We start from the raw sequence: 114,743 nt of genomic DNA, 5'->3' as shown, positions 1-114,743 counted from the left end.
GTCCGGAAGTGTTTCATCAGGCTGGCAGAAACCACGATGAAGTGACTGCGCAGCGCTATCGCGAGGCTGGCGTCGAAGCGCAAGTGCAGCCATTCATCAAAGACATGGCCCAAGCCTATGGCTGGGCCGACCTGGTGGTGTGCCGTGCAGGCGCGTTGACCATCAGTGAACTGGCCGCCGCCGGTCTGCCCTCGATGCTGGTGCCTTTGCCCCACGCGATCGACGATCACCAGACCCGCAACGCCGAATATTTGGCCCGTGAAGGCGCAGCCTTCCTGATGCCACAAAGAACGACTGGCGCCGCAGATCTTGCCGCACGCCTGACAGAGGTCCTGATGCAACCGCAACGACTCAATGACATGGCCAACGCGGCCCGCCGTCTGGCGAAACCTGATGCTACCCGTAACGTTGTCGACACCTGCCTGGAGGTGGCCCATGGTTGAGAATCAGAAAGCCATGCCGCACCCGGAAATGCGCCGCATCCGTAAAATCCACTTCGTCGGTATCGGCGGCGTGGGCATGTGCGGCATCGCCGAAGTGTTGTTGAACCTGGGCTATGAAGTGTCCGGTTCCGACCTCAAGGCGTCGCCAGTGACTGAACGTCTCGAATCGTTCGGCGCGCACATTTATATCGGCCACCGTGCCGAAAACGCTGCCAACGCCGATGTGCTGGTCACTTCGAGTGCCGTGAACACTTCCAACCCGGAAGTCGCCACCGCCCTGGAACGCCGGATCCCGGTGGTGCCGCGTGCGGAAATGCTTGCCGAATTGATGCGCTACCGCCACGGCATCGCCGTCGCCGGTACGCACGGCAAAACCACTACCACTAGCCTGATCGCTTCGGTGTTTGCCGCCGGTGGCCTCGATCCGACGTTCGTCATCGGTGGTCGTCTTAATGCTGCTGGCACCAATGCCCAGCTCGGCACCAGCCGTTACCTGATCGCCGAAGCCGATGAAAGTGACGCCAGTTTCCTGCACTTGCAGCCATTGGTGGCCGTGGTTACCAACATCGACGCCGACCACATGGCGACCTACGACGGTGACTTCAACAAACTGAAGAAAACCTTCGTCGAGTTCCTGCACAACCTGCCGTTCTACGGCTTGGCGGTGGTCTGCCTCGATGATCCGGTGGTGCGTGAAATCCTCCCGTTGGTCAAACGCCCAACCGTGACTTACGGCTTCGGCGATGACTGCGACGTGCGCGCAATCAATGTGCGCCAGCAAGGCATGCAGACCTTCTTCACCGTGCTGCGCCCGGATCGCGAGCCGCTGGACGTTTCGGTCAACATGCCGGGCAACCACAACGTATTGAATGCGCTGGCGACCATCTGCATCGCTTCCGACGAAGGCGTCAGCGATGAAGCCATCGTCCAGGGCCTGTCCGGCTTCCAGGGTGTCGGTCGACGCTTCCAGGTCTACGGCGAACTGCCGGTCGACGGCGGCAACGTGATGTTGGTCGACGACTACGGTCACCACCCGACCGAAGTGGCGGCAGTGATCAAAGCCGTGCGCGGTGGCTGGCCGGAGCGTCGTCTGGTGATGGTTTACCAGCCGCACCGTTACAGCCGCACACGCGACTTGTACGACGATTTCGTCAATGTCTTGGCCGATGCCAACGTCCTGCTGCTGATGGAAGTCTATCCGGCAGGCGAAGAGCCGATCCCGGGCGCCGACAGCCGCAAATTGTGTAACAGCATCCGTCAGCGTGGTCAGTTGGACCCTATCTACATCGAGCGCGGCGTCGACCTCGCGCCACTGGTGAAACCACTGCTGCGTGCCGGCGACATCCTGCTGTGCCAGGGCGCTGGAGACATCGGTGGCCTTGCGCCGAAATTGCTCGCCAGTCCGTTGTTCGCCGGTGCGGTTGCCGCGCCGACTGTGGGGAAGTTGAAATGACTGCTGCTTACGCCAACCTCGCCTCCACGATCGCGCCGAAAGACTTCGGCCGCGTCGCCGTGCTGTTCGGCGGCAAGAGTGCCGAGCGTGAGGTTTCGCTGAAGTCCGGCAACGCGGTGCTTGAAGCGCTGAAGAGTGCTGGCGTGGACGCGTTCGGCCTCGACGTCGGCGATGACCTGCTGCAGCGTTTGCTCAACGAAAAAATCGATCGCGCCTTCATCATTCTCCACGGTCGTGGCGGCGAAGACGGCAGCATGCAGGGCCTGCTCGAATGCCTGGGAATTCCCTACACCGGCAGCGGCATCCTCGCGTCCGCATTGGCGATGGACAAGCTGCGCACCAAGCAGGTCTGGCACAGCCTCGGCATTCCGACGCCGCGCCATGCGGTACTGAGCTGCGAGGCCGATTGTATTTCTGCGGCGACGGAACTGGGCTTCCCTTTGATCGTCAAACCGGCCCATGAAGGTTCAAGTATCGGTATGGCCAAAGTGAGTTCCGCGTCGGAGTTGATCGACGCGTGGAAAGCGGCCGCTACCTACGATTCGCAAGTGTTGGTCGAGCAATGGATTCAAGGTCCGGAGTTCACCATCGCCACCCTGCGTGACCAGGTGTTGCCTCCGATTGCCCTGGGCACGACGCACAGTTTCTACGACTACGACGCCAAGTACGTGGCTGCCGATACGCAGTACCGGATCCCGTGCGGCCTCGACAGCCACAAAGAGCAGGAATTGATCGACCTCACGGCCAAAGCCTGTGAGGCGCTGGGTATCGCCGGTTGGGGCAGGGCAGACGTGATGCAGGACGCTGAAGGGCAGTTCTGGTTTCTCGAAGTCAACACCGCGCCGGGCATGACCGATCACAGCCTGGTGCCGATGGCGGCCCGTGCTGCCGGTCTGGATTTCCAGCAACTGGTTTTGGCGATTCTGGCCGCCAGCATTGAAGAGCCGCGAGGGTAAGACCATGCAAGGCGCGCATTTGCGACATCAGCCCCCCGCACCTCCCGGCCGCAAGCCGGTGCCGCGTGGTGCCAGCCGAATGGTGGCGAAAGAGCCGATGTCTGCGCGCCTGCCGAAAGCCAACTTTGGTTTTCTCAAAGCGCTGTTCTGGCCAGTGTTGCTGGTCGCGCTGGGCTTCGGCACCTACGAAGGCGCGCAGCGTTTGCTGCCCTACGCCGACCGGCCGATCACCAAGATCAACGTGCAGGGCGATTTGAGTTACATCAGCCAGCAAGCCGTGCAGCAGCGCATCGCCCCGTACGTGGCGTCGAGCTTCTTCACCATCGACCTGGAAAGCATGCGCACCGAGCTGGAAACCATGCCATGGATTGCCCACGCCGAAGTGCGTCGGGTCTGGCCGGATCAAGTGGTGATTCGCCTTGAAGAACAACTGCCCGTGGCCCGTTGGGGCGATGAGTCGCTGTTGAACAACCAGGGCCAGGCGTTCACCCCGCGTGAACTGGCGAACTACGAACATTTGCCACAACTGTTCGGCCCACAGCGGGCCCAGCAGCAAGTGATGCAGCAATACCAGGTGCTGAGCCAGATGCTCAGGCCATTGGGCTTCTCGATTGCACGCCTGGAATTGCGTGAACGAGGCAGCTGGTTCCTGACCACCGGCGCCGGCAGCGCTGGCCCGGGAATCGAACTGCTGCTGGGACGCGGCAACCTGGTGGAAAAGATGCGCCGCTTCATTGCCATCTACGACAAGACGCTTAAAGAACAGATTACGAACATTGCGCGCATCGATCTGCGCTACGCCAACGGCCTTGCTGTTGGCTGGCGGGAACCTGTAGCGCCCACGACAGCCCAACCCGCTGTCGCGAAGAATTAAGAAGAGGCAGGACCCATGGCAAACGTGCAAAGCGGCAAAATGATCGTCGGTCTCGATATCGGCACCTCCAAAGTGGTGGCGCTGGTCGGCGAGGTCTCGGACGACGGCACGCTGGAAATCGTCGGGATCGGCACCCACCCGTCCCGAGGCCTGAAAAAAGGCGTGGTGGTGAACATCGAGTCCACCGTGCAATCGATCCAGCGCGCCATCGAAGAAGCGCAGCTGATGGCCGGTTGCCGGATCCACTCGGCGTTTGTCGGCGTGGCCGGCAATCACATCCGCAGCCTGAACTCGCATGGCATCGTCGCGATTCGTGATCGCGAAGTCAGCGCCGCCGACCTTGAGCGTGTGCTCGACGCCGCTCAAGCCGTGGCGATCCCGGCTGACCAGCGCGTGCTGCACACGTTGCCGCAGGATTACGTGATCGATAACCAGGAAGGCGTCCGTGAGCCACTGGGCATGTCGGGCGTACGTCTGGAAGCCAAGGTCCACGTGGTGACCTGCGCCGTCAACGCCGCACAGAACATTGAAAAATGCGTGCGCCGCTGCGGCCTGGAAATCGACGACATCATTCTCGAGCAACTGGCCAGCGCCTACTCGGTGCTGACCGACGACGAGAAAGAGCTGGGCGTGTGCCTGGTCGACATCGGTGGCGGCACCACTGACATCGCGATCTTCACCGAAGGCGCGATCCGTCACACCGCCGTGATCCCGATTGCTGGCGATCAGGTGACCAACGACATCGCCATGGCGTTGCGCACCCCGACCCAGTACGCCGAAGAAATCAAGATTCGCTACGCCTGCGCCCTGGCCAAACTGGCGGGCGCCGGTGAAACCATCAAGGTCCCAAGCGTTGGCGACCGTCCACCGCGCGAACTGTCCCGTCAGGCTTTGGCCGAAGTGGTCGAGCCGCGTTACGACGAGCTGTTCACGCTGATCCAGGCCGAACTGCGTCGCAGCGGCTACGAAGACCTGATCCCGGCTGGCATCGTCCTGACCGGCGGCACCTCGAAAATGGAAGGCGCGGTCGAACTGGCCGAAGAAATCTTCCACATGCCAGTACGCCTGGGCGTGCCTCACGGCGTGAAAGGTCTGGATGACGTGGTACGCAACCCGATTTATTCGACTGGCGTTGGCTTGTTGATGTACGGCCTGCAAAAGCAGTCCGACGGGATTTCGTTCTCGGGCATCAGCAGTCGCGACAGCTACAGCAATGAAGAACCGAAGGCCGCTCTGCTCGATCGCATCAAGAGCTGGGTACAAGGCAACTTCTGACGAATTACCGCAACACCGCAAGACCGCAACAAACGCAGTAGGCGAAAAAACTAGAGAACGTAAAGGAGAGGGAAAATGTTCGAACTCGTAGACAACATCCCCGCAAGCCCGGTCATTAAAGTTATCGGTGTTGGCGGTGGCGGCGGAAACGCTGTTAATCACATGGTCAAGAGCAACATTGAAGGCGTTGAATTCATCTGCGCCAACACTGATGCCCAGGCGCTGAAATCCATCGGCGCGCGGACCATCCTGCAACTCGGTACCGGCGTGACCAAAGGTCTGGGCGCCGGCGCCAACCCTGAAGTAGGTCGTCAGGCCGCTCTCGAAGATCGTGAGCGCATTGCCGAAGTCCTGCAGGGCACCAACATGGTGTTCATCACCACTGGCATGGGCGGCGGCACCGGTACCGGGGCTGCACCGATCATTGCTGAAGTGGCCAAGGAAATGGGGATTCTCACCGTTGCGGTGGTGACTCGTCCGTTCCCGTTCGAAGGTCGCAAGCGTATGCAGATCGCCGACGAAGGTATCCGTCTGCTGTCTGAAAGCGTCGACTCGTTGATCACCATTCCCAACGAGAAGCTGCTGACCATCCTCGGTAAAGACGCCAGCCTGCTGTCGGCTTTCGCCAAGGCTGACGATGTACTGGCCGGTGCCGTTCGCGGTATCTCCGACATCATCAAGCGTCCGGGCATGATCAACGTCGACTTTGCCGACGTTCGCACTGTCATGAGCGAAATGGGCATGGCGATGATGGGCACTGGCTGCGCCAGCGGTCCGAACCGTGCACGCGAGGCCACTGAAGCGGCCATTCGCAACCCGTTGCTCGAAGACGTGAACCTGCAAGGCGCACGCGGCATCCTGGTGAACATCACCGCCGGTCCTGACCTGTCCCTGGGTGAGTACTCCGACGTGGGTAGCATCATCGAAGCCTTCGCTTCCGAGCACGCAATGGTCAAGGTCGGTACCGTTATCGATCCGGACATGCGCGACGAATTGCACGTGACCGTGGTTGCCACGGGTCTGGGCGCGAAAATCGAGAAGCCGGTAAAGGTTATCGACAACACCATGCACACGTCCGTGGCTTCGCAGTCGCAACAGCAGCAGCAACAACAAGCGCCTTCGCGTCAGGATGCGCCTGCTGTCAACTACCGTGACCTGGACCGTCCGACCGTCATGCGCAACCAGGCTCAGGCCGGTGCTGCGACTGCCGCGAAGATGAATCCGCAAGACGATCTGGACTACCTGGACATCCCGGCATTCCTGCGTCGTCAGGCTGATTGATGGAATGTATCAGGGCTATGAAGGTGATTGGTGTTCAGCAAAGGTCTGGTCTGCTATTATCGCCAGCCTTTGTTGATACCAGTTCGCAATTTGCGCTGAAGCGGCCCAAGCCATGATTAAACAACGCACACTGAAAAATATTATCCGTGCCACAGGTGTAGGCCTGCACTCCGGGGAGAAGGTATACCTGACCCTCAAGCCCGCACCTATCGACACCGGCATCGTGTTTGTTCGTGCCGATCTGGACCCTGTGGTGCAGATTCCCGCTCGCGCGGAAAACGTTGGCGAAACCACGATGTCGACCACGCTGGTCAACGGTGACGTCAAAGTGGATACGGTGGAGCACTTGCTCTCGGCCATGGCTGGCCTGGGCATCGATAACGCCTACGTCGAGCTCTCCGCGTCCGAAGTTCCAATCATGGATGGTAGCGCTGGACCTTTCGTATTCCTGATTCAGTCGGCCGGCCTGGAAGAACAGGACGCGGCCAAGAAGTTCATCCGGATCCTGCGGGAAGTGACAGTGGAAGACGGCGACAAGCGCGCCACTTTCGTCCCTTTCGAAGGTTTCAAGGTGAGCTTCGAGATCGATTTCGATCACCCGGTTTTCCGTAACCGCACACAAAGTGCAAGCGTGGATTTTTCCAGCACTTCGTTCGTAAAAGAAGTCAGCCGCGCCCGTACCTTTGGTTTCATGAGTGACATCGAGTACCTGCGCAAGCACAACCTCGCACTCGGCGGCAGCGTTGAAAACGCTATTGTGGTCGACGCGGATGGTGTACTGAACGAAGACGGCCTTCGTTATGAAGACGAATTTGTGAAGCACAAGATCCTCGATGCAATTGGTGACCTCTACCTGCTGGGCAATAGCCTGATTGGTGAGTTCAAGGGCTTCAAGTCCGGCCACGCATTGAACAACCAGCTGCTGCGCAAGTTGATTGAGCAGACAGATGCTTGGGAAGTCGTGACTTTCGAAGACGCCAGCACTGCACCGATCTCTTACATGCGTCCTGTTGCGGCCGTGTAAGCAAAAAACCTCTCTAGTTTTTGAAGGCTGCCCTCGGGTGGCCTTTTTTTATGCCTGGATTTTGTGGCAAACATTACGGTGCCTTCGCGGACGAGCCTTGCTCCTACAGGGGATACGCTAAAACCTGTGGGAGCAAGGCTTGCCCGCGAAGAGACTTGCCGACGGAGCAAAAACGTCAGTCGGCAACCACCCGATTCCTCCCTCCTTCCTTCGCCTGATACAACGCCTTGTCCGCCGCAAACAGCAACCGCTCCAGACTCATGTCGCTGGCCGTGGTCCAGGTGCTGATGCCGATACTGACAGTAATCGGCGAATCCGCGCCCGCCACCGATGGCAATCGCTCGACGCCGGCGCGGATGTGCTCGGCGATCTGCTGCGCACCGGCGCTGTCGGTCTCCGCGAGGATCACCGAAAACTCCTCGCCGCCATAACGCGCGACCAGGTCCGCCGGCCGTCGGACATGGCTGCTGATCACCTTTGCCACCGCGCGCAACGCCTCGTCGCCGCACGCATGGCCGTGCCGATCATTGAACGCCTTGAAATGATCGGCGTCGATCATCAGCACCGACAGCGGTTTGCCGGAACGTTGCGCGCGGAACCACTCGTGGCGCAGCACCTGATCAAGCATTCGACGGTTGGCCGTGCCGGTTAGCGCATCGGTGGCCGCCAATTGCGCCAACTCGCGCTCAGCGTTGTGACGCAGGCGCAGCTCGCGCGACAGTAACCAGGCCAACCACAGCAGGCCGATGCACAACACGCCGGTGGCGCCGCTGACCACCAGCGCCGTGCGTTGCCATGTGGCGAACACTTCGCGGCCCGACAGCGCGACGATCACCGTCAACGGCAAATTGCCTACTCGGGAAAAGGTGTACAAACGGTTCTGCTGGTCGATGCTCGACACGCTGCTGAAACTGCCGCTGCCCTCGCGCAGGATGCGCTCGACGTTGGGTCGGTTGGCGAAGCTTTTGCCAATCGAATCGCTCAACAGGTAGGGTTTTTGCGCCAACAGCAGGCCGTCGTTGTTGATGATGTTCAGCGTGCTGTCGTTGCCAATGTTCAGGCTGTTGAACAGCTCGTCGAAGTACGCCAGACGAATCGACGCCACCGCCACGCCGAGGAATTCGCCGGTGGGCGAGGTGATGCGTCGACTGAAACTGATGCGCCACTGGTCGTGGTCTTCGCAATCGCAGCGGGTTTTGAACGGGCGGCTGATAAACATCCCGCTGTCGCGGCTGGAGAGATGCGCGAGGAAGTAATCGCGATCGGCGAAGTTGCCCGGTTTTGGCTGGATCAGCGACGAGTCGGCAAGCACCTCGCCGTGCTTGTCCAGCAACAGAATGTCGCCCTTGAAGCGCGCGGTGGTGGAGCGATCAAACAGCACCAGATGCCGCACCTGCGGCGACATCTGCTTCAAGTCATCGCGTTGCGAAGCGGCGATCAGCCCCAGCAGGGTCAAGTCGTAGAGCTCGACGGTGCGCAGCACATCGGCGTCGATCAGTTGGGCAATGGTCGTCGCGCTGCGCGTCGCTTCCTGGCGCGCATTCGCGTGTTCACGGATCAACAGGAACGTGACGATGCTGACAATCGCGATCACCGTCAGGCAGCTGCCGAGAAGCAGCAGCCATTCTGGCAGTCGGGTCCTGCCCTGGATGTCGGGGATGCGGCTGGCGATCATGGTTTGGCTGTCTGCTGAAAAGGCTTAATAAGCTTAGTTGCATATCGCCGTTGCCGAAGAACGCGCGCTTATTGCTGCAAACAGTCATGAATATTGGGTGGGCAGCCTGCAGGAGCGAGCGGGCTCGCTCCTACAGTTTTTGTGTCAGCTGGTCACGCGGGTTTTAGAACACATTGAACGGGTAGTCGACGATCACGCGGTATTCGTCGGTGTCCTGATCCAGCGCGCCGTAGCCGTTGCCGCCACGGTTGGTGGCCCATTGCAGGCGCAGCGACAAATCTTTGGCCTGACCTTGCTGGACCACGTATTTCAAATCGATATCGCGTTCCCAGTGCTTGGCGTGTTTGCCATCGGCGCTGTACCACGAGGCGTAACCCTTGCTGTCCGGGTCGACCTTGGTCAGATCGGTTTCACCGCGCGAGTAAGACACTGCCGAGGTCAGGCCCGGCACGCCGACGCCAATGAAGTCGTAGACGTATTTGAGTTTCCACGAGCGCTCGTTCGGGCCGTTGAAGTCGGAATATTGCTGCGAGTTGTCGAGGAATACGCTGTCGCCCTGGCTGATGTAGTCGAACGGCGTGTTGCCGTTGACCCGCTGATACGCGGCGGTGACGCTGTGATTACCGGCAGCGACGGTGAAATGCAGGCTGTAAGTGTTGTTGTCGATCTTGCCCAGCAGCGCATCGCCGGTGTCTTGCGTGTGATAGAAATGCAGGCCCGGGTTGAGGCTGACCATCTCGTTGACCGCGTAGGTGTAATCCAGATCGTAGTAGTACTGGTTCCAGATGTCCTTGAGCTCAGCGCCGTACAGGCTGCTGGTCAAACCCGGTAAACCGCTCCAGACCACGCCGGCCCAGTTCAGGTGCTCGCTGTTGTCACCGTCGGCCAGGGTGCCGTAGGAGGCGCCGATGCGTTTATGGCCGCTCTGGTTGTACGGTTTGGTGAAACTGGCTTGGCCACCTTCGATCATCCAGCCATCGAAACTGGTATTGGTCAGGCTGACCCCGCGAAAGGTCTGCGGCAACATGCGGGTGTCGCCGCCAGCGATCACCGGGTTGGTCAGGAACAAGTCGCCGGCCTTCAGTTCGGTGTCGAACGCGCGCATTTTCAACGCAGCGCCGGCGGTGGAAAACGAGCCCGGCGCTTTGCCGTTGCCCGCGCCGATCGGCAGGATGCTCGAACCATCGGTGCCGCCACCGCCATCGAGTTTCAACCCGAGCATCGCGTGGGCGTCAATGCCGAAACCGACGGTGCCTTGGGTGAAACCGGATTCAAACCGGCCGAGAAAACCCTGGCCCCACTCGATGTTGTCATCGGCGTTCTGCAGGCGATTGCGGTTCATGTAGTAGTTGCGGGCGTTGAGGTCAAGGCTTGAGCCTTCGACAAAACCTTGCGGGTGGGCGTCTTCGGCGGCTTGGGTGTTGGCGGACATCGTTGCAGCGATTGCAATGAACAGCGGGCTCAGCTTCAAGGTAAAAGACACGTGCGGTACAGCTCCTTTTGAGTCATCAACGTCAGTTCATGGATCGACGTTTTTTTATTTCTTGTTTAGGGAGACGTTTGAAAACGTGTTTTCTGCACAACGAAAAAAAGCCGCTGATAGCAGCGGCTTTGAAGACAACTTTTCAAAGGGAAGAGCCGATGAAAAGTGTCGAGGGAAACGGTGCGATGCGCTCAATCAGCTGTCTTTCTCAACCGGTGGCCGGGCAGCAGAAGTGGACGCTTGAGGGGTTTGCGCAGCGTCTTGGGCCTTGGCGGTCATTTCTGTCTGATGCGCCTGGAAGGCATCTTCCCGCGCCGCGTTTTGCGCGACGAAGGCTGGCGATTCTTCCGCCATGGCAACCGGGGACAGGAATAAGGCGGACATGACGAAAGCGCTGGCAATACCCATAGTGTTGGACATCTTTAAAACCTTCTTGCTTGGCAAGTGCTGTTTGGTGCGCGAAGGTTAAGGCGCTGTGGCGGAGGGAAACAGAGCTGATTTCAGAAAGGACTGTTGCGTGGGAAGCAATAGTTGGGTTTTGCGTCGGTTGGAAGAACCACCCCTCACCCCAGCCCTCTCCCCATAGGGGAGAGGGGGAAAGGGAGCCGATCGGGGGCTTTTCGAAATTCGAGTTCAACTGGATATTTCAGGGAAAGGGAGCCGATCGGGGGGCTTTTCAGAACTTGAGTTCAACTCGATATTTCAGGGAAAGGGAGCTGATCGGGGGCTTTTCAGAATTCGAGTTCAACTCGATATTTCAGGTCGATGTGGCGCTAAGAACAACTCGGTCAGTCCCCTCTACCCTCTGGGGAGAGGGTTAGGGTGAGGGGTGGATCCAGAGTCGATCCAAGTCAGACCGGCAGGTGGATGCCGAAGGTGTTAACCCCCTGATCACTGCGCACAAAAACATCCCCTCCATGCATCAGCGCAATCGCTTTCACAATGGCCAGACCGAGGCCATGGTTATTGCCACTGTTGCTACGCGACGCATCCACCCGATAAAACCGCTCGAACAAGCGCGGCAGATGCTCACTGGCAATCGGCATTCCCGGGTTGGCCACGCCGATGCTCACCTGATGCTCCGCCGCCTCGATCCGCACCTGAATCACCTGCCCGGGCTCGGTGTGTTGCACCGCGTTGCTCAGCAGATTGATCAACGCCCGGCGCAGATGCGCGATCTCGATGCGCACCTGCGCATCACCGTTGACCCGCACCTCAACCTGCGCATCTTCGAGAATGAAATCCAGATATTCCAGCGTCGTCGCCACTTCATCAGCCAGCGAGGTCGTGGTCAGTTTTGTCGCTTTGCTGCCCTGATCGGCGCTGGCCAGAAACAGCATGTCATTGATGATCGAACGCAGCCGCTCAAGCTCTTCGAGATTGGATTGCAGCACCTCGAAATAGTGTTCCGCCGAACGCCCGCGGGTCAGTGCGACCTGAGTCTGGCCGATCAGGTTGGTCAGCGGCGAACGCAATTCATGGGCGACGTCGGCGTTAAACGATTCCAGCCGAGAATAGGCCTGTTCAACCCGCTCCAGCGTCGCGTTGAACGAACTGACAAACTGATCCAGTTCCGGCGGCAATGGCGACAGACGCAAACGTCCCGAACGCAATGGCGGCGCCAGCCGCTGGGCTTCCTGCGACAGTTTGATCAACGGCTTGAGGCCGATCCGCGCCACCCAATAACCCAGCGCCGAGGCCAGCAGCACGCCGACAATCGCCAGGCTGATCAGGGCGATCAACAAGTGGTGCTGAGTCTGCAAGATCGTCTCGGTGTCGATGCCGATCATGAAGCGCAACGGCGGGCGCTGGTCTTTGGCCGGGAATTGACTGACCAGCACCTTCAGCGGCGAATCATGCCCCGGCAAATGCAAATCGCGGCGGCCCAACGGCCCTGCGGCGAAGTCGCGGATCTGCGGGGTAATGTGGCCGTATTCGTACTGCGGATCGCCGCTGACAATCCAGAAACTGATGCGTTTGTCTTCTTCGCCGAGCAGCTTGAGCTTGTTGTTGATCTTCACCCAATGCTCGGGCGTGCCATACCGGCCGACCGTGGATTCGAGCACGCTGTAGCGCGCGTCCAGCTCGGCTTCGGGCAACAGGCCCAAACCTTTGTCGACCTGCTGATACAAGGCCCAGCCGATCAACAGAAACACCAGCGCCGCCACCAGCGTGAACATCCCGCTGAGGCGCAGCGCGATCGAATTACTGGACACCACGGCTCTCCAGCACATAACCCATGCCGCGAATTGTGTGCAGCAATTTCTCGTCGAACGGCCCGTCGAGCTTGGCGCGCAGGCGTTTGATCGCGACTTCGACGACGTTCGCGTCGCTGTCGAAATTGATGTCCCAGACCATCTCGGCAATCGCGGTTTTCGAGAGGATTTCACCCTGACGCCGGGCCAACACGCTGAGCAGCGAAAACTCTTTCGCGGTCAGGTCCAGTCGGGCGCCGGCGCGCGTGGCTTTACGGCTGATCAAATCTATCCACAGGTCGGCGATGCTCACTTGCACCGGTTCGTGGCCGCCACTGCGGCGGGTCAGCGCTTGCAGGCGCGCGACCAGTTCGAGGAAGGAAAACGGTTTGCCGAGGTAATCGTCGGCGCCGTCGCGCAGGCCTTTGATCCGGTCTTCGACGCGCTCGCGGGCGGTGAGCATGATCACCGGCGTCTGTTTGCGCGCGCGCAACGCACGCAACACGCCGAAGCCGTCGAGGCCCGGCAGCATCACGTCGAGCACGATCACCGCGTAATCGCTTTCCAGCGCCAGGTGCAAACCTTCGACACCGTCGCGCGCCACGTCGACGGTGTAACCCTGTTCCGTGAGGCCGCGATGCAGGTAATCCGCGGTTTTTTCCTCGTCTTCGATAATCAGAACGCGCATGACCCCGCCTCAGTCTGTGGTCGCCAACGCCGTAACAGGCGCGGGTGCTGGTGGGTGGGAGTGTCTATGAAAAAGTCGCTCGAGCCACAAGTATATGACCGGCGTGGTGAACAACGTCAGCGCCTGGCTCACCAGCAAACCGCCGACCACCGCAATCCCCAACGGCTGGCGCAGCTCGGCGCCAGTGCCGTAACCGAGCATCAGCGGCAGCGCGCCGAGCAGGGCGGCGAGGGTGGTCATGATGATCGGCCGGAACCGCGTGATGCACGCTTCGTAAATCGCCTCTTCCGGCGGCAAGCCCCGGCTGCGTTGCGCTTCGAGGGCGAAGTCGATCATCAGGATGCCGTTTTTCTTGACGATGCCGATCAGCAACACCAGGCCGATCAGCGCCATGATCGAGAAGTCCTGACCGCAGATCCACAACATGATCACCGCGCCCAACCCCGCCGAGGGCAGGGTCGAGATGATCGTCAGCGGGTGCACGAAGCTCTCGTAAAGCACGCCGAGAATGATGTAAACCGCCACCAGCGCCGCCAGAATCAGCCACGGCTGGCTGGCCAGCGAACTCTGAAACGCCTGCGCCGCGCCCTGGAAATTGCCGCTGATTGCGGTCGGCATGCCGATTTCCGCTTTGGCCTGATTCAGCAGAATCACCGCATCGCCCAACGCCACGCCGGGCGCGAGGTTGAACGACATGTTGGCGGCCGGAAACATCCCGTCATGAGCAATCGACAACGGGCCGATGGTCGGCGCGTCGAACTTGGCCAACGCCGACAACGGCACCATTTCCCCGCTCAACGGCGAGCGCAGGTAGAAATAATTCAGGCTTTCAGCCTTGCCGCGTTGTTGGGTGTCGAGCTCCAGAATCACGTTGTATTGATTGATCTGAGTCTGGAATTCGTTGATCTGCCGCTGACCAAAAGCGTCGTACAACGCTTCATCAACATCGCTGGCAGTCAGGCCGAAACGCGCGGCGGCGCTGCGGTCGATGCTGATGTGGGTGATGCTGCCGCCCAGTTGCAGGTCGTTGGAAATATCGCGAAACGCCGGGTTGCTGCGCAATTTGTCGGTCAGGCGTTGGGTCCAGGTGCTCAGTGTCGCGCCGTCGTTACTCTTGAGCACGTATTGGTATTGCGCGCGGCTCGGGCCGGAGCTGAGGTTGATGTCCTGGCCTGCGCGCAGGTAAAGGACGATGCCGGGGACTTTCATCAGTTGCGGGCGAATCCGGTCGATGAACTCGCTGGCGGTGACGTCGCGGTCGCCGCGTTTTTTCAGAGCGATCCAGAAGCGCCCGTTGGCGATGGTCTGGTTGTTGCCGGAGACGCCGACCGAATGCGAAAACGCTTGCACCGCTGGGTCTGCCGCGACGATTTCGGCCATCGCCAAGTGTTTTTTCACCATGTCGCCGTAGGAAATATCCGCTGCCGCTTCGGTGGTGCCGAGAACAAAACCGGTGTCCTGCACCGGAAAGAAACCTTTGGGGATAAAGATGTAACCAGCCACTGCCAGGCCCAGCGACAGACAAAACACGCCGATCATCAAGCGCTGATGGGCGAGGGCGCGGCGCAGGCCTTTCTCGTAGCCGGCGAGCAAACGGTCGCCGAAGGTCTTTTTGCTATTGGCGTGGTGCACCGGCGCGCGCATGAACAGCGCCGCCAGTGTCGGCGCGAGCGTCAGCGAAACCACCACCGAAATCATGATGGTCGAGGTCGCGGTCAGGGCGAATTCCTTGAACAGACGCCCGACCACGCCGCCCATGAACAGCAGCGGAATAAACGCCGCGACCAGCGAGAAACTGATGGAAACCACGGTGAAACCGATCTCGCCGGAACCCTTGATCGCCGCTTCGCGCATACCGTCGCCGGCCTCCAGATGCCGGTGAATGTTCTCCACCACCACAATCGCATCGTCGACCACAAACCCCACGGCCACCACGATTGCTACCAGCGTCAGGTTGTTCAGGCTGAAACCCATGACGTACATCAGGGCAAAACTGGCGATCAGCGACACACCGAGCACCGCCGACACAATCAGCGTCGCCGACCACTGACGCAGGAACAGCGCCATCACCGCCACCACCAGCAGCACGGCGATCAGCAAGGTGATTTCCACTTCGTGCAACGAGGCGCGAATCGTCTGCGTGCGGTCGATCAGCACCTTGACCTCGACCGAGGCGGGCAGCATCGCTTCAAGCCCCGGGAGCGCAGCTTGGATGCGATCTACGGTCTCGACAATGTTCGCCCCCGGTTGCCGCGAAATCACCAGATTCACCCCCGGCCGACCACCGGCCCAGGCCTGCACGTAGGCATCTTCCGAACCGTTGACGACTTTCGCGACATCTCTCAGGTGAACCGGTGCACCGTCCTTGTAGGAAACGATGAGTTGGCTGTATTCGTCGGGGTGAAACAGTTGGTCGTTGGTCGACAGCGTCGAAATGCTCGACTCGCCATACAACGCGCCTTTGGCCAGGTTGAGGCTGGTTTGCTGGATCGCCAGGCGAATGTCGGCGAGGGTCAGGCCGATGGCGGCGAGTTTGTCCGCCGAGGCCTGGACGCGAATCGCCGGACGTTGCTGACCGGTAATGTTGATTTGCCCTACACCGTCGATCTGGCTTATCTGACGCGCGAGCAGGGTTTCCACCAGATCGCTGAGTTCGGTGCCGGGCATCTGCGTCGAGCTGACACTGAGGATCAGCACCGGACTGTCGGCCGGGTTGACCTTCTTCCAGGTCGGCAGCGTCGGCATGTCCTTGGGCAGTTTGCCGGCGGCGGTGTTGATCGCTGCCTGAACTTCCTGGGCGGCGGTGTCGATGCTTTTATCGAGGGTGAATTGCAGGGTCAGCAGGGTCGAGCCGAGCGCGCTGCTCGAGGTCATTTGGGTCATGCCGGGGATGGCGCTGAATTGCACCTCCAGCGGCGTTGCCACCGACGACGCCATGGTGTCGGGGCTGGCGCCGGGCAGTTGCGCGTTGACCTGGATCGTCGGGAATTCCGCTTCCGGCAGCGGCGCAATCGGCAAACGCGGGAACGCGATGACGCCGAGCAGCACCAGGGCAAACGTCAGCAGAATGGTCGCGACCGGGTGATCGATGCACCACGCCGAAGGACCTTTCATCGCTTGGGCTCCGTTTGCACCACTTGCGGCGGCTCGCTGAGAACTTGCACGGTGGACCCCGGTTTGAGTCGCGACTGCCCGTCGCTGACCAATATGTCGCCGGGTTTGACCCCGCTGATGATGTCCTGGCCGCTGCCCTGATAGACCATTTGCACTTGCACGGTTTCGACTTTGTCGCCATTGACCCGGTAGACGAAGTGTTGATCGAGCCCACGTTGTACGACTGTCGGCGGCACCACCAGCGCATCTTTACTCAACGCTGTCTGAATTTTTACCGTGACCAGCAAGCCCGGCCAGAGCTTTTGTCCGGGGTTGTTGAATTCAGCCTTGGCGCGAATCGTCCCGGTGTTGGCGTTAATCTGATTGTCGATCAGCGTCAGGTGACCTTCGCCCAGCAGGTTGCCGGTTTCGCCATCGGTGTCGGCGCCGATGTAGGCCTTCACTTGCGCGCGTTGCGGGTCGCCGATCAGGCCTTGCAGGGTCGGCAGCATTTGCTGCGGCAGGGAAAACTCCACGGCAATCGGATCGATCTGCGTCACCGTGAACAACCCTTGGGTATCGGTCATGCGCAGGAAATTGCCTTCATCGACTGTGCGAATACCGACGCGACCGGTGACCGGAGAGCGAATCTGCGTGTAGGAAAGCTGCACTTGGGCGGCGTCGATGGACGCCTGATTGCCTTGCGCGGTGGCTTTAAGCTGATTGACCAGCGCTTGTTGCTGGTCGTAAGTCTGCTTGGACACGCCGTCGTCGACGCTCAACAGCTTGTAGCGCTTGAGGTTGACCAGCGCCACTTGCAGTTGCGCCTGGCTCTCGCCGAGTTGCGCGCGCGCCTGATCGAGGCTGGCGCGGATCGAACGGTCGTCAATGGTGGCGAGCAGGTCGCCGGTCTTGACCAATTGACCTTCCTTGACCAGCAACTTGGTGAGAACGCCGTCGATCTGCGGGCGGACCACCACGCTGTGCAGCGAAAGCACCGAGCCGATGCCGCTGACGTAACGCGGCACATCTTTCGCGGCAACCGTCACCACGCGCACCGGAATCGCGGTCGGCGCGGCGAGTTTGGCGGTGGCCGGTTTAGTCGCGTACCACAGGACCAGCGCCGCCAGGACGATCAGCGGGACAGCGATCAACGCGGATTTTTTGTGGATTCGCATGCGAAAGAGGCGCCGGGGCTGGGGGACGGGGATAGCGTAGGATTTTATACCTCCCGTTATAGTCCTGTGACCCGGTCAGGAAAGTGACTGCTAACTGACGCGGCTGTCAGTTTGGCAGGCGTATTTTGCCAGATAGACCGAGTCATCATTCATCGCGGGCAAGCCTTGCTCCTACATTTGGAATGCATTCCCTGTAGGAGCGAGGCTTGCCCGCGAAGGCGTCAGCCCCGTCACCGCCAAACCCACACACCGACTACTTGTCGCTTGAAACTCGCAGCTTGCAGCTTGCCGCTCCCGACACAGGTATACTCGCGCCTTTCGCGGTCCACCCACTGGGCCCGACTCTTTGTGCACCACCCGGAGCTTTCATGACTTCCCCGACACAACCGCCGGTTGCCGACGCTTTGAGCGATGAGCCGGCAGACCTGCCAGACAGCGTCGACTCCAGCGCAGACAGCGAAAAAGCCGCGATCCCGGCGTTCAAGTTTCCGTTCAAACCGGGCGAACTGGCCGCCGCCAAGAATGCCAATCAGCCGTGGTACAAGAACGGCGCCAAGAACGGCCACACCAAAACCCCTGGCGCAGCGCCACCGGGCACGCGTCGCTCGATGGGCAAACGCTGACGTTTAGCCGGCCATTGGCCTGAAAAAAAGTCTGCGTGTTTTAAAGATTCTTCCCACAGGAATGAGCGATTTGTCCTCTGGGAAAGTCGGTGGTCACTCGTCGAAGATTCACTCCCCGTGAATGTTCGATGAAGGCCACTGAAATGCCTCTGCTGAAAATCCTCTCTGTGCTGTCTCTGGTGGCGTTGACCACCGGTTGCGTGTCTTCTGCGGTCGAGCCGCAGATCCGCTTCGGCGTCGAAGCGTTGGTCCCTCCGTTCGAAAGTCGTGACGACAATGGTCAACTGGTCGGGTTGAACATCGAGTTGGGCAACGCGCTGTGCGCTGAATTGAAATCCAGCTGCGTGTGGGTCGATCAGGATTACGCCAGCAATATCGAAGCGCTGGAGGCCAAGCGTTTCGACGTGATCATGCCGATGACCGCCACGGCTGCGCGGCGCGAGCGCATCGATTTCACTGAAAACCTTTATCCGCTGAGCAGCCGTCTGGTGGCGCGCCAGGGTTCCGCGCTGCAGCCAACGGCGCAGTCGCTCAAAGGCCAGCGGATCGGCGTGCTGGCAGGCACCAGCCGCGAGGCGTTCGCTAAAGCACAGTGGCAACCGGCCGGTGTGACGGTGCGCAGTTTCAGGTTCAACGATCAATTGATTGCCAGCCTGCAGGCCGGTGAAATCGACGCCACGCTGCAAGACTCGATTGAAATCACCCATGCGTTGCTGGCTCAGCCGCAGGGTCAGGCATTCGCCTTCGCCGGCCCAGCGCTCGACGATCCGATGCTCGGCAGTGGCGTGGCGATGGCAGTGCGTAAGAGCGACACGGCATTGCGCGACAAGCTCAACGCGGCGCTGGAACGCCTGAAGCAGAATGGCCAGTACCAGATGATCACCCAGCGCTACTTGCCGGCCGAAGCGCTCGATTCGCCGATCTACTTCCCTAACGACGAAGGCCTGCCATTTTCGGATGCGGTGCGCATTGGCGACACGGTTTACCTGTCCGGCGTGCTTGGCTCGGGCGCTGACGGCGAACTGGTGAAGGGCGGCATCGGCCCGCAGACCGTCCAGACCATGGAAAACCTGCGCGCCGCGCTGCAAAGCCACGGCTCTTCGCTGGATAACGTGGCCAAGTGCACGGTGATCCTGGCTGACATCAAGGAATTCAACGCGATGAATGAAGTGTACAAACGCTACTTCCCGGCAGAACGCTTGCCGGCGCGTACGACGTTTGCGGCTAAAGCATTGGTGCTGGGTGCGCGGGTCGAGATTGAGTGCATGGCGGTGGCTGTTCGCTGATAGAGCGGTGGTGGCCGGGCTGGCGCCATCGCGAGCAGGCTCGCTCCCACAGGATTTGTGGGCGTTTTGGAATAGATGGGGGCAGGACTGGCGCCATCGCGAGCAAGCTATGCTCCCACAGGGGGTTTATGGCGTTCCCAAATCCCTGTGGGAGCGAGCTTGCTCGCGATGAGGCAGTCACTGCCAGCACATCCCTCGGATCAAGCGGCCCGCAGCGAGATAAACGCATAGTTGACCGGCACTTCGGTCGCCACTTCAGCCCCTGCGGCCAGTACTTGTCCGGCAATGTCCTCGCCCGAGACGTGAAACAGCCAGTCACCGCCCGGCACTTGCGGCTGCTGCGCGGCGACCTGATCAACAATCGACGCAAACGCGTCCATCTGCGGCAGATACGCGGTAAACCCGTCACCCTTCAACGCCGCCGTGCGAATCCCGAGCAAAGCGCAAATCGTATCTTTGGTTTGCACATCATCACGGTCAGCCTGACGCGAGCGCTGAATCAGCGTCCGCAGTTCCTGATCAACCAATTCGCCACCCACAATCAGGTCCGGGCCTTGCTCCCAGGACTCTGGCGGGCATTCCTTGACCGCCGTGTTCAGCGGAATATGCGGATTGATTTCCATCGGATAGATACGACACACCAGCGGCCGACGTTCGTAGATGCGGCAGAGGTTGTCTTCGTCAAGATTCCGACAGGCGCCGACGTTGTAAGCGGCGAAAGTGATCGCCACATACGCTTCACTGGCACCGCTGCGAACCCGCACCGAGCGCCGTTCGGCATGCTCGCGTTGCTGCAACGGCAGGCCCAGGCCATTGCTCAAAAAGCCTTCGACCAACACGATCACCTGACCGCCGTCAGCCGCCCACATGCGGGCTTCCTTCAGGGTCAGGGGCACGTGGTGATCAGTGCAGCATTTGCCGCAACCTACGCAGGAAAACGTCGTGTTCATTGTTCGACCGGCCAAAGGTGAGTGCATCAAGTGGCGACAGAAAGCCACCGCACAGACAGCCGTCGAAGCAAGTTATGCGCCACTCATGGCTTTTTCGCGGCAGGGCGGATCGAGTCCCACTCGGTGACGTAGGCGGTTTTGCTCTGCTTGTTGTAGAGGCACAGCTCGCTGCCTTGCTGGCCCTTCATGTGTTTCTGCGGGTATTGGCCTTGCAGAAGGACAGCAACGTAACCGACGCGATCATCGAATTGCGCAGCGTTGCCGACAGGTTTCGCGTCTTTGAGACCACTGGCCTTGGTGCAACTGGCGAGTACAGCTTTGTCGAAAGCGGCCCAGGCGTCCGGGCTGGAGGCGTGGGCCTGAGAGGTGAGGGCAGAGAGGCTGAGGATAGAGAGGCTGAGGGCGAGCAGGGTAGTGAGTTTCATCGGGGCAGCATCCTTATGGTTATTGACCGAGGATGGAGTATGCCTGATGGCCTCATCGCGAGCAGGCTCACTCCCACAATGCAGAGCATTCCTTCCGTAGGAGCGAGGCTTGCCCGCGAAGACGATCAATCAGGTCGGCACCGTTTCCCGGCGAACCACACGCATTCCGGCGCTCTCATATAACCGCTGCGCCCGCAGGTTATCTTCCAACACCTTCAAATCGACAAACCCTTCACGCCGCTGCGCAAACACCGTGAACGCATGCAGCAACAACGCCCGGCCCAGTCCACGACCTTGCGCGCGCGGGTGCACCACCAGGTTTTTGATATAAGCGCTGGTCCAGCATTGGCAAACGCCGACGATCCCTTCGCCATCCAAAGCAATAAAACACAGGCTCGGGTCATATTCCGGATCGGTTTCAAAGCGCTGCTGCCAGGCGTCCAGCGCAGGCACGCGACCACCGCCCTCGCGATAACCCAGCTCCATCAACTGGTGAACGGCTTCGGCGAGTTGCGGACGGTATTGGCTCAATTCGATGCCGGTCGGCCAGACAACCGGCGGCAGCGGCTCGGCGAGGTTGCGCCGCAGCAGAAAACAGAATTGCTCGGCCACTACTCAGTGGCCCTGCTCGGCGACCGCCTTGGCGGCGGCGATCAGGCATTTGGTCAGTTCCGGCGAGGAGAACTTGGTCAACACCGCGTTGGCCCCGGCCAGCCGGGCTTTTTCACTGTTCATCGCGCTGTCGAGCGAGGTGTGCAGCAGCACATACAGGTGCGAAAAGTCCGGGGTTTCGCGCAGGGTGCGGGTGAACGCGTAGCCGTCCATCTCCGACATTTCGATGTCCGAGACGATCAGGTTGATCTGCTGCGCCGTGCCTTGCAGGTCGAGCAGGCAGTCGATGGCCTCTTTGGCGCTGCGCGCGGTGTGGCATTGCAGGCCGAGGTTGCGCAAGGTGTGCACCGATTGTTGCAGCGCCACCTGGCTGTCATCGACCACCAGAATCCGCGCGTTGCCGAGCACCTCGGCGTCTTCCATGCTCAGCTCGGTCGGCGCCACTTCGATCTGCGCCGGGGCGATGCCGTGGATGACTTTTTCGATGTCCAGCACTTGCACCAGCACGCCGTCGACCGAGGTCACGCCGGTGATGTACGAGCGCACGCCGCCGGAACCGAACGGCGGCGGACGAATGTCGGTAGTCAGGCAATGGACAATCTTGCTCACCGCTTGCACGTGCAAACCCTGTTTGGAGCGGCTGACGTCGGTGACGATCAGGCAACCGCCGTTGGGATCTTCCAGCGGCCGCTCACCGATGGCGCGGCTGAGGTCGATCACCGACAGCGACGCGCCGCGCAACGTGGCGATGCCTTTGACGTGCGGGTGCGACTCCGGGAGTTTGGTCAGTGGCGGGCAGGGGATGATTTCACTGACTTTGAGCAGGTTGATCGCCATCAACTTGCCGCTGCGCAAGGTAAACAGCAGAAGCGAAAGTGAATCTGCGCGGGCTTTGGTGGTGGACATAAAAACCTTCTTTGGACAAAGGTGATGGGCGAGGGTTAGTCGCCAAAAGCTATTGATGCCGGGTTATCGACTTGTTGCGGGCAGGCTTTAGGCGAAATCCCCCGCAATCCCGAACAATGCACTCTGTAGCAGCTGCCGAAGGCTGCGTTCGGCTGCGCAGCAGTCGTAAAACCTGATTACGCGGTGCAACGGCAATAACGAGTTGCCGGGTTGGCGAGGACTGCGTCCTCGGACGCAGCCTTCGGCAACTGCTACAGGTTGGGTTATTTCATCCCCAATCTTTTGGCCATGCGCCCAAGATTCGCCCGGTCGAGGCCTAGCTCACGGGCCGCGCTCGCCCAGTTGTTGTGGTGGCGTTCCAGGCAGGCGCTGATCAACTGCCGCTGATAATTCTCGGTCGCCACACGCAAATCCCCCGACAGCGACGCCACCGATGCCACCGCGCTGGCCGCCACCGCTTCGGCCGCCGGCTCGACGCTGCCGTGCGGCAAGTCCAGGTCCGCCGCGCTCAAGCTGAGAATCTTCGGTCGTTCCTTGCAATTGCCCAGCGCCTTCAATGCGCTGCGGCCGATCAAGTGCTCCAGCTCCCGCACGTTCCCCGGCCATGCATACGCGAGCAACGCCGCTTGCGCATCGCTGTTCAGACGCAGGCTGTTGAGGCCCATGCGCGAGCGGTTCTGCTCGAGGAAAAAACCGCTGAGCAGCAACACATCCCGCCCACGGTCGCGCAATGCCGGGACCAATAACGGATAAACACTCAAGCGATGATAGAAGTCCGCACGATAACGGCCACTGCGCACTTCCTCGGCGAGATCCCGGTTGGTCGCCGCGATCAGCCGCACATCGACCTGATGCTCTTTATCCGAGCCCAAGCGCTGCAATTGACCGCTTTGCAGCACGCGCAGCAACTTGGCCTGCACCGTCAGCGAGAGCTCGCCGACTTCATCGAGAAACAGCGTGCCGCCATTCGCCAGTTCAAACTTGCCGCGACGATCACTGGTCGCGCCAGTGAAGGCTCCGCGCACGTGGCCGAACAATTCGCTTTCGACCAAGGTGTCCGGCAGTGCGGCGCAGTTGAGGCTGATGATCGGTTTGTCGGCGCGCGGTGAGGCGGCGTGCATCGCTTGCGCCACCAGCTCCTTGCCGACTCCGGTTTCGCCGGTGATCAGCACGGTCAAATCACTGCCGCCGACCAGACTGATTTCTTCCACCAGGCGTTTGTGCGCCTTGCTCTGGCCGATCATCTCGCGGTTCTGCTGGCCGCTGGCCTGACGGTACACCTCGGCGCGCTGGTGTTCGTCTTCAGCACGATTGGCCAGGCGTTCGATGCGCTCGGCGGCGTTCACCGTCGCGGCGGCGAGGCTGGCGAAGGCTTGCAGCGCGTCGAGTTCGATTGGCTCGAATTGCTCGGGGTCCAGCGCATCAAGGGTCAACAGGCCCCACGGCCGTTCATCGATAAACAGCGGACAACCCATGCAATCGTGGACTTCCAGATGATCGTCGAGACCGTCGACCAAGCCGTCATACGGGTCGGGCAAGTCGCTGTCAGCGGCGAAACGTGTCGGCCCGGGGCTGCTCAGCAGCGCCTCGAAGCGCGGATGTTCGCTGACCTTGAAGCGCCGGCCCAAGGTGTCAGTGCTCAAACCGTCCACCGCCAGCGGCACCAGCCAATCGCCGTCGAGGCGCAGCAGTGCGGCGGCATCGCAGGGCAGCAGGGCGCGCATGGCTTCGAGCAAACGCCGATAGCGCTCGCCCTCGGGCAGTTCGCGGGACAGGTCGGAGACCAGTGGAAGCAAGGCAGTCAGCAGCGATTTTGCGGTCATATTGACTCCGTGTAGTCGGCGTGACTATAAAACAGCCTGTGTCGATATGACTACTGATCAATTAAAGTGTTGATTTATAACGGTTTAATTATTGGCATGGAAACTGATAAGCATAAGGCATTCACATAAAAGCTCAGGAGTCGCCCTTATGCTTAGCGTTCAAGATCGTGCCATCGTCAAATCCACCGTGCCACTGCTCGAAAGCGGTGGCGAAGCGTTGATCACTCACTTTTACCGCATGATGCTCTCCGAATACCCGCAAGTCCGCCCATTGTTCAACCAGGCCCACCAGGCCAGCGGCGATCAGCCCCGCGCTCTGGCGAACGGCGTGTTGATGTACGCGCGGCACATTGATCAGCTCGATCAACTGGGCGATCTGGTGGCGAAGATCATCAACAAACACGTGGCGCTGCAAATTCTCCCGGAACATTACCCGATTGTCGGCACCTGCCTGCTGCGGGCGATTGCCGAAGTGCTCGGCGAAGAAATCGCCACGCCCGAAGTGATCGCCGCGTGGGGCGCTGCCTATAACCAGCTGGCCGACATTCTGATCGGCGCCGAAACCGCCATTTACGACCAGAAACAACATGCACCGGGCGGCTGGCGCGGCGCGCGGGAATTCATCGTCGCGGCCAAGGTTGAGGAAAGCGCGGAAATCACGTCCTTCTACTTCGAACCGGCCGACAAAGGCCCGATCCTCGCCGCCGAGCCTGGCCAGTACATCGGCATGAAGCTGATTCTGGATGGCGAAGAGATTCGTCGTAATTATTCGCTGTCATCGCTTTCGGACAAGGGCCAGTACCGCATCAGCGTCAAACGCGAAAGCGGTGGTCGCGCTTCCAATCACCTGCACGACAGCCTGCACGTCGGTTCGAGCATTCAGCTGTTTCCGCCATCGGGCGAGTTCACCCTGACCGCCAGCGACAAACCGCTGGTGCTGATCAGCGGCGGCGTCGGCATCACGCCGACTCTGGCGATGCTTGAAGCGGCGTTGGCCACCGAGCGGCCGGTGCACTTTATCCACTGCGCGCGTAATGGCAGCGTGCATGCGTTCCGTGACTGGATTGATGGTTTGGCCGCGCGCCATCCACAGCTCAAGCGCTTCTATTGCTACGCCGAAGATGACGGCGTGAGCCCGGCGGCGGACAAGGTTGGGCTGCTGAGTCAGGAACAGTTGGGCGAATGGTTGCCGCAGCAGCGTGACCTGGATGCGTACTTCCTCGGGCCGAAGGGTTTCATGGCGGCGATCAAGCGTCATTTGAAAGCGCTGGGCGTGCCGGAGAAACAGAGCCGTTATGAGTTCTTTGGGCCGGCTTCTGCCTTGGAGTAATGGGTGGGCGCGGTGAGTCAGTCTCACCGCGCCGCTTCAATCGCGGGCAAGCCTTGCTCCCACAGGATTTGTGGCATGCCCCCTGTGGGAGCAAGGCTTGCCCGCGATAACTGCGCCTCGGTTCAGACCTCTCAATTAATCCCTCCTTAACCAGCCTGTCGTCTATTCCCCGACATCCCCCGGCGCGCGTCAGGCTCTTAAAGCTTTGGGCCTGCGTGTAGACTTGCGGGCAATTGATCTTCGGAAGGGAAACGCGATGAGTGACGAAACAATGCGATTGGGCCGTGAGCGGCGTTATCTGGTGTTGCTGGGCATCATCTGCCTGGCGCTGATCGGCGGCGCGCTGTACATGCAAGTGGTGCTGGAAGAGGCGCCGTGCCCGCTGTGCATCCTGCAACGTTACGCGTTGTTGCTGATCGCGATCTTCGCTTTCATCGGCGCGGCGATGCGCACACGACGCAGCCTCACGGTGTTCGAAACCCTGGTGGTGATCTGCGCTCTGGGCGGTGTCGCGGTTGCCGGGCATCACGCTTATACGCAGTTCTACCCGACGGTCAGTTGTGGCATCGATGTGCTGCAACCGATCGTCGATGACCTGCCGCTGGCGAAGATCTTCCCGCTGGGCTTCCAGGTCGACGGGTTCTGCTCGACGCCGTATCCGCCGATCCTCGGTTTGTCGCTGGCGCAATGGGCGCTGGTAGCGTTCGTGCTGATCGTGGTGCTGGTGCCAGTGCTGGTTTCGCGTAACCGCAAAGCGTTGCGCTAACCCGTCACCCAGGCTTGCACCGCAAGCAAAAACGCCCCGGGCCTCGATGAGAGGGCCGGGGCGTTTTGCATTTCAGAACTCAGGTAAACAGATCGTGATGTGCGACAGCCAAGGGTGCGCAACGTGTGCGACATGTTGTCACAGCTGGAGTGTCGCAACTCATTTCAAAGTCCGGAATTGGTGCTTAGCTACGCAACGATTTGCCCGGGTTTGAGCAGCGGACGATTTATGCACCGTTGTGGGGAAGCAGGCAGTTTTAACAGGCCCCGAGGAATCGCTCAAGCCCTTGCTGATCGGGGCTTTGACGCATCACTGCGAAGGCATGAAGCCATCAAGGCTGTCTGAACTGCGCGTGGTAGCCCTACAATTTTTGGTGTTTTTGTTGAGAATCAATTTCGATACCATGCTGAACTTTTGCGAAATCCGTTAATGATTGTTGCTGGAACGGATAAAAATTATTTCGGGATGAGACATGGTTTATGCGTCGCGACGTATCTACAATCGCCCGCACTGAATTCCCGGCGCTGCTCTGTACTGAGCTGAACAGGGCGTCGAGAAGCCTGCTGGCTTCATGCGACTCCCAGGTGTCGGTGCCTTTCCGACTATCCGCACCAAATGGAATTGGTCTGTAACAAGGCCTTTGACCACGAATTCGAATAAGAACTCACCGCTAGCCCAGGATTTGTCGAACAGCGTCTGACGCGCGACGGGCAGCCCTTATTCAATCCAAGAAAATGCCAACCCTTGGCAGGGTGAAGTGTTGGCGATCAAAACCCAACTGCATTGCGCAAGCTGCTTTAGAGGTCGTGAGATGAGTAAAAACAGGTACCCCAGACTACTAGGCTTATTGCCGCTGCTCGGCACGTTGTTGCTGTCAGGCTGCAACATGACCTTGCTCGACCCCAAGGGCCAGGTGGGCCTGGATGAGCGAAACCTGATCATCACCGCAACGCTGCTGATGCTGTTGGTCGTTGTGCCGGTCATCGTCATGACGTTCCTGTTCGCCTGGAAATATCGCGCTTCGAACCCGAACGCGGTGTACGCGCCTAAATGGTCGCACTCCACCAAGATCGAAATCGCGGTGTGGGCTGTTCCGGTCCTGATCATCATTGCCCTGGGTTACGTGACCTACAAGTCGACCCACGCACTGGACCCGTACAAGCCGCTGGAATCGGACGTCAAGCCGATCACCGTGGAAGTGGTCTCGATGGACTGGAAATGGCTGTTCATCTACCCGGAACAAGGCATCGCCACCGTTAACAAACTGGTGTTCCCGGCCAACACGCCAATCAATTTCAAAATCACCTCCGACACCGTGATGAACTCGTTCTTCATCCCGGGCCTGGGTGGCCAGATCTACGCGATGGCGGGCATGCAGACCAAGCTGCACCTGATTGCAAACCAGAACGCTGAATTCGACGGTATCTCCGCCAACTACAGCGGCGCGGGTTTCACCGGCATGAAGTTCAAAGCTATCGCCACTTCCCAGGCGGATTTCGATGCGTGGGTCAGTGATGTCAAGAAGGCACCTAAACAGCTGGAAAAAGCTGAATACGAAGCCCTCTCCAAACCAAGCCAGAACAACCCAGTCGAGCTTTATTCCTCGTTCACGCCAAACCTGTTCCAGACCATCGTCGACAAGTACGAAGGCATGAAACCAGGCGCGCCGATGCATCACGAGAAGAAAGAAGACGATATGGCCGCCATGGAAGGAATGGACATGAGTTCGCATTCAGCTGCCGGGGCAGAGGAGTAAACGATGTTTGGTAAATTAAGTTGGGAAGCGGTCCCGTTCCACGAACCGATTGTGATGATTACCATCGCCATGATCGCGCTCGGCGGCTTGGCGGTGTTCGCTGCAATCACCTACTTCAAGAAGTGGACGTACTTGTGGACCGAGTGGCTGACGTCGGTCGACCACAAGAAAATCGGTGTGATGTACATCATCGTTGCCATGATCATGCTGCTGCGTGGTTTTGCCGACGCAATCATGATGCGTTCCCAGTTGGCCCTGGCCACCGAAGGTTCGCCTGGCTACCTGCCGCCTGAACACTATGACCAGATCTTCACCGCTCACGGTGTGATCATGATCATCTTCATGGCGATGCCATTCTTCACCGGCCTGATGAACCTTGCAGTGCCGCTGCAGATCGGCGCACGTGACGTTGCCTACCCGTTCCTGAACTCCCTGAGCTTCTGGCTGCTGGTGTCCGGCGTTGTGCTGGTGAACGTGTCCCTGGGTGTCGGCGAATTCGCCCGTACCGGTTGGGTTGCGTATCCACCGCTGTCGGAACTGGGCTACAGCCCGGGCGTTGGTGTTGACTACTACATCTGGGCACTGCAGTTATCAGGTCTGGGGACCACGCTGACGGGGGTCAACTTCCTAGCCACCGTGCTGAAAATGCGTACCCCGGGCATGAAGATCATGGACATGCCGATCTTCACCTGGACTTGCACCTGGGCCAACGTGCTGATCGTCGCTTCGTTCCCGATCCTGACCGCTACCCTGGCACTGCTGACGCTTGACCGTTACATGGATTTCCACATTTTCACCAATGAACTTGGTGGCAATCCAATGATGTACGTCAACCTGTTCTGGGCCTGGGGTCACCCCGAGGTTTACATCCTGATTTTGCCGGCGTTCGGGGTTTTCTCCGAAGTCATCTCGACCTTCTCCGGCAAGCGTCTGTTCGGCCACCACTCGATGATCTACGCCTCGGGCGCGATCTCGATCCTGGGCTTCATGGTCTGGCTGCACCACTTCTTCACCATGGGTTCGGGTGCCAGCGTCAACGCCTTCTTCGGGCTGGCGACGATGCTGATTTCGATCCCGACGGGGGTGAAGCTATTCAACTGGCTGTTCACTATTTATCGCGGACGTCTGCAGTTCACCAGCCAGGTTCTCTGGACCCTGGGCTTCATGGTGACCTTCGCCATCGGCGGCATGACCGGCGTATTGCTGGCCATCCCGGGTGCCGACTTCGTGTTGCACAACAGCCTGTTCGTGATCGCTCACTTCCACAACGTGATCATCGGCGGCGCGGTATTCGGCTACATCGCCGGTTTCGCTTTCTTCTTCCCTAAAGCGTTCGGCTTCAAGCTGCACGAAGGTTGGGGCAAGGCAGCGTTCTGGTTCTGGATCTCGGGCTTCTTCGTCGCGTTCATGCCGCTCTATGCACTGGGCTTCATGGGCATGACCCGTCGTCTGAACGCCACCACCAACCCTGAGTGGGTGCCTTACCTGCACGTTGCAATGTTCGGTGCAGTAATGATCGCGGTTGGTATTGCCTGCCAGTTGATCCAGCTGTACGTCAGCGTTCGTGACCGCAAGAAGCCGGAAAACATGTGCGAGCATGGCGATCCGTGGAATGCCCACACGCTGGAATGGTCGACTTCGTCGCCACCACCGTTCTACAACTTCGCGGTACTGCCAAAAGCACCAGGCATCGACCCGTTCACTGAAGCCAAGGAAAACGGTACCGCGTACCAGGTTCCGGCCAAGTACGAGCCGATCCACATGCCAAACAACACCGCGACTGGTGTGGTCATGGGTGCTCTGTTGACGGTGTTCGGTTTCGCAATGATCTGGCACATCTGGTGGCTGGCGATCTTCGGTCTGGTCGGCACTGTCGTGTACTTCGTGATCCACGCTGCACGTGATGATCAGGGCTATATGGTGCCGGTCGACGTGATCGAGCGCATCGAAGCCGAGCAGCACAAGCGTCTGGTAGCGGCCGGGAAAATCCCTGCTGGCGCCACCCGTGTTGAAACCTCGTTGGAACAGGCTTAAACCATGTCGAACTTAGTGACCAATGCTGGACACGCTCATGTCGATGAACATGGGCACGATGACCATCACCATGACTCGGGCGAGATGACCGTATTCGGTTTCTGGCTCTACCTGATGACCGACTGCATTCTGTTTGCGTCGATCTTCGCGGTGTACGCGGTACTGGTTAACAACGTAGCGGGTGGCCCGTCGGGCCACGACATCTTCGAGCTGCCCTACGTGCTGGGCGAAACCGCCTGCCTGTTGCTCAGCTCGATCACCTACGGCTTCGCCATGCTGGCGTTGTTCAAGGGCAACAAGAAAGCAGTGCTGGGCTGGTTGGCCATCACTTTCCTGTTCGGCCTGGGCTTCATCGGCATGGAGATCAACGAGTTCCACCTGCTGATCTCCGAAGGCTACGGCCCTAGCCGCAGCGGCTTCCTGTCCGGGTTCTTCACCCTGGTCGGCACCCACGGTCTGCACGTGACCAGCGGTCTGATCTGGATGGCGATCATGATGTATCAGGTCAACAAGCACGGCCTGACGTCGACCAACAAGACTCGCCTGAGCTGCCTGAGCCTGTTCTGGCACTTCCTGGACGTGGTCTGGATCTGCGTATTCACCGTTGTTTACCTGATGGGGACTCTGTAATGGCTAATGCACATTCCCACGATAGCCACGATGCCGGTCACGGCAGCGTCAAGTCGTACGCCATCGGCTTCATTCTGTCGGTAATCCTGACGATCATTCCGTTCGGCCTGGTGATGTACCCATCGCTGCCGAAAGTCTGGACGTTGTGGATCATCCTCGCCTTCGCAGTGATCCAGGTGCTGGTGCACCTGGTGTACTTCCTCCACCTGGACCGTTCCGCCGCCCAGCGTAACAACGTGATTGCGTTTGTTTTCGCGGCGATGGTGATTGTCCTGCTGGTTGGCTTGTCGCTGTGGATCATGTTCAGCATCCACACCGTCATGATGGCGCACTGAGGAAAGTCCGGATGTCCTTTAAGCACTTTATCCAAATCACCAAACCGGGGATCATTTTCGGTAACGTGCTTTCTGTGGCGGGCGGATTTTTCCTGGCCTCGAAAGGGCATGTCGATCTGGCCATCTTCCTGGCCGCGATGATCGGCACGTCCCTGGTAGTGGCTTCCGGTTGCGTGTTCAACAACTGCATCGACCGCGACATCGACCTGAAGATGGAACGCACCAAGAACCGGGTGCTGGTGCAGGGTTTGATTTCCCTGAAACTGGCCCTGTTGTTCGCGACCGTTTTGGGCATTGCCGGCGTTGTGTTGTTGTACAAGGTGGCTAACCCGTTGGCCGCGCTGTTTGCGGTGATCGGTTTTGTCATCTACGTCGGTTTCTACAGCCTGTACCTCAAGCGCAAGTCGGTTCACGGCACGCTGGTGGGCAGTCTGTCGGGCGCGATGCCGCCGGTGATCGGTTACGTTGCTGTGACCAACAGTTTCGACATGGCTGCGCTGACGTTGCTGGTGATGTTCAGTTTGTGGCAGATGCCGCACTCTTACGCGATCGCGATTTTCCGCTTCAATGATTATCTGGCGGCATCGATTCCGGTGTTGCCGGTGAAGCGCGGGATTCAGGTGGCGAAGAAGCACATTCTGTTGTACATCCTGGCGTTCCTGGTCGCGACGTTGATGTTGACGTTCAGCGGTTACGCCGGCATGAGTTACCTCGCGGTGGCCGCGGCCATGGGCATGTATTGGTTGTACATGGCCTGGACCGGTTACAAGGCAGTGGATGACACGGTGTGGGCACGCAAGTTGTTTGTGTTCTCGATTTTCACCATTACTGCGTTGAGTGTGATGATGTCGTTGGACTTTAAAGTGCCGAGTGAGTTGTTGCTGACTTACGCGCCTTAAGCGCCAGCCGCCGAATCAAAAACCCCGCCCTTCGAGAGGAGAGCGGGGTTTTTTATTGCCCGGATTCTGGTGTGCTGCTGCGATTCACTGTAGGAGCGAGCTTGCTCGCGATAGCTCCCTAACAGCCAACCTATTCCTCCCAGATGTACAAAGATCCAAATGTGGGAGTGAGCCTGCTCGCGATAGCTCCCTAACAGCCGATCTATTCTTGTCGGATGTACATATCCATTTCTGCGGTCACGGCGGCATAAGGTTTCGCTCTTACAGCGAGTCACTTTCGAGAAGCGCGAAAGTAACCAAAGCGCTCTTGCCCCTTTCGTTCGGTGCCTCGCCGTGGCTCGGCATGCCCTCGCTCCGGTCCTGCTCCGTGGGCCCGCCGCCATCGGCCATCCCTGGCCGGCGGCGGCTAACCCGGCATCCTTGCCGGGTTGCCCACTGCGCAGAACCTGCGCTCGGCCTCACGAGGGGGCGGGCACCGCCACAGCGCCGCGAGGCGGCCTGATAGCCGACCTGTCTCTCCCGGATCTGCGCAATCCCTGTAGGAGTGAGCCTGCTCGCGATAGCGTTTTCCCCGTCATCGGGAATACATCTGAAGGACGGTTCTGAAAATCGCTTGATCAGCGCAATTGTCATTGTCGTTGATCATCCACGCTCGGTAGATTTCTTTAAGGGTGGCGTTTGCTAATAGCCCTGACGTCATTTTTGATCGAGGGCTATCAAGTGCAATTATCAAAAAAATGCCTGACCGCAGCGTGCCTCCAAAGAGCTCTTTCACAAACCGATCTAACCGAACAAGCCTCCCCCGAACACGCCGTCCGACTCCTGATGCTCCAAATCCTCGACAGCCTGACCAAAAAGGGTTGGCCGCAGGCGCAATTGCAAACAGGGCCACGCATTGTCTCAGCCGAGGAAAACTATGGTTTGCTCGGTTATGACCCTTCAGAAGTCACCTTGGGTAGCGAGCACACTCGTTGGGTTGACGAAGATTCCCTGCTGCGTACGCAAACGACCAGTCAGATTCCTGCCGCGCTTCAGCGTGCGGCGAAGGGGCGGCAGCCGGGGGAGACGTTGTTGCTGGCCGCGCCGGGTATTACGTTTCGGCGGGATAGCCGTGACCGTTGGCATTGCGCAGAACCGCATCAGATGGACATCTGGGTGCTGGGGGATCCGCAGATTGCGACTCACGAGCATCTGTTGCGCCTGGTTGGCGATATCCTTCAAACCGCTGTGCCCGCAAAGGCCTGGGTCCATAGCGACAGCCCTCATCACTACACGGAGGGCGGTATTGAGGTGAATGTGTTGAATGACGGCCACCCGGTCGAAGTATTGGAATGTGGGCGGATTGCCGAGTCGCTGTTGCGACGGTTGCAGATTGATCCGGTGCGTCATGGTGGATTGGCGCTTGGGATGGGACTGGATCGTTTGACCATGTTGCACAAAGGCATCCCGGATATCCGCTTGTTGCGCGATCAGAATGTTCGGGTTCAGGCGCAAATGCACGACCTGAATCCGTGGCGTGAGGTGTCGCGGCTTCCTTCGATTGCGCGAGATATTTCGCTCGCGGTTACTCCTGGCTTGAGCGAGGAAGCGCTTACCGAAAAGATGCTGCTGGCGGCTGGCGATTGCGGAGGATGGATTGAGGAGATGCAGGTCAAGGGGCGTTGGGCATTCTCGGATTTGCCCGCGCAAGCGATTGATCGTCTCGGTTTACTGTCGGGGCAGGAGAATGTATTGCTCAGGGTGGTGTTGCGTGATTGCTCGAGATCAATCACTACGGCGGAAGCCAATGCCTTGTACGCGGATATTCAGGCGGCTTTGCACGAGGGCGCGCCCGGTGCAGGTTACCGAATGGACGCTTCCAAAGTCTGAAGTGTTGGCGAGTCACGGTGTTCCTGCAGGTTGTCAGCCCTCATCCAACAACCGAAAAAACCGCTCCCGCACCTCAGGATCATCACTGTGCGCCACATTAAATCGCATGAACTCACTCGCATCCGCCGCTTTGCTCAGCAACGTTCCCGGCGCCAACGCGACGTCTTTTTCCAGGCCTTTCCTCGCCAGCGTCTCGGCATCCATGCCACTGGGTAAACGAGTCCAGATGAACAGACCTTCGCCCGGTAACGATGAAACCGAACACCCGGCCTCGACCAGCCAGCGGGCCACGCGGCTGCTCGATTCGTAGAGCCGATCGACCGTGCGCCGCGTGTGTTTGGCGTAGCTGCCGTTGCTGAGCAGGGCGCAGGTGATTTGCTCGGCGAATTCCGAGGTTACGCCGCCGCAGGCCATTTTCAGGGTGATCAGGCGGGCCGCCAGTTGCGGCGAGAGCACCGCGTAGCTGACGCGGCTGTTGGCGGTCAGGGTTTTCGAGAAACCGGACACGTAGCTGACGTTGTCCAGGCCGCTGGCGGCGAGGCGCGGGGTGCGGCGTTGTTGCAGGTCGCCGTACAAATCGTCTTCTACTATATGGAAGCCGTGGCGGTGGCTCAGCTCCAGCAAGCGGTAGGCCTGGGCCGGGGAGAACGAATGGCCGGTCGGGTTGTGCAGCGTGCTGTTGGTCAGGTAGAGCACCGGTTTGTGCGCGATGACTTGTTGCTCGAAGGCGTCCATGTCGATGCCGTCGCACTGGCGGGCAATGGTCACGACTTTGGCGCCGTGCAGCGCGAGGTTGGTGTGCATGTTGAAGTAACACGGATCGTCGAGCAGCACTGTGTCGCCGGGTTTGAGCAGCAGGCGCATCAGCAGGTCGATGGCCTGCATGGTGTTGGCGGTGGTGATGATTTGCTCGACCGGCACCTCGATGCCGAAGGTCGCCAGTTTTACCCGCAACGCCTGGCGCAGCGGCAGGTAGCCGCCGGTGACGCCGTATTCGCCCATGCGCAGGGCCGAAGCGCGCAGCGTGCCGCGCACCGCTTTCAGCAGGTCCTCGGCGGGGAGCCAGGAGGAGGGCAGAAATCCGCAGCCGGGGCGCAGCGCGCCGTTGTCCAGCAACACCGCGCGGCGCACCACGCTGAGCGTGTCCTGAGGTTGCAAGTCCGGCGCGGCGGCGCTCGGCAGCGTGGTTCTGGAGCGGTGCACGTAATGTCCCGAACCCTGGCGGGACACCACCAGGCCTTTGGCGCGCAAGTGGTCGAGGGCGTCGACCACCGTCGATTTGCCCACATTCAACAGCTCGGCGAGTTCGCGGATCGGCGGCAGTTTGGCGCCGTGTGGCAGGCCTCCCTGGCTGATGGCGTTCGACAGCTGATCGACGATCTGCTGCACCAGCGGCACGCCCGGCTGGAGCTCGATGGCGGCGATCACGGCGCGTTGAGCCTGCATTTTACTGGTATCCCTGGCAGTAAAGTTCGCTGGATTCTATACCAACTTGCTCTGCTCAACGCGGCCGACTGTAACTACTCTCGGCGGTTAGTTTTGTGCGTTATTGATCTGGAAGGTTCAGCAAATGAATAAGCCAATTACCCGTGATGAACGTTTTATCGATCTGGCCAAGGAACATGGCTTCGACATCTACGACGAAAACACTGCCGGTGGGCATTACTCTCTGATCTTGCAACATGGCGATGAACTGTATGTCAGCGGCCTGGTTCCGCGAATGAACGGCAAAATCCAATACCCCGGCCGCGTAGGACTGGAACTTAACCTGGCGGACGCCCAAGCCGCGGCGGGCATCAGTGCCATTCGCGCATTGGCGCTGATCATGGACGCGGTCGGTTCACTGGATAAGATCAAGTCGCTGATTCGCCTCACCGTGCATGTCAAATCCACCTTTGACTTTATCGACCTCAGTGAAGTAGCCAACGGCGCTTCGGATATCTTTACCCATGTTCTGGGCGATGCCGGTAAACATACGCGCACCACAGTCGGTGTTTACCAGTTACCGAAAAACGCCCCGGTAGAAGTGGATATGATCGTCGCTTTACAGCCGTAGCCAGCGTCGTTCAAACGCTTCTGCAAAACCTCGCTTTCAAAAGAACTGCGGGGTTTTCTGATTGAGGGTCGTGGTCAAAGTCGGCTTGGGCTAATCTGTCGAAAATGAGATTTAACCGATGGGTTAAAAGCCGGAGTTAAGTGGAATGACTGAGCAGATGACGTGCGATGAACGCTTTATCGCACTGGCCAGGGAACTCGATTACGACATCAACAGTGAGAGCAACACCGGTTGGCATTTCGAACCATTGGTTCGGCATGACGATGAACTGTACGTCAGCGGTCTGGTGCCGCGTAAACACGGCAAGGTTCAGTATCCCGGCAGAGTAGGGCTGGAACTGACGCTGGCCGATGCGCAACTCGCCGCCAGCATCAGCGCCATGCGCGGCTTGGCGTTGATCGTCGACACCATTGGCTCGCTGGACAAGATCAAATCGTTGTTGCGCATTAACGTCTACATCAAATCGACCGCCGACTTCGCCGAACTGGGTGAAGTGGCCAACGGTGCATCAGACGTGTTCAGGCATGTATTGGGGGATGCCGGCAAACATACCCGCACCACCATTGGCGTTTATCAACTGCCGAACAACGCTGCTGTAGAAATGGACATGATCGTCGCGTTACGCCCCGCGTCGATGTAACCCTCGTCTGCCAGATCAATCGTCTGACAACAAAAAGCCCCGCACGGAAACTCAGTGCGGGGCTTTTGCTGTTGGCAGTATCAGCCAGGCAGATTATTGCGCGGCGATGCTGTAACCGTCGAACGCGGTTTGCTGTTGCAGCGCGGTGATGATGTTCTTGCGATTGACCGCTAGTTCGGTGCCGGCATTGTCGAGGAAAGTTTCGCTTTGCAGTTCCGCTTCGTCACCTTCGCCGACAAACGTGAAACCGAGGAACTCCAGCGCTTCACGGTCAATGTTCAAACGCGAGCGCGGCGTGCGCAGCGGCAACGTAACGTTCACGCCATCCTTGCTGATGGTGAACACTTCAACTTCTTTCTTCGCGCGGGCAACTTTGCTCTTGCCGCTGCTCGGGTTGCTGATGGCTTGATGGGTCTGGTTCAGCACTTTCAGGGCCAAGCCGTAAACGATTTCCTGGAACGCCGGGTCATCCTTGAAGCTCGACAGGATGCGGCTGATCGGGAACTTGCTGCTCAAGTCTTCGAGGGCGGCAATGTCGGACGCCTCGGCATCTTTCAGTTGCTTGAGTTCGCCCATCAGTTCGTAGGCTTTATCGTCATCGAAGCTGTCGTGCGCCTGGCGAATGGCGGCGCGCAGTTCGCGGATCTGGTCGCTTTCGCGGGTCGACTGGAACGCGTCCAGGACCATCTCGCTGATGGTTTTGGCCTGAGGCACGTGCTGTGAAAGATTGATGGAGTTTTCGTATTCCGCTTTGGACAACAAGGTGACTACGGATTCAGCGGTGTTGGAATCGGACATTGAAATTTCACTACTTCTTTTAACTTGAATTGAGGCGAAAAAGCGCCAGGCCTTTTCCGGCCGCCTAATCTATTGGACCGGCGCGGCGTTGTCACGACCCAACGGGCGAGCGGGGCAAAAACTGCGGTCATCTGCAACCTGTGGGCACAGCCTCACTCCTGCCAGTCACGCCGAAATCACATTTTTGCCCATGACTTTCGAGCGATACAGCGCCTGATCCGCCCGCGCCAGCAGCCCGGTTTGCTGCTCCTCGTCAAAACGCTGGACCACGCCGAAACTCATGGTCACCTGAAAGTCGCCCACCGGCGGCAGGTCGGTCAGGCCATGGCGGACTTGCTCGGCGAGTGCGCGAGCGTCGGCCAGTGCCGTGTTGGGCAGAATCATGATGAATTCGTCGCCGCCCCAACGCGCCAGCAAGTCGCCGTCGCGCAGCTGTTTTTTCAGGCACTCGACCACTTGCACCAACGCCGCATCGCCGAGCGCGTGGCCATAGTGGTCGTTGATGATCTTGAAATCGTCGATGTCCATGGCGATCAGCGCCAGCGGTTGGCGGAAGCGCTGGGCACGGTCGCATTCCTGGGGCAGGGCTTTCTCCAGGCGATAGCGGTTGGCAATTGCCGTCAGGGCATCGGTTTCGGCGAGTTTGCGGTTTTCTTCGAGCTGGGTTTGCAGCTGTTGATTGACGCGAGACAGCTCCCGGGTGCGCTCTTCGACCAGTGCTTCGAGCGAGTGATTGCGCCGCTCCAGTTCTTCGAGCAGGCGTTTTTTGTCTTCAATGCTGCGGTGCGCGCCGATCATCCGCGCCACCGAACCATCGGCATTGCGCGCCAGAATGAAGCCGCGGTCTTCGATCCAGATGTACGAACCATCCTGCTTGCGGCAACGATATTCCGCCTGATAACCGCCAGCGCGCTGAGCGAGATAGGCATCGAACGCTGCCATGACCCGCGAATAATCGTCGGGATGTATCACCGACTCCCAGGTCAGCACGGTGTTCTCCAGCGAGTGCGGCGAATAACCGAGCATCTCGTACCAGCCGGGATTGCGGTAAACGAAACCGGTGTTGGCGTTCCAGTCCCAGATACCGTCGCTGATCAGTTCCATAATCGCGTGCAGCATGCCTTCGTTGAAGTCCGACAGATTGAACTTCAACGCTTCGAGATTCGATGCTTCGCCCATCTCCACTCTCCTTGCCGCCCTGAACCAATGTGCCCCGCCCGTCGAGCAGATTAGTCCAAGGCAGCTTGGCGCGGCTAGTGGGTTGGCGACATATGAAGAGACGAGCTGTGCTTACTCAACTGTGCTTATTCAACTGTGCTCACGCAACCCGTCCAGCCTTGCGCTTCGCCCGCCAATGCCGAACCAGCCCAATCACTACCGCCAGCGCCAGAACCCCGAGCGCAATCGGCAAGCGATAAGGTTTCAGATTGCCCAGCAGCGTCTCAAGCGCTTCGCCGGCAAAGTAGCCGGCGCTGGCGAAGACGGTCGCCCAGACCGCCGCGCCCAGCGCATTGAGCAGTGCAAAGCGCAGCGGCGAGAGACCGCTGGCGCCGATGACTACCGGGCCGATCAAGCGCATGCCATACAAAAACCGCACAGCGAACACCGAGATCGACGGGTAGCGTTTGATCAGCTCGGTCACGCGGTCGATGCTTGCCTGTTTGCGTTTCAGCCGTGGCATCAGCCGCGCGCCGAAACGCCGGCCGGCCCAGTACAGCAGTTGATCGCCGAGCATGCCGCCGAGGCCGGCCCAGGCAATCACCGGCCACAGTTGCAGCAAGTGTTGATGCGCGGCCATGCCGGCCAGAATCAGGATGGTTTCGCCTTCCAGCAAACAACCGAAAAACACCGCCCAGTAACCATATGTGCTGAGCAGGTAGTTGAAATCTATGTGTTCAAACAAAGCCGAATCCTTGGTGTACGGGCAATCAAATTCCACTGTCGGGTTCAGTGGCGTTAATGAATGCTCTGATGTCGGCGCTATCGCTCAGTTCAAGTTTCGAACGCGCGGATCGGCAATTACTCAGGCGCAACCATGCGCGTGCGCGGCGAACCGTCGGCGTTGTGCTGATAGATCTCGCGTGGTTGGCCCTTTTCGTTGAACAGCACCTGACCAATGCCTGCCGAGTTCCACAACCGCTCACCGGCCTCGGCATGCTCCGGCGTATGCGGGACGATGCGCATCAGTCGGCGTTTGGTAAACCAGTTCAGCGGCGAGCGCGGTGAATAGAGCCAGCGGTTGAGGCGGTCGAACCATTCCAGCAGCGCTGGCGGGAATTCGTTTTTGATCCCGCTGCTGGTGATCTGCCAAATCCGCGGACCGCCCTTGCGGTGTCGGATAAGTACCTCGTAGACGAAGGAATAGTGCACGTCGCCTGACAGCACCACGTAGTTACCCGGCGTGCGCGAGTGGCGAAAAATGTTCAGGATCACCTGCGCTGCGCCGCGATGCGCCATCCAGTTTTCCGCGTCGACCAACAGCGGAAAACCGCACCAACTGAATACCCGTTGCACGGCTTCGATCAGCTTGACGCCGAAGATCGGTGCCGGTGAAACGATGATCGCCGACGGGTGATCGAGCAATTCCTGCTGCAACTCGCTCAAGGCCTCCCAGTCGAGCAAACCCGACGGTTGCTTGAGGGTCATCTCGCTGCGCCAGCGGCGGGTGCGGGTGTCGAGCACCACCAGCGCCGGCGAGGTCGGCAGCACGTAATGCCAGTTCTGAAAACTCAGCAAATCATCGATCAAGGCGTCTTGCAGCGGGCTGTCGAGGTAGCGCTGGGTGGCGCTCAACTGCCGGGTTTTCGTCAGTATTTCGCCGAACACATCCGGGTTATTGCCCCAGCCCTGACACACCATGTAAGCCAGCAGCGCGTTTCCGATGATGCGTTTGGAGAACGGATGGCCGTAGGCCGTTTCCTCCCATTGCGCAGAAAGATTCCAGTCATCGGTGACATCGTGATCGTCGAAAATCATCAGGCTCGGCAAGTGCGCCAGCGCCCGGCCGACGTTGCCCAGACCGGATTTGAAGGCGTCGATGCGCGTTTGCTCCAGCGCATAACGCTTGCCTCGTTCAGGCGTCAGCGTCGGCGGTTTCGGGTCGATCAGCGTCCATGCCGTCGGCGACCACACCAGCAAATACATGGCCATGACTTCGGCGAACGTCACCAGATGATTGTCGGCGCTGCTGCTGGTGAAAATCGGCTTACGCGATCCGCCGAAAAATCGCTCACGCAATGTCTCGTTGCTCTCAAGCGCCGGTAACAAATCCGCACGATGGTAATAACTGGCGACATGTTCGTAGAGCGCGGCGCTGTCGCTGACCACGGCACCGTCGAGGTATTCGTCGAACAAACCCAGGCGTTTGATCAACGCGTGAATCGCCCGCAAAGTCGGCCCGGCAACGTCGTCGGCGTAGACCTGATCGCCGCTCATCATCAACAGCGCCGGGCGCTCGCTCGGTTCATGCGGCGCCGCCAACAGGCGATCAACACACAGCAAACCATCCGCCGCCGGGTGATGCGGTTTGCGGCAGGAGCCGTGAAGGATCTGGTCGATCCGCGCGCGCAGGACAAAATTCGCGCATCGCGCTTCGCCGTACAACAAGTGCGGCGCCCACTCGGCGATGCCAACGCCATCGATCAACAGGTCGTACTCGATCAACGTGTCGCAGGGCAGGGCGCTGTCCAGCCGCACATCAATCAAATGCACAAACGCCTGCGTGCCAACCGGGATCAGCGTGCAGTGCTCGTCGCCCAACTCGATATCGCCGACACCTTGCAGGCGCAAGGTCAGCGTCAACGCACGCGAGCCCACCAGCCACAGCACCAGCCGCGACGGCTCCAGGCGCCGCAATAAGGGGCCGGCGAGCACGGGTGGCAATGATTGATCGGCAGCGGGCATTGGCAGTGGCGAAGACATGGACGTCCGGGTTCTGGCTACGGAGAAGCGCCGGATAATAGCGCAGCGGATGTCAATGAATTGCAATCGCCGCCGGTCCTCAGGTTATGGCCGCGATTGGTTGTCCGCGCGCATCACTTCGGCGTCGCCATTGGCCACCAACCAGCGAAACACATCGCTCACCGACACCGTGTGGCTGCGCTCGATCCAGCGCACCAGCGCCGGGCCGTAGTGTTCGGTGTAGCGGCTGAGCACCAGTTGCCGGCAGTCGTCGGACAGGCGCAGGGTGATTTCGCGGCAGTGCAGGTTGGCGGCGTCGGGGCGGCTGAGGCGTTGGTGCAGGACCAGGCCAGTGCGTTCAGAAACCATCGGCGGGTGCTCCTTTGCATGCGGTTTTAGTGGCGTTGGGCGAACCTTGTTTGCCGTCGATTACGTAAGCGGCGCGGCGCTCGGCGACGACGTTGCGTAACGCGCTGTAATAATCCGGCAGTTGTTGCAGGCTGTCGGTGAGCGGCAAGGCTTGCGCGCGACCGTCGACGATGCCGCCAACGGTATTGATCGTCGACAGCGTGTCGACGGTGTCGCTGTTGTCGCCAAACGGGTCGACCACAAAGCTCAGCACCCGGCCCGCAGCGTCGCGACTGTTGGAAGTGCCGAGCAGCGGCAGTTCGATGATCGGGCCGTTGCCGATGCCCCACACGCCGAAAGTCTGGCCGAAATCGGCGTCGTGGCGCGGGATGCCCACCTTGCCCGAAACGTCGATCAGACCGACCACGCCCACCGTGGTGTTGAGCACAAAGCGCCCGAGCGTGTTGACCGAGCGCAGCGGGTTGCCTTGCAGCAAATCATTGATGAAGACTTTCGGTTCGCCGAAGTTTTCCACGAAGTTATGCACGCCGGTCTGGAAAAAATCCGGCAAGTAACGGTAGCCGCGAGCCACCGGCGCCAGCGCGTAATCGTCGACCACCCGGTTGAACGCGAAGACCCCACGGTTGAGCGGTTCGGCCGGGTCGTACACCGAATAACCGATTTCAGCGCAACTGACATCGGGTTCTGCCGGTGGCGTTGTGCTGCAACCGGCCAGACCGGCGGCGAGCACGGCAATCGAGGTGGTGCGGACAAACCAGGGAGCACGCTTCAAAGGCAACATGGGGCAAGTCTCGGGAGGAATTAGCGGCGATCCTGAGCCCCGAGCCTTGCGCAAAGATGTCCGGTTTATTGCCGCCCTGACGCTTTATTTCACAATTGAAATATATGACGCGCTGCCATGAATGGTTTTAGATGGCGCTTCCATTCGGCCAGCCAAGTGACCTGCGGTGAACAGCCTTTTAATCGTCGACGATGACCTTGAGGTCCTCGATCTGCTGAAAAAATTCTTCGTGCAGCACGGCTATCGCGTCGAGGTCGCCACCGACGGCGCGTCGCTGTGGCCGGCGATCGAACGGCAGGCGCCGGACCTGATCATTCTCGACGTGATGTTGCCGGGCGACAGCGGGCTGATCCTCTGCCAGCAACTGCGAATTCGCCACAGCTTCCCGATCATCATGCTCACCGCCATGGGCGAACTCAGCGACCGCGTGGTCGGCCTGGAACTCGGCGCCGACGATTACCTGACCAAGCCCTTCGACGCTCGCGAACTGCTGGCCCGCGTGCGAGCCGTGCTGCGCCGCGTCGACGAGCGCCGGCCGGTATTGCAGGAACGTCCGCGACCGCTGATCGATTTCGCCGATTGGCACCTCGACGTCACGCGCCGGGAATTGCGCTCGCCGGACAACGTGATGATTCCGCTGTCGGCCGGCGAGTTTGATTTGCTGTTGGTATTTGTCGAACACCCGCAACGCATCCTCACGCGCGAGCAATTGCTCGATCTGGCGCGCGGGCACAGCCACGAGGCGTTTGATCGCAGCATCGACGTTCAGGTCAGCCGGCTGCGGCGCAAACTCGAATCCGACACCAAACGCCCGGCAATGATTCGCACGGTGCGCAACGGCGGTTACCTGTTCACGCCCAGCGTGACGCGGCGATGAACTGGCTGAAGCGGGTCAGCGCAAAAGGCTGGCCGCAAGACACCGTGGCGCGCTGGATCGCCCTGACGATCATCCTCGCGATGCTGATTTCGCTGGCGCTGAATGCGCTGTTTATCCAAGTGGCCGGGGTTTGGGCGCGGCCGTCGCTGACCGAAATCGGCTTGCTGGAAAAAGCCGCCGCGATTGCTCGGGTGATCGAAGCGGCGCCGGCACCGCTGCGCAACCAATTGGCGCAAGCGGCCAGCGAGAACGGCTTCCATGTCAGTTGGCACAAGGATCGGCGCGAGCTCAATCTGCCGGCGGCGGAAGACCCGATTTCGGACCTCGGCTCGACGATCCTGCAACCGCTGCTGCAATTTCCCAGCCGCCGCATCGAAGCCTACGAACCGAGCGACTGGGCGGACGCCGACATCCAGAACCGCGCCGACGCGCGCTACGCGTTACTGATCGAACTGCCGGACAGTTCGTGGCTGATGTTTTCGCCGCCGTCGCGCAGTTGGGGCCTCGATGAAACACCGCGTTACCTTATTGTCATCCTGCTGGTGCTGATCTCCACCGCGCTGGTCGCGCTGATCGCCACCCGGCGTCTCGCCACGCCGCTGCAGCGTTTTGCCGAAGGCGCGCGACGCTTTGGTGTGGACTTCCGCGCACCGCCAATCGAGCCGCTCGGCCCGCATGAAATCCGTCAGGCGATCCTCGCTTTCAACGCGATGCAGGCGCAGTTGCAGCACTTCATTCGCGACCGCACGCAAATGCTCGCGGCGATTTCCCACGACCTGCGCGCGCCGCTGACGCGCATGCGCTTGCGTGGCGAGTTCATAGAGGACCGTGAGCAGCAGCAACGCCTGTTTCGCGATGTCGATGAGATGCAGGCAATGATCAATTCGGCGCTGGAGTTCTTTCGCGACGATGCGCGGCTGGAGCCCGCCACCCAATTTGATCTGGCGGAACTGCTGCACACCTTGCTCGACGATTACCGCGATCAGCGCCTCGACATCGGCTTCAGCGGTCCGGCGCGGCTGGTGTATTTCGGTCGACCGCTGGGGCTGAAACGAGTGCTGACCAACTTGCTCGACAACGCGATCAAGTACGCCAGCGAGCCATCGATCGAGCTGATGCAAAGCGCTGAAGAAGTGCGGATCACCATTCTCGACCGAGGCCCGGGGATCGCCGAGGCCAGTCTGGAGCAGGTGTTCGTGCCGTTCTTTCGACTGGAAGGTTCGCGCAACAAAAGCACTGGCGGCGTCGGTCTGGGATTGTCAGCGGCGCGGGCGATTGTGCTGGAGCACGGTGGCGAGTTGACCCTGCGCAACCGGCCGAAAGGTGGGTTGAAGGCATTGGTGGTGCTGCCGATTTATCCCGCCGGGCCGGGGCCGCAGGGGAATTAAGTAGCCTTTTGTGTTTTGTCCGTTATCGTGACGGGAAATTTAGCTGCGGTCGGCATTTGCTTGCTCGGCAGTTGTGGCGAATACGGTCGAAATTCATTGAGGAGCGTCAACGTGATCTGGTTTCTCGAAGGTCAATCCAGCCAGCGCGATATTCTCATCGGCGCGCGCGAAGCACTGCCGGCAGACGTGAAGATTTTTGCTTCGCATCGTCGGGATCGTCCGGAAATCACCGGCCAGGCCGATGTCAGTTTTCAAGAGCCGCTGGACAGCGAAGAACGCATTGAATGGGTGATTGCCACCGCGCTTGAGCACGGGATCAAGGTGATCGTCGCCGGACACAACGGCAGCGTCTACGAAGCGGCGCGTGAGCGTTTCGTGGCGGCCGGTTTGCAATTGGTGACTGGTGGCCTGTCCATCGACACCTTCGAAAACGTCGATGACAAGAGCCGTTTCACCGCCGAGGCCGAGCGCGCTGGATTGCCGTGCATTCCTGCGGTGACCGTCAACAACGCCGAGCAATTGGCCGCCGCTTATGAGTTGCTGGCCGCGCAAGGCGAGGTGTGCATCAAACCGGTGGTGGGCATTTACGGGCAAGGTTTCTGGCGGTTCAAGGCTGATGTCGATCCGTTCCGTTGCCTGGAAAACCCCGACGCGCGGGAAATCGATTTCGCCACTTACCTGAGCATTTACAAGTGCGGTGTAGAACCGGCGCCGATGTTGGTCATGCCTTATCTGTCCGGCGCCGAATGCTCGGTGGACATGGTTTGCGAAGCGGGCAAAGCGGTTGCGTTTGTTGGTCGCCGCAAGAAGGGTTATCACCAGACCTTCGAGCGCGACTCGGCGGCGGTGCAACTTGCGCTCAAAGCAGCCGCGCATTTCAAGTGCGACGGCTTGGTCAACGTGCAGACCCGCGACGATCAGGATGGCATCCCGCACCTGTTGGAAATCAACCCGCGATACTCCGGCGGCATTGGTTACACGCGGGCTACCGGGATAAACCTGGCGGGGATTTTCGCCGCTCGTCGGCTCGGTTTCGCCGAACCCGCGAGCCAGTGGGTCGACAACGTTCGGGTCAAGCCCATCACTGTTGCCGTGGTTGCGCCTTCCTGATATTACAAAGCCACTTATAGAGTTAATGCTTTCTCAGTTAAATGCTTTCTCAGTTAATGCTTAGCCAGTGAATGATTGCTGCTGTCTTGGCATAATTGCCCGCCATCGATCAAGGAAGGACAGGATGAAGGCGCTAACGCCTGGAGCGAACGCAGCGATTTCGGGCGTTAAATGTGCATGGACGCTGGAGTGCAGCAACGCGACTGCCTTCGGCGAATACGCAGCTGTCGCGTTGCTGCCGGTCACCGAGAAACGTCTGCCGACCGGTGATCCGGCGTTGTTTCAAGTCACTCAACAATGGATGGAATGGAGCGGCACGCCGTCGTCCATTGGCTGTTCGCTGGATTTGTCGAAGCTGCCGGGTGGCAGCGAGCGCTTGCTGGTGGTGGTTTATACCTTTGCCGCCGCCGGGCCGGTCAGCGATCTGAAAGACTTGCGTCTGCAAGTCGACAATCAAGTCGAACTGTCGCTGGATCTGCAAAGCAATGGCGAGTCGGCCATCGTTATTGGCGAGTTCTACAGCCGCAACGATCAGTGGAAATTCCGCGCGCTGGCCGAAGGTTCGGCTTACGGCCTGGCTGCCATGGGCCGGCGGATGGGCATCACGATTGATGACGCGCATCCCACGCGCCGGCCCTATTCCGGTGATTCACCTCGAAACCGCACCGCCGCCTCGGGCACCGGATTTGTCGTCTCGCCGGGCCACGTGATGACCTGCGCGCATGTCATCGAAGACATGCAGGAATTGCACATTGCCTCGTTCTCCGGCCGTTACCGCGCGGAAGTGGTGGTGGTCGATCAGCGCAACGACATGGCGTTGCTGCGCATTCAGGATTGTCCGCCGCTGACGCCTGTGGTGTTCAAGGACGCCGTCGGTTGTGCGCTGGGCGAGCCGGTAATCGCTCTGGGTTTTCCGATGGCAGGGCTGGCCGGCGGCGGTGTGCACGTGACGCAGGGCGGGGTGTCGGGGTTGTTCGGTTTGCACAATGATGCCAGCCTGCTGCAGTTCACCGCGGCCATTCAGCCGGGGTCCAGTGGCAGTCCACTGTTCGATTCCAGCGGCGCGGTCATCGGCATGGTCACGTCGTCGCTGCCGGACGCGCAAAACATGAACTTCGCGGTGAAAGCCGGGTTGTTATTGGCGTTTCTCGATGCCTGCCACGTCTCGCCACCCAAATCTCCAACCATTCGAGTAATCTCGAACGCCGAAATGGCGCGTGAAGCGCAATCGTCACTCTGGCGGATCGAAGCCCGAAATCCGTAGAGGCAACCTGCTTTACCACTAGTGAAGGGTTGTCAGTTCACTACTCGCCTCTTTTAGGAATGTTGCACATGGAATCCGCAGTAGAAAAAACCTCGACCACCCGACTCAGCGCCCAGCTCAAACGCGGGTTGATGGAAGTCGACGTCGATGAATCGGTGATCGAACCCCATTCGTTGTTCGGGTTCGCCGAACGCCGCAACCCCAAGCGTGCGTTTCTGTTTGTCTCGCGCGTGCTGGGCCGGCACATTCCGGTGCGCCCATCGGTGATGCAGGCCAGCTACGAAAGCCTCGCGGCGAAGATCCCCGCCGACTTGCCCGGCCCGGTGCTGGTGATCGGCATGGCCGAAACGGCCGTCGGCCTCGGTGCCGGCGTGCATCGCGCCTTCGCCAAGACACGTCCCGATACCATTTATATGGTCAGCACCCGGCATCCGGTCGGAACCGAGTTGTTTACCCGTTTCGAAGAAGAGCACAGTCACGCCAGTGCGCACTTGATTCATCAGCCGACTGACTTGGCAATCCGGGAAATGATGCTGACCGCGCGCTCGCTGGTGCTGGTTGACGATGAAGCCTCGACCGGCAAGACGTTCATCAATTTGCACCGTGCGCTGATCGATGCCGGTTTGAGCAAGATTGAGCGGGTCGTCACCTGCGTGCTCACCGACTGGTCCCGTGGCGCCGTGCGTAATCTGCTCGGCGAAACGGCAACTCAGGTGTCGATGCTGCAGGGCGCTTATCGGTTTCACGAGGATGTAGAGGCGCCGCTGCCGGAAATGCCGGATGTCGGCGCAGTGGCGGTGGGCGAATGGCCGCTGGATCCGCGTAAGGACTGGGGACGTCTGGGTGTGCGCCACGTCGAAGACACGTTGGCCCCGGATATGCAGGTCAAACCCGGCGAGCGGGTGATGGTCATCGGCACCAGCGAGTTTGTCTGGCGCCCGTTTCTGCTGGCCGAACGGCTTGAACGAGCGGGGGCTGACGTGCATTTCAGTTCCACCAGCCGTTCGCCGATTGCCTTGGGCCATGAGATCGGGCACGCGTTGTCGTTCTCCGACAACTACGGTTTGGGTATTCCGAATTTTCTTTACAACGTGCGTCCAGGGCAGTTCGACCGAGTGTTGATCTGCACCGAAACGCCGGCGCAAGCGGTTGCACAATCGCTGATAGATGCGCTGAACGCAGAGGTAATTGTCGATGAGCAATAAGCGTCCCCTGATACTCATCGATCTCGATGACACCTTGTTCCAGACCGCGCGCAAGATGCCGCAAGGCGCCGAACGCCACACCGCGACGCTGGACGTCGACGGTCAGCCGAATGGCTACATGAGCGCGGTGCAGAAGAGTTTTGTCGAATGGCTGCTGGTCTCGGCGGATGTGGTGCCGGTCACCGCGCGCAGCGTCGAAGCCTACAGCCGCGTGCAATTACCGTTCACCGCAGGCGCCGTTTGCTCCCACGGCGGGGTGATTTTGCAGGCCGACGGTTCGCTGGATCGTGATTGGCACGGACAGATGACTGAGGCCTTGGCCGCGTATCAAACACGTCTTCCGGCGTTGAGCGCAGCGACACTGGCGATTGGCGAAGAGATGGGTTTTTCCCTGCGCGGCTGGGTCGTGGAAGAGCAGGGCCTGTTGAATTATGTGGTCACCAAACACAACGAATCCGACGACAGCGTGTTGCACAAAGTCCTCGCCGAAGTGCAGTCCCGTGGCTTGCTGGATGACATGCATATCCACGGCAACGGCAACAATCTCGCGTTCCTGCCGAATGGTTTGTCCAAGCGCCTGGCGGTCCAGGAGCTGCTGCGCCGTGATCGCATCAGCAACGGCGAGCGCCCGGTGCTCGGCTTTGGCGACAGCGTCACCGACCTCGGTTTCATGAGCGAATGCAATTTCTGGGCGACACCGGCCAACAGCCAGTTGGCCAAAGTCGTGGAGACAATGATTAATGGTTAATGCCTTTGCCCATCTGACCACCGTAGGCAGTGGCAGTTACGCGCCGGACGACGTGCACTTTCTGCTGCAACCCGTCGAAATCGAAGTGACGGACGTTGAAGAGAAAGAGCGCCTGATCCAGACGCAGCAGAAGCATTATTCGGAAATGATCAGCCTGGAATCGGCGCCAACCGAGGTGCATAAAAGCCTTTATCAGCGCGCGATGTCGCAGAACGCGGCGCGGATGGCGCGTGATGTTCAGGCGTTGGCGCTGGCGCTGGATCAGGCTTATAGCGGGCCGTCGATTGCGCTGGTGTCGTTCGTGCGGGCCGGGTTGCCGCTGGGCGTGTTGCTGCGCCGGGCGCTGCTGGATCTGGGGCGCGACGCGCACCATTACGGCATCAGCATCGTGCGTGATCGCGGCATCGACATGGTTGCCCTCGAAGCGGTGATTCAGGCCCACGGCGCGGAAAACATCGTGTTCGTCGACGGCTGGACCGGCAAGGGCGCCATCTCCGGCGAAATCCAGCGCAGCCTCAAGGGCGACGAGCGTTTCCCCGAGCAGCCACGCCTTGTGGTGCTCGCCGACCCGTGCGGGCGCGCCTGGCTGGCGGCTTCCGCAGAAGATTGGGTGATTCCGTCGGGGATTCTCGGCGCGACCGTGTCGGGGCTGGTTTCACGCTCGATCTGGCCGGCCAACGGTGGCCTGCACGGTTGCGTGGTCTACGATCACTTGCACGAACACGATGTCACGCGCGATTTCATCGAGCAGATTGAGGCCGTGCGTCAGGCGCAGGTACCGGTTGCGGCCGCCGCGCCGTGGACCGACGCGCAGCGCAGCGAGCTGCAAGCCTCGGCGCTGAGCGTCATCGATGCAATTGCCGCCCAGTGGGGTATCAGCAATTTGAACCGAGTGAAGCCGGGCATTGCCGAAGCTACACGGGCGGTGCTGCGCCGGGTGCCGGATCATGTTCTGGTGCGCGATCGCAACGACCCGGACGTTCAGTTGCTGATGCACCTGACCGAACGGGCCAACGTCACCGTTGAAGAGATGGGCGCGGCATTGGGCCCCTACCGTGCAGTGACCGTCATCCGGAGTTTGAGCTGATGAAAACACTTTCGCCCTACGCACTCGGCGCCACGCTCTACATGCCGGCAACCCGCGAGGACATCCTCGACGTGGTCCTGCACAAAAAACTCCCGGAACTGCGCTCGATGGTCGTGTGCCTGGAAGACGCGGTCGCCGAAATCGACGTCGAGACCGCGCTGGGCAACCTGCATAAGTTGCTGCTGTCCATCGATCAGCAGGGCGGCCGCACCGAAGACGGCCCGATGTTGTTTGTGCGCCCGCGCGACTCGCAGATGGCTGCGGTGCTCAACGACTGGCCGTTAATGGTGCATGTCGACGGTTTTGTCCTGCCGAAGCTGAGCATGTCCAACCTGCGTTCGTGGGAACTGGCGGTGACCAACCCCGATATTTTCCTGATGCCGACCCTGGAAACCCGCGAGGTGTTCAACCCGGTGGCGATGGTCGAACTGGGCGCGGCACTCAAGCAGAACCTAGATTCGCGCATTATTGCGCTGCGCATCGGCGGCAATGACTTGCTCGGTTGCCTGGGCCTGCGCCGCAATCCGGCGACCACGCTGTACAGCACGCCGATGGGTTACGTGATCCAGATGCTGGCCGGGGTCATGGGCTCGCAGGGCTTTTCGCTGACTGCGCCAGTGTTTGAGCGCTTGGCGACGCCGCACCTGCTGATGGAAGAATTGGACCTCGATATTGCCCATGGTCTGGTCGGCAAAACGGCGATTCATCCGAGCCAGATCAGCACGATTCAGGACAGCTTGCGCGTGAGTCTCGAAGATTTAAATTGTGCCAAATTAATGCTGAATGAAGTCGCGCCCGCGGTCTTCAATCACAATGACACGATGTGCGAACCAGCAACTCACTACAAATGGGCGACCAATATCCTTGAACGGGCCAAATGGCACGGCGTCAAGCAAGCGGAGCCGAGCCAAACCGATCAATCCATTCGTCTGGCGGAGGCGGGCCGATGACCCAGGAAATGCTAGAAATGGGCCCTGCCGGGGCCAAGGTACTGTCAGTCTTCGACTTCGATGGCACATTGACTCGGCATGACAGCTTTGTCCCATTCTTGAAATTTGCTTTTGGCAAAGTCGAATTTGCCAAGCGCTTGCCGCGCCTTGCGGGGCCGGGCGTGCGCTACCTGACGCGACGTTTGTCGCGCGATGAACTCAAGGCCCGGCTGATCGCCGCGTTCCTGACCGACACCAAGGAAGAGTGGGTGCGGCACAAGGCTGCCGAATTCTGCGGCCAGCACTGGACGCGCCTGATGCGTCCGGCCGGTCTGACCTCCGTGGCCGAAGAACGCCAGGCCGGCAGCGAGGTCACGCTGTGTTCGGCCTCGCCGGCACTGGTGCTCAAACCATTTGCCGATCGCCTCAATATCAAACTGATTGCCACTGAACTGGAAGTCGTCGATGGACGCCTGACCGGGCGCATTTCCGGCGACAACTGCCGCTGCGAAGCCAAAGTGCTGCGTCTTGAAGCGGTTTACGGCGATCTCACGCAATACCGTTTGCGCGCCTGGGGCGACACCCGAGGTGACCACGAACTGCTGGCCGCCGCGCAAGACGCGCATTACCGACATTTCCATCCCGCATGGCGTCGTGGACGCTTTCGGTTAACCAAAGCTGTGACGAGATCCACCGGCAATGCGCCGTTGACCCCTCGCGCGGCGGCGGACAGCAACGAAAAACCCCAGCAATTGACGACCAACAAGGAGCGTACCGATGGCCCTAACTCTGACTAAAAACCAATCAATCTCCCTGGAAAAAACCGCTGGCGGTGGCCTCACGGCGATCACGCTTGGCCTCGGCTGGGATCCGGAGAAAGCCGGGTTCATGGGCCGTTTGATGGGTAACAGTGGTGAAGTCGACCTCGATGCTTCGTGCATTCTGTTTGATGCCGACCTCAAGCCTGTGGATTTGGTGTGGTTCCGTCAACTGACCTCCCGTGATGGCTCGATCCAGCACTCCGGCGACAACCGTACCGGCGAAGGCGATGGCGACGATGAAACTATCACCGTTGACCTGCAGCGCCTGCCGGCCACCGTCACTTCGCTGGTGTTCACCGTCAACAGCTTCACTGGCCAGAACTTCGAGAAGATCGCCAACGCTTACTGCCGCATTCTGAACGCGAGCAACAAGACTGAACTGGCGCGCTTCAACCTCTCCGAAAAAGGTCGCCACACTGGCGTGGTCATGGCCAGCCTGGTGCGTGGCAACGGCGGCTGGGACTTCAAGGCCATTGGCCAGGTGACCAACGGCCGTACCGCTGACGATCTGGTCAATCTGGCCGTTCAGGCGGTGCGTGCATGACGACTCTGGTTCCTGGCGGCAACGCGCCGGTAGCCACCGGCCAGGTACGGGTCGAGATCAATTACTCGGCGATCCCGGGCGCTGATATCGACGTATCTGCCTTCGTCCTCAACGCCGCGGGCAAAGTCCGTGGCGACACCGACATGTGCTTCTACGGCCAGACCAACGTGCTGGGCGGAACCGTGCAGATGACCGAGTCGTCTGCCGGTCGCGCCGTGTTCACGCTGGACCTGTCGCGTCTGGACGCGGTGGTTGAAAAAGTGGCGCTGACCGCGACCATCTACGAAAACAAAGCCAGTTTTGACCGTGTATCGCAATTGGCGCTGAGCGTCACTGGCGGTATCGACGCGCAAATTCCTACCAGCGGCATGAAAGAAACCGCGCTGATTCTCGGCGAATTCTACCGTCGTCAGGGTGAGTGGAAATTCCGCTGCGTCGCCCAGGGTTTTGCCGGTGGCCTCGAGCCGTTGGCCAAGCACTTCGGCGTCGAAGTCGCCGCGCCGGCTCCTGCTCCTGCTCCGGCCCCGGTCGCTGCGCCTGCGCCAGTGGCGACACCTGCCGCACCGGCTGCCGTGAAATCGTCGGTCAGCCTGAGCAAAATCACCCTCGACAAGACTCGCTCTTCGATCAGCCTGGAGAAAACCGCTGCAGGCTTCGGCGAAATCAAGGTCAACCTCAACTGGAACAAAGGCAAGGGCGGCGGGTTCTTCTCGCGCAACACCTCGATTGACCTCGACGTCGGTTGCCTTTACGAGTTGCAGGACGGCACCAAAGGCGTGGTCCAGGCGTTGGGCAACTGTTTCGGCGAGCTGGATTACGCGCCGTACATTCAATTGAAGGGCGACGACCGCACCGGCGCGGTCAGCGATGGCGAGTGGCTGCACATCAACGGTCGTCACTGGAGTGAAGTCCGCCGAGTGCTGGTGTTTGCCTTTATTTATGAAGGCGCCCCGAACTGGCGCGAGACCGATGGCGTGGTAACAATATATGTTCCGGGCCAGCCGCCGATCGAAGTTCGCTTGAACGAAGAAGGCGGGCGCCTCGGCATGTGTGCCATCGCGCTGTTGGAAAACGAGGCGGGTGGCGTAAAAGTCAGTCGACGGATCGATTTCCACAAAGGTCATTCGGTCATGGACAAGGCTTACGGTTGGGGCATGCGCTGGGCGGCGGGTTCCAAGTAATTATTTGAAACGGCGGGCCGATCCGGTCCGCCCTAGAGGTGAACGACATGTTGTCATGGTTGAAAACAAACGCGGCGCTGGCCCGCGAGAAACTGTCCACCGAAGTGGGCAAGTTCAAGAACAAGGAGTTCATGGAAGCGGTAGCCAACAGCTGCGCGATGGTTGCGGCAGCGGATGGTGAAGTGAGCTCGGCTGAAAAGATGAAGATGACTGGGTTCATCAACAACTCGCCAGAACTGAAAGTGTTCAACCTGACCGACGTCATCAAGGTGTTCAACGACGCTTGCGGCAAGTTCGAATTCGACTTCCAGATCGGCCAGGCCGAAGCTCTGAAAGTTATCAGCAAAATTAAGGGCAAGGATGGCGCTGGTCGCCTGCTCGTTCGTGTTGCCTGCGCCATCGGCGCCTCGGATGGCAATTTCGATGACAAGGAAAAGGCCGTCTGCCGCCTCATTTGCCTTGAGCTGGGCTTACCCCCGGCAGACTTTGAACTCTAAGGAACGCACACTGTGGAAGTTACTCACCTGGGTTTCCCCCCGCTGACCATCGCTGTATTCGTGGCGCTGGCGCTCGGCGCGATGATCCTCGACATGTTCACCCACCGCGGTGACCAGCCGATCAGCCTCGCCAAAGCGTCGGCGTGGTCGATTTTCTGGATTCTGATCTCGTTCGGCTTTGCAGGTTTCCTGTACTACGAACACGGTCCGGACGTCGCTACTCTGTTCATCACCGGTTATGCGCTGGAAAAAGTCTTGAGCGTGGACAACCTGTTCGTGTTCATGGCGATTTTCGCCTGGTTCAAAATCCCCAATGGCCTGCGCCACCGCGTCCTGTACTGGGGCATCATCGGCGCCATCGTTTTCCGCTTGATCTTCGTGGCTATCGGCACCGGTTTGCTGGCGCTTGGCCCGTGGGTCGAAGTGGTCTTCGCCCTGATCGTGGCGTGGACAGCGGTCATGATGCTCAAGGGCGGCGGTGACGACGAAGAGGAAGAGGATTACTCGACGCACATGGCGTACCGCTTCGCCAAGAAGCTGTTCCCGGTGTGGCCGAAACTGCACGGCCATTCGTTCTTCGTGCGTCGCAAGACGCTGGAAGGCGAACTGAGTAAACCGGAAAACCAGGGCATGTCCCTGGCGGCCAAGGGTGGTCTGTTCGCGACGCCATTGTTCCTGTGCCTGGTGGTCATGGAAGTGTCCGACGTGCTGTTCGCCTTCGACTCCGTGCCGGCCGTTATCGCCGTCAGCCGCGAGCCGTTGATCGTGTTCTCGGCCATGCTCTTCGCGATTCTTGGCCTGCGGACCATGTACTTTGTACTCGAAGCGCTGAAACGTTACCTTGTGCACCTGGAAAAGGCTGTTATCGCGCTGCTGTTCTTCATCGCCGTAAAACTCGGCTTGAACGCAACCGACCACATCTTCCACCACGGCTACAACATCGATCCGAACACCAGTCTGATCATCGTTGTTGTGGTACTGGCCATCGGCATTCTCGCTAGCGTGATCTTCCCGGAAAAGGAAGTGACGCAGGCCGATAACCAGTAATTGAAAACGCATTAACCAAAAGGAGTTGTACTCATGGCACTGACTCTTCAAAAAGGCGGCAACCTGTCCCTATCGAAGACCGATCCTACGCTGACCAAGATTCTGGTCGGCCTGGGTTGGGACCCTCGCGCAACCGACGGCACTGAGTTTGACCTGGACGCCAGCGCGTTCCTGCTGGGTGCCAACGGCAAAGTGCGTAGCGACGCCGACTTCATCTTCTACAACCAGCTCAAAAGCGCTGACGGCTCCATCGAGCACACCGGTGACAACCGCACCGGTGCTGGCGATGGCGATGACGAAGTGCTGAAAATCGATCTGAGCCGCGTTCCGGCCGACATCGACAAAGTCGTGTTCACCGTCACCATCCACGACGCTGACGCACGCAAACAAAATTTCGGCCAGGTTGGCGGTTCCTTCATTCGTGTTGTCAATGAAGTCACCAACGCCGAAATCGTGCGTTACGACCTGGCAGAAGACGCTTCGACCGAAACTGCAATGATCTTCGCCGAGCTGTATCGCAACAATGGCGAGTGGAAATTCCGCGCTGTTGGTTCGGGCTATGCGGGTGGCTTGAAAGCCCTCGCCAACTCCTACGGTATGAACTTCTAACCCACGGTTTACTGAATAAGGAATCTGATAATGGCTGTAAGTCTTTCCAAAGGCGGCAACGTCTCCCTGTCCAAAGAAGCGCCAGGCCTGGCCGAAGTCATCGTCGGTCTGGGTTGGGATCCACGTGTAACCGACGGCACCGAGTTCGACCTCGACGCATCGATTTTCATCGTTGGCGAAAACGGCAAAGTGCTCGACGACAACAGCTTCATTTTCTACAACAACAAAAAGTCCGCTGACGGCTCCGTTGAACACATGGGCGACAACCGCTCCGGTGCCGGCGAAGGCGACGACGAACAAGTGACCGTTAAACTGACTTCCCTGGCACCGCTGGTGAAGAAGTTGGTGTTCGCTGTCACCATCCACGACTCCGATGCACGCAAGCAGAACTTCGGCCAGGTTTCCAACGGCTACATCCGCGTTGTGAACAAGGCTGACGGCAAAGAACTGGCACGTTTCGACCTGAGCGAAGACGCTTCGACCGAAACCGCGATGATCTTCGGCGAGCTGTATCGCAGCGGTGAAGAGTTCAAGTTCAAGGCGATCGGCCAAGGTTTCGCTGGCGGCCTGAAGCCTCTGGCTGAAGCCCACGGTGTGAGCATCGGCTAACCCTCACGGGTGCAAAAAAGCCCCGCTTTCGAGCGGGGCTTTTTTTTGCCTCGGCGCTGGAGGGCGCGGCGTCAGAGAATGATCCCTTTAGCCTTCGCCTCCTTCAGCCACTGCGGGAATTCCTCCATCAGCTTGTCGTAAAGCTGCTCTTCGCTGATGTCGTGCAAGTCATCGAGGGCGAAGAAACCACAGTTATCCACAACCCGGCCGGTCATGGTGTCGAGTTTTTCCAGGATCCCGTAGTTGTGTCCGCCGATGCCGACGAATTGCCAGAAAATCGGCAGTTTGGCGGCTTCGATCATCAGTTTCTTGATCGCGCCACTCGCGGACACGCCGCCATCGCTGATGAACAGGATGTACACCGGCGTGGTGTCGCGGGAATTCTTGTAGAAATCGATGACTTTCCTGATCGCCTTCGGTTCTTCGTTGTAACGCGCGCCGATCTTCCAGTCTTTCCAGCCTTTGCTATCGGTGTTGATGAAGTCTTTGTGGTTGGCCAGTGTCACCGCGGACAGTTGCAATGTTTCGGCGCCGAACGCCCAGCAATCGAGGGTGCCGTCATCGTCGAAGTGCAGCGCCAGCGGCAACAGGCGATTGACCACTTCCTGAACGCGACCGGAAGCGTATTGCTGATTCATCGAGCCAGACGCATCGAGCACCAGGCCAACCCGTGCTTTCACGTCGGTGAGCTTGGCTTTTTCGAGACTGACCTGCGCTTTCTTCGCCAAGCTGATCAAGTGCGGCGCGGCGCTGCCAATCTTCTTCTCAAGCGAAACGCTGCTGGTAACCGCAGCGGGTGCCGGCGTTGGCGTTGGCGCAGCCGGTTCATCAGCCACATCACCGCCGAAGTGTTTCACCAGTGCTTCAAGCCCTGCGTTAAAGCCTTGCAGGTTGGACGCCAAACGCCATTCGCCCGATTTACGGTACAACTCGACAACCATGATGGCTTTCTCGTCGGCGAAGGTCGCGCCCGAGAACGGACATTGCGCCAACACTTCGCCCGACAGGCTCTTGATGCTGAAACTGCTGGCCTGAATGTCGCGCATCGCGCCAGCGCCATCAATTGAAGTCGTGAAAACCAGTCGATCAATACTTGCCGGCAACTTCGCCAAGTCCAGCGTGAAATCGCCGCCATTGGCCATGCTCACACTGTTGCACGGCGTCGTCGGTTGATTGAAAAACACCATGTAACGATCATCCGACAGCTTGCCCTGGGCATCGATGCCGAAGCACACAAAGTCGAGTACATGCGGCGACTGAACGTTGATCGAGAGAATAAGTTGCGAGCCCGACATGAGGTTGGACAAAGGCAGGCGTTGTCCTTGGCTGATTTGCATGTTCCGTCCCTGTAGTGACTGCGCCGTGCGAGCGGCCGTGATTGGAAGTCGCGTTGATTGCATGAAAGTGCAGCCGATTATGCGCGAGCAACCCGTCATTTGCCCGGACCAAATGGATCAGCGGCGCTGATTGTTTCGCCCGCGCCGCCGCGCTAACCTGCGCACCGCGTGGCCAATCGCCGTTCAAACAGGGAACCGTTATATGAACATTCAGCGCTTTTATCCTTCATTGCGTCGCTTGATAACAATCGAAGCGATCTTCCTGCTGCTGCTGCTCACGCCGCTAGTTGCTCACGCAGAAGTGACCGAGGAAGAGGTGGCCGACAATTGCCAGAAGATCAGCGCGTATTCCGCCGAGGGCGGCAAGTTCTACAAACTCAAGCAATACGCCAAGGCGCGGGCGCAGTACGAGCAGCAGGCCGGTTGGTCGGAGAGTTGCCAGCTCGACGAAGAGCAACTCGCCACCGCTTATAACAACGTCGCGCTGACTTACATCCACGAGGGCAACTACCTCAAGGCGCGGGCATGGTTGAGCATCTTGCCCGACGATAAAAAGTCGATCTTCAACCTCGGCAAGATCAGCGCTCAGGTAAACAACGCGCTGGCCAAGTTGCCGGCTCAAACCGAAGGCCAGTATTGGCAATACGCTGGAGCTTCGTTGTGGAACAGCATGACCATCGCGCCACAAGGCAAGCGCTACAAGATCGACTTCCAAGGTTATTACGCCGGCCTGATGGCCATGTATTCCGGGCCAAACATCGGCGAGTTCTCGGCACTGGTCGAGATCAATAACGGCAAGGCGCATTACGCCATGAGCGCCGACGACGATGGCGACTGCGCTTACGATTTCGACATCCAGAAAGAGCAGCTCACGGTCAAACGCACGGCCGGCGAGTGGTGCGGTTTTGGCCACAACGTCGGCGCCGACGGCGTTTATCACCGGGTCGAGCTGTAGTTAAAAGCTCTAGTTAAAAAGCTGCAGCTAGAAAAATGCTCCGAAACATTCGGGGCTGTTTCCACGCAAAAAGCTACGCCTCCCAGCCCGCCCCACTGACCGCTTCCTGCGCCAGTGGGTGCAGATTTTCCCCATGATGTTCGGTCTGCCAGGCCAGCAACTCCTTGCGCATGCCGGGCGTCCAGAACATCTGCAGATGATTACGCACCCCGAGCACGGCTTCAGCGTGATCCGGCTGACCGGCAAAATACTGGGCGATCTGGTTGACCATCTTGATCAAATTGTCCGTGCTCATCGGCGCACCTCCGCTTTCGCGCCACGGGCCTGCCGGCGTTCATCGAGCAGGCGTTGCTGATTGTCGCTGAACGCCTGATAGCGTTTTTGCCACTCGGAAGGGTGGTAGACGCGGCTCACTTCCACGGCCGTGACCTTGTATTCCGGGCAGTTGGTCGCCCAATCCGAATTGTCGGTGGTGATCACGTTGGCCCCCGATTCAGGGAAGTGGAACGTCGTGTACACCACGCCCGGTGCCACGCGCTCGGTGACTCGCGCGCGCAACACCGTTTGCCCGGCACGGCTGCCGATGCCGACCCAATCGCCTTCGTTGATGCCACGGCTCTCGGCGTCGGTCGGGTGGATTTCCAGGCGATCCTCGTCGTGCCACGCGACGTTCTCGGTGCGCCGGGTTTGTGCGCCGACGTTGTATTGGCTGAGGATGCGTCCGGTGGTCAGCAGCAGCGGATAACGGTTGTTGACCTTTTCCTCGGTCGGCACATAACCGGTGAGCATGAAACGCCCCTTGCCACGCACGAACTGCTCGATGTGCATGGTCGGCGTGCCGTCCGGCGCCGCCGCGTTGCACGGCCATTGCAGGCTGCCGTGGCGGTCGAGTTCGGCGTAGCTGACGTTGGTGAAGGTCGGCGTCAGGCTGGCGATTTCATCCATGATTTCTGACGGATGCCGGTAGTTCATCGGGTAACCCAGCGCGTTGGCCAGCGCCACCGTGCCTTCCCAGTCAGCCTTGCCGCCCAGCGGTTCCATGACCTTGCGCACCCGCGAAATGCGCCGTTCGGCGTTGGTGAACGTGCCGTCCTTTTCCAGAAAAGAGCTGCCCGGCAGAAACACATGGGCGAACTTCGCGGTTTCGTTGAGGAAAATATCCTGCACCACCACGCATTCCATGGCCGACAGCGCCGCCGTCACGTGTTGGGTATTCGGGTCGCTCTGGGCAATGTCTTCGCCCTGGCAATACAAACCCTTGAAACTGCCGCCCAACGCTGCTTCGAACATGTTCGGAATGCGCAGACCCGGATCCGGCTGCAGCGTCACGTTCCACGCTTGTTCGAATTGCGTGCGCACCACTTCGTTGGAAATATGCCGGTAGCCGGGCAACTCGTGCGGGAACGAGCCCATGTCGCACGAGCCCTGAACGTTGTTTTGCCCACGCAATGGATTGACGCCGACGCCTTCGCGACCAATGTTGCCGGTGGCCATCGCGAGGTTGGCGATGCCCATCACCGCCGTGCTGCCCTGGCTGTGTTCAGTCACACCCAAGCCGTAATAGATCGCCGCATTACCGGCGCTCGCGTACAGACGGGCGGCGGCGCGGATATCGGCCGGGGCGACGCCGCAGATCTCGCCGAGCACTTCCGGAGAATTATCGGCGCGGCTGACCTGTTCGCTCCAACGGGCGAAATCGCTGCCCTCGCAACGGGCGTCGATAAACGTCTGATCGAGCAAACCTTCGGTGACGATGACGTGCGCCAAAGCATTGAGCATGGCGACGTTGGTGCCGGGGCGCAGGGCCAAGTGCAACTCGGCGCGCGCGTGCACCGAATCCACCAGATCAATGCGTCGTGGGTCGATAACGATCAGCCGCGCGCCTTCACGCAAACGGCGTTTGAGCTGCGAAGCGAATACCGGATGCGCGTCGCTCGGGTTGGCGCCCATCACCAGAATCACGTCGGCCTTCATCACCGAATCGAAACTCTGCGTGCCGGCGGACTCGCCCAAGGTTTGTTTCAAGCCATAACCGGTCGGCGAGTGGCAAACCCGCGCGCAGGTGTCGACGTTGTTATTGCCGAACGCGGCGCGCACCAGTTTTTGCACCAGATAGGTTTCTTCGTTGGTGCAACGGCTGGAGGTGATGCCACCAATCGAGTCGCGGCCGTAGGTTTGCTGCAACCGGCGGAATTCGCTGGCGGCGTAGGTCACCGCTTCGTCCCAACTGACTTCCTGCCACGGGTCGCTGATGTGCCGGCGGATCATCGGTTTGGTGATGCGGTCCGGGTGCGTCGCGTAACCCCAGGCGAACCGGCCCTTGACGCAGGAATGGCCGTGGTTGGCCTGACCATTTTTGTCCGGAACCATGCGCACCAGTTGGTCGCCCTTCATCTCGGCGCGGAACGAGCAGCCAACGCCGCAATAGGCGCACGTGGTGATCACGCTGTGTTCGGGTTGGCCGAGTTCGACCACGCTTTTTTCCATCAGCGTCGCGGTCGGGCAGGCTTGCACGCACGCGCCGCAGGACACGCATTCGGAGTCGAGGAAATTCTCGCCACCGGCCGCCGCGATCCTCGATTCAAACCCGCGTCCGGTGATGGTCAGGGCGAACGTGCCCTGGGTTTCTTCGCAGGCGCGCACGCAGCGGTTGCAGACGATGCATTTGCTCGGGTCGTAGTCGAAATACGGGTTGGACGTGTCCTTGACGTCGGCCAGATGGTTGTCGCCCTCGTAGCCGTAACGCACCTCGCGCAGGCCGACTTGACCGGCGACGGTTTGTAACTCGCAGTTGCCATTGGCCGAGCAGGTCAGGCAATCCAGCGGGTGATCGGAGATGTACAACTCCATGACGTTGCGCCGCAGCGTCGCCAGTTTTGGCGTCTGCGTGTGCACGCTCATGCCTTCGCTGACCGGCGTGGTGCACGACGCCGGATAACCGCGCATACCGTCGATTTCCACCAGGCACATGCGGCACGAGCCGAAGGCTTCGAGGCTGTCGGTGGCGCACAGTTTTGGAATGGTCGTGCCGAGCAACGCCGCAGCGCGCATTACCGAAGTGCCTTCGGGCACGCTGATGCTGCGCCCATCGATGTTCAGCGTGACCTGCACTTGGCTATCGCGCGCAGGCGTGCCGAGGTCAATGTCGGTTTTCGGGTCGAAGAAAGTGATCATTGGTCGGCCTCCGAGGGCTGCAGACCGAAGTCGGCGGGGAAGTACTTGAGGGCGCTGACCACCGGGAACGGGGCCATGCCGCCCAACGCACACAACGAACCGTATTGCATCGTGTCGCACAGGTCCTTGAGGATCAGCGCCTGGGTATCGCGAGCGCTCTGGTCCGGCGCGGCGAGCATTCGGTCGATGACCTCGACGCCACGGGTCGAACCGATGCGGCACGGCGTGCATTTGCCACACGATTCCTCGGCGCAGAACTGCAGGGCAAAGCGCGCCATGTGCGCCATGTCCAGCGTGTCGTCCGCAACCACCACGCCACCGTGGCCGAGCATCGCGCCGATGCCGGCGAACGCTTCGTAATCCAGCGGCGTGTCGAACTGCGCCGGCGGCACCCACGCGCCGAGCGGCCCGCCGACTTGCGCGGCTTTCAGCGGTCGGCCACTGGCGGTGCCGCCGCCGTAATCGTCGACCAATTCGCGCAAGGTCAGGCCAAACGCCCGTTCCACCAGACCGCCGTGGCGGATGTTGCCGGCCAGTTGAAAAGGCATCGTCCCTAGCGAACGACCCATGCCGTAATCGCGATAAAAGTGCGCGCCTTTCGCCAGAATCAGCGGCACCGAGGCCAGGGTCAGCACGTTGTGCACCAGCGTCGGCAAACCGAACAAACCCTTCAGCGCCGGGATCGGTGGCTTGGCGCGGACCACGCCGCGTTTGCCTTCCAACGAATCCAGCAGCGCGGTTTCTTCACCGCAGATGTAAGCGCCGGCGCCGACGCGCACTTCCATATCAAACGCCTGACCGCTGCCTCCGACATTGGCGCCGAGGTAACCGTTGGCCCGAGCAATCTCCAGCGCTTCGCGCAACGTCGCGACGGCTTGGGGATATTCCGAGCGCACATAGATGTAGCCGTAGCTGGCGCCGACGGTGATGCCGGCAATCGCCATGCCTTCGATCAGCAGGAACGGGTCGCCCTCCATCAACATGCGGTCGGCGAAGGTGCCGGAATCGCCTTCGTCGGCGTTGCACACAATGTATTTCTGCGCTGCTTCGGTCGTGCGCACCGTGCGCCATTTGATCCCGGCGGGGAAGGCTGCACCGCCACGGCCACGCAGGCCTGAGTCGAAAACCTCGGTCGCGGTCAGTTCGCCACCGATGGCGACGGCTCTTTTCAAACCTTCGAAACCACCGTGCTCGCGGTAATCGTCCAGCGACAGCGGCCGGGTGATTCCGGCGCGGGCGAACAACAGGCGTTGTTGCGATTTCAGATAAGGCAGCTCTTCGACCAAGCCCAACGCCAGTGGATGCGCGGCGGGGCTGCCGTTCAGCGCAGCGAGCACGGAAGGCACGTCGGCAGCGCTCAGCGGACCAAAACCGATCCGGCCTTGCGCCGTGTCCACTTCCAGCAGCGGTTCCAGCCAATACAGTCCACGGGAGCTGGTGCGTTGCAGAGGGTTATCCCCAGGCTGCTTGGCCAGCGCTGACGCCACGGCATCGGCGCCCACCGCGCGGGCCAGCGAATCACTCGGCAAGTAGAGGTTCATACGTCCTCCCGGCAAGTGTCGAGCAGCGCATCGAGGCGCTCGGCATTCAGCCGCGCGTGCACCTGACCATCGAGCTCCAGCGCCGGCGAACAGGCACACGCGCCGAGGCAATAGACCGGACGCAAACTGATGCTGCCGTCGGCGCTGCTGCCGTGATCGTCCAGTTGCAGACGTTCGCGCAACTGCGCGGCAAGTTGCTCGGCGCCGCGACTTTTGCACGATTCGGCGCGGCACAAACGCAGAATGTGCCGGGCTGGCGGCGCGGTGCGAAAGTCATGGTAAAAGCTGATCACGCCACGGATCTCGGCCTGGCTCTGGTTCAGCGCGTGGGCAATTTCGGGGATCGCGGCATCGGGGATGTAGCCGAGACCCGCCTGAATATCATGCAGGATCGGCAATAGCGCGCCGGGGGAGCCTTTGTGGCGCTCCAGCAGGTTGTTGACCATCGGCAGGTTCAACATCTCATCAGGCATACAGCATTCCTCACGGTCACGGACAAACCAGAAGGTCGTCGGTTGTCCGAAAGTGTCGGCTGCGGCATTCACACCACGTCACGGCTTCGTGGCATTTTCAGGCCGTTGGCCAGGCACCCTGAGCGGGCATCTTGTTGGGCCCGGTACGGTCTTCGCCGCACCTCTTCAGGGCATAAATCGCAGCTTGCCACGGCGCTTTCAATTCAACGGCACAAAAGCGACGTGCTCGGTTCTTTCCACGACCACGCGTTAAGTCTAGAAGAGCGCAGGCAAAGCCGTGGGTTGTCTGAAATGTTTTGTGGCACAAGCGCGGCGCACCCGCTGTCTATAGTCAACGTACGATGCAACCCGACGAGATCGCAGAGGAACCCACATGAACAAAGCCATCCTGCCGGCGCTGGTCATCCTGATCGCCGCGCAAGCCCCGGCCTACGCCATCAACGACAAATACCGCAAGCAACTGGAGCAATCCGGCTGCACGCAAGTCAGCGAAGCCCAGGGCTGCGATATCCACAAAAGCAAAGCGGAAAACGCCAAGGCCGGTTTCAGCAATCCCGCCGTGGACGCCACCACCGATCCCGCCGCAGACACCGCAGCCACGCCAACGCCAACGCCTTACGCCGGGCAGTGGGTGGCCAAAAGTGAGGCGGGCAAAACCGTCGCGACGATTCGCATCGATGCCAAAGAACAGGTTTGGGTCAACGGCGAACGCGTCAACGCCAAGCGCACCGACGGCACGTTGCAGTTCCGCCACGGCAAATTCCTCTTCACCCTCCAGGGCGACCGGCGCCTGCAAAACCAGGATTACTGGACCGACAGCGATGCCGGCACCAAGGGACCGATTCAGATTGAATAGCCGGCACAGCACTTCAACAACAGGAGCGGCACATGATTGATTTCAACAACAAGGGATTCTTCAAACTCAAGCAAAACGAGGAATACGCGGAACGCGTTTCCGACCTTTTGCTCGACGGCGAACACGTCATCGACTCTTACAAATCCATGCGCGACGGCGTCGTGTTCACCAACAAACGCATCATCGCCGTCAACGTGCAGGGCATCACCGGCAGCAAAAAAGACTTCACCTCGCTGCCGTACAAAAACATCGTCGCGTACTCGGTGGAAACCTCCGGCACCTTCGATCTGGATTCCGAGCTGGAGATCTACTTCTCGTCGCTGGGCAAAGTGAAATTCGAATTCACCGGCAGAACATCAACGGTCGCCATCTCCAAACTCATCTCCCAACACGTGCTCTGAGCCCAACGCAAAAAGCCCCGAAAACTCGGGGCTAAATACTCTATACGGAGAGCGAAATCCGTAGGAGCAAAGCTTGCTCGCGAAAGCGATGCATCAGCCAACACCGAACCCGACTGACACCCCCTCGCAAGCAACCCCATCCCCCAATGGCTACCCCTCAACCACCTCTGCCGCCCGCTCCGGCGCCACAGTCCCCGCTCGATCCCGATCCCGCTCCATCACCTTCACCGCATCATCAACCACCGCCTTACTCAACGACGTCAAATAATGCGCCGCCCACGCCTGCCGGTCGGGATGGCTGGCATAAGCCGCATCCTTAGTCAGCGCTTTAGCCAGGGACAGAAAGTCCGAAGCCATCGCCAACGCGTCGACCAGAGGCACGCCGCGAGTGACGTGGAACAGCGGTTGATCGGAACAGTAAATGGCCGGAGTGAGGCCGATGGTTTTGAGTTCGGATGGGTTAGTCATTGGGCTTCTCCGGTGGTGGAGAGGCTGTGGGGCAGGGTGGAAGCGTTACGCAATCGGGGGTTGCGTGGTGCGGAGGGGCAAAATTTGTACGGATTGCTGGTGGTTTTCATGGTCAACGTCCTTGATGTGGGGAGCTGCCACGTTCGTTTCCACACGAATGGGTGACAGCTGTGCGCGGGGTGGAAAACCGGTAATCAAGGAAACCGGCACGCCCGAAGACGTCCCACGCACAGCCGCCATAACTCACGCCGCAGGCATAAAAAAAGCGCCGGCAAACGTGATGGGGGCGCTGTTGCGCCTTGATTTACGCGGGTTTCCACACCCGGTCGCTGAATTGGCAGCGACGGTGGGGAGGTTATCGTGGAGACCTTCTTTGCGCAACCTTCGAAAACCTGGGTGATTGTGCTCAACCCCAGTAAATACTGGCGTCCGAAACGCGCTGAAACAGGTTAATACCATTGGTCTTGGGTTACATATTTGCGCTTCGGCTCGATGGGCATTTACCCCATAATCGCGCACTCCAATCGTCGGTAGTTCAGCTTCTCGACTAATCTTCAGTCGCTGCAACCCAACTTAAACAGCCAAGGAGAAAGGCAATGACAGATAACTGGAACCAGCGTCAATCGGCTGCCTCCACGAAGGATGCGGTAGAACGTTCGCTGGCCCCATCTGCTTTGTCTGCAACCTTATGAGCCAAGCCGCGCTCGTCAATCCAAGCCTGCTCATCTGGTCGCGTGAGCGCGCCGGCCTCTCCACCGAGCAGGTCGCTAAAAAGCTGCCAGTCAAACCGGATCGCGTCGAAGAGTGGGAGGCGGGCGAGGCCAAGCCAACATTCCTACAAGCGCAGAAGTGGGCGAGCCTCGCGCACATCCCGTTCGGGTTCCTGTTCCTCAAGCAACCTCCCGCCGAACAACTGCCGTTGCCGGACCTGCGCACCGTCGGCGGAATTGCGCCGCAACGTCCCAGTCTGGAGCTGTTGGACACCGTGAGAGATTCCATTCGCAAACAAGACTGGTACCTGGAATACCTGCAACACCAAGAGCATCAGCCGCTGGCATTTGTCGGCCGTTTCAACAGCCGCTCCAGCGTCGCAGAAGTGGTGGCCGATATCCGCCAGACATTGGGCGTTCACCCCGACATCGCTCGTCTGGATTACGACAAGTACACCCGCGCCTTGATCGAAGCGGCAGAGGTGGCGGGCATATTGGTCATGCGCAGCGGCATTGCGCTGGGCAATACTCATCGCAAACTTGAGGTCAGCGAATTCCGCGGTTTTGCGATCAGCAATGTCTTCGCGCCAGTGGTATTTATCAACAGTTCCGATGCTCCTACTGCCAGGCTCTTCACCTTACTCCACGAACTTGCCCATATCTGGATAGGTAGCAGTGGCGTATCGGACGGAAACAGCGCAAATGGTCGTGACGAAGAACGATTCTGCAACGCAGTGGCCGGTGAGTTTCTCGCCCCTGAAGTCCAATTCCGCGCGCTGTGGAACGCAGAAATAGATTGGGAAGAGAACCTGGCGCCGCTAGCCACTCGGTTTCACATCAGTAAATTAGCCATCGGTCGCCGCGCCTGTGATTTGGGTTACATAAGCCAAGCACAATACAGCGCTTACTATCGAATGGTCCTCAAGGCTTTCCAGAATGAAAAGGGTGGCGCGGGCGACTACTACCGTAACGCCACCGCAAAAAACAGTCCGCGCCTGAGCAAGGCAGTGCTGACTGAAGCAATGAGCGGCAGGATGCTGCTACGCGAGGCAGGGAATTTGCTCGGCGTGCAACCTGCCAAATTAAGGACCCTCGCCAATAAGATCTCGGAATGAATCATTTACTCGACGCTAACACGCTGATCGAAGCAAAGAATCGTTACTACGGGATGGCAATCTGTCCTGGATTTTGGCAATGGCTGTTACTCAAAAATGAAGCATTGGCGTTAGCCAGTATTACCCCGGTTATGGAAGAGCTGACCAAAGGCAATGACGATTTGGCGGGCTGGGCGAAAGGTAACTCCGGTTTCTTCCATTCCACTACAGATGAGGAGACGCAATTGGCCTTCGGGCACATTGCCGAGCTTGTAGCAGATCGGGCGCACAGAATGAAAATCGGGGCCATGGAAGAGTTTTTAGCGGGCGCTGATCCCTGGCTGATTGCGAAAGCGATGACTACAGGGGCGGTGGTTGTTACGCATGAAGTATTAAATCTTGATGCGAAGCGAAAATTTATTATTCCCAATATTTGCAGGGAATTAGGTGTTGAATTTCTGAATACGTTTGAGCTGTTGCACAGGCTTGAGGCCAGGTTTGTGTTGCCTGCTTGAGATGGTTTGTATTTTTGCTGAGGATTGTGATGTTTCGGTCAGCTACCTGGTTTTCGCAATGGTTTAAGACATACTCGGCGCGATGAGGTGGTTTATGAGGAATGGGAGGGCTCTCAGTTTGAACTATTCTCTAAGCCAAACCGAACTGACACGCGTAAGAGCCGCTCTATCAGAGCCGTTTAATGATTTCCTCGTTGATTACGACTACATCGCCGAGCAAGTCAGCGGAGTAGATCATCAAATACTTTACGAAATCCTCTATTCAGAAGTGGCGCCCGTTTGCTTCACTAATATTGCGGCTGCAGTGCCTACTGTCTGGACCGGCTTCGATCCAGACTCGCTCAATGCGATGATCGAAGAAAGGCGTCTAGCCCGCGAGGATAATGTGTTTCGTAGGCTGTTTGATAAGGTACTTGTACGCTGGCTGAAATATAACTACGGGTATGTTTTGGCGGAGATTCTTAGAAGGTTAGAGAAATAATCCGTCCCGAGTATGTTGTGGTCTCCGGGAAACCCGATCTTGGTATCGAAGAGAATATTCCTACCGCACTCTCGAAACCCCCTGACAACAATTTCTACTCCACTGTTCTAGGCCGCGCATAAGCGCGCTGTCTCGTCCGTCGCATCCGCATTAAGCCCTGTTTATCGCGTTTTACATGACATGCGGATTTGACATAGTCATCAGGCTACGGCAGCATTCAGCCCAATTGCGCCCGATCCTCTGGTGCTGGCTTAGTCCGGCATTACGTTCGGGCCTTCTTGTTTATAGAACATGGAAGTTGCCTACCCCAACCGCTCTAAAACCGTTCCGTACACACTCTGGCATGAGACCATGCGGGTGCCATCTATCTCGAAAACTCAAAAAGTTTGGCAAACACGCGAAGCCCGACATAGTCAGATGGATATTTATATGGACGTCGGTAGTAGCAATCCCAGTAACTGATCATGCGTGCTCGCGTCGTTTGAAAGTACGCCTGATTATCCCGAACGAACCGACCGTAAAGCTCCGGGTCAAGCGTCGGCAGATGCGCCTCGACAGTCTCAAGAATCTGGATAACGTACTCACCCGTCAGCTGCATCACAAACGGAACCACCCAAGCTTCACGGATTGAGATAACCCTTTCCAAATGTCGTTGGCGCACATAGCCATCGTGGTGCCGCGTCAAAAGACAGGAGTACAAAATGCTCTGGGTTTCAGTCAGGTGGGCAAAGATGCTTTCATAGTCCTGGTCATAAATCCGGTAGGGAATGAACAACTCATCTCTGCCTACGCTGACCTGTATGAATCGATCCGTCGCCAATCGCGCCTGACGGAACCGGCCCATAACCTGATCGAGAGCCTTCGCCTCTCGTTCAAGACAAGATGGAAACGCCCTTTGTGCGAGGGCGAGGGGCATGCTCATCACTGTATGTCTTTCAGATAGTCCTTTAACGCAACTAGCGGTGCCTCAAACTCCACCATTGTCCGCGCATCACTGAAACCAGCAGACAACCGACCCAGCTCCCTGCCTAACGGCATACTCACCCCACCAATAGCCCCCAACGCCAACCCAACGCAATACTCCACCCGACCCCGAATCCCCTCAACATCCCCCCGCCGAACCAGCAACCCAAAAACCTCGCGCTCGTAATCGCTCATCATCGGATCGTCCCGCAGTATCGGGCTCCCATCCTCGGTCTCATAAGCCAGCTTAAGTGCGAAAAGGGCGACGGTTTCCAGCAGCAGTTCCATTGAGTGAATCCTCGATTTATCAGCCGAGCGGTTCAGGGGCGGGGGGGCGCGAGCGAGACTTGAAAATCTCACCGGCCAGCACCCTCAGTGAGCGAATCACCGCCAGCCCACTTTTCTACAGACGAAAAAAAAGGCCTTGCAAAGCAAGACCTTTCTTAATTTTGGTGCCCCGAGGGAGACTCGAACTCCCACTTCTTGCGAAAACGGATTTTGAATCCGCCGCGTCTACCAATTCCGCCATCAGGGCTCAATGGCGGCGAAGTATAGAGATGAGATTACCGTTGGTCAATCACCTTTCATGGTCTATTTTCACTATTTCCGCTAGACTTCCGGCCCCTGCTAGACGAACTCCATCATGCGCGTTGCTGACTTTACTTTCGAACTCCCTGATTCGCTGATTGCTCGCCATCCTTTGGCCGAGCGACGCGGCAGTCGCCTGTTGACCCTTGATGGGGTCAGCGGCGCCCTGGCACACCGTCAATTCACTGATTTGCTCGAGCATTTGCGCCCGGGCGATTTGATGGTGTTCAACAATACCCGGGTGATTCCGGCGCGGCTGTTTGGCCAGAAGGCCTCCGGCGGCAAGCTGGAAATTCTGGTGGAGCGCGTGCTCGACAGTCATCGCGTACTGGCGCATGTGCGTTCCAGCAAGTCGCCCAAGCCCGGTTCGAAGATCTTGATCGACGGTGGCGGCGAGGCAGAAATGCTGGCGCGGCACGATGCGTTGTTCGAGTTGGCGTTCGCCGAAGAGGTGTTGCCGCTGCTCGATCGCGTTGGGCACATGCCTTTGCCTCCTTATATAGACCGCCCGGATGAAGGCTCGGACCGCGAGCGTTATCAGACCGTGTACGCCGAGCGCTTGGGCGCGGTGGCGGCGCCGACGGCGGGGCTGCATTTCGATCAGCCGCTGATGGAGGCGATTGCCGCCAAGGGCATCGAGACCACGTTTGTGACCTTGCATGTCGGCGCCGGCACGTTTCAGCCGGTACGCGTCGAAAAGCTTGAAGATCACCACATGCACACGGAATGGCTGGAAGTCGGCCAGGACGTGGTTGATGCGGTTGCTGCGTGCCGCGCGCGCGGTGGTCGTGTGGTGGCGGTGGGGACCACCAGCGTGCGTTCGCTGGAAAGTGCCGCGCGCGATGGCGTGCTCAAGCCGTTCAGTGGCGACACCGATATCTTTATCTTCCCGGGTCGACCGTTTCATGTGGTCGATGCCTTGGTCACCAACTTCCATTTACCCGAATCCACATTGTTGATGCTGGTTTCGGCGTTCGCCGGTTATCCCGAAACCATGGCCGCCTACAAAGCGGCGGTGGAGCACGGTTACCGCTTTTTCAGCTACGGTGATGCGATGTTCATCACGCGTAATCCCGCGCCGACTGCCCCTAAAGAATCGGGCCCCGAGGAAACAGAATGAGTCGCCAAAGTCGTATGTCGTTTGAGTTACTTGCTACCGACGGCAAGGCTCGTCGCGGTCGTTTGACCTTCCCGCGCGGTACCGTCGAGACCCCGGCTTTCATGCCGGTGGGCACGTACGGCACGGTCAAGGGCATGTTGCCGCGGGATATCACCGCCACTGGCGCGGAAATCATTCTGGGCAACACCTTCCACTTGTGGCTGCGTCCTGGCACCGAAGTGATCAAGAAGCACGGCGACCTGCACGATTTCATGCAGTGGAAAGGCCCGATTCTGACCGACTCCGGCGGCTTCCAGGTGTTCAGCCTCGGCGCGATGCGCAAGATCAAGGAGGAGGGCGTGACCTTCGCCTCCCCGGTCGACGGCGCCAAAGTGTTCATGGGCCCGGAAGAATCGATGCAGGTTCAGCGCGATCTCGGCTCCGACATCGTGATGATTTTCGACGAATGCACGCCGTACCCGGCTGACGAAGATGTCGCGCGGATTTCCATGGAACTGTCGTTGCGTTGGGCCCAGCGTTCGAAAAACGCGCATGGCGACAACACGGCGGCTTTGTTCGGCATCGTTCAGGGCGGAATGCATCAGGACCTGCGCATGCGTTCGCTCGAAGGCCTCGACAAGATCGGCTTTGATGGCTTGGCCATTGGCGGTCTGTCGGTGGGCGAGCCGAAGCACGAAATGATCAAAGTGCTGGATTACCTGCCGGGCCAGATGCCGGCTGACAAACCTCGTTACCTTATGGGCGTTGGCAAACCGGAAGATCTGGTTGAGGGTGTGCGCCGCGGTGTGGACATGTTCGATTGCGTGATGCCAACCCGTAATGCCCGCAATGGGCATCTGTTCATTGATACAGGCGTGCTGAAGATCCGTAACGCGTTCCATCGCCATGATGATTCGCCGCTGGATCCGACCTGCGATTGCTACACCTGCCAGAACTTCTCCCGTGCTTATCTGCACCATCTGGACAAGTGCGGCGAAATGCTGGGTAGCATGTTGAATACCATCCACAATTTGCGCCATTACCACGTGCTTATGGCTGGTTTGCGCGAGGCTATTCAACAGGGTACATTGGCCGCCTTTGTCGATGCCTTCTACGCCAAACGCGGACTACCTGTTCCGCCTTTGGACTGAGTTTTCTGACCCCAAGATTCAACATTTGCAACTGGAGTGCTAAATGAGCTTTTTTATCTCTAACGCCATGGCCGACGCTGCTGCACCGGCAGCTGCAGGCCCGATGGGCGGCGGCTTCGAGTGGATTTTCCTGGTCGGCTTCCTGGTCATCTTCTACCTGATGATCTGGCGTCCACAGGCCAAGCGCGCCAAAGAACAGAAAAACCTGCTCGGCAGCCTGCAAAAAGGCGACGAAGTTGTGACCACCGGTGGTATCGCCGGCAAGATCACTAAAGTGGCAGACGATTTTGTGGTTCTGGAAGTTTCCGACACTGTCGAAATGAAGTTCCAGAAAGGCGCCATCGCCGCCACGCTGCCAAAAGGCACGCTCAAAGCGATCTAAGTTTCAACTTCTACTCAATCGACGGGGCGCGCAAGGCGCCCCGCGTCATAAGCGGGCGGCGTGATGCTGAACAAATACCCTCTGTGGAAATACATTCTGATCCTGGCGGTGCTGGCGGTCGGTCTGATTTATTCCGCTCCCAATCTATACCCTGATGACCCGGCCATTCAGGTCAGCGGTGCAAGCACTGCACTGCAAGTCAATCAGGCTGATCTGGACCGTGTGAGCGTTGCGCTCAAAGAGTCCGGGATCGACGTCAAGGCGACTTCGCTGACGGCGGGCGGCAAGGGCGGTCTGATTCGCCTGGTCAAGGCTGAAGATCAATTGCCGGCCAAAGACGTTGTGCGCAAGGCCTTGGGTGATGACTACGTCGTTGCACTGAACCTGGCACAAACCACCCCGCAATGGCTGCGCAGCCTTGGCGCGCACCCGATGAAGCTGGGTCTGGACTTGTCCGGTGGTGTGCACTTCCTGCTCGAAGTGGACATGGACAAAGCCCTCGACGCACGTCTGAAAGTGTACGAAGGCGATGTGAAAAGCCTGTTGCGTAAAGAGAAACTGCGCTATCGCAGCCTGCCGCAACTCAACGGTGCCATTCAGCTGGGCTTCACCGATGAAGCTGCCCGCGAACAGGCCCGCGCGCTGGTCCGCAAGAACTTCAACGATTTCGACATTGTTCCGGCCGACCTCAATGGTCAACCGGTACTGCGTCTGGCGATGACCCCGGCGAAGCTGGCGGAAATCCGTGAATACTCCATCAAGCAGAACTTGACCACGGTACGTAACCGCGTCAACGAGCTGGGTGTTGCCGAGCCGATCGTTCAGCGTCAGGGCGCCAACCGCATTGTGGTTGAGCTGCCGGGCGTGCAAGACACCGCAGAAGCCAAGCGTATTCTCGGCAAGACGGCCAACCTCGAATTCCGTCTGGCTGCAGAGCCGGGTGCTTCGAAAGCCACTTCCGAAAGCTTCGAGTTCCGCGAGGGCAATCGTCCTCCAGCGCAGATCGAGCGTGGCCTGATCATCACTGGCGACCAGGTCACTGACGCCAAGGCTGGTTTCGGCGAGCACGGTACGCCTGAAGTGAACATCCGTCTGGATGGCCACGGTGGCGAGCTGATGAGTCGTGCGACTCGCAGCAACGTCGGTCGCAGCATGGCGGTGATCTTCATCGAACAACGTCCGATCACCACCTACACCAAGCAAATGGTCAACGGTGTCGAGAAGGACGTACCGGTTCAGACGTTCAAGGAAGAGAAGCGCATCATCAGCCTCGCGACCATTCAGTCGCCGCTGGGTGCACAGTTCCGCATCACTGGCCTCAACGGTCAGGGCGAATCGTCCGAACTGGCGCTGTTGCTGCGTGCCGGTGGTCTGGCCGCGCCGATGTACTTCGCTGAAGAGCGCACCATTGGCCCGAGCCTGGGTGCCGACAACATCACCAAAGGTATCGATGCTTCGCTGTGGGGCATGCTGTTTGTCTCGCTGTTCATCATCGCCATCTACCGTTTCTTCGGCATCATCGCTACGGTCGCGCTGGGCGTGAACATGGTGCTGTTGCTGGCGCTGATGTCGCTGCTGGGCGCAACGCTGACCCTGCCGGGTATCGCCGGTATCGTCTTGACGATGGGTATGGCGGTCGATGCCAACGTTCTGATCTTCTCGCGGATTCGTGAAGAGATCGCGGCGGGCATGACCATCCAGCGTGCAATCAACGAAGGCTTCGGCCGGGCATTCACCGCGATTCTCGACGCCAACCTGACCACATTGCTGGTCGGCGGGATTCTCTTTGCGATGGGCACCGGCCCGGTCAAAGGTTTCGCAGTGACCATGTCCCTCGGGATCTTTACCTCGATGTTCACGGCCATCATGGTGACCCGCGCGATGGTCAACCTGATCTTCGGCGGTCGTGACTTCAAGAAGTTGTGGATTTAAGGGGCTGCCATGTTACGTACAATCAACTTCATGGGCGTTCGCAACTTCGCGTTCGGCGTCACATTGTTTCTTACCGTACTGGCATTGTTCAGTGTCGCCACCAAGGGCATGAACTGGGGTCTGGACTTCACCGGCGGTACGCTCATCGAGCTGACCTACGAGCGTCCGGCCGATGTGACCAAGGTGCGGACCCAACTGACTGAGTCGGGCTACCACGAAGCCATCGTGCAGAGTTTCGGTGCAACTACCGACTTGCTGGTGCGTATGCCTGGCGAAGACCCGCAACTGGGTCACCAGGTTGCCGAAGCGCTGTTGAAGGTTGGCGGCGATAACCCGGCAACGGTCAAGCGCGTCGAGTTCGTTGGCCCGCAGGTCGGTGAAGAACTGCGCGACCAGGGCGGCCTCGGCATGCTGATGGCGCTCGGCGGGATCCTGATCTACCTGGCTTTCCGCTTTCAGTGGAAGTTCGCGGTCGGCGCGATTGTTTCGCTGATCCACGACGTGATCGTGACCATCGGTATCCTCTCGTTCTTCCAGATCACTTTCGATCTGACAGTGCTGGCGGCGGTATTGGCGATCATCGGTTACTCGCTGAACGACACCATTGTGGTATTCGACCGGGTTCGTGAGAACTTCCGTGTACTGCGCAAGGCCAGCCTGATCGACAACATCAACATCTCGACCACGCAAACCCTGCTGCGGACCATGGCCACTTCGATCTCCACATTGCTGGCGATTGCGGCGCTGTTGTTCTTCGGTGGCGATAACTTGTTCGGTTTCTCCATCGCCCTGTTTGTCGGTGTATTGGCGGGTACTTACTCGTCGATCTACATCGCCAACGTGGTGCTGATCTGGCTGAACCTGAGCAGCGAGGATCTGATTCCTCCTGCCGCGACCGACAAGGAAGTCGACGACCGCCCATAACGGCAATCGTCGCTCCAGCTGTCGGCCGAAAAGGCGCGAGTATTGAACTCGCGCCTTTTTTTATGCTCCAAGGCTGGGAGAAGCGCGGGCATTGACCCGCATGTGATGGTCAGGAGGTTCATGTGAACAAGTCGTTGCTGGTTGGTGCGGTATTGGGTGCTGTCGGTGTGACTGCCGGGGGCGCTGTTGCCACCTACAGCCTGGTTAAAAGCGGCCCTGAGTATGCGCAAGTATTGGCCGTTGAACCGGTTAAAACACAGATCAAGACTCCACGTGAAGTATGCAAGGACGTTGCAGTGACGCGGCAAGCGCCGGTCAAGGATCAACACCAGATTCTCGGTACGGCCATTGGTGCCGTGGCGGGTGGCCTGCTCGGTAACCAGGTCGGCGGCGGCACGGGCAAGAAGATTGCGACCGTGGCCGGTGCAGTCGGCGGTGGTTACGCGGGTAACAAGGTCCAGGAAGGCATGCAGAACCGCGACACCTACACCACGACGCAGACCCGGTGTAACACCGTGAATGACATCAGCGACAAGGTAGTCGGTTACGACGTGCGTTATTCGTTGGATGGCAAGGAAGGCAAAGTGCGCATGGATCGCGATCCGGGTAACCAGATTCCGGTGGATAAGGAAGGCAAACTGGTCCTGTCGCAGAACGGGCCGGCAAACTGATCGGCTGATTGCGAGCGTTAACAAGAGCACCCGAAAGGGTGCTTTTTTGTGCCCGCAATTTAAGCGACACAGCGAAATTCTTGTAGGAGTGAGCCTGCTCGCGATAGCCATGTATCAGTCACCACCGGTTTCGAATGAAGGATTGCTATCGCGAGCAGGCTCACTCCTACATGGGGGCAGCGGTGTGGCAGGTGCAAATCCCAGGCATAAAAAAAGCACCCCGAAAGGTGCTTTTTTTGTGGCTGTTCGCTTAGCGTTTCAGCGAAGCCGGCAGGTGCGGCTGGATCGCCGTCAGCACTGCTTTGAAGCATTTGGTGTTACCGGCAACGACGTGACCTTTCTCAAGGAAGTCGTGACCGCCGGTGAAGTCGCTCACCAAGCCACCAGCTTCCTGGATCAGCAGGGCGCCTGCAGCCATGTCCCACTCGGACAGGCCCGACTCCCAGAACGCGTCGAAACGGCCGGCAGCCACGTAAGCCAGGTCCAGGCTAGCCGAGCCAGCACGGCGGATGCCGGCGGTCTGGCCAACCAGGGCGCGGAACATGCCCAGGTAGTTGTCGAGGTTGTCCATCTGGTCGTCGCGGAACGGGAAGCCGGTGCCGAGCAGGGCGCCGTCGAGGCTGGTGCGACCGCTGACGCGCAGACGACGACCGTTCAGTTGAGCGCCGCGACCACGGCTGGCGGTGAATTCTTCCTGGCGAACCGGGTCCAGAACCACTGCGTGTTCCAGGCGACCGCGGTATTTGCAGGCGATGCTGACAGCAAAGTGCGGAATGCCGCGCAGGAAGTTGGTGGTGCCGTCCAGCGGATCGATGATCCACAGGTACTCTTCGCCTTCGATGCCGTTGCCGGCGTGCATGCCGGTTTCTTCACCGAGGATCGAGTGGTTCGGGTAAGCCTTGCGCAGCGCGTCGATGATTTTCTGTTCAGCGGCGCGGTCCACCTCGGATACGTAATCCTTGGCGTCTTTTTCGTCGACCTTGATGGTATCCAGGCGCTCGATGGAGCGGAAGATCAATTCACTGGCGCTGCGGGCGGCGCGCAGCGCGATATTCAGCATGGGCTGCATGGATGTGTCACCTAAGGTTGTTAAAGAAAGCCGGGCATTCTATCAGAAAGTTTGTTCAGGAGAAGGTCGGTGTTCGCTTTCATAGCTTAACGGTAGGTTGAGCTGTAAGATTCGGCTCCCCTTTATTGTGTTCGAGAGCGCTGCCCGTGCTGCATAACATTCGTGTCGTCCTGGTCAATACCAGCCATCCCGGCAACATCGGCGGGGCTGCGCGTGCCATGAAGAACATGGGCCTGACGCGGCTGGTGCTGGTCGAGCCGCGGTTGTTCCCGCACCACGAGGCCGATGCCCGCGCCTCCGGTGCTGGCGACATCCTTGAAAACGCCCAAGTCGTCGCCACGTTGGAAGACGCTTTGGTCGGCTGCAATCTGGTGCTCGGCACCAGCGCCCGCGACCGGCGTATTCCGTGGCCGCTGCTCGATCCGCGAGAGTGCGGTACGAAAGTGGTCGACGAAGCGGCGGGTGGCGCAGAGATCGCACTGGTGTTCGGTCGTGAAGACTCCGGCCTGACCAATGAAGAGCTGCAGCGATGTCATTATCACGTGCACATCCCATCAGACCCCGAGTTCAGTTCGCTGAACCTTGGGGCGGCGGTGCAGGTGTTGAGTTATGAAGTGCGCATGTCCTGGCTGGCGGCCCAAGGCCAGCCGAGCAAGGTCGAGAAGGAAGAAGTGGCGTCCACCAAAAGCGCTGAGCTGGCGACCATGGACGAGCTGGAGCGCTTCTATGAACACTTGGAGCAAACCTTGGTGGCCATCGAATTCCTCGACCCGGAAAAGCCGCGACACTTGATGGCGCGCCTGCGTCGGTTGTACGGACGAAGCTCGGTCAGCCGGGCGGAAATGAATATATTGCGTGGCATCCTCACGGAAACCCAGAAAGCGGCCCGTGGTGAGCTTGTTAAGCGGAAGGATTAAAAATGTTCGAGCGTTTGCGTGAAGATATCCAAAGTGTTTTCCATCGTGATCCGGCAGCGCGTAACGCTTTTGAAGTCCTGACTTGCTACCCCGGCCTGCACGCTATCTGGATTCATCGCTTGTCGGCCGCCCTGTGGGGCTTCGGCTGGAAATGGCTGGCGCGGCTGGTGTCGAACTTCGGTCGCTGGTTGACCGGGATCGAGATCCACCCCGGCGCCAAGGTTGGTCGGCGCTTCTTTATCGATCACGGCATGGGCATCGTCATCGGCGAAACTGCTGAAATCGGCAATGACGTCACCCTGTATCAAGGCGTGACGCTGGGCGGCACAAGTTGGAATAAAGGCAAACGCCACCCGACGCTGGAAGACGGCGTTGTGGTGGGCGCAGGCGCCAAGGTGCTGGGCCCGTTCACTGTCGGCGCCGGGGCCAAGGTCGGTTCCAACGCGGTGGTGACCAAGGCAGTTCCGCCGGGCGCGACCGTGGTCGGGATTCCGGGGCGGATCATCGTCAAGTCCGATGACGAGCAGGACGCCAAGCGCAAAGCCATGGCCGAGAAGATCGGTTTTGATGCTTATGGTGTCGGCGAAGACATGCCCGACCCGGTGGCTCGCGCGATTGGCCAGTTGCTCGATCATTTGCAGGCGGTCGACGGGCGCCTCGAAGGGATGTGCGGTGCGTTGAAGGACTTGGGCAGCAATTATTGCGCGCAGGACCTGCCGCAACTGCGCGAAGAAGACTTTGACTGCGTGAAGGGCAAGGATCAGAGCCAGGCGAGCTGAGACCGAGTCGACTTCAATCGCGAGCAGGCTCACTCCCACAGGGATTTTCGATGTTCCCCCAATCGGTGTTTCAACCGAGACCCTATGGGAGCGAGCTTGCTCGCGATGAACGATAACGCGGTTCCACTGGCTGTCTACAACCAGCCTTTGCTATGATGCGCGCGCTCTTTTGCGGGTAAACCTGACTAAAGTACTAGGTCTTATAGTTGACTTAAATACTCGGGAATTGCATACTCGCCCCCATTCCGAACTCCGTGGTAATTGTCCATGAGACTGACTACAAAAGGCCGATACGCCGTGACCGCCATGCTCGACCTGGCGTTGCACGCGCAGCACGGGCCGGTGTCCCTGGCCGATATCTCCGAGCGCCAAGGCATCTCCCTGTCCTACCTCGAACAGCTTTTCGCCAAATTGCGCCGCAGCAATCTGGTTTCCAGCGTTCGTGGCCCGGGCGGCGGCTACCAGTTGTCCCGCGAGATGCAGGGCATCCAGGTCGCCCAGGTGATCGATGCGGTAAACGAATCGGTCGATGCAACAAAATGCCAGGGCCAGGGCGATTGCCATCAAGGCGACACCTGTCTGACCCACCACTTGTGGTGCGATCTGAGCCTGCAGATTCACGAATTTCTGAGTGGTATCAGCTTGGCTGACCTTGTGACTCGCCGTGAGGTACAAGAAGTAGCCCAGCGTCAGGACCAGCGCCGTTGCAATGGCAAGGCGCCACGCCTGGACAAGATTGAAGCGTCCGCCGTCGAATGACAGCCAAAGAGCTAGCGGCACGCCAGCCAGCCTGATTTAGGAGATAGTCCATGAAATTGCCGATTTACCTTGATTACTCTGCGACAACACCGGTTGATCCGCGCGTCGCGCAAAAGATGAGTGAATGCCTGCTGGTCGACGGAAACTTCGGTAACCCGGCGTCCCGTTCCCACGTATTCGGCTGGAAAGCTGAAGAGTCCGTCGAAAACGCTCGTCGTCAGGTCGCCGACCTGGTCAACGCCGATCCGCGTGAAATCGTCTGGACCTCCGGTGCCACCGAGTCCGACAACCTGGCAATCAAGGGTGCGGCGCATTTCTATGCGACCAAGGGCAAACACCTGATCACCACCAAGATTGAGCACAAGGCTGTCCTCGACACCATGCGCCAATTGGAACGTGAAGGTTTCGAAGTGACCTACCTCGAGCCTCAGACTGACGGTCTGGTCACTCCGGCCATGATCGAAGCTGCACTGCGTGAAGACACCATCCTGGTGTCGGTCATGCATGTGAACAACGAAATCGGCACCATCAACGACATCGAAGCGATCGGCGAACTGACCCGTTCCAAGGGCATTCTGTTCCACGTCGACGCTGCTCAGTCCACCGGCAAAGTCGAAATCGACCTGTCGAAGCTGAAAGTCGACCTGATGTCGTTCTCCGCACACAAAACCTACGGCCCTAAAGGCATCGGCGCGCTGTACGTCAGCCGCAAGCCGCGTGTTCGCATCGAAGCGGGCATGCACGGCGGCGGTCACGAACGTGGCATGCGTTCCGGTACTCTGGCGACTCACCAGATCGTCGGCATGGGTGAAGCCTTCCGCGTAGCCAAGGAAGACATGGCTGCCGAAAACGTACGCATCAAAGCCTTGAGCGACCGTTTCTTCAAACAGGTCGAAGGCCTCGAAGAGCTGTACATCAACGGCAGCATGACCGCCCGCGTACCGCACAACTTGAACCTGAGCTTCAACTACGTCGAAGGCGAGTCGCTGATCATGGCGCTCAAGGATCTGGCGGTATCGTCCGGTTCGGCCTGCACCTCGGCGTCGCTTGAGCCTTCGTATGTACTGCGCGCTCTGGGCCGCAACGACGAACTGGCACACAGCTCGATCCGCTTCACCTTCGGCCGTTTCACCACCGAAGAAGAAATCGATTACGCCGCGCAGAAAGTCTGCGAGGCCGTTACCAAGCTGCGCACCTTGTCGCCGCTGTGGGATATGTACAAAGACGGTGTCGACATTTCGAAAATCGAGTGGGCGGCACACTGATTTCAAGTCGCCGCAAACCGGCCCTGTGAACCCAGGTTTTCAGGGCTCAAGAGCGACTCTCTGATGAGTGAGGATTAAGAATCATGGCTTACAGCGAAAAGGTCATCGACCACTACGAGAACCCGCGCAACGTCGGCAAGATGAACGCGGAAGATCCGGATGTCGGCACTGGCATGGTCGGCGCTCCGGCGTGCGGCGACGTGATGCGTCTGCAGATCAAGGTCAACGAGCAAGGCATCATCGAAGATGCCAAGTTCAAGACCTACGGCTGCGGTTCGGCAATCGCCTCCAGCTCCCTGGCGACCGAGTGGATGAAAGGCAAGACTCTGGATGAAGCAGAGACCATCAAGAACACTCAGCTGGCCGAAGAACTGGCCTTGCCGCCAGTGAAAATTCACTGCTCCGTACTCGCTGAAGACGCTATCAAAGCGGCCGTTCGCGACTACAAGCAGAAGAAAGGCTTGATCTGACTTTCAAGATTTGGCGACGAGTAAGGAGTCACCGATGGCTATCAGCATGACAGAAGCGGCAGCTCAACACGTGCGACGCTCCCTCAACGGGCGCGGCAAAGGTGAAGGGATTCGTCTGGGTGTTCGCACCACAGGCTGTTCCGGCCTTGCCTACGTGCTGGAGTTTGTCGACGAGGTAGTGGCAGAGGATCAGGTGTTCGAAAGTCACGGCGAGAAAGTGATCATCGACCCGAAAAGCCTCGCTTACCTGGACGGCACCGAGCTCGATTTCGTCAAGGAAGGGTTGAACGAAGGCTTCAAGTTCAACAATCCCAACGTACGCGGTGAATGTGGCTGCGGCGAAAGCTTCAACATCTGAGGCTGCGCGTGGGTACTCCTTGTCATTTCGCCTTATTTGAACTGCAGCCGAGCTTCCGTCTGGATCTCGAGCAGTTGGCTACGCGCTATCGTGAGTTGGCGCGTGGTGTTCATCCGGACCGCTTTGCCGACGCTTCCGAGCGTGAGCAGCGGCTGGCGCTCGAGCAATCCGCGAACCTCAACGAGGCTTACCAGACGCTCAAAAACCCCCCGAAACGCGCGCGCTACTTGCTCGCCATGGGTGGTCGCGAGTTGCCGCTGGAAGTCACGGTGCATGATCCGGAGTTTCTTCTGCAGCAGATGCAATGGCGCGAAGAGCTCGAAGACCTGCAAGACAGCGCGGACATGGACGGCATTGTCGTTTTCAAGCGCCGCTTGAAGGTCGCGCAGGATGAACTGAACGAAAGCTTCGCAGCCTGTTGGGATGACGCAGCGCAACGTGAACAGGCCGAACGCCTGATGCGGCGCATGCAGTTCCTCGACAAGCTCACCTACGAAGTGCGCCAGTTAGAAGAGCGCCTCGACGATTAACCCAGTGCCGCTCCGGTCGCACGCCTGATATACAGATAAGTCCTGATCACGATGGCCCTACTGCAGATCGCCGAACCCGGCCAAAGTCCTCAACCGCACCAGCGTCGTCTGGCTGTGGGGATCGACTTGGGCACTACCAATTCGCTGGTCGCTGCATTGCGCAGTGGTCTTTCCGAACCTTTGGCCGACGCCGACGGGCAGGTCATCCTGCCGTCGGCGGTGCGCTATCACGCCGATCACGTCGAAGTGGGCGAATCCGCCAAACTGGCTGCCGCCGGCGATCCCCTGAACACCGTGCTGTCGGTCAAGCGCTTGATGGGTCGTGGTCTGTCCGACGTCAAGCAATTGGGCGATCAACTGCCGTACCGCTTTGTCGGCGGCGAATCGCACATGCCGTTCATCGACACCGTGCAGGGCCCGAAAAGCCCGGTCGAAGTCTCCGCCGAAATCCTCAAGGTGCTGCGTCAGCGCGCCGAGGCGACGTTGGGTGGTGAGCTGGTCGGCGCGGTGATTACCGTTCCGGCCTATTTCGACGACGCTCAGCGCCAAGCCACCAAGGATGCCGCCAAACTGGCCGGCCTCACCGTGCTGCGTTTGCTCAATGAGCCGACCGCTGCTGCCGTGGCTTACGGTCTGGATCAACACGCTGAAGGCCTGGTCGCGATCTACGACTTGGGCGGCGGTACCTTCGATATTTCGATTCTGCGCCTCACCGGCGGTGTCTTCGAAGTGCTGGCCACCGGTGGCGACAGCGCCCTGGGCGGCGATGACTTCGACCACGCCATCGCTGGCTGGATCATCGAGAGCGCCGGTTTGTCCGCTGATCTCGATCCCGGCGCGCAACGCCATTTGCTGCAAACCGCCTGCGCGGCCAAGGAAGCGTTGACCACGGTCGCCAGCGTTGAAGTCGCTTACGGTGACTGGAAAGCCCAACTGACTCGCGAAGCCTTTGATGCGCTGATCGAGCCAATGGTCGCCCGCAGCCTCAAAGCCTGCCGTCGCGCCGTGCGTGATTCCGGTATCGAACTGGATGAAGTGCACGCCGTGGTCATGGTTGGCGGTTCGACTCGTGTACCGCGCGTTCGCGATGCGGTGGCTGAAGCCTTTGGTCGCCAGCCGTTGACTGAAATCGATCCGGATCAAGTGGTGGCCATCGGTGCCGCGATCCAGGCCGATACGCTGGCCGGCAACAAGCGCGATGGCGGCGAATTGCTGCTGCTCGACGTGATTCCGTTGTCCCTGGGGCTGGAAACCATGGGCGGCCTGATGGAGAAGGTGATTCCGCGCAACACCACCATCCCGGTCGCTCGAGCTCAAGACTTCACCACTTATAAAGATGGCCAGTCGGCCATGGCTATTCACGTCTTGCAGGGTGAGCGCGAGCTGATCAGCGACTGCCGCTCCCTCGCACGCTTCGAATTGCGTGGCATTCCAGCAATGGTTGCCGGCGCAGCGAAGATTCGCGTGACCTTCCAGGTCGATGCCGACGGCCTGCTCAGTGTCGCGGCGCGCGAATTGGGTTCGGGTGTTGAAGCCAGCATTCAGGTCAAGCCGTCCTACGGCCTGACCGACGGCGAAATCACCAAGATGCTCAAGGATTCGTTCGAATACGCCAACGACGACAAAGTCGCCCGCGTATTGCGCGAGCAGCAAGTCGATGCCCAGCGCCTGCTCGAAGCGGTGCAGGGCGCTCTCGATGTCGATGGCGAAAGCCTGCTCGACGCCGAAGAGCGCATGGTCATCGAAATGCAGATGCAGGAACTGACCGAATTGATGAAAGGCACCGATGGTTTCGCCATCGAGCAGCAGACCAAGCGTCTGTCGCAAGTGACCGATGCCTTTGCTGCCCGCCGCCTGGACTCGACGGTGAAAGCCGCGCTGGCGGGACGCAACCTGAATGAGATTGAGGAATAACGATGCCGCAGGTCATTTTTCTGCCACACGAGAAGTTTTGCCCGGACGGCATGGTTGTCGAAGCTGAGCCGGGAACGTCTATTCTTGATCTGGCGCACGAGCACCATATCGAAATGGAAAACGCTTGCGGCGGCGTCTGCGCGTGCACCACGTGTCATTGCCTGATTCGCGAGGGTTTCGATTCGCTGGAAGAGGCCGACGAGCTGGAAGAAGACTTCCTTGATCGTGCGTGGGGCCTGGAAGCGCAGTCTCGCCTGGCCTGTCAGGCGATTGTCGGGACTGAAGACCTGACCGTTGAAATTCCGAAATATTCGCTTAACCATGCGGCTGAAGCGCCGCACTGACTGGTAAGACTGTCATGAGCTACGGTTGGAATGATGTTCAACGTATTGCAGAAGAGTTGGCCGAGGCCCACTCCGATGTCGATCCGTATTCTGTAGGGTTCGTTCGTCTGCAGCAGATGATCCTGGAACTGCCTGACTTCGATGGCACCTCTGGCCGTGTCGGCGAGAAGGTGCTGGAAGCGGTTCAGGAGCTCTGGGCCAAAGAATTGGACTGATCGTCCCGCAGGTTAGGCAATACCCAAGAACCCGCGTATAATTCGCGGGTTTAATTTTTCGCAAATTACCGTTTCTGGAGTTACACCATGGCTGTTCAACGCACTTTCTCCATCATCAAGCCTGACGCTGTTGCAAAAAACGTCATCGGCGAAATCACCACTCGTTTCGAAAAAGCCGGCCTGCGCGTTGTAGCTTCGAAACTCAAGCAACTGTCCAAAGCTGAAGCTGAAGGCTTCTACGCTGAGCACAGCGCTCGTGGTTTCTTCGGCGATCTGGTTGCTTTCATGATCTCCGGCCCGGTTGTTGTTCAGGTTCTGGAAGGCGAAAACGCTATCGCTCTGAACCGTGAGCTGATGGGCGCTACCAACCCTAAAGAAGCTGCTGCCGGCACCATCCGTGCTGACTTCGCTGATTCCATCGACGCCAACGCTGTGCACGGTTCGGACTCCGAAGCCGCTGCTGCTCGCGAAATCTCGTACTTCTTCGCAGCTACTGAAGTAACCACTCGCTAAGCATTGGCTTATGAGTGAAGGTGAATCCATGACTACATCGACTGTAAAAACTAACCTGCTGGGTCTGACTCAGCAGGAAATGGAAAAATTCTTCGACTCAATCGGGGAGAAGCGTTTCCGTGCCGGTCAGGTAATGAAATGGATTCACCACCTTGGCGTCGATGATTTCGACGCCATGACGAACGTCAGCAAAGCCTTGCGCGACAAGCTCAAGGCGATTGCTGAAGTTCGCGGTCCTGAAGTCGTCAGCGAGGACATTTCCACCGACGGCACCCGTAAATGGGTGGTGCGCGTGGCGTCCGGCAGCTGCGTCGAGACCGTTTACATTCCCCAGGGCAAACGCGGCACATTGTGCGTTTCGTCCCAGGCAGGCTGTGCCCTGGATTGCAGTTTCTGCTCCACCGGCAAGCAAGGTTTCAACAGCAACCTCACCGCCGCCGAAGTCATCGGCCAGGTGTGGATTGCCAATAAATCGTTCGGCAGCATCCCGGCGACCGCCGACCGTGCCATCACCAACGTGGTGATGATGGGCATGGGCGAGCCGCTGCTGAACTTCGACAACGTCGTGGCCGCCATGCATCTGATGATGGATGACCTGGGCTACGGGATTTCCAAACGCCGCGTGACCCTGTCCACTTCGGGCGTGGTGCCGATGATCGATGAGCTGGCCAAGCACATCGACGTCTCCCTGGCGTTGTCGCTGCACGCACCGAATGACGCATTGCGTAACCAATTGGTGCCGATCAACAAGAAATATCCGCTTAAGATGCTGCTCGAATCTTGCCAGCGCTACATGGCGACCTTGGGCGAGAAGCGTGTGTTGACCATTGAGTACACCATGCTCAAGGACATCAACGACAAGGTTGAGCATGCGGTCGAGATGATCGAACTGCTGAAAAATGTTCCGTGCAAAATCAACTTGATTCCGTTCAACCCGTTCCCGCATTCCGGCTATGAGCGCCCAAGCAACAACGCCATTCGCCGTTTCCAGGATCAGCTTCACCATGCCGGCTTCAACGTCACCGTGCGCACCACGCGTGGTGAAGACATTGATGCCGCGTGTGGCCAATTGGTAGGACAGGTGCTGGATCGCACCCGTCGCAGCGAACGTTATATCGCGGTGCGTGAATTGAGCGCCGACAACGATATGGCGCAAAACGCAGCGAACAATAACTAAGAGAGGATCTCTATGTCCCTGCGCTTTGCGCTGCTTGTGCTGTTGGCCAGCCTGTGTGCTGGTTGTGTCCTGTCGGGCGATTTCAACCCGATGAAGACCAGCAAGGGCCGCGACGAAGCGCGTGCCGCCTACGTGCAGCTGGGGTTGGGGTACTTGCAGCAAGGGATGACTGAACGGGCGAAAGTGCCATTGAAAAAGGCCCTGGAGCTGGATGATTCCGACCCGGACGCCAACGCGGCGCTGGGTCTGGTGTTTCAGGCCGAAATGGAACCGGAGCTGGCGGATCAGCATTTTCGCAAGGCGCTGTCCTCGCGCCCCAAAGACGCGCGCATCCTCAACAACTACGGCAGTTTTCTTTTCGAAGAGAAGCGTTACAAGGAAGCTTACGAGCGCTTTGAGCAAGCCGCCGCCGATACCCTGTATCCTGAGCGTTCGCGGGTCTTCGAGAACCTCGGCATGACCGCTTCCAGGCTTGGCCAGCGTGATCTGGCGCAGCAACAACTGGAAAAAGCCCTGCGTTTGAACCGCCAACAACCACGGGCGTTGCTGGAAATGGCTGAGTTGTCTTACGAAGACAGGCATTATGTGCCCGCGCGTGACTATTACGACCGTTTTAGCCTGCTCACCGAACAAAATGCACGTAGTCTATTGCTCGGCGTTCGGCTGGCAAAAGTGTTTGAAGATCGCGACAAGGCCGCCAGTTTTGGCCTGCAATTAAAACGACTCTATCCCGGTACGCCGGAATATCAGCAATACCTGTCGGAGCAATGATGAAAGCGGCGCATCCCGAAGTTGTAGCAGCGAATCGCGTTAATCCCGGTGAAACATTGCGCCAGGCCCGCGAAAGCAATGGCTGGTCGCTGGCCGAAGTGGCCCTCAAGCTCAACCTCACCGTCAATTCCCTGAGCAATCTGGAAGCCGGCGCTTTCGACAAGCTGCCGGGGCATACCTTCGCTCGCGGTTACATTCGCGCGTACGCCAAATTGCTCGGCATGGACCAGACCGTTCTGGTTCAGCAATTCGACCAGTCCACCGGCACCGACTCCCAGGGCAGCAACGTCCACAGCCTGGGCCGTATCGAAGAGCCGGTGCGGGTTTCCCACACTATCTTGCGCATTGTCAGCCTGCTGTTGCTGGTCGCCGTAGTCGTCGGCGGTTTTTTCTGGTGGCAGGATCAAACCTCCCAGCGCAATCAGGACATCGCCAGCACTACCCCGGCGCACGTCGAAATCGAAGGCGCTGACGGCACCACGCAATCGCATCCGCTCGACGAGCCGGAAGATCAGGCCGTTGTAGAAGGCCAGACCGAGGCCGGCACCGCGCTGGCACTGCCGCAATCCGAAACATCGACTGAAGCACCGGCCGAAGCTGAAGCGACCGCGCCGGCAGTTGCGCCGACCACGCCGACCACGCCGGCAGCCGCGCCGACTGCTCCGGTTGCTGCCGCTCCTGCGACACCGGCTCCGGCCGCACCCGTTGCGCCAGCACCGACCGCTCCGGTCGCCGCTACGACACCTGCCGCACCCGCTGCACCTGCCGCCGCCCCAGTGGCCGGCGAGGGTCAGGTTCAGTTGCAATTCACTGCTGATTGCTGGACGCAAGTGACCGATGGCAACGGCAAAGTGCTGTTGAGTGGTCTCAAGCGCAAAGGCGAAAACGTTTCCGTCAGCGGCAAACCGCCGTTTGCTGTGCGTCTGGGCTTCGCCCGTGGCGCGCAGGTCAGTTACAACGGCCAAGTGGTTGATGTCGCTCCGTTCACCAGTGGCGAGACTGCTCGCCTGAAGTTGGGTCAATAAGTCATGCACGGCGAATCTCCAATCAAACGTCGCGAATCCCGCAAGATTTGGGTCGGTAACGTGCCTGTTGGCGGCGATGCGCCCATCGCTGTGCAGAGCATGACCAACAGCGACACCAATGACGTGGCCGCCACCGTGGCCCAGATCAACCGCCTGGAAGCTGCCGGCGTCGATATCGTGCGCATTTCGGTGCCGGACATGGACGCTGCCGAGGCTTTCGGCAAGATCAAGCAACTGGTCAAAGTGCCGTTGGTGGCCGACATCCATTTCGACTACAAGATCGCTTTGCGCGTAGCCGAACTGGGCGTTGACTGCCTGCGCATCAACCCGGGCAACATCGGGCGTGAAGATCGCGTGCGTGCGGTGGTCGATGCCGCCCGTGACCGCGGGATTCCGATCCGCATTGGCGTCAACGCCGGTTCCCTGGAAAAAGACCTGCAAAAGAAATACGGCGAGCCGACGCCAGCCGCGCTGGTCGAATCGGCGCTGCGCCACGTCGAGCACCTGGAACGCCTGAATTTCAAGGACTTCAAGGTCAGCGTGAAGGCTTCCGACGTATTCATGGCCGTCGCCGCCTACCGCTTGCTGGCCAAGGAAATCGTCCAGCCGCTGCACTTGGGCATCACCGAAGCCGGTGGTTTGCGTTCAGGCACGGTGAAATCCGCCGTCGGCCTCGGTATGCTGCTCGCCGAAGGGATTGGCGATACTATTCGCATCTCGTTGGCGGCTGACCCGGTCGAGGAAGTGAAAGTCGGCTACGACATTCTCAAATCCCTGCACTTGCGTTCCCGTGGCATCAACTTCATCGCCTGCCCGAGCTGCTCGCGGCAGAACTTCGATGTGGTCAAAACCATGAACGAGCTGGAAGGGCGCCTCGAAGATTTGCTGGTGCCGCTGGATGTCGCGGTCATCGGTTGCGTGGTCAACGGGCCGGGTGAAGCCAAGGAAGCCCATATCGGCTTGACCGGCGGCACGCCCAACCTGATTTACATCGACGGCAAGCCGTCGCAGAAACTGACGAATGAAAATCTGGTGGATGAGCTTGAACGCTTGATCCGCCAGAAAGCGGCCGAGAAGGTCGAAGCTGACGCAGCGGTTATCGTGCGCGGCTGAGCCGACTGAAGAGCCGAACGAATTTAAGGATTTATAGTGAGCAAGTCTCTGCAAGCCATTCGTGGCATGAACGACATCCTGCCCGAGCAGACGCCGCTGTGGCGTCATTTCGAGGGCACCGTCTCGCGTCTGCTGGATAACTACGGTTACAAGCAGATCCGCATGCCGATCGTCGAGTTCACCGAGCTGTTCAAGCGCTCCATCGGTGAAGTGACCGACATCGTCGAAAAAGAGATGTACACCTTCGACGACCGCAACGGCGATTCGCTGACCCTGCGCCCTGAAGGCACGGCGGCCTGCGTGCGTGCGGTGCTCGAACACGGCATCACCGGCGGTGGCCAAGTGCAGAAGCTTTGGTACATCGGCCCGATGTTCCGCCACGAACGTCCGCAGAAAGGCCGTTACCGCCAGTTTCACCAGATCGGCGTCGAAGTGTTCAACCTCGACGGTCCGGACATTGACGCCGAGCTGATCATCCTGACCTGGCGCCTGTGGGGCGAGCTGGGTATCCGTGATGCGGTCAAGCTTGAGCTCAACAGCCTGGGCACCAGCGAGTCGCGCGGTCTTTATCGCGAAGCGCTGGTCGAGTTCCTGTCCGCGCACCTGGACAAGCTCGACGAAGACAGCCAGCGTCGTCTGAAGACCAATCCACTGCGCGTGCTCGACACCAAGAATGCCGATACTCAGGCGATTCTGGTCGATGCGCCGAAAATGGCCGACTACCTCGACGACGAATCCCGTGTGCATTTCGAGGGCCTCAAGGCGCGCCTCGATGCGGCCGGCGTACCTTTCGTGATCAACCCGAAGCTGGTTCGCGGGCTCGATTACTACAGCAAGACCGTTTTCGAATGGGTGACCGACAAGTTGGGCGCTCAGGGCACCGTGTGTGCCGGTGGTCGTTACGACGGTCTGGTCGAGCAGATGGGCGGCAAGCCGACTCCGGGCGTTGGTTTCGCCATGGGCATCGAGCGTCTGGTGCTGCTGCTGGAAACACTTGAACAGATCCCGCAAGAAATCTCGCGTCAGGTCGACGTCTACCTCTGCGCCTTCGGTGAAGCCGCCGAGCTGGCCGGATTGGCCCTGAGTGAACGCGTTCGTGACCAATTGCCCAACCTGCGCCTGCAAGTCAATGCCGGCGCCGGCAGTTTCAAAAGCCAGTTCAAGAAAGCCGACAAGAGCGGTGCGTTGTATGCGCTGATCCTCGGTGACGACGAGATGGCCCAGCAAGTGGTAGGTTTCAAACCCTTGCGTGGCCAGGGCGAACAACAAAGCATTGCCTGGGATGCGCTCGCTGCACACCTGGCCACCTGCGTCGTGCAGGGTTGAAGCTGTCAAACAGCCGATTTAGCGATTAAGGAGTATTGGGGTGTCGAGTAACGAAGACGAACAACTGGCGGATTTGAAGGACTGGTGGACACGCAACGGCAAGCCCCTGGTCACTGGCGGCCTGTTGGCGCTGGTCATCGTGTTCGGCTGGCAGGCCTGGCACAAATATCAGGGCAACCAGTCGCAAGGCGCCTCGATTCTCTATCAGCAACTGCTGGAAACCACGCTGACGCCTGACGGCAAGCCTGATGCGGCGCGGGTTTCGGACCTGGCTGGCAAGCTCAACAGCGAGTACGGCGGTTCTGCCTACGCGCAATACGGCAGCCTGTTCGTGGCCAAAGTTGCGGTCGACAGCGGCAAGCTGGATGACGCCGCTACCGAGCTGAAAGCGGTCCACGACAAACCGGCCAACCCGGCGCTGGGCGAAATCGCCCGTCAGCGTCTGGCACAAGTGCTGGCTGCGCAGAACAAGGTCGAAGAGGCCCTGAAACTGCTTGAAGGCGATGCCGACAAGTCGTTCCTGGCCACTCGCGAAGAACTCAAGGGCGACCTGCTGGTGCAGTTGGGTCGTACTGATGAAGCCAACGCGGCGTATCAAAAAGCCAAGGCAGCACTGTCGGATGAAGCGGCAGTCGGCGGCCTCCAAATCAAGCTGGACGACCTGGCCAAAGGGGATGCGTGACGTGATCCGTTGGAAACATGCAGCATTGCTGGCTCTGGCCATTTTGGCCGCGGGTTGCAGCAGCAACAGCAAAAAAGAATTGCCGCCGGCTGAGCTGGTCGACTTCAAAGAAGAAGTGGTCCTGCAAAAGCAATGGAGTCGTTCGATCGGTGACGGTCAGGGCGAAACCTACAACATGCTGGTTCCGGCAATCGAAGGCGATTCCATCTACGCGGCCGACGTTACTGGCGTCGTCATGGCGATGGATCGCAGCACCGGCAACGTGAAGTGGGAACAGGATCTTGATCTGCCTGTTTCCGGCGCCGTGGGTGTGGGTTACGGTCTGGTCATGATCGGCACGCTCAAGGGTGAAATCGTCGCCCTGGATTCCAGCAGCGGTGAAGAGAAATGGCGCGCTCGCGTGTCCAGCGAAGTGCTCGCACCGCCGGCCAACAACGGTGACGTTGTGGTGATCCAGACTCAGGACGATCGCCTGATCGGCCTGGACGCGGCGACCGGTACTCAGCGCTGGTTGTATGACAGCACGCCGGCCGTCCTGACATTGCGCGGCACCAGTGCGCCAATCGTCACCAACCGCCTCGCGGTGGCTGGCCTGTCGACCGGTAAAGTGGTTGCTCTCGATATTTCCAACGGCGTGCCGGTGTGGGAACAACGTGTAGCAATTCCACAAGGTCGCTCGGAACTGGAGCGCGTAGTCGATATTGACGGCGGTTTGCTGTTGTCCGGCGAAACGCTGTACGTCGCCAGCTATCAGGGTCGCGTTGCGGCACTGGACCTGCAAAGCGGTCGTCAGCTGTGGCAGCGTGATGCTTCCAGCTACGCCGGTGTCGCCCAGGGTTTTGGCAGCGTCTACGTAAGCCTGTCTTCGGGCACCGTTGAAGGCGTCGACGAACGTTCCACCACAGCCTTGTGGAGCAACGATTCGCTGGCTCGCCGTCAACTGTCGGCTCCGGAAGTGTTCTCCAGCTACGTTGCAGTCGGCGACATGGAAGGCTACCTGCACCTGCTGAGCCAGGTGGACGGTCGCTTCGTCGGCCGCGAACGCATCGACAGCGACGGCCTGCGCGCTCGTCCGCTGGTGGTGGGTGACACGATTTATGTGTATGGCAACAGTGGCAAACTGGAAGCCCTGACCATCAAGTAACAACTATGCTTGGGGTTTAACCCCCAAGCGGCCTTGCTCTGCAAGGCTCGCAGCGCTTCCAAGCGTTGCCCCGAGCACCAGCCGCTGCCTCGCAGCGGCTTTTGTATTTTCTGAAATAACGAAGTGGAGAGCCGCATGGTTCCCGTAATCGCCCTGGTGGGCCGACCGAACGTCGGCAAGTCCACCTTGTTCAACCGCCTGACCAGGACTCGCGACGCCATCGTCGGCGACTTGTCCGGTCTGACCCGTGATCGCCAATACGGTGAGGCCAAGTGGCAAGGGCGTTCCTACATTCTGGTCGACACCGGCGGTATCTCCGGTGACGAGCACGGTATGGACGAAAAAATGGCCGAGCAGTCGCTGCTGGCCATTGAAGAAGCGGATGTCGTTCTGTTCCTGGTAGATGCCAAGGCCGGTTTCACCGCCGCCGACCAGATGATCGCCGAGCATTTGCGCAAACGTAACAAGCGTTCCTACGTGGTTGCCAACAAGGTCGACAACATCGACCCGGAAATGGCCCGCGCCGAGTTCGCCCCGTTGGGCATGGGCCACGCGATCCCGATCGCCGGCGCCCACGGTCGTGGCATCACGCAGATGCTGGAAATCGCCCTGAGCGACTTCCCGAAAGACGCTGACGAGTTGGAAGAAGGCGAGGAAGAGATCGTTGCCGAAGGCGAGGAAGCCAAGCGCATTCCTGGCCCTAGCGAAAAAGACGGGATCAAGATCGCCATCATCGGCCGGCCGAACGTCGGCAAGTCGACCCTGGTCAACCGCATGCTCGGTGAAGACCGGGTCATCGTCTATGACGAGCCCGGCACCACCCGCGACAGCATCTACATCCCGTTCGAGCGTAACGACGAGAAGTACACGCTGATCGACACCGCTGGTGTGCGCAAGCGCGGCAAGATCCACGAAGAAGTCGAAAAATTCTCCGTGGTCAAAACCCTGCAGGCGATCAAAGACGCCAACGTGGTGATCTTCGTGATGGACGCCCGCGAAGGCGTGGTCGATCACGACCTCAACCTGCTGGGCTTCGCCATTGAGTCGGGTCGTGCGCTGGTGATCGCGATCAACAAGTGGGACGGCATGACGCCGAGCGAGCGCGAGTTCGTCAAGGTTGAACTGCAACGTCGCCTGTTCTTCGTCGACTACGCCGACATCCACTTCATCTCGGCGCTGCACGGCACGGGCGTGGGTAACCTCTACGCCTCGGTACAGAACTCGTTCAAGTCCGCGGTTACCCGCTGGCCAACCAACCGCCTGACCACGATCCTCGAAGATGCGGTCAGCGAGCACGCGCCGCCGATGGTCAACAACCGCCGGATCAAGCTGCGTTATGCCCACTTGGGTGGTGCCAACCCGCCGATCATCGTGATCCACGGTAACCAGATCGAGAAGGTGCCGAAGTCTTACGTGCGTTATCTGGAAAACACTTACCGTCGTGTCTTGAAGCTGGTCGGGACGCCGATCCGCATCGAGTTCAAGGGCGGCGAGAACCCGTACGAAGGCAACAAGACCTCGCTCACCGACCGCCAGGTCAACAAGAAGCGCCGCATGATGTCGCACCACAAGAAAGCCGACAAAAAGCGCCGCGACAAGCGATAAAGGCAGCTGCGAGCCGTAAGCCTCAAGCTGCGAGTAACAACGGAAAGGGCCCTGATCAGGGCCCTTTTTTGCGTCTGAGGGTTTGCTGCTTGAGGTCTTGCTGCTTGACCTCTTGCCGCTTGCGGCTTGAAACTTGCGGCTCACCTGCAAGGGGCTACCGATGATCACCAGTAAGCTGCCGAATGTCGGCATCACTATCTTCACGCAGATGTCTCAGCTTGCGGCGCAGACTGGGGCGATCAACCTGTCTCAGGGTTTTCCCGATTTCGATGCCCCGCAAGCCCTGTGCGATGCGGTCGGCCAGCACATCGCCAAGGGCCACAACCAATATTCGCCCATGACCGGCCTGCCGGTGTTGCGCCAGCAAGTGGCGGCGAAAATCGCTCGCAGCTATGGCGTCAATGTCGATGCTGATGACGAAGTGACCATCACCCCCGGCGCCACCCAGGCGATCTTCTGCGCGATTCAGGCGGTTATCCAGCCCGGCGACGAAGTCATCGTTTTTGATCCGTGCTACGACAGCTACGAACCCTCGGTGGAACTGGCCGGCGGTCGTTGCGTGCATGTGCAACTGGGGCTGAACGATTTCTCCATCGATTTCCAGAAACTCACCGACGCAATCACCCCGCGCACGCGGATGATCGTGCTGAACACCCCGCACAACCCTAGCGGCGCGCTGATCAGCCGCGCAGAGCTGGATCAACTGGCGGCACTGATCCGTGATCGCGACATTTACCTGGTCAGCGACGAAGTCTACGAACACCTGGTGTTCGACGGCGTGGCGCATGTCAGCGTGCTCAATCACCCAGAGCTGTATCAGCGCGCTTTCGTCATCAGTTCGTTCGGCAAGACCTACCACGTTACGGGTTGGAAGACCGGTTACGTGGTCGCGCCACCGGCCCTCACCGCCGAGCTGCGCAAGGTTCACCAATACGTAAGTTTCTGCTGCGTGACGCCGCTGCAGTTTGCGTTGGCCGACTTTATGGCCGAGCACCCGGAGCACGTCGAAGAGCTGCCGGGTTTCTATCAGGCCAAGCGCGATTTGTTCTGTGATCTGCTGGCGCCGTCGCGTTTCAGTTTCAATCGCGTGGCCGGCACCTACTTCCAGTTGGTCGATTATTCGCAGATTCGCCCCGACCTTAACGACGTCGATATGGCGCTGTGGATGACCCGCGAACACGGCGTGGCCAGCATTCCCATCTCGGTGTTCTACCAGACGCCACCCGAAGGCCAGCGCCTGGTGCGCCTGTGCTTCGCCAAACGCGAGGAGACCCTGCGTGAAGCAGCGGAAAAACTATGCGTGATTTGACTGCGCTGCCCAACCTGAACATAGCGCTGATCCAGACCACTCTGGCCTGGCACGACCGCCTGGCTAATCTGGAGCATTTCGAGCAGTTGCTGGAACAGGCTCGCGGCGCTGACCTGATCATCCTTCCGGAGATGTTCACCACCGGGTTTTCGATGGAATCCGAGACGCTGGCCGAGGCCGAGCACGGCCCGACCAGCAAATGGCTGCGCGCGCAAGCGGCGAAGTATGACGCGGTGATCACCGGCAGCATCATCGTCCAAGCGGCCGATGGCAGTCACCGCAACCGCCTGCTGTGGGCGCGGCCGGACGGCGAAGTGCTGCATTACGATAAACGCCACCTGTTTCGCATGGCCGGCGAGCACAACCACTACACCCCCGGCGAGCGCCAGGTGCAGTTCGAGCTCAAGGGCTGGCGCATTCGGCCGCTGATTTGTTACGACTTGCGTTTCCCGGTTTGGAGCCGTGATGCGCAGGACACTGATTTGCTGCTGTACACGGCGAATTGGCCGGGCGCGCGACGCTTGCACTGGAACCGTTTGCTGCCGGCGCGGGCGATTGAAAACCTGTGTTATGTGGCGGCGGTGAACCGGATCGGCACGGACGGCAAGGGCTTTGCCTACACCGGCGACAGTCAGGTGCTGGATTTCCAGGGCGAAACTTTGCTCAGCGCGGGGGAGGCGGATGGGGTGTTTCACGCCGTGCTGAATGCTGCCGACCTGCAAGCGTACCGGACCCGATTCCCGGCGAATCTGGATGCCGATACGTTTGAGTTCACCTGAGATCGTCGCTGGCTGACCTGCCGCTATCGCGAGCAAGCTCGCTCCCACATTTGATCAATGTGAATACAAGTTGGATGTACACCCAGATTCACTGTGGGAGCGAGCTTGCTCGCGATAGCGGACTTGCGATCTACGCATAAACATCAGGCAAACAAAAAAGGCCCCAAGGTTCGCACCTTGGGGCCTTTTGCATTGCAGCGAAGACTTACGCCGCTTTCGCTTCCGGTTGGCTCAGCGAGCGGTTGAGCGCGCTGAACAGGGCCTTGAAGCTCGCCGTGGTGATGTTCTCATCGATGCCGACGCCGTGCACCGCACGCTGACCATCAACCCGCAGTTCGATGTAGGCCGCAGCCTTGGCGTTGGTGCCCGCGCCGATTGCGTGTTCGTTGTAGTCCATGATTTCCACCGGAATCGGCAGGCCGGCCACCAGCGCTTCGAGTGCGCCGTTGCCCTTGCCGCGCCAGTGCAGGTTGGTTTCGCCCTGGCCCTTGCCCGAGACTTCGACTTCCACCGCACTGTTGCCGTTCTCTTCCTGCAAGCGATGGCTGACCAGTGCGTAAGGCGTATTCGCCTGCAAGTACTCGCTGTGCAGCAACGCGTGGATCTGCTGCGCCGTCATCTCCAGACCGAGGCGATCAGTTTCACGCTGCACCACTTGGCTGAATTCGATCTGCATGCGGCGCGGCAAGCTGATGCCGTATTCCTGCTCCAGCAGATAGGCGATCCCGCCCTTGCCCGACTGGCTATTGACGCGGATCACCGCCTCGTAGCTGCGGCCAATGTCGGCCGGGTCGATCGGCAAGTACGGCACTTCCCACAAGGTGTCCGGTTTCTGCTGCGAGAAACCCTTGCGGATAGCGTCCTGGTGCGAGCCGGAGAACGCGGTGTGAACCAGGTCGCCGACGTATGGGTGACGCGGGTGCACCTGAATCTGGTTGCACTCTTCGACGACTTTGCGCACGCCGTCGATGTCGGAGAAATCCAGCTCCGGGTGGATGCCCTGGGTGTAGAGGTTCAGCGCGACGGTGACCAGATCGACGTTACCGGTGCGCTCGCCGTTGCCGAACAGGCAACCTTCGACACGGTCGGCGCCGGCCATCAGGCCCAGCTCGGTGGCGGCCACGCCAGTGCCACGGTCGTTGTGGGTGTGCAGGCTGATGATCACGCTGTCGCGACGGTTGATGTGACGGCCGAACCATTCAATCTGGTCGGCGTAAATGTTCGGGGTGGCGCATTCGACGGTGGCCGGCAGGTTGAGGATCACCTTGTGCTCAGGCGTCGGGTTCCAGACTTCAATCACCGCGTCGCACACTTCTTTGGCGAACTCGAGTTCGGTGGCGCTGAAGGTTTCTGGCGAGTATTCGAACGTCCACTCGGTGTCCGGTTGCTGCGCGGCGTATTTGACGAACAGCTTGGCCGCGTTGACCGCGATCGCCTTGATCCCGTCCTTATCCTGATTGAAGACAATGCGGCGGAAGGAAGGGGAGGTCGCGTTGTACAAGTGCACGATGGCTTTCTTGGCGCCGCGCAACGATTCGAAAGTGCGCTCGATCAAATCTTCACGACCCTGGGTCAGCACCTGAATGGTGGTGTCGTCCGGGATGTGGCCGTCTTCGATCAGGGTGCGCACGAAGTCGAAGTCGGTTTGCGAAGCTGCCGGGAACGACGCTTCGATTTCTTTCACGCCGACCTGCACCAGGGTTTTCCAGAAGCGCAGCTTTTTCACCGCGTCCATCGGCTCGATCAGCGATTGGTTGCCGTCACGCAGGTCCGAGCTGCACCAGATCGGCGCGGCGGTGATGGTTTTCGATGGCCAGGTACGGTCCGGGATATCGATGGTCGGGAACGCGCGGTACTTCGAAGACGGGTCTTTGAGCATGCTCATCGGGAAATCCTTATTTTTGGTGTGGGCCGAAAAGAGGCGGCCTGCCGGTGGATCAAAAGTGTCTGGGAAAACGTGTAAGGCGAGGCACCGCAATTCAGCCCGATAGTCGTGCACTGACAAGGCACAGACTACGGTGCTGGCGAAGCTGAATAAGGGTGTGAGAGATTTTCATGCCCTCAACCCTAACCGCCGGGATTGAGGATGGCAAGCAGTCGAAAAAAATTGAGAGGAATAGTCGAAAAGGTTGGTTCTGCGAGATTGTGTGCTGGTTATGCTCACTATTTATCAATCAGATTGCGCAGTCTATTCCTGGTGCGCAATTCCTGTGGGAGCATGGCTTGCCCGCGATGAACGGTGACGCAACGCAGCATTCAGACCGGGTAACGGCCATCGCGAGCAAGCTTTGCTCCTACGGATCGAGTCAGGGCTGGAACGCGCCAATGAATATCGCCGGATCCACCCGCGCATCATTCAGGCTGATGTTCCAGTGCATATGCGGCCCGGTCGCGCGGCCCGTCGAGCCAACCTTGCCGACCACACCACCACGCGCCAGCTGCTGGCCAACCTTCACGTCAATCTTCGACATGTGGCAAAACATGCTGATAAAACCTTGCCCGTGGTCGACAAATACCGTGTTGCCATTAAAGAAGTAGTTACCAATCAAAATCACCTTGCCCGCCGCCGGGGTCTTGATCGGCGTTCCGGCCGGCACCGCGAAGTCGAGGCCCGCGTGCGGATTGCGCTCCTCGCCATTAAAGAAGCGGCGCACGCCGAACTTGCTCGACAGCGGTCCGTTGACTGGTTTGTCCAGCAGCAGATTGCTCGGGGTATTCGGGCTGAAACTGCGATATGCCTGAACCTGCTCGGCCAGTTCGCCCTCGATGCGCTTGAGGTTTGCCGGGTTCGGATTGACCTGCTGGGTGTTCTTCAACGTGATGCGTTGTTCCGGGTATTTCTTGTTGCCGACAGTAAAACTCAACTCGCGGCCAGCGCTGCTGATTTGCTGAGTGCCCGGTTTGACCGTCAGCGGCACGCCGACAATCGCCAGCCAATTGTTCTGTTCCTTGACCACAAGCACCGGTTTGCCCTGATACGTGGCTTTCGGCGCCTGGGCGGCGGCGCCCAGATCCACCACCGCAACGCCGCCCGGCACCGGTTTGTTCAGCAGCCGAGTGATGTAACTGTCGGCGTGCGCGTTGACGGTCACGCACAGCAGCGGGCCCAGCAATAACAGTGAAGCGAGAAAACGCGGCATGGGTCAATCCAGTAGAGAAAGGGTGACAGGCGTCAGGTGATTATCTTCGACGCGCACTTGCAGTTCGCCCTCGCCGAGCCGTGCGTTGAGGCGCTGGCCGGGATGAGTCTGGGCGGCATTGCGAATCGCGTGGCCGCGCTCGTCGAGCAAAATACTGTAGCCACGGCCGAGGGTCGCCAACGGGCTGACCACGTGCAGCGTCTGCATTTGGCTTTGCAGTTGCAGACGACGGCCTTTGAGCCCGTCGCGCATGGCACGCGGCAAACGTTCGGCGAGGATGTCGAGGCGCTGGCGGAGCATCGCCAATTGGCGTCCGGGATGTTGCCCGGCGAGACGGGTTTCGAGACGAATCAAGCGTTCGCGCCGGGTATTGAGGCTGCGTTCGAAAGCGCGGCGCATGCGCATGTCCAGGTCGTCCAGGCGTTGCGCTTGCTGACGCAGGCGTTCGCCGGGATGCCGCAAACGGCGCGCCATGCCTTCCAGGCGCAAGCGATCACGCATCAATCGGTCTTGGATGCGCATGACCAAACGCCGATGCAGGCTTTCGACGCGGCGCACCAGATCGTTGGAATCCGGGGCCAGCAGTTCGGCGGCGGCAGAAGGCGTTGGCGCGCGCACGTCGGCCACGAAGTCGCTGATCGACACATCGGTTTCATGCCCGACCGCGCTGACAATCGGCGTCACACACGCATCCACGGCGCGGGCCACGGCTTCTTCGTTGAAACACCAAAGGTCTTCCAGCGAGCCGCCGCCACGCGCCAGAATCAGTGCGTCGAACCCTCGCGCATCGGCCAGTTTCAGCGCGCGGACAATCTGCGCGGTGGCTTCGCGACCTTGCACGGCGGTCGGGATCAGCGTCAGTTGCACCTGCGGCGCGCGGCGGCGGAACACGCTGATGATGTCGCGAATCACCGCGCCGGTCGGCGAACTGATGATGCCGATGCGTTGCGGATGCGCCGGCAGCGGCACTTTGCGTTCGGCGCTGAACAGGCCTTCGGCGCTGAGTTTTTCTTTCAGCGCATCGAAGGCCAGGCGCAAGGCGCCATCACCGGCCGGTTCGACGGTATCGAGGATCAGTTGATAGTCGCCACGGCCCTCGAACAACGAAACCTTGCCGCGCACCTTGACCGCCAAACCGTCCTTCAGCGCCTGGCGAACCCGTGCGGCGTTCTGCCGGAACAGCGCGCAACGCACTTGGGCGCCGCTGTCCTTGAGGGTGAAATACACGTGGCCGGACGCCGGGCGGGCGAGGTTGGAGATTTCGCCTTCGACCCAGATGTTGCTGAACACGTCTTCCAGCAACACCCGCGCGCGGCCGTTGAGCTGGCTGACAGTCAGGACTTCACGGTCCAGGCCGAGTCTTGCAAAGGGATCTTTAATCATGGGGCGCAGTTTAAAGGCATTCTCCAACCGAATGCACGATCCCAGGTAGGAGTGAGCCTGCTCGCGATGGTGTTTCAGCTACATTGTGGTCGACTGACACACCATCGCGAGCAGGCTCACTCCTACAGGGGTAGAGTTCGCTCCGGGAATCATGGATGACGGGGGGTGAATGTGTTTGAACTGATGAATCAATGGCCATTCGGCATGGTGGACTGGGTTGTGATCGGGATGGCCATCGTCCTGGCCTACATCGTGTTCGGCGTCGCCGGGTTTGGGACGGCGCTGGTGGCGGGGCCGATCCTGATTTTGTTCATGCCGCTGTCGAAGATCGTTCCGTTGCTGGTGTTGCTGGATTTTGTCGCGGCATTTGGCAATTTGTTGCCGTCGCGGCGCGATGTGTCGAAGCCCGAGTTGCTGCGGCTGCTGCCGTGTATGGCGGTGGGTTGCACGTTGGGGGTGATCTTTCTGCTGAACCTGCATTCCGAGCTGTTGCTGCTGTTGATGGGCCTGTTTATCAGCGCTTATGCGATTTACAGCCTGTGGGTAAAATCCCGGCCAACACAATTGTCCGCCGCGTGGGCGCTGCCGATGGGCACGGTGGGCGGGATGTTTGGTGCGCTGTTCGGCAGCGGCGGCTTTTTATATGCGATCTATCTGAACAGCCGCTTGCCCAAAGACGCGGCGCGGGCGACGCAAAGTGCGCTGATCAGTTGCAGCACGGTGGTCCGTTTGAGCCTGTTCGTCATCGCCGGTGTCTACGCCGAGCTACCCTTGTTGATGCTGGCCGCGTGTTTGTTGCCGGCCATGGCGTTGGGTTTGTGGCTGGGGCGGCGACTGGTGATGAAGTTGTCCCGCGAAGCGTTTGTGCGGCTGGTGACCTGGCTGGTGCTGGCCAGCGGGATTGCCTTGATCGTGCGGTATTTGAGTACTTGACCTGAGTGTCTCAGGGATTAAGCTGCCGACCGTTCTGACGTCTTCGCGGGCAAGCCTTGCTCCTGCAAGGATCTGCGCGAAACCTGTAGGAGCGAGGCTTGCCCGCGAAAGCGCCACCCGCCACGCCGCAAAACTCCCCATTTGACGCAGTAGGCTTGCAGCATGAATTCCCAAAGCATCATCGTCCCGAAAATCTCCACTTTGCCGGTGCACGAACCCCGCGCCCGGGCGATCGTGCGGTGGCTGGTGCGCAAGAACATCGTCAAGGAAGAACTGAGCACCTGCGGGCGCACCGGCAATCGCATGGGTTACGCCCTCGCGGACGGCGCGCGGGCGGTGGTCCTGCACCCGGAAGCGTTGCCGTTCGGTGAGGCCATCAATGGTTTGGAAATCATCACCAAGCGCTGCATCTATACCCCGGCCAAGGGGTTTCTCGGCGAAGCGGGCTGCGCCGAGTGCCGCAAGGAAGTCGGCGAAGCACTGTTCGAGAGCCTGGAAGAGTGGATGCCCGGCCGCACCGACAACTTCACCTGCCCGGAATGCGGGCATGAAGACGACATCAACGGATTTCTGTTCCTGCAGGAATGCGGTTTCTCCAACCTCGGGTTCATCTTCAATAACTGGGCGGAGGCGGGGTTCAAGCAGAGCTTTATCGATGAGTTCGCCGATTGGCTGGATCAGCCCGTGAGCCTGGTCAAAGTCGAGTTGTAATCGAACCCAAACCCGTAGGAGCGAGGCTTGCCCGCGAAGCTTTTGGCGTCAGCGAGAACGCCTTCGCGGGCAAGCCTCGCTCCTACAGGGATTTTCGTCGCAAATACCCCGTCGATCACTGCTTCGATAATAGGCAGAGTTTTACATTGAACCCGAGGGGGTGTCTGACTATAATGGCGCGCTTCCATTTTCCCGCTCGGGAGCCCCCGCGATGCTGCGTATCAGCCAAGAAGCTCTGACATTCGACGACATTCTCCTAGTGCCCGGTTATTCCGAGGTGCTTCCTAACGAAGTCAGTCTCAAGACCCGCCTAACCCGTGGCATCGAGCTGAATATTCCTCTGGTTTCTGCCGCAATGGACACCGTTACTGAAGCCCGATTGGCAATCGCCATGGCTCAGGAAGGTGGCATCGGCATCATCCACAAGAACATGACCATCGAGCAGCAAGCTGCCGAAGTGCGCAAGGTCAAGCGTTACGAAGCCGGCGTGGTCAAGGACCCGATCACCATCGAGGCTGACGCTTCGGTTCGTGAACTGTTCGAACTGACCCGCATGCACAACATCTCCGGCGTTCCGGTACTGCACGATGGCGACCTGGTCGGCATCGTCACTTCCCGTGACGTGCGTTTCGAAAACCGCATGGACGTCAGCGTCCGTGAAGTGATGACGCCTAAAGAGCGTCTGGTCACGGTCAAGGAAGGCGCCGACAAAAACGACGTCCGTGAGTTGCTGCACAAACACCGCATCGAACGCGTGCTGATCGTCGACGACAAATTCGCCCTCAAAGGCATGATGACCGTCAACGACATCGAAAAAGCCAAGGCTTACCCGCTGGCCAGCAAGGACGATCAAGGTCGTCTGCGCGTTGGCGCTGCGGTCGGCACCGGTAAAGACACCGGTGATCGTGTCGCCGCCCTGGTCCATGCCGGCGTGGACGTGGTGGTGGTCGACACCGCACACGGTCACTCCAAAGGCGTGATCGACCGCGTTCGCTGGGTCAAACAGAATTTCCCTGATGTGCAGGTTATCGGCGGCAACATTGCCACCGGCGCTGCCGCCAAGGCACTGGCCGAAGCGGGCGCCGACGCGGTCAAAGTCGGTATCGGCCCAGGCTCGATCTGCACCACGCGCATCGTCGCTGGTGTCGGCGTGCCGCAAATCAGCGCCATCGCCAACGTCGCCGCCGCCCTTGAAGGCACCGGCGTGCCGTTGATCGCCGACGGCGGCATCCGTTTCTCCGGTGACCTGTCCAAGGCCATCGTGGCCGGTGCTTCCTGCGTGATGATGGGCTCGATGTTCGCCGGTACTGAAGAAGCGCCGGGCGAGATCGAACTGTTCCAGGGTCGTTCGTACAAGGCTTATCGCGGCATGGGTTCGCTGGGCGCCATGTCCCAGGCTCAAGGTTCCTCCGACCGTTACTTCCAGGATTCTTCGGCAGGCGCCGAGAAGCTGGTCCCGGAAGGCATCGAAGGCCGCGTGCCGTACAAAGGCACCCTGAGCGCGATCATCCATCAACTGATGGGCGGCCTGCGTTCCTCGATGGGCTACACCGGCAGTGCCGACATCGAAGAAATGCGCACCAAGCCTGAATTCGTGCGGATCACCGGCGCTGGCATGGCCGAGTCCCACGTGCACGACGTACAAATCACCAAAGAAGCGCCAAACTACCGCGTAGGTTGAGGCTTCAAGCAAACGTTACATAACCGGGGCTGTTTTATTCAGCCCCGAGTTGTTTCTGAATCACGACTGTTTCTGAATTACTTAGACGAGACTGAATCATGGCCCTCGACATTCACGCTCACCGCATCCTGATCCTCGATTTCGGTTCCCAGTACACCCAGCTGATTGCCCGCCGTGTGCGCGAAATCGGCGTGTACTGCGAACTGCATCCGTTCGACATGGACGACGAAGCGATTCGCGAATTCGCACCGAAGGGGATCATCCTCGCCGGCGGCCCCGAGTCGGTACACGTTGCTGACAGCCCGCGCGCGCCGCAAGCGGTGTTCGACTTGGGCGTACCGGTTTTCGGTATCTGCTACGGCATGCAAACCATGGCTGAACAGCTGGGTGGCAAGGTCGAAGGCTCCGAGCTGCGTGAGTTCGGTTATGCCCGCGTAGACGTAGTCGGCAAGAGCCGCCTGCTCGACGGCATCGAAGACCACATCGACGCCGACGGCCTGTTCGGTCTCGACGTGTGGATGAGCCACGGTGACAAAGTCACCAAGATGCCGCAGCAATTCCACATCCTCGCCAGCACCCCGAGCTGCCCGATTGCCGGCATGTTCGACGACGCTCGCGGCTACTACGGCGTGCAGTTCCACCCGGAAGTGACCCACACCAAGCAGGGCGGCCGCATCCTGTCGCGCTTCATCCTCGACATCTGCGAGTGCGAAGCCCTGTGGACGCCGTCGAAGATCGCCGAAGATGCGATCGCCAACGTTCGCGCCCAGGTCGGCACCGACAACGTTCTGCTCGGCCTGTCCGGCGGCGTCGATTCGTCGGTAGTTGCCGCGCTCCTGCACAAAGCCATCGGCGATCAACTGACCTGCGTCTTCGTCGACAACGGCCTGCTGCGTCTGCACGAAGGCGAGCAAGTGATGGCCATGTTCGCCGAGAACATGGGCGTCAAAGTGATCCGCGCCAACGCTGAAGATCAGTTCCTGAACAACCTGGCTGGCGAAAGCGACCCAGAGAAGAAGCGCAAAATCATCGGCCGGACCTTCATCGACGTGTTTGATGCCCAGTCGAACAAACTGGACAACATCAAGTACCTCGCCCAAGGCACCATCTACCCGGACGTGATCGAGTCGGCTGGCGCCAAGAGCGGCAAGGCCCACGTGATCAAGTCGCACCACAACGTGGGCGGCCTGCCGGAAGAGATGAACCTGAAACTGGTAGAGCCGCTGCGCGAACTGTTCAAGGACGAAGTCCGTCGTCTGGGCCTGGAACTCGGCCTGCCGTACGACATGGTCTACCGTCACCCGTTCCCGGGCCCGGGCCTGGGCGTGCGCATCCTCGGTGAAGTGAAAAAGGAATACGCCGACCTGCTGCGTCGCGCTGACCACATCTTCATCGAAGAACTGCGCAAAGCCGACTGGTACCACAAAGTCAGCCAGGCCTTCGTAGTGTTCCAACCGGTGAAATCGGTTGGCGTGGTCGGCGATGGCCGCCGTTACGCCTGGGTCGTGGCCCTGCGTGCGGTAGAAACCATCGACTTCATGACCGCGCGTTGGGCACACCTGCCTTACGAACTGCTGGAAACCGTTTCCGGCCGCATCATCAATGAAATCGAAGGCATCTCGCGCGTGACTTATGACGTGTCGAGCAAGCCGCCGGCGACGATTGAGTGGGAGTGATCCCGATCTTCACTGATCGTCCGTAGCAGATGTTCGTAACGCTGTCCGCAACACCTGAAAGGCCCCGTGAATGCAAGTTCACGGGGCCTTTTGCGTTTCAGCGCCGCGCCACGTCCGAGAAGTAGAACTTATCCAACGTATGCCGCGATTCGGTGTATTCGAACTGCCGGCCATCCTGCAAAAACGTCTGGTTGCTGACCACGATCACATGGCTCTGGCCGTCGAGGTCGAGGTGTGTCTGGTCGTCTTTGCCGCGCGGCACGGCTTCGATGGTGCGCTGCGCGTAGGCGATTTGCAGTTGCAGGGTTTGTTCGATGAAGGCGTAAATCGAGTGCTCGGCGATGTCGCGGGTCAGGCCGGGGATCACGTCGCTGACGAAATGGTTGATGTCGAGGATCACCCGTTTGCCGTCGATCCGCCGCACGCGTTTGATCCGCGTGATCAGGCTGCCTGCTTCAGCCTGGATGTGTTCGAGCAACGCGCCTTCGAGCGGCATCTGCTCGAACCCGACCACTTCAGTACTGACGTCATTGCCCAATCGCGGGTAGGTTTCCTGAAAACTGACGATGCCGCCCAATTGAAATTCGATCGGGTTGGTCGACAGCACGAAGGTGCCTTTGCCGTGGACTTTCTGCGCGAAGCCGCGTTCCTGCAATTGCTCGATCGCCTTGCGCACGGTGCCGCGACTGGCCTGGTAGCTGTCCATCAACTCGGTTTCGGAAGGTAACCGCGCGCCACGTTCCAGACGTTCGGTGGTGATGCTGGCAAGCAGATCGGTGTAGATCTGGTTGTATTTACTCATGGGATGGCTCTATGCCGCGCTGTACTGAAGGTTTTGAACCTTAAGGGCAGGGTAGGAGTTTGTCCATGTGAGCTGAGGTTTCTTTGACTTTGCAGGTAGGAAGTTTCTACGGCGATCAAGCTCGACACATACTAAAACCAAACTCGTCTGTACGAGTTGTTGCATTAACTCGTACAGACGAGTACGTTTCGTATCGGCGTGCTGCCAATAACAAAAAACTACAGCGGAAGATCAAGCATGAGCCACGACTATCCGAATATCGCCAGCGAGCTGCTGCAAAGCCTCGGCGGCAGCGACAACCTCGAGCAGGCCGCGCATTGCGTGACGCGTTTGCGCCTGGCGCTCAAGGACCCGAGCCTGGTCAACAGTGCCACGCTGAACCAGATTGATCTGGTCAAGGGTTCGTTCTTCACCGGCGGCCTGTTCCAGGTGGTGATCGGCCCCGGTGAAGTGGAAAAGGTCTACGCCGAACTGCGTCGACAAACCGGTCTGGCAGCCTCGACGATTGCCGACGTCAAACAGAAGAGCGCGGACAAGATCAACCCCATGCAGCGGCTGGTGCGGGTGTTTTCCGACGTGTTCATGCCGATCCTGCCGGCGCTGATCGTCGCTGGCCTGCTGATGGGGTTCAACAACCTGATCGGCGCCAAAGGCATGTTCATCGAAGGTCAGACCTTGCTTGAGGCCTACCCCAACCTCGAGGGCGTCTGGAGCCTGATCAACCTGATGGCCAACACCTCGTTTGTGTTCCTCCCGGCGCTGGTCGGCTGGTCGGCGGCCAAGCGTTTTGGTGGCAGCGAAATCCTCGGCATCGTGCTCGGCTTGATGCTGGTTCACCCGGACCTGCTCAACGCCTGGAACTACGGCAAAGCGGTGGCCGGGCTCGACGGCCAGAGCCTGCCGTACTTCGATATATTCGGATTGTTTCAGATCGAGAAGGTCGGCTATCAGGGGCAGATCCTGCCGATCCTGCTGGCGGCCTACGTCATGAGCGTCATCGAGAAATGGCTGCGGGCGCGGGTGCCGAACGCGATTCAATTGCTGGTGGTGCCGATCACCACCATCGTCGTCACTGGCGTACTGGCGCTGGCGATCATTGGCCCGGTGACCCGGCATCTGGGGATTCTGATCACCGAAGGCGTGGTCACGCTGTTTGACTTGGCGCCGATGGTTGGCGGGATGATTTTCGGGTTGCTGTACGCCCCGCTGGTGATCACCGGCATGCACCACATGTTCCTCGCCGTCGACTTGCAGTTGATCTCGACGCAGGGCGGTACGTTCATCTGGCCGATGATCGTCATGTCCAACCTCGCTCAGGGCAGCGCGGCGCTGGCGGTGTTCTACATGACCCGCAATGCGCGCGATAAAAGCATGGCCTCGACCTCGGCGATTTCCGCTTATTTCGGCATCACCGAACCGGCAATGTTCGGCGTCAACCTGCGCTACAAGTTTCCGTTTTATGCCGCGCTGATCGGTTCGGCGATGGGCTGCATTTTCCTCTCGCTGAACAAGATTCAGGCTTCGGCGATTGGCGTCGGTGGTTTGCCCGGTTTCATCTCGATCATTCCGCAATTCATCCCGATGTTCGTGATCGGGATGATTATCGCCATGGTCGTGCCGTTTGTTCTGACGTGTGGGCTGAGCATCAAGATTGTTCGGCCGGGGTTTCGGGTCGCCTGATAGATCGCCTTCGCGGGCAAGCCTCGCTCCTACGGGAGTACGTAAAGGCCAATACACAACCGATTGAAGGAACTCAGCCATGCAAGACTGGCAACGTTCGGTGATCTACCAGATCTACCCGAAAAGCTTCCACAGCCACGCCGGCAACCCGACCGGGGATTTGCTCGGCGTCGTCGCCAAGCTCGATTACTTGCACTGGCTGGGCGTCGATTGCCTGTGGATCACGCCGTTCCTGCGTTCGCCGCAACGCGACAACGGTTACGACATCAGCGATTACTACGCCATCGACCCGAGCTACGGGAGCATGGCCGACTGCGAGTTGCTGATCGCCGAGGCTGGCAAGCGCGGGATCAAGTTGATGCTCGACATTGTGGTCAACCACACCTCCATCGAGCACGAATGGTTTCAGCAGGCACGCAGCAGTCTCGACAACCCTTATCGCGACTTCTATATCTGGCGCGACCAGCCGAACAACTGGGAATCCAAGTTCGGCGGTTCGGCGTGGGAATATGAAGCGCAGACCGGCCAGTACTTCCTGCACCTGTTCGACCACACCCAGGCTGACCTCAATTGGGACAACCCAAACGTGCGCGCCGAAGTGTTCAAAATGATGCGCTTCTGGCGCGACAAGGGCGTCGGCGGTTTCCGTCTCGATGTGATCAACCTGATCTCGAAGCCGGCAGATTTTCCCGAAGACAACAGCGACGGTCGACGCTTCTACACCGACGGCCCGAACGTCCACGATTACTTGCAGCAGATGCACCGCGAAGTGTTTGAAGGGCACGACCTGATCAATGTCGGCGAGATGTCTTCCACCAGCCTCGAACACTGCATTCGCTACTCGCGGCCGCAGTCGAAAGAGTTGTCGATGACCTTCAACTTCCATCACCTGAAAGTGGATTACCCGAACCTGCAAAAGTGGATCCGCGCCGACTTCGACTTCCTGCAACTCAAGCGCATTCTTTCCGATTGGCAAACCGGCATGCAGGCCGGTGGCGGCTGGAATGCGTTGTTCTGGTGTAACCACGATCAACCACGCGTGGTCTCGCGTTTTGGCCATGACGGCGAACATCGCGTGGTGTCGGCGAAGATGCTCGGCACGGCGCTGCACTTCCTGCAGGGCACGCCGTTTGTGTACCAGGGCGAAGAGTTGGGCATGACCAATCCGGGCTTCGATCACATCGATCAGTACCGCGATGTCGAGACGCTGAACATTCATCGTCTGCAACGCAGCGCCGGGGTCAGCGACGCCGACAACATGGCGGCGATCATGCAGAAATCGCGCGATAACGGACGGACGCCGATGCACTGGAATGCCGAGCCGAACGCCGGTTTCAGCGTTGCCGAACCGTGGATCAGCGTGCCGGCCAACGCCGCACAGATCAACGTCGCCAGTCAGCTCGATGACCCGGATTCGGTGCTGCATCACTACCGCCAACTGATTGCGTTGCGCCGCAGCGAAGCGCTGATTTCCGATGGCGTGTACCGCCAATTACTGCCCGACCACCCGCAAGTCTGGACGTATGTGCGTGAAGGTAACGGGGAGCGTTTGCTGGTGCTGAACAACTTCTACGGCACAACTTGTGAAGTTGAATTGCCGGAACAGGTCATCAGCCCCGCAATGACGCAGCGCTTGCTGATCAGCAACTACCCGGACAATCCGCCGCGAACCCGACAGGTATTTCTCCGGCCCTTTGAGTCGTTGGTACTGCACCTGACCGACCACTAAAACAGCCCTTAACAGCACCGTTTCAAAAACACGCAGAACACTGCGCGGGGGAGTTTTGCGCGCTGTTTTTGCTGCGACACACAATAAAAATAATGGAGCGACTCGTGAAAACAATAATAAATCGCAGCCTGGCAGCTGCAGGTGTGTGCCTTGCCTTACCGTTCTCGGCGCAAGCGCTGGAGTTCGGCGGTTACTTGCGCAGCGGCGTCGGCACATCGGTCAACAGCGGCAAACAACAGTGTTTCCAATTGCCCGGTGCGCAGACCAAATACCGTTTGGGCAACGAATGTGAACAGTACGGTGAACTTGAACTTCGTCAGGATTTGCGCACCTTTGACGACGGCTCGGTCCTCAGCGTCGACGGCATGGCGTCGTTGTATAACCAGTACGACAAAGACCTCACCTTTAATGGCAATAACGGCTCGGTGCGTTTGCCGCAGCTATACGCGCAATGGTCAAACATGCCGAGTTTGAACGGCGGTTCGTTGTGGGCCGGTCGGCGTTACTACAAGCGTAACGACATCCATATTTCCGACTTCTATTACTGGAACCAGAGCGCCACCGGCGGTGGTGTCGAAGATGTATTGATCGGCGATCTGAAATACAGCTACGCCTATTCGCGCAAGGACAACCTTTACCAAAAGGACTACATCAATCGGCATGACTTCAACGTCGGCGGCTTCAACACCAACCCCGGCGGTGAACTGGAATTGGGCCTCAGCTATATCGACAAACCCGACAGCCGCGACGCCCACCGTGGCTGGGCAGTTACCGCGCAACATGTGCAAAAGGGCTTTCTCGGCGGCAAGAACAAACTCGCCTTCCAGTACGGCGAAGGCCCCGGCACCGGATTGGGCTATACCGGTAACGTGAAGCTTGATGACAGCAACAAAAGTTATCGGGTGGTGGAGTTTTTCGACTGGCAAGTGACCCCGCGTTTTGGTGGGCAGATCGAAGCGGTTTATCAAAAAGACATTCGCCCGGACGGCAACGACCAGAACTGGTTATCCCTCGGCGTGCGGCCGGCCTACGCGCTCACCGATCAGTTCAAACTGGTGACCGAGTTGGGTCACGATCAGGTGCAGGCGCCGGGCGGTACGCGCAAGCTGAGCAAGTTCACGTTCGCGCCAACCTGGTCGCCCAAAGGCCCGGAATTCTGGGAACGCCCGGAGGTGCGTTTGTATTACACCTACGCGACGTGGAACCAGGCCGCCAAACGCGCGGCGAATCAATTGGCGGCGGGCTCGGCGTTGTCCGATACCGGCGCGTTCGGCACGGCTCGCCACGGCGCGAACGTCGGGATGCAGGTCGAGTATTGGTGGAAATAAACGCGTAATTCGCACAGCAATCGCAAGCGTCTTTCAAAGAACACAACAGCAGGTGACGTCATGGCAACACCCCAACCTTTGCAATTGCACGCGCCGCTGTCCGGCGTATTGATGCCGCTGGACCAGGTGCCGGATCCGGTGTTTTCCAGTCGGGTGATCGGCGACGGCGTGTGCATCGATCCGACTTCAAGCACCTTGTGCGCGCCAGTGGCCGGGGTTGTCAGCAATGTGCAGGCCAGCGGGCATGCGATCACTGTCACCGGGGAAAATGGCCTGCAGGTGTTGATGCACATCGGCCTCGACACGGTGAACCTCGCGGGCAAGGGTTTCACCCGTTTGGTCGAGGAGGGCGAGCAGGTTGACGTCGGTCAGTCGCTGATCGAATTCGACGCCGATTTTCTCGCACTGAATGCCCGCAGCCTGCTGACGTTGATAGTGGTGGTCAGCGGCGAGCCATTCACTTGGCTGGTGGCGGAAACGGGCGTGGTGGACAGCGGCCAGCCATTGTTGAGCCTGCAGACTGACGCGCCAACCACGGACGAATCGTTGTCGGGAGAAGGCGAGGCGCTGCTGTCCAAACCGATAACGCTGAGCAACCCCAATGGCTTGCACGCGCGTCCAGCGGCGGTGTTTGCGCAAGCGGCGAAACGGTTCGCCGCCAATGTGTTCCTGCATAAACAGCATGAGCGGGTGAACGCGAAATCGCTGGTAGCGATCATGACGTTGCAGACCGCGCACCGTGATGTCGTGCACGTCAGCGCGGCGGGTGCGGACGCCGAAGCGGCCATCAATATACTCAGCGAGTTGCTGATCAATGGCTGCGGCGAAGCCGGAGCGGGGCTGGCGCCGACGGTGTTGAACGCTACCGAAACTCAATCCTCGACAGTGCTGCGCGGCGTGTGCGCGTCGGCCGGTTCGGCGTTTGGCCAAGTGGTGCAGATCGCCGAGCCACCGCTGCCAGTCACCGAGCTCGGCGCCACGCCACAGGTTGAGCGCGATCACCTCGCGCGGGGCTTGGCCGAAGCGCTGGCGGACTTGCAGCAACTGCGCGACAACGCAGTGGGCGAGGCCCAGGCCGATATCTTCAAGGCGCATCAGGAATTGCTCGAAGACCCGAGCTTGCTGGAAGTGGCGCAGGTGCTGATCAACGAAGGCAAAAGCGCCGCTTTTGCCTGGCGCGCCGCCACCGAGTCCACCGCAAGCTTGTTCAAAAGCCTCGGCAACGCGCTGCTGGCCGAGCGCGCGGCAGACTTGGCGGACGTCGGCCAACGGGTGCTCAAGCGCATTCTGCGGGTCGAGGACCGCGTGTTGGCGTTGCCGGACGACGCGATCCTGATCGCCGAACAACTGACGCCGTCGCAGACTGCCGGGCTCGACACCCGCAAAGTGCTGGGGTTTGCCACGGTCGGCGGTGGCGCGACCAGCCACGTCGCGATCCTGGCGCGCGCCGCTGGTCTGCCGGCAATCTGCGGTTTGCCGCCGCAAGTGCTGGACCTGGCCGACGGCACCCAGGTGTTGCTCGACGCCGACAGGGGCGAATTGCACCTCGCCCCGGATCTGGCGGCCATCGAACAGCTGCAAGCCGACCGTCAGCAACAACAGAAACGCCAGCAACACGAATTGGCCAACGCTGCGCTCGCGGCGTGTACCCGCGACGGTCATCGCATCGAAGTGACGGCCAACGTCGCCTCGTTGAGCGAAACCGAGCAAGCGCTGACGCTGGGCGGCGAGGGCGTCGGGCTGCTGCGATCGGAGTTCCTGTACCTGGATCGCAATCACGCGCCGAGCCATGCCGAGCAAGCCTCCACTTACAGCGCCATCGCCCGCGCCTTGGGGCCGACGCGCAATCTGGTGGTGCGCACCCTGGACGTCGGCGGCGACAAACCGCTGGCCTACGTGCCGATGGCCGCCGAGAGCAATCCATTCCTCGGCATGCGCGGGATTCGCCTGTGCCTGGAGCGCCCGCAATTGCTGCGCGAGCAATTCAGGGCGATCCTCGCCAGCGCCGGTTTGAGCCGTTTGCACATCATGTTGCCGATGGTCACCCAGCTGTCGGAACTGCGATTCGCTCGGCAGTTGCTGGAGGAAGAAGCGCTGGCGCTGGGCCTCGCGGAGTTGCCGAAACTGGGGATCATGATCGAAGTGCCCGCAGCGGCTTTGATGGCGGATCTGTTTGCGCCGCACGTGGATTTCTTCTCGATCGGCACCAACGACCTGACCCAATACACCTTGGCCATGGACCGCGATCATCCGCGTCTGGCCAGTCAGGCCGACAGTTTTCATCCGTCGGTGCTGCGCTTGATCGCCAGCACCGTCACCGCTGCGCACGCGCACGGCAAGTGGGTCGGCGTGTGTGGTGCGCTGGCTTCGGAAACATTGGCGACGCCGCTGTTGCTGGGGCTCGGTGTGGATGAATTGTCGGTGAGCGTGCCGCTGATTCCGGCGGTAAAAGCGGCGGTGCGCGAGGTCAATCGGGTCGATTGCCAAACGCTTGCCCAGCAAGTACTGGGTCTGGAAAGCGCCGAGCAGGTGCGCGAAGCGTTGCGCGTGTACCACGCGGCGACGGTCGATACTTCACTGGTTCTGGAGAACTGAACATGTTCGAGAAAATGCAGCGGGCGTTCTGGAAAGCGCTGACGCCGGACCTGATAGCGGATGAGCCGAAGGTTGTGGCCCCGGTGATAATAGAGGGCTTGGCGCCGGCGATTGTCGCGGCGTTGGGTGGTGCGGATAACCTCAAATCGCAACAGCCGGTGGCGCTGACCCGAGTGCGGGTGGAGTTGCGCGATGTGGGGCAGATGGATCGGCAGGCGCTGGACGCGGCGGGTGTGGCGGGGGTGATGACACTGGATGACGGGGTGGTGCATTTGTTGATGGGATTGGTGGTTGCTGGGCGTTAGGTGGGCAGGGTCAAGAGCGACCCCTCACCCCAGCCCTCTCCCCAGAGGGGAGAGGGGGAAAGGGAGCAGATCTCCATGGTTTTCAGGTTCAGAGTCCGACATTAAATCGCGAAGACCAACCTGAGTTCGACTCGGTTTTTCAGGTTGATGTAGCTTCAGGATCAACTCGGTCAGTCCCCTCTCCCCAGAGGGGAGAGGGGGAAAGGGAGCAGATCTCCATGGTTTTCAGGTTCAGAGTTCGGCATTAAATCGCGAAGACCAACCTGAGTTCGCCTCGGTTTTTCAGGTCGATGTAGCTCCAGGATCAACTCTGTCAGTCCCCTCTACCCTCTGGGGAGAGGGAAAGGGAGCAGATCTCCATGGTTTTCAGGTTCAGAGTTCGGCATTAAATCGCGAAGACCAACCTGAGTTCGTCTCGGTTTTTCAGGTCGATGTAGCTCCAGGATCAACTCGGTCAGTCCCCTCTACCCAGAGGGGAGAGGGGGAAAGGGAGCAGATCTCCATGGTTTTCAGGTTCAGAGTTCGGCATTAAATCGCGAAGACAAACCTGAGTTTGGCTCGGTTTTTCAGGGCGTTGTAGCTTCAGGATCAACTCGGTCAGTCCCCTCTACCCAGAGGGGAGAGGGGGAAAGGGAGCAGATCTCCATGGTTTTCAGGTTCAGAGTTCGGCATTAAATCG

General features: G+C 59.4%; 108 protein-coding genes and 1 tRNA gene (1 of these 109 only partly in view). 76 read left to right on the top strand and 33 right to left on the bottom strand.

The window, feature by feature from the left end; translation table 11 throughout:
• The 7 genes from murG to lpxC all read left to right on the top strand — a co-directional run.
• Positions 1-443 carry the 3' end of an undecaprenyldiphospho-muramoylpentapeptide beta-N-acetylglucosaminyltransferase gene (gene murG, locus FBY12_RS22575; protein ID WP_092278208.1) on the top strand. Its footprint begins 628 nt before the window's first position, so the window shows 443 of its 1,071 coding nt (coding positions 629-1,071); its start codon lies off the left edge, out of view; its stop codon occupies positions 441-443.
• On the top strand, positions 436-1,896 hold the full coding sequence (gene murC / locus FBY12_RS22570) for a UDP-N-acetylmuramate--L-alanine ligase (protein WP_109520759.1): 1,461 nt from the start codon (positions 436-438) through the stop codon (positions 1,894-1,896). Before murG ends, murC begins: the two co-directional genes overlap by 8 nt.
• Entirely contained in the window at positions 1,893-2,852 is a 960-nt protein-coding gene (locus FBY12_RS22565; protein ID WP_145256054.1) for a D-alanine--D-alanine ligase, read from the top strand. The genes murC and FBY12_RS22565 overlap by 4 nt, the downstream gene beginning before the upstream one ends.
• A 4-nt stretch (positions 2,853-2,856) precedes the next feature.
• Entirely contained in the window at positions 2,857-3,726 is an 870-nt protein-coding gene (locus FBY12_RS22560) for a cell division protein FtsQ/DivIB (protein ID WP_101207481.1), read from the top strand.
• Between the two features lie 15 nt (positions 3,727-3,741).
• The gene (gene ftsA, locus FBY12_RS22555) at positions 3,742-5,001 is read left to right on the top strand and encodes a cell division protein FtsA (protein ID WP_046048247.1); all 1,260 of its coding nucleotides are present in this window, start codon (positions 3,742-3,744) and stop codon (positions 4,999-5,001) included.
• A gap of 75 nt (positions 5,002-5,076) precedes the next feature.
• A complete protein-coding gene (gene ftsZ / locus FBY12_RS22550) occupies positions 5,077-6,282 on the top strand; it encodes a cell division protein FtsZ (protein ID WP_121733289.1) in 1,206 nt (401 codons plus the stop codon).
• Positions 6,283-6,394: 112 nt separating this feature from the next.
• Entirely contained in the window at positions 6,395-7,306 is a 912-nt protein-coding gene (gene lpxC / locus FBY12_RS22545) for a UDP-3-O-acyl-N-acetylglucosamine deacetylase (protein WP_054045542.1), read from the top strand.
• 175 nt (positions 7,307-7,481) lie between these two features.
• Here lpxC and FBY12_RS22540 read toward each other — a convergent pair whose 3' ends face one another.
• The 7 genes from FBY12_RS22540 to FBY12_RS22510 form a co-directional block, all read right to left on the bottom strand.
• Positions 7,482-8,981, bottom strand: coding sequence for a sensor domain-containing diguanylate cyclase (locus FBY12_RS22540; RefSeq protein WP_145256051.1), 1,500 nt, complete (start codon positions 8,979-8,981; stop codon positions 7,482-7,484).
• Positions 8,982-9,144: 163 nt separating this feature from the next.
• Entirely contained in the window at positions 9,145-10,413 is a 1,269-nt protein-coding gene (locus tag FBY12_RS22535; protein ID WP_371927525.1) for an OprD family porin, read from the bottom strand.
• Between the two features lie 246 nt (positions 10,414-10,659).
• Complete coding sequence (locus FBY12_RS22530) at positions 10,660-10,884, bottom strand: hypothetical protein (protein ID WP_121733286.1); 225 nt, start codon at positions 10,882-10,884, stop codon at positions 10,660-10,662.
• Positions 10,885-11,315: 431 nt separating this feature from the next.
• Positions 11,316-12,680 (bottom strand): heavy metal sensor histidine kinase, encoded by a 1,365-nt coding sequence (locus tag FBY12_RS22525; protein ID WP_145256046.1) that lies wholly within the window; start codon positions 12,678-12,680, stop codon positions 11,316-11,318.
• Entirely contained in the window at positions 12,670-13,347 is a 678-nt protein-coding gene (locus FBY12_RS22520) for a heavy metal response regulator transcription factor (protein WP_101207478.1), read from the bottom strand. The genes FBY12_RS22525 and FBY12_RS22520 overlap by 11 nt, the downstream gene beginning before the upstream one ends.
• A 9-nt stretch (positions 13,348-13,356) precedes the next feature.
• Positions 13,357-16,461 carry a multidrug efflux RND transporter permease subunit gene (locus FBY12_RS22515; protein WP_145256043.1) on the bottom strand — a complete coding sequence of 1,035 codons (3,105 nt, stop codon included), beginning with the start codon at positions 16,459-16,461 and terminating at the stop codon, positions 13,357-13,359.
• Positions 16,458-17,618 (bottom strand): efflux RND transporter periplasmic adaptor subunit, encoded by a 1,161-nt coding sequence (locus FBY12_RS22510; RefSeq protein ID WP_145256040.1) that lies wholly within the window; start codon positions 17,616-17,618, stop codon positions 16,458-16,460. The genes FBY12_RS22515 and FBY12_RS22510 overlap by 4 nt, the downstream gene beginning before the upstream one ends.
• A gap of 368 nt (positions 17,619-17,986) precedes the next feature.
• On the opposite strand from FBY12_RS22510, the gene FBY12_RS22505 reads away from it, so the two are divergent.
• Positions 17,987-18,241 (top strand): hypothetical protein, encoded by a 255-nt coding sequence (locus FBY12_RS22505; protein ID WP_092278232.1) that lies wholly within the window; start codon positions 17,987-17,989, stop codon positions 18,239-18,241.
• A gap of 143 nt (positions 18,242-18,384) precedes the next feature.
• A complete protein-coding gene (locus tag FBY12_RS22500; RefSeq protein ID WP_145256233.1) occupies positions 18,385-19,527 on the top strand; it encodes a transporter substrate-binding domain-containing protein in 1,143 nt (380 codons plus the stop codon).
• Positions 19,528-19,727: 200 nt separating this feature from the next.
• Here FBY12_RS22500 and FBY12_RS22495 read toward each other — a convergent pair whose 3' ends face one another.
• The 5 genes from FBY12_RS22495 to norR form a co-directional block, all read right to left on the bottom strand.
• Positions 19,728-20,477, bottom strand: coding sequence for a YkgJ family cysteine cluster protein (locus tag FBY12_RS22495; RefSeq protein ID WP_145256037.1), 750 nt, complete (start codon positions 20,475-20,477; stop codon positions 19,728-19,730).
• Positions 20,478-20,560: 83 nt separating this feature from the next.
• A complete protein-coding gene (locus FBY12_RS22490; RefSeq protein WP_178111791.1) occupies positions 20,561-20,902 on the bottom strand; it encodes a hypothetical protein in 342 nt (113 codons plus the stop codon).
• Between the two features lie 129 nt (positions 20,903-21,031).
• Complete coding sequence (locus FBY12_RS22485; RefSeq protein WP_145256228.1) at positions 21,032-21,490, bottom strand: GNAT family N-acetyltransferase; 459 nt, start codon at positions 21,488-21,490, stop codon at positions 21,032-21,034.
• 27 nt (positions 21,491-21,517) lie between these two features.
• On the bottom strand, positions 21,518-22,420 hold the full coding sequence (locus tag FBY12_RS22480; protein WP_092278238.1) for a chemotaxis protein CheV: 903 nt from the start codon (positions 22,418-22,420) through the stop codon (positions 21,518-21,520).
• Between the two features lie 263 nt (positions 22,421-22,683).
• Positions 22,684-24,243 carry a nitric oxide reductase transcriptional regulator NorR gene (norR, locus tag FBY12_RS22475; RefSeq protein ID WP_145256034.1) on the bottom strand — a complete coding sequence of 520 codons (1,560 nt, stop codon included), beginning with the start codon at positions 24,241-24,243 and terminating at the stop codon, positions 22,684-22,686.
• A 148-nt stretch (positions 24,244-24,391) separates the two neighbouring features.
• On the opposite strand from norR, the gene hmpA reads away from it, so the two are divergent.
• The 8 genes from hmpA to FBY12_RS22425 all read left to right on the top strand — a co-directional run bounded on the left by hmpA (position 24,392) and on the right by FBY12_RS22425 (position 33,862).
• Positions 24,392-25,573 (top strand): NO-inducible flavohemoprotein, encoded by a 1,182-nt coding sequence (gene hmpA / locus FBY12_RS22470; RefSeq protein WP_145256031.1) that lies wholly within the window; start codon positions 24,392-24,394, stop codon positions 25,571-25,573.
• A 256-nt stretch (positions 25,574-25,829) separates the two neighbouring features.
• Entirely contained in the window at positions 25,830-26,339 is a 510-nt protein-coding gene (locus tag FBY12_RS22465) for a disulfide bond formation protein B (RefSeq protein ID WP_145256028.1), read from the top strand.
• Between the two features lie 811 nt (positions 26,340-27,150).
• Positions 27,151-28,095: a ubiquinol oxidase subunit II gene (gene cyoA, locus FBY12_RS22455; protein ID WP_092278246.1), complete on the top strand. Its 945-nt coding sequence runs from the start codon at positions 27,151-27,153 to the stop codon at positions 28,093-28,095.
• A 3-nt stretch (positions 28,096-28,098) separates the two neighbouring features.
• Positions 28,099-30,129, top strand: a complete 2,031-nt coding sequence (gene cyoB / locus FBY12_RS22450) for a cytochrome o ubiquinol oxidase subunit I (protein ID WP_092278248.1) — start codon at positions 28,099-28,101, stop codon at positions 30,127-30,129.
• A gap of 3 nt (positions 30,130-30,132) precedes the next feature.
• Positions 30,133-30,759 carry a cytochrome o ubiquinol oxidase subunit III gene (locus tag FBY12_RS22445; protein ID WP_092278250.1) on the top strand — a complete coding sequence of 209 codons (627 nt, stop codon included), beginning with the start codon at positions 30,133-30,135 and terminating at the stop codon, positions 30,757-30,759.
• The gene (cyoD, locus tag FBY12_RS22440; RefSeq protein ID WP_092278252.1) at positions 30,759-31,094 is read left to right on the top strand and encodes a cytochrome o ubiquinol oxidase subunit IV; all 336 of its coding nucleotides are present in this window, start codon (positions 30,759-30,761) and stop codon (positions 31,092-31,094) included. Before FBY12_RS22445 ends, cyoD begins: the two co-directional genes overlap by 1 nt.
• Positions 31,095-31,105: 11 nt before the next feature.
• Entirely contained in the window at positions 31,106-31,993 is an 888-nt protein-coding gene (gene cyoE, locus FBY12_RS22435; protein WP_121733276.1) for a heme o synthase, read from the top strand.
• Between the two features lie 720 nt (positions 31,994-32,713).
• Entirely contained in the window at positions 32,714-33,862 is a 1,149-nt protein-coding gene (locus FBY12_RS22425) for a hypothetical protein (protein WP_145256225.1), read from the top strand.
• Between the two features lie 33 nt (positions 33,863-33,895).
• Here the strand turns inward: FBY12_RS22425 and FBY12_RS22420 are convergent, their stop codons facing one another.
• Positions 33,896-35,308 (bottom strand): PLP-dependent aminotransferase family protein, encoded by a 1,413-nt coding sequence (locus FBY12_RS22420; RefSeq protein WP_145256022.1) that lies wholly within the window; start codon positions 35,306-35,308, stop codon positions 33,896-33,898.
• Between the two features lie 124 nt (positions 35,309-35,432).
• Here FBY12_RS22420 and FBY12_RS22415 point away from each other — a divergent pair, with 124 nt between their 5' ends.
• A complete protein-coding gene (locus tag FBY12_RS22415) occupies positions 35,433-35,918 on the top strand; it encodes a RidA family protein (protein ID WP_145256019.1) in 486 nt (161 codons plus the stop codon).
• Positions 35,919-36,063: 145 nt separating this feature from the next.
• Entirely contained in the window at positions 36,064-36,558 is a 495-nt protein-coding gene (locus tag FBY12_RS22410) for a RidA family protein (protein WP_145256016.1), read from the top strand.
• Positions 36,559-36,651: 93 nt separating this feature from the next.
• Here FBY12_RS22410 and FBY12_RS22405 read toward each other — a convergent pair whose 3' ends face one another.
• From FBY12_RS22405 to FBY12_RS22380, 6 genes are all read right to left on the bottom strand, one after another.
• On the bottom strand, positions 36,652-37,356 hold the full coding sequence (locus FBY12_RS22405) for a hypothetical protein (protein ID WP_145256013.1): 705 nt from the start codon (positions 37,354-37,356) through the stop codon (positions 36,652-36,654).
• A gap of 165 nt (positions 37,357-37,521) precedes the next feature.
• Positions 37,522-38,535: a sensor domain-containing diguanylate cyclase gene (locus FBY12_RS22400; protein ID WP_145256010.1), complete on the bottom strand. Its 1,014-nt coding sequence runs from the start codon at positions 38,533-38,535 to the stop codon at positions 37,522-37,524.
• A gap of 139 nt (positions 38,536-38,674) precedes the next feature.
• Entirely contained in the window at positions 38,675-39,259 is a 585-nt protein-coding gene (locus FBY12_RS22395) for a DedA family protein (protein ID WP_145256007.1), read from the bottom strand.
• A gap of 116 nt (positions 39,260-39,375) precedes the next feature.
• Positions 39,376-41,277 (bottom strand): alkaline phosphatase D family protein, encoded by a 1,902-nt coding sequence (locus tag FBY12_RS22390; RefSeq protein ID WP_145256005.1) that lies wholly within the window; start codon positions 41,275-41,277, stop codon positions 39,376-39,378.
• Between the two features lie 84 nt (positions 41,278-41,361).
• Positions 41,362-41,625, bottom strand: a complete 264-nt coding sequence (locus FBY12_RS22385) for a hypothetical protein (RefSeq protein WP_121733269.1) — start codon at positions 41,623-41,625, stop codon at positions 41,362-41,364.
• Positions 41,615-42,406: a VacJ family lipoprotein gene (locus FBY12_RS22380; protein WP_145256003.1), complete on the bottom strand. Its 792-nt coding sequence runs from the start codon at positions 42,404-42,406 to the stop codon at positions 41,615-41,617. The genes FBY12_RS22385 and FBY12_RS22380 overlap by 11 nt, the downstream gene beginning before the upstream one ends.
• A 166-nt stretch (positions 42,407-42,572) precedes the next feature.
• On the opposite strand from FBY12_RS22380, the gene FBY12_RS22375 reads away from it, so the two are divergent.
• From FBY12_RS22375 to FBY12_RS22305, 15 genes are all read left to right on the top strand, one after another.
• Positions 42,573-43,283 carry a response regulator gene (locus FBY12_RS22375; RefSeq protein ID WP_121733267.1) on the top strand — a complete coding sequence of 237 codons (711 nt, stop codon included), beginning with the start codon at positions 42,573-42,575 and terminating at the stop codon, positions 43,281-43,283.
• Positions 43,280-44,671: an ATP-binding protein gene (locus tag FBY12_RS22370; RefSeq protein WP_145256000.1), complete on the top strand. Its 1,392-nt coding sequence runs from the start codon at positions 43,280-43,282 to the stop codon at positions 44,669-44,671. Before FBY12_RS22375 ends, FBY12_RS22370 begins: the two co-directional genes overlap by 4 nt.
• Before the next feature lie 111 nt (positions 44,672-44,782).
• Positions 44,783-45,781 carry an ATP-grasp domain-containing protein gene (locus FBY12_RS22365; RefSeq protein WP_145255997.1) on the top strand — a complete coding sequence of 333 codons (999 nt, stop codon included), beginning with the start codon at positions 44,783-44,785 and terminating at the stop codon, positions 45,779-45,781.
• Between the two features lie 124 nt (positions 45,782-45,905).
• Entirely contained in the window at positions 45,906-47,045 is a 1,140-nt protein-coding gene (locus FBY12_RS22360; protein ID WP_145255994.1) for a trypsin-like peptidase domain-containing protein, read from the top strand.
• Between the two features lie 68 nt (positions 47,046-47,113).
• Positions 47,114-48,250, top strand: coding sequence for a phosphoribosyltransferase domain-containing protein (locus FBY12_RS22355; protein WP_145255989.1), 1,137 nt, complete (start codon positions 47,114-47,116; stop codon positions 48,248-48,250).
• Positions 48,240-48,998, top strand: a complete 759-nt coding sequence (locus FBY12_RS22350; RefSeq protein WP_145255987.1) for a trehalose phosphatase — start codon at positions 48,240-48,242, stop codon at positions 48,996-48,998. The genes FBY12_RS22355 and FBY12_RS22350 overlap by 11 nt, the downstream gene beginning before the upstream one ends.
• Positions 48,991-50,085 carry a cysteine protease StiP family protein gene (locus tag FBY12_RS22345; RefSeq protein WP_145255984.1) on the top strand — a complete coding sequence of 365 codons (1,095 nt, stop codon included), beginning with the start codon at positions 48,991-48,993 and terminating at the stop codon, positions 50,083-50,085. Before FBY12_RS22350 ends, FBY12_RS22345 begins: the two co-directional genes overlap by 8 nt.
• The gene (locus FBY12_RS22340) at positions 50,085-51,035 is read left to right on the top strand and encodes an HpcH/HpaI aldolase/citrate lyase family protein (protein WP_121733260.1); all 951 of its coding nucleotides are present in this window, start codon (positions 50,085-50,087) and stop codon (positions 51,033-51,035) included. The genes FBY12_RS22345 and FBY12_RS22340 overlap by 1 nt, the downstream gene beginning before the upstream one ends.
• Positions 51,032-51,811 carry an HAD-IB family hydrolase gene (locus tag FBY12_RS22335; RefSeq protein WP_121733259.1) on the top strand — a complete coding sequence of 260 codons (780 nt, stop codon included), beginning with the start codon at positions 51,032-51,034 and terminating at the stop codon, positions 51,809-51,811. Before FBY12_RS22340 ends, FBY12_RS22335 begins: the two co-directional genes overlap by 4 nt.
• Positions 51,792-52,379, top strand: coding sequence for a TerD family protein (locus FBY12_RS22330; RefSeq protein ID WP_092278353.1), 588 nt, complete (start codon positions 51,792-51,794; stop codon positions 52,377-52,379). Before FBY12_RS22335 ends, FBY12_RS22330 begins: the two co-directional genes overlap by 20 nt.
• Positions 52,376-53,560 carry a TerD family protein gene (locus FBY12_RS22325; protein WP_145255981.1) on the top strand — a complete coding sequence of 395 codons (1,185 nt, stop codon included), beginning with the start codon at positions 52,376-52,378 and terminating at the stop codon, positions 53,558-53,560. Before FBY12_RS22330 ends, FBY12_RS22325 begins: the two co-directional genes overlap by 4 nt.
• Positions 53,561-53,607: 47 nt before the next feature.
• Complete coding sequence (locus tag FBY12_RS22320; protein ID WP_092278357.1) at positions 53,608-54,057, top strand: tellurite resistance TerB family protein; 450 nt, start codon at positions 53,608-53,610, stop codon at positions 54,055-54,057.
• A gap of 12 nt (positions 54,058-54,069) precedes the next feature.
• Positions 54,070-55,104, top strand: a complete 1,035-nt coding sequence (locus FBY12_RS22315) for a TerC/Alx family metal homeostasis membrane protein (protein ID WP_092278359.1) — start codon at positions 54,070-54,072, stop codon at positions 55,102-55,104.
• Positions 55,105-55,137: 33 nt separating this feature from the next.
• Positions 55,138-55,713, top strand: coding sequence for a TerD family protein (locus FBY12_RS22310; RefSeq protein ID WP_092278361.1), 576 nt, complete (start codon positions 55,138-55,140; stop codon positions 55,711-55,713).
• 30 nt (positions 55,714-55,743) lie between these two features.
• On the top strand, positions 55,744-56,322 hold the full coding sequence (locus FBY12_RS22305; protein WP_121733257.1) for a TerD family protein: 579 nt from the start codon (positions 55,744-55,746) through the stop codon (positions 56,320-56,322).
• A 71-nt stretch (positions 56,323-56,393) separates the two neighbouring features.
• Here the strand turns inward: FBY12_RS22305 and FBY12_RS22300 are convergent, their stop codons facing one another.
• Positions 56,394-57,659 carry a VWA domain-containing protein gene (locus tag FBY12_RS22300; protein WP_145255978.1) on the bottom strand — a complete coding sequence of 422 codons (1,266 nt, stop codon included), beginning with the start codon at positions 57,657-57,659 and terminating at the stop codon, positions 56,394-56,396.
• Between the two features lie 202 nt (positions 57,660-57,861).
• Here FBY12_RS22300 and FBY12_RS22295 point away from each other — a divergent pair, with 202 nt between their 5' ends.
• Positions 57,862-58,614 (top strand): tetratricopeptide repeat protein, encoded by a 753-nt coding sequence (locus FBY12_RS22295; protein WP_145255977.1) that lies wholly within the window; start codon positions 57,862-57,864, stop codon positions 58,612-58,614.
• A 73-nt stretch (positions 58,615-58,687) separates the two neighbouring features.
• Here FBY12_RS22295 and FBY12_RS22290 read toward each other — a convergent pair whose 3' ends face one another.
• The 4 genes from FBY12_RS22290 to FBY12_RS22275 are packed head-to-tail and all read right to left on the bottom strand — an operon-like array spanning position 58,688 to position 63,802.
• On the bottom strand, positions 58,688-58,909 hold the full coding sequence (locus tag FBY12_RS22290; RefSeq protein ID WP_101207458.1) for a formate dehydrogenase subunit delta: 222 nt from the start codon (positions 58,907-58,909) through the stop codon (positions 58,688-58,690).
• Complete coding sequence (gene fdhF, locus FBY12_RS22285) at positions 58,906-61,788, bottom strand: formate dehydrogenase subunit alpha (RefSeq protein ID WP_145255974.1); 2,883 nt, start codon at positions 61,786-61,788, stop codon at positions 58,906-58,908. Before fdhF ends, FBY12_RS22290 begins: the two co-directional genes overlap by 4 nt.
• Positions 61,785-63,329 carry an NADH-quinone oxidoreductase subunit NuoF gene (locus FBY12_RS22280; protein ID WP_145255971.1) on the bottom strand — a complete coding sequence of 515 codons (1,545 nt, stop codon included), beginning with the start codon at positions 63,327-63,329 and terminating at the stop codon, positions 61,785-61,787. The genes fdhF and FBY12_RS22280 overlap by 4 nt, the downstream gene beginning before the upstream one ends.
• Positions 63,326-63,802 carry a formate dehydrogenase subunit gamma gene (locus FBY12_RS22275; RefSeq protein WP_121733251.1) on the bottom strand — a complete coding sequence of 159 codons (477 nt, stop codon included), beginning with the start codon at positions 63,800-63,802 and terminating at the stop codon, positions 63,326-63,328. The genes FBY12_RS22280 and FBY12_RS22275 overlap by 4 nt, the downstream gene beginning before the upstream one ends.
• 373 nt (positions 63,803-64,175) lie before the next feature.
• Between FBY12_RS22275 and FBY12_RS22270 the strand changes: the two genes are divergently transcribed.
• Positions 64,176-64,658, top strand: a complete 483-nt coding sequence (locus FBY12_RS22270) for a hypothetical protein (protein WP_145255968.1) — start codon at positions 64,176-64,178, stop codon at positions 64,656-64,658.
• A 32-nt stretch (positions 64,659-64,690) separates the two neighbouring features.
• On the top strand, positions 64,691-65,059 hold the full coding sequence (locus tag FBY12_RS22265) for a PH domain-containing protein (RefSeq protein ID WP_092278381.1): 369 nt from the start codon (positions 64,691-64,693) through the stop codon (positions 65,057-65,059).
• A 150-nt stretch (positions 65,060-65,209) separates the two neighbouring features.
• Here FBY12_RS22265 and FBY12_RS22260 read toward each other — a convergent pair whose 3' ends face one another.
• Complete coding sequence (locus FBY12_RS22260; RefSeq protein WP_145255965.1) at positions 65,210-65,527, bottom strand: DUF3077 domain-containing protein; 318 nt, start codon at positions 65,525-65,527, stop codon at positions 65,210-65,212.
• 688 nt (positions 65,528-66,215) lie between these two features.
• Here FBY12_RS22260 and FBY12_RS22250 point away from each other — a divergent pair.
• The 3 genes from FBY12_RS22250 (at position 66,216) to FBY12_RS22240 (ending at position 68,327) form a co-directional block, all read left to right on the top strand.
• Entirely contained in the window at positions 66,216-67,352 is a 1,137-nt protein-coding gene (locus FBY12_RS22250; RefSeq protein ID WP_145255962.1) for an ImmA/IrrE family metallo-endopeptidase, read from the top strand.
• A complete protein-coding gene (locus FBY12_RS22245; protein WP_145255959.1) occupies positions 67,349-67,846 on the top strand; it encodes a DUF4411 family protein in 498 nt (165 codons plus the stop codon). Before FBY12_RS22250 ends, FBY12_RS22245 begins: the two co-directional genes overlap by 4 nt.
• A 118-nt stretch (positions 67,847-67,964) precedes the next feature.
• Positions 67,965-68,327, top strand: a complete 363-nt coding sequence (locus tag FBY12_RS22240) for a hypothetical protein (RefSeq protein ID WP_145255956.1) — start codon at positions 67,965-67,967, stop codon at positions 68,325-68,327.
• 364 nt (positions 68,328-68,691) lie between these two features.
• Here the strand turns inward: FBY12_RS22240 and FBY12_RS22235 are convergent, their stop codons facing one another.
• From FBY12_RS22235 to FBY12_RS22225, 3 genes are all read right to left on the bottom strand, one after another.
• A complete protein-coding gene (locus FBY12_RS22235; protein WP_145255954.1) occupies positions 68,692-69,249 on the bottom strand; it encodes a hypothetical protein in 558 nt (185 codons plus the stop codon).
• Positions 69,249-69,578 carry a hypothetical protein gene (locus FBY12_RS22230; protein WP_145255951.1) on the bottom strand — a complete coding sequence of 110 codons (330 nt, stop codon included), beginning with the start codon at positions 69,576-69,578 and terminating at the stop codon, positions 69,249-69,251. The genes FBY12_RS22235 and FBY12_RS22230 overlap by 1 nt, the downstream gene beginning before the upstream one ends.
• Positions 69,579-69,740: 162 nt before the next feature.
• Positions 69,741-69,825, bottom strand: a tRNA-Leu gene (locus FBY12_RS22225).
• A gap of 108 nt (positions 69,826-69,933) precedes the next feature.
• Here FBY12_RS22225 and queA point away from each other — a divergent pair.
• The 6 genes from queA to FBY12_RS22195 all read left to right on the top strand — a co-directional run bounded on the left by queA (position 69,934) and on the right by FBY12_RS22195 (position 76,037).
• On the top strand, positions 69,934-70,998 hold the full coding sequence (gene queA, locus FBY12_RS22220; protein WP_109522071.1) for a tRNA preQ1(34) S-adenosylmethionine ribosyltransferase-isomerase QueA: 1,065 nt from the start codon (positions 69,934-69,936) through the stop codon (positions 70,996-70,998).
• Between the two features lie 14 nt (positions 70,999-71,012).
• Positions 71,013-72,128 (top strand): tRNA guanosine(34) transglycosylase Tgt, encoded by a 1,116-nt coding sequence (gene tgt, locus FBY12_RS22215; RefSeq protein ID WP_178111797.1) that lies wholly within the window; start codon positions 71,013-71,015, stop codon positions 72,126-72,128.
• Between the two features lie 43 nt (positions 72,129-72,171).
• Positions 72,172-72,510 carry a preprotein translocase subunit YajC gene (gene yajC / locus FBY12_RS22210; protein ID WP_003185175.1) on the top strand — a complete coding sequence of 113 codons (339 nt, stop codon included), beginning with the start codon at positions 72,172-72,174 and terminating at the stop codon, positions 72,508-72,510.
• 63 nt (positions 72,511-72,573) lie between these two features.
• Positions 72,574-74,442, top strand: coding sequence for a protein translocase subunit SecD (gene secD / locus FBY12_RS22205; protein ID WP_101207877.1), 1,869 nt, complete (start codon positions 72,574-72,576; stop codon positions 74,440-74,442).
• Between the two features lie 9 nt (positions 74,443-74,451).
• Positions 74,452-75,366, top strand: coding sequence for a protein translocase subunit SecF (gene secF, locus FBY12_RS22200; RefSeq protein ID WP_121733241.1), 915 nt, complete (start codon positions 74,452-74,454; stop codon positions 75,364-75,366).
• Positions 75,367-75,488: 122 nt separating this feature from the next.
• Positions 75,489-76,037: a glycine zipper 2TM domain-containing protein gene (locus FBY12_RS22195; RefSeq protein ID WP_145255945.1), complete on the top strand. Its 549-nt coding sequence runs from the start codon at positions 75,489-75,491 to the stop codon at positions 76,035-76,037.
• Between the two features lie 250 nt (positions 76,038-76,287).
• Here the strand turns inward: FBY12_RS22195 and suhB are convergent, their stop codons facing one another.
• Positions 76,288-77,106, bottom strand: coding sequence for an inositol-phosphate phosphatase (gene suhB, locus FBY12_RS22190; RefSeq protein WP_092278434.1), 819 nt, complete (start codon positions 77,104-77,106; stop codon positions 76,288-76,290).
• 146 nt (positions 77,107-77,252) lie between these two features.
• Here suhB and trmJ point away from each other — a divergent pair, with 146 nt between their 5' ends.
• From trmJ to FBY12_RS22085, 21 genes are all read left to right on the top strand, one after another.
• Complete coding sequence (trmJ, locus tag FBY12_RS22185) at positions 77,253-78,023, top strand: tRNA (cytosine(32)/uridine(32)-2'-O)-methyltransferase TrmJ (RefSeq protein WP_145255942.1); 771 nt, start codon at positions 77,253-77,255, stop codon at positions 78,021-78,023.
• 2 nt (positions 78,024-78,025) lie between these two features.
• Complete coding sequence (gene cysE / locus FBY12_RS22180) at positions 78,026-78,802, top strand: serine O-acetyltransferase (protein ID WP_121757253.1); 777 nt, start codon at positions 78,026-78,028, stop codon at positions 78,800-78,802.
• 267 nt (positions 78,803-79,069) lie between these two features.
• Complete coding sequence (gene iscR / locus FBY12_RS22175) at positions 79,070-79,561, top strand: Fe-S cluster assembly transcriptional regulator IscR (RefSeq protein WP_121734138.1); 492 nt, start codon at positions 79,070-79,072, stop codon at positions 79,559-79,561.
• Between the two features lie 50 nt (positions 79,562-79,611).
• Positions 79,612-80,826, top strand: coding sequence for an IscS subfamily cysteine desulfurase (locus tag FBY12_RS22170; protein WP_121734139.1), 1,215 nt, complete (start codon positions 79,612-79,614; stop codon positions 80,824-80,826).
• A gap of 83 nt (positions 80,827-80,909) precedes the next feature.
• Positions 80,910-81,296: a Fe-S cluster assembly scaffold IscU gene (iscU, locus tag FBY12_RS22165; protein ID WP_007929523.1), complete on the top strand. Its 387-nt coding sequence runs from the start codon at positions 80,910-80,912 to the stop codon at positions 81,294-81,296.
• Between the two features lie 34 nt (positions 81,297-81,330).
• Entirely contained in the window at positions 81,331-81,654 is a 324-nt protein-coding gene (gene iscA, locus FBY12_RS22160) for an iron-sulfur cluster assembly protein IscA (protein ID WP_007903589.1), read from the top strand.
• 8 nt (positions 81,655-81,662) lie between these two features.
• Positions 81,663-82,184, top strand: a complete 522-nt coding sequence (hscB, locus tag FBY12_RS22155) for a co-chaperone HscB (protein WP_092278446.1) — start codon at positions 81,663-81,665, stop codon at positions 82,182-82,184.
• Positions 82,185-82,235: 51 nt separating this feature from the next.
• Positions 82,236-84,098, top strand: a complete 1,863-nt coding sequence (gene hscA / locus FBY12_RS22150; protein ID WP_101207874.1) for a Fe-S protein assembly chaperone HscA — start codon at positions 82,236-82,238, stop codon at positions 84,096-84,098.
• A gap of 2 nt (positions 84,099-84,100) precedes the next feature.
• Positions 84,101-84,442 carry an ISC system 2Fe-2S type ferredoxin gene (gene fdx / locus FBY12_RS22145; RefSeq protein ID WP_092278450.1) on the top strand — a complete coding sequence of 114 codons (342 nt, stop codon included), beginning with the start codon at positions 84,101-84,103 and terminating at the stop codon, positions 84,440-84,442.
• A 14-nt stretch (positions 84,443-84,456) separates the two neighbouring features.
• Positions 84,457-84,657 carry a Fe-S cluster assembly protein IscX gene (gene iscX, locus FBY12_RS22140; RefSeq protein WP_092278453.1) on the top strand — a complete coding sequence of 67 codons (201 nt, stop codon included), beginning with the start codon at positions 84,457-84,459 and terminating at the stop codon, positions 84,655-84,657.
• An 87-nt stretch (positions 84,658-84,744) separates the two neighbouring features.
• Complete coding sequence (ndk, locus tag FBY12_RS22135) at positions 84,745-85,170, top strand: nucleoside-diphosphate kinase (protein ID WP_007916882.1); 426 nt, start codon at positions 84,745-84,747, stop codon at positions 85,168-85,170.
• Between the two features lie 28 nt (positions 85,171-85,198).
• Positions 85,199-86,347, top strand: a complete 1,149-nt coding sequence (gene rlmN / locus FBY12_RS22130; RefSeq protein ID WP_121734164.1) for a 23S rRNA (adenine(2503)-C(2))-methyltransferase RlmN — start codon at positions 85,199-85,201, stop codon at positions 86,345-86,347.
• Positions 86,348-86,359: 12 nt separating this feature from the next.
• Positions 86,360-87,118 carry a type IV pilus biogenesis/stability protein PilW gene (gene pilW, locus FBY12_RS22125; RefSeq protein WP_092278457.1) on the top strand — a complete coding sequence of 253 codons (759 nt, stop codon included), beginning with the start codon at positions 86,360-86,362 and terminating at the stop codon, positions 87,116-87,118.
• On the top strand, positions 87,118-88,143 hold the full coding sequence (locus FBY12_RS22120; protein WP_145255939.1) for a RodZ family helix-turn-helix domain-containing protein: 1,026 nt from the start codon (positions 87,118-87,120) through the stop codon (positions 88,141-88,143). The genes pilW and FBY12_RS22120 overlap by 1 nt, the downstream gene beginning before the upstream one ends.
• Before the next feature lie 3 nt (positions 88,144-88,146).
• On the top strand, positions 88,147-89,256 hold the full coding sequence (gene ispG / locus FBY12_RS22115) for a flavodoxin-dependent (E)-4-hydroxy-3-methylbut-2-enyl-diphosphate synthase (RefSeq protein ID WP_092278461.1): 1,110 nt from the start codon (positions 88,147-88,149) through the stop codon (positions 89,254-89,256).
• 36 nt (positions 89,257-89,292) lie between these two features.
• Positions 89,293-90,582, top strand: coding sequence for a histidine--tRNA ligase (gene hisS / locus FBY12_RS22110; RefSeq protein ID WP_145255936.1), 1,290 nt, complete (start codon positions 89,293-89,295; stop codon positions 90,580-90,582).
• A 40-nt stretch (positions 90,583-90,622) separates the two neighbouring features.
• Positions 90,623-91,264: a tetratricopeptide repeat protein gene (locus tag FBY12_RS22105; RefSeq protein WP_121734143.1), complete on the top strand. Its 642-nt coding sequence runs from the start codon at positions 90,623-90,625 to the stop codon at positions 91,262-91,264.
• Positions 91,257-92,408 (top strand): outer membrane protein assembly factor BamB, encoded by a 1,152-nt coding sequence (bamB, locus tag FBY12_RS22100; protein ID WP_092278467.1) that lies wholly within the window; start codon positions 91,257-91,259, stop codon positions 92,406-92,408. The genes FBY12_RS22105 and bamB overlap by 8 nt, the downstream gene beginning before the upstream one ends.
• Positions 92,409-92,543: 135 nt before the next feature.
• Entirely contained in the window at positions 92,544-94,013 is a 1,470-nt protein-coding gene (der, locus tag FBY12_RS22095) for a ribosome biogenesis GTPase Der (protein ID WP_101207872.1), read from the top strand.
• A 160-nt stretch (positions 94,014-94,173) separates the two neighbouring features.
• Positions 94,174-95,322, top strand: coding sequence for a pyridoxal phosphate-dependent aminotransferase (locus FBY12_RS22090; RefSeq protein ID WP_121734144.1), 1,149 nt, complete (start codon positions 94,174-94,176; stop codon positions 95,320-95,322).
• The gene (locus FBY12_RS22085) at positions 95,310-96,101 is read left to right on the top strand and encodes an amidohydrolase (RefSeq protein WP_092278473.1); all 792 of its coding nucleotides are present in this window, start codon (positions 95,310-95,312) and stop codon (positions 96,099-96,101) included. Before FBY12_RS22090 ends, FBY12_RS22085 begins: the two co-directional genes overlap by 13 nt.
• Positions 96,102-96,306: 205 nt before the next feature.
• Here the strand turns inward: FBY12_RS22085 and leuA are convergent, their stop codons facing one another.
• From leuA to xseA, 3 genes are all read right to left on the bottom strand, one after another.
• Positions 96,307-97,986, bottom strand: coding sequence for a 2-isopropylmalate synthase (gene leuA / locus FBY12_RS22080; RefSeq protein WP_092278475.1), 1,680 nt, complete (start codon positions 97,984-97,986; stop codon positions 96,307-96,309).
• Positions 97,987-98,407: 421 nt separating this feature from the next.
• The gene (locus FBY12_RS22070) at positions 98,408-99,241 is read right to left on the bottom strand and encodes a M23 family metallopeptidase (RefSeq protein ID WP_145255933.1); all 834 of its coding nucleotides are present in this window, start codon (positions 99,239-99,241) and stop codon (positions 98,408-98,410) included.
• A gap of 3 nt (positions 99,242-99,244) precedes the next feature.
• Positions 99,245-100,624, bottom strand: coding sequence for an exodeoxyribonuclease VII large subunit (gene xseA, locus FBY12_RS22065; protein WP_145255930.1), 1,380 nt, complete (start codon positions 100,622-100,624; stop codon positions 99,245-99,247).
• 165 nt (positions 100,625-100,789) lie between these two features.
• Here xseA and FBY12_RS22060 point away from each other — a divergent pair, with 165 nt between their 5' ends.
• The 4 genes from FBY12_RS22060 (at position 100,790) to guaA (ending at position 105,625) form a co-directional block, all read left to right on the top strand.
• On the top strand, positions 100,790-101,557 hold the full coding sequence (locus tag FBY12_RS22060) for a sulfite exporter TauE/SafE family protein (RefSeq protein WP_145255927.1): 768 nt from the start codon (positions 100,790-100,792) through the stop codon (positions 101,555-101,557).
• 162 nt (positions 101,558-101,719) lie between these two features.
• Positions 101,720-102,268, top strand: a complete 549-nt coding sequence (locus FBY12_RS22055; protein WP_101207865.1) for a sugar ABC transporter ATPase — start codon at positions 101,720-101,722, stop codon at positions 102,266-102,268.
• 211 nt (positions 102,269-102,479) lie between these two features.
• Positions 102,480-103,949, top strand: a complete 1,470-nt coding sequence (guaB, locus tag FBY12_RS22045) for an IMP dehydrogenase (RefSeq protein WP_121734152.1) — start codon at positions 102,480-102,482, stop codon at positions 103,947-103,949.
• A 98-nt stretch (positions 103,950-104,047) separates the two neighbouring features.
• Positions 104,048-105,625: a glutamine-hydrolyzing GMP synthase gene (gene guaA / locus FBY12_RS22040; protein WP_145255925.1), complete on the top strand. Its 1,578-nt coding sequence runs from the start codon at positions 104,048-104,050 to the stop codon at positions 105,623-105,625.
• A 97-nt stretch (positions 105,626-105,722) separates the two neighbouring features.
• On the opposite strand, the gene treR is transcribed toward guaA, so the two are convergent.
• A complete protein-coding gene (treR, locus tag FBY12_RS22035) occupies positions 105,723-106,427 on the bottom strand; it encodes a trehalose operon repressor (RefSeq protein WP_145255922.1) in 705 nt (234 codons plus the stop codon).
• A 237-nt stretch (positions 106,428-106,664) separates the two neighbouring features.
• Between treR and treP the strand changes: the two genes are divergently transcribed.
• The 5 genes from treP to FBY12_RS22010 all read left to right on the top strand — a co-directional run bounded on the left by treP (position 106,665) and on the right by FBY12_RS22010 (position 114,064).
• Positions 106,665-108,107, top strand: a complete 1,443-nt coding sequence (gene treP / locus FBY12_RS22030) for a PTS system trehalose-specific EIIBC component (RefSeq protein WP_145255919.1) — start codon at positions 106,665-106,667, stop codon at positions 108,105-108,107.
• A 79-nt stretch (positions 108,108-108,186) separates the two neighbouring features.
• The gene (gene treC / locus FBY12_RS22025; RefSeq protein ID WP_145255917.1) at positions 108,187-109,836 is read left to right on the top strand and encodes an alpha,alpha-phosphotrehalase; all 1,650 of its coding nucleotides are present in this window, start codon (positions 108,187-108,189) and stop codon (positions 109,834-109,836) included.
• A 92-nt stretch (positions 109,837-109,928) separates the two neighbouring features.
• Complete coding sequence (locus tag FBY12_RS22020) at positions 109,929-111,164, top strand: maltoporin (RefSeq protein WP_371927514.1); 1,236 nt, start codon at positions 109,929-109,931, stop codon at positions 111,162-111,164.
• A gap of 60 nt (positions 111,165-111,224) precedes the next feature.
• Positions 111,225-113,759 (top strand): phosphoenolpyruvate--protein phosphotransferase, encoded by a 2,535-nt coding sequence (gene ptsP, locus FBY12_RS22015; RefSeq protein WP_145255911.1) that lies wholly within the window; start codon positions 111,225-111,227, stop codon positions 113,757-113,759.
• A 2-nt stretch (positions 113,760-113,761) separates the two neighbouring features.
• Positions 113,762-114,064: a PTS transporter subunit EIIB gene (locus FBY12_RS22010; RefSeq protein ID WP_145255908.1), complete on the top strand. Its 303-nt coding sequence runs from the start codon at positions 113,762-113,764 to the stop codon at positions 114,062-114,064.
• Positions 114,065-114,743 lie beyond the last annotated feature (679 nt).

The sequence above is a fragment of the Pseudomonas sp. SJZ131 genome, assembly GCF_007828705.1.
GTDB classification, from domain to species: Bacteria; Pseudomonadota; Gammaproteobacteria; order Pseudomonadales; family Pseudomonadaceae; genus Aquipseudomonas; species Aquipseudomonas prosekii.
The sequence above is the reverse complement of the archived record's forward strand: the minus strand, read 5'-3'. Positions and strand labels throughout refer to the sequence as shown.

Coding starts and splice junctions, on each gene's coding strand:
- murC (WP_109520759.1), top strand. CDS start 436: ATGGTTGAGAATCAGAAAGCCATGCCGCACCCGGAAATGCGCCGCATC.
- FBY12_RS22565 (WP_145256054.1), top strand. CDS start 1,893: ATGACTGCTGCTTACGCCAACCTCGCCTCCACGATCGCGCCGAAAGAC.
- FBY12_RS22560 (WP_101207481.1), top strand. CDS start 2,857: ATGCAAGGCGCGCATTTGCGACATCAGCCCCCCGCACCTCCCGGCCGC.
- ftsA (WP_046048247.1), top strand. CDS start 3,742: ATGGCAAACGTGCAAAGCGGCAAAATGATCGTCGGTCTCGATATCGGC.
- ftsZ (WP_121733289.1), top strand. CDS start 5,077: ATGTTCGAACTCGTAGACAACATCCCCGCAAGCCCGGTCATTAAAGTT.
- lpxC (WP_054045542.1), top strand. CDS start 6,395: ATGATTAAACAACGCACACTGAAAAATATTATCCGTGCCACAGGTGTA.
- FBY12_RS22540 (WP_145256051.1), bottom strand. CDS start 8,981: ATGATCGCCAGCCGCATCCCCGACATCCAGGGCAGGACCCGACTGCCA.
- FBY12_RS22535 (WP_371927525.1), bottom strand. CDS start 10,413: ATGTCCGCCAACACCCAAGCCGCCGAAGACGCCCACCCGCAAGGTTTT.
- FBY12_RS22530 (WP_121733286.1), bottom strand. CDS start 10,884: ATGTCCAACACTATGGGTATTGCCAGCGCTTTCGTCATGTCCGCCTTA.
- FBY12_RS22520 (WP_101207478.1), bottom strand. CDS start 13,347: ATGCGCGTTCTGATTATCGAAGACGAGGAAAAAACCGCGGATTACCTG.
- FBY12_RS22515 (WP_145256043.1), bottom strand. CDS start 16,461: ATGAAAGGTCCTTCGGCGTGGTGCATCGATCACCCGGTCGCGACCATT.
- FBY12_RS22510 (WP_145256040.1), bottom strand. CDS start 17,618: ATGCGAATCCACAAAAAATCCGCGTTGATCGCTGTCCCGCTGATCGTC.
- FBY12_RS22505 (WP_092278232.1), top strand. CDS start 17,987: ATGACTTCCCCGACACAACCGCCGGTTGCCGACGCTTTGAGCGATGAG.
- FBY12_RS22500 (WP_145256233.1), top strand. CDS start 18,385: ATGCCTCTGCTGAAAATCCTCTCTGTGCTGTCTCTGGTGGCGTTGACC.
- FBY12_RS22495 (WP_145256037.1), bottom strand. CDS start 20,477: ATGAACACGACGTTTTCCTGCGTAGGTTGCGGCAAATGCTGCACTGAT.
- FBY12_RS22490 (WP_178111791.1), bottom strand. CDS start 20,902: ATGAAACTCACTACCCTGCTCGCCCTCAGCCTCTCTATCCTCAGCCTC.
- FBY12_RS22480 (WP_092278238.1), bottom strand. CDS start 22,420: ATGTCCACCACCAAAGCCCGCGCAGATTCACTTTCGCTTCTGCTGTTT.
- norR (WP_145256034.1), bottom strand. CDS start 24,243: ATGACCGCAAAATCGCTGCTGACTGCCTTGCTTCCACTGGTCTCCGAC.
- hmpA (WP_145256031.1), top strand. CDS start 24,392: ATGCTTAGCGTTCAAGATCGTGCCATCGTCAAATCCACCGTGCCACTG.
- FBY12_RS22465 (WP_145256028.1), top strand. CDS start 25,830: ATGAGTGACGAAACAATGCGATTGGGCCGTGAGCGGCGTTATCTGGTG.
- cyoA (WP_092278246.1), top strand. CDS start 27,151: ATGAGTAAAAACAGGTACCCCAGACTACTAGGCTTATTGCCGCTGCTC.
- cyoB (WP_092278248.1), top strand. CDS start 28,099: ATGTTTGGTAAATTAAGTTGGGAAGCGGTCCCGTTCCACGAACCGATT.
- FBY12_RS22445 (WP_092278250.1), top strand. CDS start 30,133: ATGTCGAACTTAGTGACCAATGCTGGACACGCTCATGTCGATGAACAT.
- cyoD (WP_092278252.1), top strand. CDS start 30,759: ATGGCTAATGCACATTCCCACGATAGCCACGATGCCGGTCACGGCAGC.
- cyoE (WP_121733276.1), top strand. CDS start 31,106: ATGTCCTTTAAGCACTTTATCCAAATCACCAAACCGGGGATCATTTTC.
- FBY12_RS22420 (WP_145256022.1), bottom strand. CDS start 35,308: ATGCAGGCTCAACGCGCCGTGATCGCCGCCATCGAGCTCCAGCCGGGC.
- FBY12_RS22415 (WP_145256019.1), top strand. CDS start 35,433: ATGAATAAGCCAATTACCCGTGATGAACGTTTTATCGATCTGGCCAAG.
- FBY12_RS22410 (WP_145256016.1), top strand. CDS start 36,064: ATGACTGAGCAGATGACGTGCGATGAACGCTTTATCGCACTGGCCAGG.
- FBY12_RS22405 (WP_145256013.1), bottom strand. CDS start 37,356: ATGTCCGATTCCAACACCGCTGAATCCGTAGTCACCTTGTTGTCCAAA.
- FBY12_RS22400 (WP_145256010.1), bottom strand. CDS start 38,535: ATGGGCGAAGCATCGAATCTCGAAGCGTTGAAGTTCAATCTGTCGGAC.
- FBY12_RS22390 (WP_145256005.1), bottom strand. CDS start 41,277: ATGTCTTCGCCACTGCCAATGCCCGCTGCCGATCAATCATTGCCACCC.
- FBY12_RS22385 (WP_121733269.1), bottom strand. CDS start 41,625: ATGGTTTCTGAACGCACTGGCCTGGTCCTGCACCAACGCCTCAGCCGC.
- FBY12_RS22380 (WP_145256003.1), bottom strand. CDS start 42,406: ATGTTGCCTTTGAAGCGTGCTCCCTGGTTTGTCCGCACCACCTCGATT.
- FBY12_RS22370 (WP_145256000.1), top strand. CDS start 43,280: ATGAACTGGCTGAAGCGGGTCAGCGCAAAAGGCTGGCCGCAAGACACC.
- FBY12_RS22360 (WP_145255994.1), top strand. CDS start 45,906: ATGAAGGCGCTAACGCCTGGAGCGAACGCAGCGATTTCGGGCGTTAAA.
- FBY12_RS22355 (WP_145255989.1), top strand. CDS start 47,114: ATGGAATCCGCAGTAGAAAAAACCTCGACCACCCGACTCAGCGCCCAG.
- FBY12_RS22350 (WP_145255987.1), top strand. CDS start 48,240: ATGAGCAATAAGCGTCCCCTGATACTCATCGATCTCGATGACACCTTG.
- FBY12_RS22345 (WP_145255984.1), top strand. CDS start 48,991: ATGGTTAATGCCTTTGCCCATCTGACCACCGTAGGCAGTGGCAGTTAC.
- FBY12_RS22340 (WP_121733260.1), top strand. CDS start 50,085: ATGAAAACACTTTCGCCCTACGCACTCGGCGCCACGCTCTACATGCCG.
- FBY12_RS22335 (WP_121733259.1), top strand. CDS start 51,032: ATGACCCAGGAAATGCTAGAAATGGGCCCTGCCGGGGCCAAGGTACTG.
- FBY12_RS22330 (WP_092278353.1), top strand. CDS start 51,792: ATGGCCCTAACTCTGACTAAAAACCAATCAATCTCCCTGGAAAAAACC.
- FBY12_RS22325 (WP_145255981.1), top strand. CDS start 52,376: ATGACGACTCTGGTTCCTGGCGGCAACGCGCCGGTAGCCACCGGCCAG.
- FBY12_RS22320 (WP_092278357.1), top strand. CDS start 53,608: ATGTTGTCATGGTTGAAAACAAACGCGGCGCTGGCCCGCGAGAAACTG.
- FBY12_RS22310 (WP_092278361.1), top strand. CDS start 55,138: ATGGCACTGACTCTTCAAAAAGGCGGCAACCTGTCCCTATCGAAGACC.
- FBY12_RS22305 (WP_121733257.1), top strand. CDS start 55,744: ATGGCTGTAAGTCTTTCCAAAGGCGGCAACGTCTCCCTGTCCAAAGAA.
- FBY12_RS22300 (WP_145255978.1), bottom strand. CDS start 57,659: ATGCAAATCAGCCAAGGACAACGCCTGCCTTTGTCCAACCTCATGTCG.
- FBY12_RS22295 (WP_145255977.1), top strand. CDS start 57,862: ATGAACATTCAGCGCTTTTATCCTTCATTGCGTCGCTTGATAACAATC.
- FBY12_RS22290 (WP_101207458.1), bottom strand. CDS start 58,909: ATGAGCACGGACAATTTGATCAAGATGGTCAACCAGATCGCCCAGTAT.
- fdhF (WP_145255974.1), bottom strand. CDS start 61,788: ATGATCACTTTCTTCGACCCGAAAACCGACATTGACCTCGGCACGCCT.
- FBY12_RS22280 (WP_145255971.1), bottom strand. CDS start 63,329: ATGAACCTCTACTTGCCGAGTGATTCGCTGGCCCGCGCGGTGGGCGCC.
- FBY12_RS22275 (WP_121733251.1), bottom strand. CDS start 63,802: ATGCCTGATGAGATGTTGAACCTGCCGATGGTCAACAACCTGCTGGAG.
- FBY12_RS22270 (WP_145255968.1), top strand. CDS start 64,176: ATGAACAAAGCCATCCTGCCGGCGCTGGTCATCCTGATCGCCGCGCAA.
- FBY12_RS22265 (WP_092278381.1), top strand. CDS start 64,691: ATGATTGATTTCAACAACAAGGGATTCTTCAAACTCAAGCAAAACGAG.
- FBY12_RS22260 (WP_145255965.1), bottom strand. CDS start 65,527: ATGACTAACCCATCCGAACTCAAAACCATCGGCCTCACTCCGGCCATT.
- FBY12_RS22250 (WP_145255962.1), top strand. CDS start 66,216: ATGAGCCAAGCCGCGCTCGTCAATCCAAGCCTGCTCATCTGGTCGCGT.
- FBY12_RS22245 (WP_145255959.1), top strand. CDS start 67,349: ATGAATCATTTACTCGACGCTAACACGCTGATCGAAGCAAAGAATCGT.
- FBY12_RS22235 (WP_145255954.1), bottom strand. CDS start 69,249: ATGAGCATGCCCCTCGCCCTCGCACAAAGGGCGTTTCCATCTTGTCTT.
- FBY12_RS22230 (WP_145255951.1), bottom strand. CDS start 69,578: ATGGAACTGCTGCTGGAAACCGTCGCCCTTTTCGCACTTAAGCTGGCT.
- queA (WP_109522071.1), top strand. CDS start 69,934: ATGCGCGTTGCTGACTTTACTTTCGAACTCCCTGATTCGCTGATTGCT.
- tgt (WP_178111797.1), top strand. CDS start 71,013: ATGTCGTTTGAGTTACTTGCTACCGACGGCAAGGCTCGTCGCGGTCGT.
- yajC (WP_003185175.1), top strand. CDS start 72,172: ATGAGCTTTTTTATCTCTAACGCCATGGCCGACGCTGCTGCACCGGCA.
- secD (WP_101207877.1), top strand. CDS start 72,574: ATGCTGAACAAATACCCTCTGTGGAAATACATTCTGATCCTGGCGGTG.
- secF (WP_121733241.1), top strand. CDS start 74,452: ATGTTACGTACAATCAACTTCATGGGCGTTCGCAACTTCGCGTTCGGC.
- suhB (WP_092278434.1), bottom strand. CDS start 77,106: ATGCAGCCCATGCTGAATATCGCGCTGCGCGCCGCCCGCAGCGCCAGT.
- cysE (WP_121757253.1), top strand. CDS start 78,026: ATGTTCGAGCGTTTGCGTGAAGATATCCAAAGTGTTTTCCATCGTGAT.
- iscR (WP_121734138.1), top strand. CDS start 79,070: ATGAGACTGACTACAAAAGGCCGATACGCCGTGACCGCCATGCTCGAC.
- FBY12_RS22170 (WP_121734139.1), top strand. CDS start 79,612: ATGAAATTGCCGATTTACCTTGATTACTCTGCGACAACACCGGTTGAT.
- iscU (WP_007929523.1), top strand. CDS start 80,910: ATGGCTTACAGCGAAAAGGTCATCGACCACTACGAGAACCCGCGCAAC.
- iscA (WP_007903589.1), top strand. CDS start 81,331: ATGGCTATCAGCATGACAGAAGCGGCAGCTCAACACGTGCGACGCTCC.
- hscA (WP_101207874.1), top strand. CDS start 82,236: ATGGCCCTACTGCAGATCGCCGAACCCGGCCAAAGTCCTCAACCGCAC.
- fdx (WP_092278450.1), top strand. CDS start 84,101: ATGCCGCAGGTCATTTTTCTGCCACACGAGAAGTTTTGCCCGGACGGC.
- iscX (WP_092278453.1), top strand. CDS start 84,457: ATGAGCTACGGTTGGAATGATGTTCAACGTATTGCAGAAGAGTTGGCC.
- ndk (WP_007916882.1), top strand. CDS start 84,745: ATGGCTGTTCAACGCACTTTCTCCATCATCAAGCCTGACGCTGTTGCA.
- rlmN (WP_121734164.1), top strand. CDS start 85,199: ATGACTACATCGACTGTAAAAACTAACCTGCTGGGTCTGACTCAGCAG.
- pilW (WP_092278457.1), top strand. CDS start 86,360: ATGTCCCTGCGCTTTGCGCTGCTTGTGCTGTTGGCCAGCCTGTGTGCT.
- FBY12_RS22120 (WP_145255939.1), top strand. CDS start 87,118: ATGAAAGCGGCGCATCCCGAAGTTGTAGCAGCGAATCGCGTTAATCCC.
- ispG (WP_092278461.1), top strand. CDS start 88,147: ATGCACGGCGAATCTCCAATCAAACGTCGCGAATCCCGCAAGATTTGG.
- bamB (WP_092278467.1), top strand. CDS start 91,257: ATGCGTGACGTGATCCGTTGGAAACATGCAGCATTGCTGGCTCTGGCC.
- der (WP_101207872.1), top strand. CDS start 92,544: ATGGTTCCCGTAATCGCCCTGGTGGGCCGACCGAACGTCGGCAAGTCC.
- FBY12_RS22090 (WP_121734144.1), top strand. CDS start 94,174: ATGATCACCAGTAAGCTGCCGAATGTCGGCATCACTATCTTCACGCAG.
- FBY12_RS22085 (WP_092278473.1), top strand. CDS start 95,310: ATGCGTGATTTGACTGCGCTGCCCAACCTGAACATAGCGCTGATCCAG.
- leuA (WP_092278475.1), bottom strand. CDS start 97,986: ATGAGCATGCTCAAAGACCCGTCTTCGAAGTACCGCGCGTTCCCGACC.
- FBY12_RS22070 (WP_145255933.1), bottom strand. CDS start 99,241: ATGCCGCGTTTTCTCGCTTCACTGTTATTGCTGGGCCCGCTGCTGTGC.
- xseA (WP_145255930.1), bottom strand. CDS start 100,624: ATGATTAAAGATCCCTTTGCAAGACTCGGCCTGGACCGTGAAGTCCTG.
- FBY12_RS22055 (WP_101207865.1), top strand. CDS start 101,720: ATGAATTCCCAAAGCATCATCGTCCCGAAAATCTCCACTTTGCCGGTG.
- guaB (WP_121734152.1), top strand. CDS start 102,480: ATGCTGCGTATCAGCCAAGAAGCTCTGACATTCGACGACATTCTCCTA.
- guaA (WP_145255925.1), top strand. CDS start 104,048: ATGGCCCTCGACATTCACGCTCACCGCATCCTGATCCTCGATTTCGGT.
- treR (WP_145255922.1), bottom strand. CDS start 106,427: ATGAGTAAATACAACCAGATCTACACCGATCTGCTTGCCAGCATCACC.
- treP (WP_145255919.1), top strand. CDS start 106,665: ATGAGCCACGACTATCCGAATATCGCCAGCGAGCTGCTGCAAAGCCTC.
- treC (WP_145255917.1), top strand. CDS start 108,187: ATGCAAGACTGGCAACGTTCGGTGATCTACCAGATCTACCCGAAAAGC.
- FBY12_RS22020 (WP_371927514.1), top strand. CDS start 109,929: ATGGAGCGACTCGTGAAAACAATAATAAATCGCAGCCTGGCAGCTGCA.
- ptsP (WP_145255911.1), top strand. CDS start 111,225: ATGGCAACACCCCAACCTTTGCAATTGCACGCGCCGCTGTCCGGCGTA.
- FBY12_RS22010 (WP_145255908.1), top strand. CDS start 113,762: ATGTTCGAGAAAATGCAGCGGGCGTTCTGGAAAGCGCTGACGCCGGAC.